The sequence below is a fragment of the Stenotrophomonas sp. SbOxS2 genome, from assembly GCF_013416715.1.
GTDB lineage: Bacteria > Pseudomonadota > Gammaproteobacteria > Xanthomonadales > Xanthomonadaceae > Stenotrophomonas > Stenotrophomonas lactitubi.
Map to the genome: position 1 here is coordinate 285,351 of NZ_JAAVXD010000005.1, position 115,343 is coordinate 400,693.

At 65.4% G+C, this 115,343-nt stretch carries 91 protein-coding genes and 2 tRNA genes (2 of these 93 cut by a window edge); 69 read left to right on the plus strand and 24 right to left on the minus strand.

The window, feature by feature from the left end; all coding sequences use genetic code 11:
* The 7 genes from HFK18_RS10895 to HFK18_RS10925 all read right to left on the minus strand — a co-directional run.
* Window positions 1-227: the 5' portion of a M13 family metallopeptidase gene (locus HFK18_RS10895; RefSeq protein ID WP_180166298.1), read on the minus strand. 1,780 nt of this gene lie to the left of the window's left edge; only the first 227 of its 2,007 coding nucleotides appear in the window; the start codon lies at window positions 225-227; the stop codon falls past the left edge of the window.
* Between the two features lie 310 nt (window positions 228-537).
* Window positions 538-2,643 (minus strand): M13-type metalloendopeptidase, encoded by a 2,106-nt coding sequence (locus HFK18_RS10900; RefSeq protein WP_100553135.1) that lies wholly within the window; start codon window positions 2,641-2,643, stop codon window positions 538-540.
* A 189-nt stretch (window positions 2,644-2,832) separates the two neighbouring features.
* Complete coding sequence (locus HFK18_RS10905) at window positions 2,833-5,694, minus strand: TonB-dependent receptor (RefSeq protein WP_180166299.1); 2,862 nt, start codon at window positions 5,692-5,694, stop codon at window positions 2,833-2,835.
* Between the two features lie 178 nt (window positions 5,695-5,872).
* On the minus strand, window positions 5,873-7,906 hold the full coding sequence (locus HFK18_RS10910) for a prolyl oligopeptidase family serine peptidase (protein WP_180166300.1): 2,034 nt from the start codon (window positions 7,904-7,906) through the stop codon (window positions 5,873-5,875).
* A gap of 168 nt (window positions 7,907-8,074) precedes the next feature.
* Window positions 8,075-10,879, minus strand: a complete 2,805-nt coding sequence (locus HFK18_RS10915; RefSeq protein ID WP_180166301.1) for a TonB-dependent receptor — start codon at window positions 10,877-10,879, stop codon at window positions 8,075-8,077.
* A 389-nt stretch (window positions 10,880-11,268) separates the two neighbouring features.
* The gene (locus HFK18_RS10920) at window positions 11,269-14,076 is read right to left on the minus strand and encodes a TonB-dependent receptor (RefSeq protein WP_180166302.1); all 2,808 of its coding nucleotides are present in this window, start codon (window positions 14,074-14,076) and stop codon (window positions 11,269-11,271) included.
* A 357-nt stretch (window positions 14,077-14,433) separates the two neighbouring features.
* Window positions 14,434-17,229 carry a TonB-dependent receptor gene (locus HFK18_RS10925; protein ID WP_180166303.1) on the minus strand — a complete coding sequence of 932 codons (2,796 nt, stop codon included), beginning with the start codon at window positions 17,227-17,229 and terminating at the stop codon, window positions 14,434-14,436.
* Between the two features lie 217 nt (window positions 17,230-17,446).
* Between HFK18_RS10925 and apbC the strand changes: the two genes are divergently transcribed.
* Together apbC and dcd are read left to right on the plus strand one after the other, a co-directional pair.
* Window positions 17,447-18,301: an iron-sulfur cluster carrier protein ApbC gene (gene apbC, locus HFK18_RS10930; RefSeq protein ID WP_089236336.1), complete on the plus strand. Its 855-nt coding sequence runs from the start codon at window positions 17,447-17,449 to the stop codon at window positions 18,299-18,301.
* 79 nt (window positions 18,302-18,380) lie between these two features.
* Window positions 18,381-18,947 (plus strand): dCTP deaminase, encoded by a 567-nt coding sequence (gene dcd, locus HFK18_RS10935; protein WP_089236335.1) that lies wholly within the window; start codon window positions 18,381-18,383, stop codon window positions 18,945-18,947.
* Between the two features lie 65 nt (window positions 18,948-19,012).
* Here dcd and HFK18_RS10940 read toward each other — a convergent pair whose 3' ends face one another.
* Genes HFK18_RS10940 through HFK18_RS10950 form a run of 3 tightly spaced genes read right to left on the minus strand, consistent with a single transcriptional unit; the run spans window position 19,013 to window position 20,286 of the window.
* Window positions 19,013-19,180: a DUF5668 domain-containing protein gene (locus HFK18_RS10940; protein WP_180166304.1), complete on the minus strand. Its 168-nt coding sequence runs from the start codon at window positions 19,178-19,180 to the stop codon at window positions 19,013-19,015.
* A 15-nt stretch (window positions 19,181-19,195) separates the two neighbouring features.
* A complete protein-coding gene (locus HFK18_RS10945) occupies window positions 19,196-19,618 on the minus strand; it encodes an HIT family protein (RefSeq protein WP_100553128.1) in 423 nt (140 codons plus the stop codon).
* Window positions 19,615-20,286, minus strand: coding sequence for a dienelactone hydrolase family protein (locus tag HFK18_RS10950; protein WP_180166305.1), 672 nt, complete (start codon window positions 20,284-20,286; stop codon window positions 19,615-19,617). Before HFK18_RS10950 ends, HFK18_RS10945 begins: the two co-directional genes overlap by 4 nt.
* A 367-nt stretch (window positions 20,287-20,653) precedes the next feature.
* Here HFK18_RS10950 and HFK18_RS10955 point away from each other — a divergent pair, with 367 nt between their 5' ends.
* The 11 genes from HFK18_RS10955 (at window position 20,654) to HFK18_RS11005 (ending at window position 36,288) form a co-directional block, all read left to right on the plus strand.
* Complete coding sequence (locus HFK18_RS10955) at window positions 20,654-21,112, plus strand: phage tail protein (protein ID WP_180166306.1); 459 nt, start codon at window positions 20,654-20,656, stop codon at window positions 21,110-21,112.
* On the plus strand, window positions 21,112-21,456 hold the full coding sequence (locus HFK18_RS10960; protein WP_100553126.1) for a hypothetical protein: 345 nt from the start codon (window positions 21,112-21,114) through the stop codon (window positions 21,454-21,456). The genes HFK18_RS10955 and HFK18_RS10960 overlap by 1 nt, the downstream gene beginning before the upstream one ends.
* Before the next feature lie 80 nt (window positions 21,457-21,536).
* On the plus strand, window positions 21,537-21,779 hold the full coding sequence (locus HFK18_RS10965) for a hypothetical protein (RefSeq protein ID WP_235189890.1): 243 nt from the start codon (window positions 21,537-21,539) through the stop codon (window positions 21,777-21,779).
* Window positions 21,776-24,184 carry a phage tail tape measure C-terminal domain-containing protein gene (locus HFK18_RS10970; protein WP_343202956.1) on the plus strand — a complete coding sequence of 803 codons (2,409 nt, stop codon included), beginning with the start codon at window positions 21,776-21,778 and terminating at the stop codon, window positions 24,182-24,184. The genes HFK18_RS10965 and HFK18_RS10970 overlap by 4 nt, the downstream gene beginning before the upstream one ends.
* Window positions 24,181-24,534: a hypothetical protein gene (locus HFK18_RS10975; RefSeq protein ID WP_180166307.1), complete on the plus strand. Its 354-nt coding sequence runs from the start codon at window positions 24,181-24,183 to the stop codon at window positions 24,532-24,534. Before HFK18_RS10970 ends, HFK18_RS10975 begins: the two co-directional genes overlap by 4 nt.
* Entirely contained in the window at window positions 24,531-24,992 is a 462-nt protein-coding gene (locus HFK18_RS10980; RefSeq protein ID WP_032975025.1) for a DUF1833 family protein, read from the plus strand. The genes HFK18_RS10975 and HFK18_RS10980 overlap by 4 nt, the downstream gene beginning before the upstream one ends.
* Window positions 24,992-25,387, plus strand: coding sequence for a peptidoglycan endopeptidase (locus HFK18_RS10985; RefSeq protein ID WP_180166308.1), 396 nt, complete (start codon window positions 24,992-24,994; stop codon window positions 25,385-25,387). The genes HFK18_RS10980 and HFK18_RS10985 overlap by 1 nt, the downstream gene beginning before the upstream one ends.
* The gene (locus tag HFK18_RS10990) at window positions 25,378-33,663 is read left to right on the plus strand and encodes a host specificity factor TipJ family phage tail protein (protein WP_180166309.1); all 8,286 of its coding nucleotides are present in this window, start codon (window positions 25,378-25,380) and stop codon (window positions 33,661-33,663) included. Before HFK18_RS10985 ends, HFK18_RS10990 begins: the two co-directional genes overlap by 10 nt.
* 88 nt (window positions 33,664-33,751) lie before the next feature.
* On the plus strand, window positions 33,752-33,958 hold the full coding sequence (locus tag HFK18_RS10995) for a hypothetical protein (RefSeq protein ID WP_180166310.1): 207 nt from the start codon (window positions 33,752-33,754) through the stop codon (window positions 33,956-33,958).
* 147 nt (window positions 33,959-34,105) lie between these two features.
* Complete coding sequence (gene rimO / locus HFK18_RS11000; RefSeq protein WP_180166311.1) at window positions 34,106-35,467, plus strand: 30S ribosomal protein S12 methylthiotransferase RimO; 1,362 nt, start codon at window positions 34,106-34,108, stop codon at window positions 35,465-35,467.
* Window positions 35,464-36,288, plus strand: a complete 825-nt coding sequence (locus tag HFK18_RS11005; protein WP_180166312.1) for a DUF3025 domain-containing protein — start codon at window positions 35,464-35,466, stop codon at window positions 36,286-36,288. The genes rimO and HFK18_RS11005 overlap by 4 nt, the downstream gene beginning before the upstream one ends.
* Window positions 36,289-36,330: 42 nt before the next feature.
* Here the strand turns inward: HFK18_RS11005 and greB are convergent, their stop codons facing one another.
* Both greB and HFK18_RS11015 read right to left on the minus strand, forming a co-directional pair.
* Window positions 36,331-36,846 carry a transcription elongation factor GreB gene (greB, locus tag HFK18_RS11010; RefSeq protein WP_100553118.1) on the minus strand — a complete coding sequence of 172 codons (516 nt, stop codon included), beginning with the start codon at window positions 36,844-36,846 and terminating at the stop codon, window positions 36,331-36,333.
* Between the two features lie 78 nt (window positions 36,847-36,924).
* The gene (locus tag HFK18_RS11015; RefSeq protein ID WP_180166313.1) at window positions 36,925-38,430 is read right to left on the minus strand and encodes a helicase HerA-like domain-containing protein; all 1,506 of its coding nucleotides are present in this window, start codon (window positions 38,428-38,430) and stop codon (window positions 36,925-36,927) included.
* Window positions 38,431-38,552: 122 nt separating this feature from the next.
* Here HFK18_RS11015 and HFK18_RS11020 point away from each other — a divergent pair, with 122 nt between their 5' ends.
* Entirely contained in the window at window positions 38,553-40,163 is a 1,611-nt protein-coding gene (locus HFK18_RS11020) for a transglycosylase SLT domain-containing protein (protein WP_100553116.1), read from the plus strand.
* Window positions 40,164-40,186: 23 nt separating this feature from the next.
* Window positions 40,187-40,534 (plus strand): ribonuclease E inhibitor RraB, encoded by a 348-nt coding sequence (locus HFK18_RS11025; RefSeq protein WP_180166314.1) that lies wholly within the window; start codon window positions 40,187-40,189, stop codon window positions 40,532-40,534.
* Between the two features lie 113 nt (window positions 40,535-40,647).
* On the opposite strand, the gene asd is transcribed toward HFK18_RS11025, so the two are convergent.
* Window positions 40,648-41,490 carry an archaetidylserine decarboxylase gene (gene asd / locus HFK18_RS11030; RefSeq protein ID WP_180166315.1) on the minus strand — a complete coding sequence of 281 codons (843 nt, stop codon included), beginning with the start codon at window positions 41,488-41,490 and terminating at the stop codon, window positions 40,648-40,650.
* Window positions 41,487-42,137, minus strand: a complete 651-nt coding sequence (locus tag HFK18_RS11035) for an SCO family protein (protein ID WP_099784934.1) — start codon at window positions 42,135-42,137, stop codon at window positions 41,487-41,489. Before HFK18_RS11035 ends, asd begins: the two co-directional genes overlap by 4 nt.
* A 123-nt stretch (window positions 42,138-42,260) precedes the next feature.
* On the opposite strand from HFK18_RS11035, the gene prmB reads away from it, so the two are divergent.
* The 14 genes from prmB (at window position 42,261) to HFK18_RS11105 (ending at window position 61,313) form a co-directional block, all read left to right on the plus strand.
* Window positions 42,261-43,190, plus strand: a complete 930-nt coding sequence (prmB, locus tag HFK18_RS11040) for a 50S ribosomal protein L3 N(5)-glutamine methyltransferase (RefSeq protein WP_099819033.1) — start codon at window positions 42,261-42,263, stop codon at window positions 43,188-43,190.
* Window positions 43,187-44,290 (plus strand): chorismate synthase, encoded by a 1,104-nt coding sequence (gene aroC, locus HFK18_RS11045; RefSeq protein ID WP_099819034.1) that lies wholly within the window; start codon window positions 43,187-43,189, stop codon window positions 44,288-44,290. Before prmB ends, aroC begins: the two co-directional genes overlap by 4 nt.
* Window positions 44,283-45,320 (plus strand): D-glycerate dehydrogenase, encoded by a 1,038-nt coding sequence (locus tag HFK18_RS11050; protein ID WP_180166316.1) that lies wholly within the window; start codon window positions 44,283-44,285, stop codon window positions 45,318-45,320. Before aroC ends, HFK18_RS11050 begins: the two co-directional genes overlap by 8 nt.
* A 90-nt stretch (window positions 45,321-45,410) precedes the next feature.
* Window positions 45,411-46,439 (plus strand): aspartate-semialdehyde dehydrogenase, encoded by a 1,029-nt coding sequence (locus HFK18_RS11055; RefSeq protein ID WP_099819036.1) that lies wholly within the window; start codon window positions 45,411-45,413, stop codon window positions 46,437-46,439.
* 105 nt (window positions 46,440-46,544) lie between these two features.
* The gene (locus HFK18_RS11060) at window positions 46,545-48,536 is read left to right on the plus strand and encodes a FimV/HubP family polar landmark protein (RefSeq protein WP_180166317.1); all 1,992 of its coding nucleotides are present in this window, start codon (window positions 46,545-46,547) and stop codon (window positions 48,534-48,536) included.
* Entirely contained in the window at window positions 48,533-48,892 is a 360-nt protein-coding gene (locus HFK18_RS11065; RefSeq protein ID WP_025876153.1) for a VOC family protein, read from the plus strand. The genes HFK18_RS11060 and HFK18_RS11065 overlap by 4 nt, the downstream gene beginning before the upstream one ends.
* Window positions 48,893-48,924: 32 nt before the next feature.
* Window positions 48,925-49,695, plus strand: a complete 771-nt coding sequence (gene truA / locus HFK18_RS11070; protein ID WP_180166318.1) for a tRNA pseudouridine(38-40) synthase TruA — start codon at window positions 48,925-48,927, stop codon at window positions 49,693-49,695.
* Window positions 49,692-50,348, plus strand: a complete 657-nt coding sequence (locus HFK18_RS11075) for a phosphoribosylanthranilate isomerase (protein WP_100553111.1) — start codon at window positions 49,692-49,694, stop codon at window positions 50,346-50,348. The genes truA and HFK18_RS11075 overlap by 4 nt, the downstream gene beginning before the upstream one ends.
* 168 nt (window positions 50,349-50,516) lie before the next feature.
* The gene (locus HFK18_RS11080) at window positions 50,517-51,191 is read left to right on the plus strand and encodes a DUF1449 family protein (protein WP_180166319.1); all 675 of its coding nucleotides are present in this window, start codon (window positions 50,517-50,519) and stop codon (window positions 51,189-51,191) included.
* Entirely contained in the window at window positions 51,188-53,206 is a 2,019-nt protein-coding gene (locus HFK18_RS11085) for a hypothetical protein (protein ID WP_180166320.1), read from the plus strand. The genes HFK18_RS11080 and HFK18_RS11085 overlap by 4 nt, the downstream gene beginning before the upstream one ends.
* A gap of 82 nt (window positions 53,207-53,288) precedes the next feature.
* Window positions 53,289-58,658, plus strand: a complete 5,370-nt coding sequence (locus HFK18_RS11090; protein WP_180166321.1) for a DNA repair ATPase — start codon at window positions 53,289-53,291, stop codon at window positions 58,656-58,658.
* A gap of 5 nt (window positions 58,659-58,663) precedes the next feature.
* The gene (locus HFK18_RS11095) at window positions 58,664-59,362 is read left to right on the plus strand and encodes a hypothetical protein (RefSeq protein WP_343202957.1); all 699 of its coding nucleotides are present in this window, start codon (window positions 58,664-58,666) and stop codon (window positions 59,360-59,362) included.
* A gap of 43 nt (window positions 59,363-59,405) precedes the next feature.
* Window positions 59,406-60,515, plus strand: coding sequence for a toxic anion resistance protein (locus HFK18_RS11100; RefSeq protein WP_180166323.1), 1,110 nt, complete (start codon window positions 59,406-59,408; stop codon window positions 60,513-60,515).
* Between the two features lie 87 nt (window positions 60,516-60,602).
* Complete coding sequence (locus tag HFK18_RS11105) at window positions 60,603-61,313, plus strand: hypothetical protein (RefSeq protein WP_180166324.1); 711 nt, start codon at window positions 60,603-60,605, stop codon at window positions 61,311-61,313.
* A gap of 55 nt (window positions 61,314-61,368) precedes the next feature.
* On the opposite strand, the gene HFK18_RS11110 is transcribed toward HFK18_RS11105, so the two are convergent.
* A complete protein-coding gene (locus tag HFK18_RS11110; protein WP_180166325.1) occupies window positions 61,369-62,256 on the minus strand; it encodes a LysR family transcriptional regulator in 888 nt (295 codons plus the stop codon).
* 96 nt (window positions 62,257-62,352) lie between these two features.
* On the opposite strand from HFK18_RS11110, the gene trpB reads away from it, so the two are divergent.
* From trpB to glmM, 5 genes are all read left to right on the plus strand, one after another.
* Window positions 62,353-63,570 (plus strand): tryptophan synthase subunit beta, encoded by a 1,218-nt coding sequence (gene trpB, locus HFK18_RS11115; protein WP_108264918.1) that lies wholly within the window; start codon window positions 62,353-62,355, stop codon window positions 63,568-63,570.
* Window positions 63,567-64,247 (plus strand): hypothetical protein, encoded by a 681-nt coding sequence (locus HFK18_RS11120; RefSeq protein ID WP_100461041.1) that lies wholly within the window; start codon window positions 63,567-63,569, stop codon window positions 64,245-64,247. The genes trpB and HFK18_RS11120 overlap by 4 nt, the downstream gene beginning before the upstream one ends.
* 1 nt (window position 64,248) lies before the next feature.
* Complete coding sequence (trpA, locus tag HFK18_RS11125) at window positions 64,249-65,058, plus strand: tryptophan synthase subunit alpha (protein WP_180166326.1); 810 nt, start codon at window positions 64,249-64,251, stop codon at window positions 65,056-65,058.
* A 216-nt stretch (window positions 65,059-65,274) separates the two neighbouring features.
* The gene (gene accD / locus HFK18_RS11130) at window positions 65,275-66,150 is read left to right on the plus strand and encodes an acetyl-CoA carboxylase, carboxyltransferase subunit beta (protein WP_089236309.1); all 876 of its coding nucleotides are present in this window, start codon (window positions 65,275-65,277) and stop codon (window positions 66,148-66,150) included.
* Complete coding sequence (gene glmM / locus HFK18_RS11135; protein ID WP_180166327.1) at window positions 66,150-67,514, plus strand: phosphoglucosamine mutase; 1,365 nt, start codon at window positions 66,150-66,152, stop codon at window positions 67,512-67,514. Before accD ends, glmM begins: the two co-directional genes overlap by 1 nt.
* Window positions 67,515-67,586: 72 nt before the next feature.
* On the opposite strand, the gene galE is transcribed toward glmM, so the two are convergent.
* The 4 genes from galE to HFK18_RS11155 form a co-directional block, all read right to left on the minus strand.
* A complete protein-coding gene (galE, locus tag HFK18_RS11140; protein WP_180166328.1) occupies window positions 67,587-68,594 on the minus strand; it encodes a UDP-glucose 4-epimerase GalE in 1,008 nt (335 codons plus the stop codon).
* 70 nt (window positions 68,595-68,664) lie between these two features.
* The gene (locus HFK18_RS11145) at window positions 68,665-69,522 is read right to left on the minus strand and encodes a polysaccharide deacetylase family protein (RefSeq protein ID WP_180166329.1); all 858 of its coding nucleotides are present in this window, start codon (window positions 69,520-69,522) and stop codon (window positions 68,665-68,667) included.
* Window positions 69,515-70,660: a glycosyltransferase family 4 protein gene (locus tag HFK18_RS11150; protein WP_180166330.1), complete on the minus strand. Its 1,146-nt coding sequence runs from the start codon at window positions 70,658-70,660 to the stop codon at window positions 69,515-69,517. Before HFK18_RS11150 ends, HFK18_RS11145 begins: the two co-directional genes overlap by 8 nt.
* Window positions 70,661-70,679: 19 nt before the next feature.
* Window positions 70,680-72,563, minus strand: coding sequence for a DUF3413 domain-containing protein (locus HFK18_RS11155; RefSeq protein WP_257216139.1), 1,884 nt, complete (start codon window positions 72,561-72,563; stop codon window positions 70,680-70,682).
* Between the two features lie 155 nt (window positions 72,564-72,718).
* Between HFK18_RS11155 and HFK18_RS11160 the strand changes: the two genes are divergently transcribed.
* From HFK18_RS11160 to HFK18_RS11290, 27 genes are all read left to right on the plus strand, one after another.
* Complete coding sequence (locus HFK18_RS11160; RefSeq protein ID WP_100461028.1) at window positions 72,719-73,696, plus strand: 2-oxoglutarate and iron-dependent oxygenase domain-containing protein; 978 nt, start codon at window positions 72,719-72,721, stop codon at window positions 73,694-73,696.
* Window positions 73,697-74,401: 705 nt separating this feature from the next.
* Window positions 74,402-75,157: a triose-phosphate isomerase gene (tpiA, locus tag HFK18_RS11165; RefSeq protein ID WP_100553097.1), complete on the plus strand. Its 756-nt coding sequence runs from the start codon at window positions 74,402-74,404 to the stop codon at window positions 75,155-75,157.
* A 50-nt stretch (window positions 75,158-75,207) separates the two neighbouring features.
* Entirely contained in the window at window positions 75,208-75,645 is a 438-nt protein-coding gene (gene secG / locus HFK18_RS11170; RefSeq protein ID WP_025876192.1) for a preprotein translocase subunit SecG, read from the plus strand.
* Between the two features lie 51 nt (window positions 75,646-75,696).
* A tRNA-Leu gene (locus HFK18_RS11175) sits at window positions 75,697-75,781 on the plus strand.
* Window positions 75,782-75,892: 111 nt separating this feature from the next.
* On the plus strand, window positions 75,893-76,249 hold the full coding sequence (locus HFK18_RS11180) for an NADH-quinone oxidoreductase subunit A (RefSeq protein WP_005414075.1): 357 nt from the start codon (window positions 75,893-75,895) through the stop codon (window positions 76,247-76,249).
* Entirely contained in the window at window positions 76,240-76,794 is a 555-nt protein-coding gene (locus tag HFK18_RS11185; protein ID WP_089236302.1) for an NADH-quinone oxidoreductase subunit B, read from the plus strand. Before HFK18_RS11180 ends, HFK18_RS11185 begins: the two co-directional genes overlap by 10 nt.
* A gap of 33 nt (window positions 76,795-76,827) precedes the next feature.
* Window positions 76,828-77,574 carry an NADH-quinone oxidoreductase subunit C gene (locus HFK18_RS11190; RefSeq protein ID WP_089236301.1) on the plus strand — a complete coding sequence of 249 codons (747 nt, stop codon included), beginning with the start codon at window positions 76,828-76,830 and terminating at the stop codon, window positions 77,572-77,574.
* A complete protein-coding gene (locus HFK18_RS11195) occupies window positions 77,571-78,878 on the plus strand; it encodes an NADH-quinone oxidoreductase subunit D (RefSeq protein WP_025876202.1) in 1,308 nt (435 codons plus the stop codon). Before HFK18_RS11190 ends, HFK18_RS11195 begins: the two co-directional genes overlap by 4 nt.
* A gap of 97 nt (window positions 78,879-78,975) precedes the next feature.
* Complete coding sequence (nuoE, locus tag HFK18_RS11200; RefSeq protein WP_025876204.1) at window positions 78,976-79,503, plus strand: NADH-quinone oxidoreductase subunit NuoE; 528 nt, start codon at window positions 78,976-78,978, stop codon at window positions 79,501-79,503.
* 4 nt (window positions 79,504-79,507) lie between these two features.
* Window positions 79,508-80,848, plus strand: coding sequence for an NADH-quinone oxidoreductase subunit NuoF (gene nuoF / locus HFK18_RS11205; RefSeq protein WP_025876206.1), 1,341 nt, complete (start codon window positions 79,508-79,510; stop codon window positions 80,846-80,848).
* Window positions 80,845-83,091: an NADH-quinone oxidoreductase subunit NuoG gene (gene nuoG, locus HFK18_RS11210; RefSeq protein ID WP_180166331.1), complete on the plus strand. Its 2,247-nt coding sequence runs from the start codon at window positions 80,845-80,847 to the stop codon at window positions 83,089-83,091. The genes nuoF and nuoG overlap by 4 nt, the downstream gene beginning before the upstream one ends.
* Entirely contained in the window at window positions 83,088-84,182 is a 1,095-nt protein-coding gene (nuoH, locus tag HFK18_RS11215; protein WP_099819057.1) for an NADH-quinone oxidoreductase subunit NuoH, read from the plus strand. The genes nuoG and nuoH overlap by 4 nt, the downstream gene beginning before the upstream one ends.
* Window positions 84,183-84,185: 3 nt before the next feature.
* Window positions 84,186-84,674 (plus strand): NADH-quinone oxidoreductase subunit NuoI, encoded by a 489-nt coding sequence (gene nuoI / locus HFK18_RS11220; protein WP_005417924.1) that lies wholly within the window; start codon window positions 84,186-84,188, stop codon window positions 84,672-84,674.
* Window positions 84,675-84,683: 9 nt separating this feature from the next.
* Window positions 84,684-85,340, plus strand: a complete 657-nt coding sequence (locus tag HFK18_RS11225; RefSeq protein WP_099819058.1) for an NADH-quinone oxidoreductase subunit J — start codon at window positions 84,684-84,686, stop codon at window positions 85,338-85,340.
* The gene (gene nuoK, locus HFK18_RS11230) at window positions 85,337-85,642 is read left to right on the plus strand and encodes an NADH-quinone oxidoreductase subunit NuoK (RefSeq protein WP_006381125.1); all 306 of its coding nucleotides are present in this window, start codon (window positions 85,337-85,339) and stop codon (window positions 85,640-85,642) included. Before HFK18_RS11225 ends, nuoK begins: the two co-directional genes overlap by 4 nt.
* A 7-nt stretch (window positions 85,643-85,649) precedes the next feature.
* A complete protein-coding gene (gene nuoL, locus HFK18_RS11235) occupies window positions 85,650-87,809 on the plus strand; it encodes an NADH-quinone oxidoreductase subunit L (protein ID WP_180166332.1) in 2,160 nt (719 codons plus the stop codon).
* 23 nt (window positions 87,810-87,832) lie between these two features.
* Window positions 87,833-89,341 carry an NADH-quinone oxidoreductase subunit M gene (locus HFK18_RS11240; RefSeq protein ID WP_089236294.1) on the plus strand — a complete coding sequence of 503 codons (1,509 nt, stop codon included), beginning with the start codon at window positions 87,833-87,835 and terminating at the stop codon, window positions 89,339-89,341.
* Window positions 89,342-89,356: 15 nt separating this feature from the next.
* A complete protein-coding gene (gene nuoN, locus HFK18_RS11245) occupies window positions 89,357-90,817 on the plus strand; it encodes an NADH-quinone oxidoreductase subunit NuoN (protein WP_100553092.1) in 1,461 nt (486 codons plus the stop codon).
* 129 nt (window positions 90,818-90,946) lie between these two features.
* Window positions 90,947-91,023: transfer RNA gene (locus HFK18_RS11250), tRNA-Met, on the plus strand.
* A 400-nt stretch (window positions 91,024-91,423) separates the two neighbouring features.
* Window positions 91,424-92,014 (plus strand): ribosome maturation factor RimP, encoded by a 591-nt coding sequence (gene rimP, locus HFK18_RS11255; RefSeq protein ID WP_180166333.1) that lies wholly within the window; start codon window positions 91,424-91,426, stop codon window positions 92,012-92,014.
* Between the two features lie 4 nt (window positions 92,015-92,018).
* Window positions 92,019-93,530, plus strand: coding sequence for a transcription termination factor NusA (nusA, locus tag HFK18_RS11260; RefSeq protein ID WP_089236291.1), 1,512 nt, complete (start codon window positions 92,019-92,021; stop codon window positions 93,528-93,530).
* A gap of 92 nt (window positions 93,531-93,622) precedes the next feature.
* Window positions 93,623-96,265, plus strand: coding sequence for a translation initiation factor IF-2 (gene infB / locus HFK18_RS11265; protein WP_089236290.1), 2,643 nt, complete (start codon window positions 93,623-93,625; stop codon window positions 96,263-96,265).
* Window positions 96,266-96,364: 99 nt separating this feature from the next.
* Window positions 96,365-96,748: a 30S ribosome-binding factor RbfA gene (gene rbfA / locus HFK18_RS11270; protein WP_025876229.1), complete on the plus strand. Its 384-nt coding sequence runs from the start codon at window positions 96,365-96,367 to the stop codon at window positions 96,746-96,748.
* A gap of 109 nt (window positions 96,749-96,857) precedes the next feature.
* A complete protein-coding gene (gene truB / locus HFK18_RS11275; RefSeq protein ID WP_180166334.1) occupies window positions 96,858-97,766 on the plus strand; it encodes a tRNA pseudouridine(55) synthase TruB in 909 nt (302 codons plus the stop codon).
* A gap of 177 nt (window positions 97,767-97,943) precedes the next feature.
* Window positions 97,944-98,204: a 30S ribosomal protein S15 gene (rpsO, locus tag HFK18_RS11280; RefSeq protein ID WP_005410445.1), complete on the plus strand. Its 261-nt coding sequence runs from the start codon at window positions 97,944-97,946 to the stop codon at window positions 98,202-98,204.
* A gap of 147 nt (window positions 98,205-98,351) precedes the next feature.
* Window positions 98,352-100,460, plus strand: a complete 2,109-nt coding sequence (pnp, locus tag HFK18_RS11285) for a polyribonucleotide nucleotidyltransferase (protein ID WP_180166335.1) — start codon at window positions 98,352-98,354, stop codon at window positions 100,458-100,460.
* Between the two features lie 147 nt (window positions 100,461-100,607).
* Window positions 100,608-102,167, plus strand: a complete 1,560-nt coding sequence (locus HFK18_RS11290; protein ID WP_180166336.1) for a winged helix-turn-helix transcriptional regulator — start codon at window positions 100,608-100,610, stop codon at window positions 102,165-102,167.
* Here the strand turns inward: HFK18_RS11290 and HFK18_RS11295 are convergent.
* On the minus strand, window positions 102,136-103,194 hold the full coding sequence (locus tag HFK18_RS11295) for a serine hydrolase (RefSeq protein ID WP_180166337.1): 1,059 nt from the start codon (window positions 103,192-103,194) through the stop codon (window positions 102,136-102,138). The two genes, HFK18_RS11290 and HFK18_RS11295, sit on opposite strands and share 32 nt — an antisense overlap.
* A gap of 103 nt (window positions 103,195-103,297) precedes the next feature.
* The gene (locus tag HFK18_RS11300) at window positions 103,298-104,299 is read right to left on the minus strand and encodes a hypothetical protein (RefSeq protein ID WP_180166338.1); all 1,002 of its coding nucleotides are present in this window, start codon (window positions 104,297-104,299) and stop codon (window positions 103,298-103,300) included.
* 205 nt (window positions 104,300-104,504) lie between these two features.
* On the opposite strand from HFK18_RS11300, the gene HFK18_RS11305 reads away from it, so the two are divergent.
* Window positions 104,505-105,695, plus strand: a complete 1,191-nt coding sequence (locus HFK18_RS11305; protein WP_180166339.1) for a glycoside hydrolase family 18 protein — start codon at window positions 104,505-104,507, stop codon at window positions 105,693-105,695.
* A gap of 103 nt (window positions 105,696-105,798) precedes the next feature.
* Window positions 105,799-106,191 (plus strand): VOC family protein, encoded by a 393-nt coding sequence (locus HFK18_RS11310; RefSeq protein WP_180166340.1) that lies wholly within the window; start codon window positions 105,799-105,801, stop codon window positions 106,189-106,191.
* A 25-nt stretch (window positions 106,192-106,216) separates the two neighbouring features.
* Here HFK18_RS11310 and HFK18_RS11315 read toward each other — a convergent pair whose 3' ends face one another.
* The 3 genes from HFK18_RS11315 to HFK18_RS11325 are packed head-to-tail and all read right to left on the minus strand — an operon-like array spanning window position 106,217 to window position 108,346.
* The gene (locus HFK18_RS11315; RefSeq protein ID WP_180166341.1) at window positions 106,217-107,776 is read right to left on the minus strand and encodes a PepSY-associated TM helix domain-containing protein; all 1,560 of its coding nucleotides are present in this window, start codon (window positions 107,774-107,776) and stop codon (window positions 106,217-106,219) included.
* Between the two features lie 10 nt (window positions 107,777-107,786).
* Window positions 107,787-108,050, minus strand: coding sequence for a hypothetical protein (locus HFK18_RS11320; RefSeq protein ID WP_089236284.1), 264 nt, complete (start codon window positions 108,048-108,050; stop codon window positions 107,787-107,789).
* Complete coding sequence (locus HFK18_RS11325; protein ID WP_180166342.1) at window positions 108,050-108,346, minus strand: hypothetical protein; 297 nt, start codon at window positions 108,344-108,346, stop codon at window positions 108,050-108,052. The genes HFK18_RS11320 and HFK18_RS11325 overlap by 1 nt, the downstream gene beginning before the upstream one ends.
* A gap of 418 nt (window positions 108,347-108,764) precedes the next feature.
* Between HFK18_RS11325 and thrS the strand changes: the two genes are divergently transcribed.
* The 6 genes from thrS to pheT form a co-directional block, all read left to right on the plus strand.
* The gene (thrS, locus tag HFK18_RS11330; RefSeq protein WP_089236283.1) at window positions 108,765-110,666 is read left to right on the plus strand and encodes a threonine--tRNA ligase; all 1,902 of its coding nucleotides are present in this window, start codon (window positions 108,765-108,767) and stop codon (window positions 110,664-110,666) included.
* A gap of 49 nt (window positions 110,667-110,715) precedes the next feature.
* Window positions 110,716-111,258: a translation initiation factor IF-3 gene (gene infC / locus HFK18_RS11335; protein ID WP_089236282.1), complete on the plus strand. Its 543-nt coding sequence runs from the start codon at window positions 110,716-110,718 to the stop codon at window positions 111,256-111,258.
* A 274-nt stretch (window positions 111,259-111,532) separates the two neighbouring features.
* Window positions 111,533-111,730, plus strand: a complete 198-nt coding sequence (rpmI, locus tag HFK18_RS11340) for a 50S ribosomal protein L35 (protein ID WP_002811096.1) — start codon at window positions 111,533-111,535, stop codon at window positions 111,728-111,730.
* An 11-nt stretch (window positions 111,731-111,741) separates the two neighbouring features.
* Entirely contained in the window at window positions 111,742-112,101 is a 360-nt protein-coding gene (gene rplT / locus HFK18_RS11345) for a 50S ribosomal protein L20 (protein WP_005410435.1), read from the plus strand.
* Between the two features lie 194 nt (window positions 112,102-112,295).
* Window positions 112,296-113,291 (plus strand): phenylalanine--tRNA ligase subunit alpha, encoded by a 996-nt coding sequence (gene pheS / locus HFK18_RS11350; protein ID WP_180166343.1) that lies wholly within the window; start codon window positions 112,296-112,298, stop codon window positions 113,289-113,291.
* An 83-nt stretch (window positions 113,292-113,374) separates the two neighbouring features.
* Window positions 113,375-115,343 carry the 5' portion of a phenylalanine--tRNA ligase subunit beta gene (pheT, locus tag HFK18_RS11355; RefSeq protein ID WP_180166344.1) on the plus strand. It continues 428 nt past the right edge of the window, so 1,969 of the gene's 2,397 nt are visible here — the first part of the coding sequence; its start codon is at window positions 113,375-113,377; the stop codon falls past the right edge of the window.

Consider the following 115,343-nt stretch of genomic DNA (forward strand, 5'->3'; position numbering starts at 1 on the left):
TGACGGCTGCGGTCGACCAGCTGGCCCAACGCGGTGGCGGCACCGATCTGCGGCACCGGGTTGGCCTTCAGCCAGCCCGCGTTGGTGGCGTCGTAGAAATCGCTGCACTGCGCACTGACGGCCGGGGCGCGCGCGGCCTTCTTCTTGGCGGCGAACGCATCGTGGGTCGGAACCAGGGTCGCCAGGCTGATGCCCAGGGCGATGGCAAGCGGACGGAAGTTGGGCATGTAGAACGAATCCGTGATGGATTGAGGGCGGGCGAACTATAGCAAGCCGGGCATGGGCGCGGCATGCACGCATCACGGTGCATCCGCCGGGCATGGCCCGGCGCTACCGGGTGGGTGGCATGGGCACGGCATGCACGCATCACGGTGTTTCCTTGGCGCCATGCGCCAACCCAGGTCGGCATCCATCAACGGCTTGGGCCAGCGCCGGCGCCAGTAGAGCCACGCCACGCGTGGATGGTTGGCGCCGCAAAAAAACAAAGGCCCGGGAAATCCCGGGCCTCTGCAGGCAAACCGTGGCCTCAGCCGTGGCTTACCAGATCACCACCTGCGAGTCGCCGGTGCGCGACATCGGCGTACCCGGCTTGCACTGGAAGGCCGCGGTGAAGGTCGGCAGGTTCGACGGCGCACCGATGGCGCGGAACTGCGCCGGCGCGTGTGGGTCGGTTGCCAGGCGGACCTTGGCGTTCTCCGGGGTGTACTTGGTGCGCCACACGGTAGCCCAGTTGAAGAAGAAGCGCTGATCGCGGGTGAAGCCATCGATCTTCGCGTCTTCCTTGCCGGCCGACGCCTTCTGCAGTGCGTCGTAGGCGGTGGCCAGGCCACCCAGGTCGGCGATGTTCTCGCCCAGGGTCAGATGGCCGTTCACGGCCTGGCCGTCAACCTTGTACTGATCGAACTGCTTGACCAGCTTGCCGGTCAGGCCAGCGAAGTTCTTCGAATCGGCTTCGGTCCACCAGTTCTCGAAGTTGCCGGTCGGCCCGAAGCGGCTGCCCTGGTCGTCGTAACCGTGGGTCATTTCGTGGCCGATGACCGCACCGATACCGCCGTAGTTCAGCGCGTCGTCGGCCTTCGGGTCGAAGAACGGCGGCTGCAGGATGGCGGCCGGGAACACGATCTCGTTCTGCAGCGGGTTGTAGTAGGCGTTGACCGTCTGCGGGGTCATGCCCCACTCGGTCTTGTCCACCGGCTTGCCGATCTTGGCCAGGTTGTACTGGTAGTTGAACGCGGTGGCCGCGCGTACGTTGCCCAGGTAGCTGTCACGGTTGGTCTGCAGGCCCGACCAGTCACGCCACTTGTCCGGGTAACCGATCTTCGGAGTGAAGGTTTCCCACTTGGCGATGGCCTTGGCCTTGGTCTCTTCGCTCATCCAGGACAGGCCCTGGATGCGTTCCTTCAGCGAGGCGGCCAGGTTCTTCACCAGCTCTTCCATCTTCGCCTTGGCTTCCGGCGAGAAGGCAACCTTCACGTACAGCTGGCCGAAGGCTTCGCCGGCGTCGCTCTCGATGGTGCCCAGCACGCGCTTCCAGCGCGGCTTCTGTTCCTTCTGGCCATTGAGGGTCTTGCCGTAGAACTCGTAGTTTTCCTGCACGAAGGCATCAGCCAGGTACGGCGAAGCGCTGTCCACGGTGTGGAAGCGCAGGTAGGCGCGCCACACCGACGGATCGGTGTCGCCCAGCGCCTTGCTCACTTCCTGGTGGAAGGCCGGGATGGCCAGCGAGAACTTCTCCGGCGCGGCCACGTTCTGCGACTTGAAGAACTCGGTCCAGCTGAAGTTCGGGGTCAGCGCATCGGCCTCGGCCAGGCTGACCGGGTGGTAGTACAGCGAGACATCGCGCGACAGCTCGACGCTGGACTTGGATGCCTTGGCCAGGCGGGTCTCGAACTTGACGACTTCTTCAGCCTGCTTGGCAGCATCGGCAGCGGCGACGCCGGACAGTTCCAGCACCTTGGCCACGTGGGCCTGGTAGGCCTTCAGCTTGTCTGCCTTGGACGCGTCGGTATAGAAGGTCTTGTCCGGCAGGCCCAGGCCGCCCTGGCTGGCGTAGGCCATGTTCACGGCCGAGTTCTTGAAGTCGGCTTCGGCGCCGAAGCCGAACAGCACGTTCTCGCCCTTGGCGGCGCTGGTGCGCAGGTAGTTGGCGATGGCGGCCTTGTCCTGCAGGCCATCGATCGCAGCCAGGTCGGCCTTCAGCGGCTCGATGCCCTGGGCGTTGACCTTGGCTTCGTCCATGCCGGTGGCCCACAGGTCGCCGACGATCTTCTCGATGCCGGCCGGGTTCTTGACCTGCGCGACCTGCTCGGCCAGCTGGTGCTGCACGGCCACCGAACGCTCGTCGAGGATGGTGAAGGCGCCCCAGCTGGTGCGGTCGCCCGGAATCTCGTTGGCGGCCAGCCACTTGCCGTTGACGTAGTCGCCGAAGGCGGTGCAGGCGTCAAGGTTGCTGTCCAGATCGCTGGCCTGGAAGGCGTTGTAGGCGGGCAGCTTGCTCTCGTCGAGCTTGTAGGTGGTGGCGGCGTCGGCCGCGGCCGGCGTGGAGGCGGTGGCATCCTTTGCCGGGGTTTCGTTCTTGCCGCAGCCGACCAGCGCGGCCGAAACGGCCAGGGTCAGCAGCACGATCTTGGGAGTACGGGTCACTTGAATGGCCTCCAGGCCGAGTGAGTCAGGGAAGGGCCGTGGTGACGGCCGTGGGCCGAACGATACGCCGCCGGCCCGCACTGCAAGGGTGTCGAAGGTCATGGCCGGGCGCAAGGGCCTTGCCGGCACCGGAAAAAGACAGACCCGGCAAAAGCCGGGTCTGTCGGGGGTACTGCATTTGTTGCTGGATCAGAACTTGTACTTCAGACGCACGAACGGGGTGCGGCCGTAGTAGTCGTACTGGGTGGCGAACGGGTGGGTGTTGCCGTAGCGCGAGGAGTACACGCTGCTGGAGATCAGCGGCGGCTTGGCATCGAACACGTTCGAGACGCCCACCAGGATCTGCCAATCGGCCTGCTCGTAGCTCACCGAGGCGGTGTGGTACCAGCGGCTGCCAGCGGTGATGTCACGGTACGAATTCGGACGACCCTGATAGGTGAAGGTCTCCGACAGGTCCGGGTCCTGGGTCGACGCGATGTACTGGGTCATCCAGTTGTAGGTCCAGTCGCCGCGCTCCAGGCTCAGGCCCAGGTTGCCGACTAGGTCCGGGCGACCGAAATCACCCAGCTGATCGGACGAGGACAGGCCGCTGGCAGCTGCGCTGTCGAACAGCTCGGCGGTGTCTTCAACCGTATAGGTGACCTGCGAATCCAGCGAGAACTTGCCGAAGCTGAACTCGTGTTCCCAGTTCAGGGTCAGATCCCAACCGCGGGTACGCTGGCGGTTGATGTTCAAGTACTGCGCGTACACCTCGGTGACCATGTTCGCGTTGGCACCCGAATTCGGGTTACGACGCATCAGGTCGCAGTACCGGTTCGGATAGGTGGTCGACTCGTAGCAGCCTTCCAGGATGGAGGCTGCACTCAGCGCGGTGATCTGGTCGCTGACTTCGCAGTCGAAGTAGTCGATCGCGATGCTCAGGTCAGCAAATTCCGGGGTGAACACCAGGCCGAGGCTGCGTGCACGCGAGGTTTCCGGCTTCAGGTCGCCGCCAGCGCCGCCGCGGGTGAAGACGGTGGCGCTGCTGTTGCCCGCAGCGGTGTAGTCGCCCGGAATACCGGCAGCGGCGCAGTTGGCAGCTGCGTTGCTGTTGTTGCCTTCGGCCCAGCGGATGCAGGGATCGATGGCGGTCTGCGCCTGGAAGCCGGTCTGGTTACCCAGATACAGCTCGTACAGGCCCGGTGCACGGTAGGAGGTGCCGATGGTGCCGCGCAGACGCAGCGACGGGATGATCTGCCAGTTGACGCCGAACTTCCACACCTTGTCCGAGCCGGACACGGTGTCGTACTTGAAGACGCGGCCCGAGCCATTCAGCGACAGCGACTCGATGCCCGGAACGCCCTTGATGACCGGCACGTCCAGTTCCAGGAAGGCTTCCTTCACCTTCTCATCGCCCTTGGTGCGACCCGCAGTGGTCGAACCCCAGATGTCGGCGAAATCGGCACCCGGCTGGTCGTCGATCTTGTAGTTGCGGTACTCGACACCGACGGCGGTGGCCACGGCACCGGCCGGGAGATCGAACAGCTCACCACTGAACACGGCGTTGACCGTGGTCTGATCGTAGGTGGTCTTGCCCTTGGCCCAGACGCCGAGGATCGAGACCAGCTCGTCGACCTTCGAGCCATTCAGATAGCCAGGATCGAAGTAGTTCGCCGCTGCGGTGCCGGTACCCGGACGGCCGATGTCGCCGCTGATCGAGTTGCGGATGCCGAGGTTGCTGTACTTGCCACTGGAGTGGCTGTAGTTGGCGTTGACTTCCCAGCCCCAGGTGCTGCTGCCGAAGCCGCCATCGAACTTGTTGGCGAAGTAGTAGTAGTCAACTTCGGTCTCCGAAGCTGACTTGAACGGCAGCACCGGCTGGGCGCGGGTGGTGGTGCCCGGGATCAGCACGGTCGGGAAGAACTGGCGCCAGGCGAAGTTGTCCGTGGTGCGGTTGTTGTACAGGAACTGGGTCTTCCAGTTGAACGAGTCAAAGCCGAAGTCAGTGGCAAAGTAGACCGTCTTGCGCTCTTGGCGGTTGATGATCTGGCTCTGACCATAGGCCGGGAAGTTGTACGGCTCCTGATAGGTCGCCAGCGGATTGCCGTTGGCATAGGTCTGGTTCGCGCGCGGACGATAGCCCGGGAACGGACCGACCGTGCTGCCATCAGTGCTGGGCACGTAGCGGGTAGCGCCGACGTCGATGACGTTGTGCAGCATGTTCTGGCAGTTGGCCAGATTGGTGCCGGCCAGGATCGAACGGTCAACGCGGTCGATGCGGTTGCCCTTGTCGTCCCATACGATGTCTTCAGCGCACTTGAAGAAATCGCGGTCGCCGCGGGTCAGTTCGTTCTGGCGATACCATTCCACGGCGGCAACGATGCTGCCGTTGTCGAAGTTCCAGCCGTTGGCCAGCGATGCGGAGAACACTTCGCCGCCGCCCTCGGTCGGAACGCGACCGCTGATGGTCAGTTCCGGACGTTCGAAATTCTTCTTGGTGATCAGGTTGACCACGCCGGCCACGGCGTCGGAGCCATAGATCGAGGACGAACCGTCCTTCACGATCTCGGCGCGCTGCAGGACAGCGGTGGGCAGCACGTTCAGGTCGAATGCGCCGACCGCGCCGCGGGTGCCGGCCGGGCCGGGACGCTGGCCGTCCAGCAGGATCAGCGTGCGGTTCGCGCCCAGGCCACGCAGCGAGAAGGTCTGTACGCCGGTACCACCGTTGGTGGTGAAACCACCGAACTGATTGGTGATCTGCGTTTCGGCGGCGCCGATCGCCGACTTCTGCAGGAATTCACTGACGCTGGTCTGGCCCTGGGCGGCATTGCGCTCGGTGTCGATGGTGAACACCGGCGAGGTGGTCTCGTAGTCCGCCCGACGGATCAGGGAGCCGGTGACCGTGACCTTGTCAAGGTCAGTTGCCTTCTTGTCAGACTTCGAAGCACTTGACGCCGCTGCTTCCTCGCGGGTGGATTCCTGGGCCAGCACCGGAGCTGCCTGCAGGCAGGCAAGCACTGCCAGGGCGAGCGGCAGGCGGCTGGGCGTAATAAGGCGGTTGGTCTTGCGCATTGTGTCGGATCCCCACTTGTTATGCTTCGGTTAACGGAGTGTATGCACAGCGTAAATTAAATGCAACATGAATACCCTCGTTGTGTAACTCACTGTTGCTAAGGGGAAATTCAGGGGTTCGGGCGTGAAAAAACCCCACTGGCCTGACCAGCGGGGTGGCGGTTTCCACCCGGGTGGCTTACAGGCCGCCGGGGCCGCAGTCCTTGGCCAGGAAGTCGGCCATCAGCGGCAACGTGGCCCGGTAGTGGCTCGGGTACCACGGCATGCTGTGCGGCATGTCGGCAATCAGTTCGAACTTCGCCGGAACCTTGCCCTGGACGGCGTTGTAGAAGGATCGGGCATGGAACGCCGGAGTGCGTACGTCACGATCTCCGACGTACAGCAGTACCGGAATGTTCGCCTTGGCCGTGTTCTGTATCGGGTCCATGCCTTTGACGGTCTGCCCCTGCAGGATGCGCTGCAGGCGGTTCTCGCTCCAGGACATGCCGACTCTGCCGAGATCGGTGACAGGTGCGCCGGCAATGGCGCACTGGAAAGGAGAGGGGCTGCGGACAGTGGCTGCAGCTGCAGCGAAGCCGCCGTAGGAGTATCCGAAGATCGCCAGGCGGTCTTTTGCGGCGATCCCTTGCTGCACCAGCCACGCCGCCGCATCGTCATTGTCGTCCTGCATGGTCAGGCCCCACTGCTTGTCACCTGCGATCCAGTGGTCGCGACCGAAGCCGGTGGAACCGCGATACTGGGGGCGGATGACGGCGTAGCCACGCGAAGTGAAGTACGGCACCCAGCCGGAGACATCCCAACCGGCATAGTCACGCGCCCACGGGCCGCCGTGCGGGTGCACGAGCGCGGGCAGTGGTTCTCCACCTTCTTTCCAGCCAGCAGGCAGATCCAGGATGGCAGGAATCTTTCGTCCGTCGCGAGCGGTGTAGGTCACCCAGCGTTGCTCACCGATCTGCTTGCCATCGATCCACGGGCGTTCACTGCCCAGGGTCGTCACCTGCTTGCGGTCGCTGAGTACGTGATAGGTGGTGGGAGTGTTGGCGCCGTTGGTGGTAAAGAGCACGCGGGAGAGGTCGTCGTTGTAACCGGTGATGGCGACGTACTTTCCCGGATAGGCCTGCTTCAGGCCGTCATACAGGGCCTTCATCTGCGGGTCGACATAGATCGCCTCGCGTCGCGGCCCATCTACATAGAAGCCCAGAACCTGGTTGAAGTTGCTGGGTTTGCTGCCCAGGATGAGGCCGCTGATCGGGTACTGCGGGTGTGCGGCCAACGGCTCCTTGTCGAAGCTCCGGGTTGCCGGGTCGTACAGGCGGGCCTGCACCTGCTCGGAATATCTGTCGGTGAGGATGTAGAGCTTGCCGGTCTGGTCGTCGATGCCGGCCACGTCCATCGTGTAGCGCTCACTGAGCTTGGTCGTCAGCGCATCGTGCTTCTCGAACTTGCCGCTTGTCTTGTCCTTGATCAGGATCTGCTGTTCGTACTCGTTCGACCCGGCCGGTTCGATCTGGGTCCTGGTCAGGAGCTCGCCGCTGCGGGGGTGGAACAGCCCCGGAGTCGAGCGCGCATCACCACGGAAGAGAAGTTCGGTCTGGCCGCTCTTGAGGTTGAACAGGTAGTAGCTTGCAGAGAACGTTGACTGGTTGATCTGCGAAATGATGACTTTGTCAGGGTCCAGCGGCAGCGAATGCACCAGCGACGCGGTACCTGCCAGCTCCAGGCAGCGTTGTGTCTGTTCGCTGATGCCGAGCTTGCGCGAATTGTCGGCAAAGGCCTCGTCGAACTTGGTCTGGGTAGTGTCGGTCAGGTAAGCCTTCGACAGAAAGGTCTTGGTGGTTCCCACCGAGTTGCCTTCTCCGCAACCGGCCAGCTGCGCGGTCAGTTCCTGGCGACCGATGACAAGGCTGCGGCCGGCCTTCAGGGCGCTGGCGGCGATGAACTTCATGCGATCGCCGGAAGGCGTGATGGCCACCGGGCCGGCGCCCAGATTGTCCAGGTTCCAGTTGGCCAGTGCGGTGTCACCGTTGTCGCTGCCCGGGGCAGCGATGATCGCAACCAGCTGCTTGCCATCAGGGCTCATGGTCACGGATTGGATGGCCGGGATCTTGGCGAAGTCGTCGACAGGCAGAGGGGTGGCCAGCACCTGGCCCACGGCCAGGCCGAGCAGGGTGGCAGCGATGCCCAGGCGGGCGGCGAGGCGGGCGTCTTTCATGTACAGGGCATCCTTGGCAGCGTGACTGGAAGATGACCTGAAGATGAACGAACAGCCTTCGCCCGTCAACTTGGCGTGAAATCCCCCCGCCGGACAGGCTGGGCGGGCCTCAACGCAGAAGACCCCGCCGGGGCGGGGTCTTCTGCTGTACGCGAACGTATCGACGGATCAGTGGTTGCCGAACTCGTACTTGGCCTGCACGTAGATGGCACGGCCGTAGGCGTTGTACAGGTAGTTGTTGTACGGCTGGCCGCTGGTGCCGGCGAAGCTGTACCGCTGGTTGTCGGGCAGCTTGTTGAACACGTTGTTGACCATCAGTGACAGTGTCAGGTTGTCCATCGCCCGATAATTCACGCTGAGGTTGTAGGTGGTGTACGAGCCCCACTTGCCGGCCTTGTAGCCGGAGGTATGGACGTAGTCGTAGCCGTTGCCCAGGTAGGCCATGTAGTTCGGCGTCTTGCCGATGTAGTTGGCATACAGGGTGGTGGTCCACTTGTCCTTGGCCCAGCCGATCGAACCGTCGGCGCGCACCTTGGCGTACGAGTCGTACACCCACATCGCATACGGGTCGCGCAGCAGGTCCAGGTACTCATCGCCCGGCTGCGGCTGCAGTTCGCGCTTGAGCATGTCGGTGTAGTTGCCGGAGAACTGCAGCGAACCAAAGCGGCCGATGTCCTGCACGTACTTGAAGCTGGCCGTCAGCGCCTGCAGGTTCTGGCTGGCCACGTTCATCTTCGGCGTATAGATCTCATCGAGTACGCCAGAGCCATCACGGGTGATCCAGTCGCTCACGTTCTGGCAGCTGGCCGAGGTGTTGTTGGTCTGGCCGTTGCGGCAGTAGTACTCGGCCAGCAGCAGCTGATCGGAGCTGAGGGTGTTGACTTCGTTCTTGATCTTCCAGTTGTAGTAGTCCACCGACACCGACAGGTTGTTGATCGGAGCCCACACGATGCCGGCATTCCATACATCTGCGGTGATCGGTTCCAGGTCGGGGTTGCCGGACTGCGTTCCAAACACCGACACGCTGTCATACGGGCAGCCCGTCGTGTTGGCCGGGTCGTAGCCAAGCTGGCCGCAACGGTAGTAGTCGGTGGAGCCGTTGGCGTAATAGCCGCTGACACCCTGGAAAGCGTCGGACAAGGTAGGCGCACGGAATGCGGTGCCGTACTTGCCACGGAACAGCAGGCTGTCGACCGGACGGAATTCCAGTCCGACGCTGTAGGTTGCCTTGTCGACGGTGCTGCTGCCGATCTTGAAGGCGTCGTAGCGACCGGAGCCGGTTACCGTCAGCGATTCCAGCAACGGCATGCGCAGTTCAGTGGTCACTGCATAGTTGCTGCGATGGCCTGCGCCGGACACCGCGGTGGTGCCCCAGACGCTGCCATCGACCAGGCGTGCATCCGGCGTATAGTCCCAGCCTTCGCTGCCACCTTCGACCACCACTGCGAAGCCGGCATCGCCGCCGGGCAGCTTGAACAACGAACCGTTGGTGACCTGCGCACGCAACAGGTTCTGCCAGGTCCGGCTCTGGCTGTAGGTGTAGCCGGTGAAGCTCTGGAAATCACCGCTCGGCAGCGGCGAGTAGAACGCTTCCCAGTCCGGGCTGTAGATGTCGTAGCCGGTACTGGTGGTACCCAGCACGGGCCCCAGCACACGCTGCTCGAAGTAATCGTTGATCTGATCGTTCCAGCGCACGAAGTTGCGCTCGGTCAGCTTGTACTCGCCGCGGGTGAAGCTTGCGCTGTAGTCCCAGTTGCCGACCGTGCCGCGACCGCCGAGCGTGACCTGGTAGGCCTTGTTGCGATCGGTGTTCATGATGTCGCGGTAGCCGCCGCCGCCGATGTCCTCCGGCGCGAACACGCGCTGCAGGTTCATGTACTGGCCGCTGTCCTGATCATAGAAGCGGCCCCAGCCGGAGGAGGTGCCCCACCAAGTGTAGTTCGAGCCGGTGGCGTACTTCACTTCTTCCAGGCTGTAGAGCGCGTCGCCGAACAGCTGGAAGTTGTCGTTCACATCGAAGGTCATCGAGCTGTAGATCTGCCCGCTTTCCTTGCCGTTCTTGATGGTCTTGTAGCCGGTGCCATACACCGAACCACAGGCCTGGCCGGTCGGCCGGGTGCCGAGCACGGTGGTGCCGTCGAACTGGCCCGCCACGTTGGCGCACAGGTTCGGGTCCATCATCGCGTAGCGGTTGCTGTTGGCCGGCAGCAGTACCAGGAAGTCGTTGGAGACGTACTGTGGGCTGTAGCCGTCGGGATTGTTGACCTTGGTCAGGTCGCGCTGGTAGCCCCAGATCGGGCTGGTCTTTTCGTACTGCACGTTGACCAGCGCATTGAAGCGGCCGTCCTTGGAATTGAACCCGCGGGCGCCGCTGAAGCGGAAGCTGTTGCCGCCCCCTTCGCTGTAGGCGCCGCCGCGGATGTTCAGCACGCCGCCGTCCATGCGCTCCTTGAGGATGATGTTGACCACGCCGGCGATCGCATCCGAACCGTACAGCGACGACTGGCCACCGGGCAGGATCTCGATGCGCTCGACGATGTCGATCGGAATGCCGCTGATGTTGTTGAAACTGTCGCTGCCGTTGTACAGCGCCGGATACGAGAGCATCGGGCGGCCGTTGATCAGGTACTTGGTGTAGCCGGGGCTGAGCCCGAACATGCCGGCTGCCTCGGCACCCTGGGTGAACGAAGCAGAGGTCTGTCCGCCCTGCAGGCCGCCGGTCGACAGCGAGGACTGCTGCAGGACGTCGGCGACACTGGTGAAACCGCGGGTCTGGATGTCCTCGGCGGTGACGGTCAGGACCGGCGTGTGGTTCTCGATCTGCGTCTGCGGGATCAGTGACCCGGTGACGGTGACGCGGTCGAGCTGGGTCGGCGCGTTGTCCTGCGCGTGGGCCGCGCCGGAGGCGAGCAGGGTGCCGATCAGGGCGAGGGTCAGGGGGTGACGCGATGGCGTGGAGCGATGGCGAGACATGATGGATCCCCGTGTGAGCGATGTCGTCTGGCTGATGTCCTCCGTGACATCTTCATGATTTGTTCAGTTGCAATCCATTCAGCAGGACCGTAACACGACGTTCACGTTGTCAAAATGCTGCGGTCATACGGATGTGCCACGTGATCCCGGGAAATTCCTTTGTAATCAATGGATAAACGGGTTTGTCTGGGAATGTTTCAAAATGTTGCGATGCAGAACAATATGCTTCGACAGCAATATTTGTCTTCAGGATCAAAGGCTTGGGGTCGCTTTCAGATTCTTTCTGATTATTTAATTTATGGGACTTATTGCTTTGATTAGTCTCAATTGGCGGGCATGAAAAAAGGCCCCGCCGAAGCGGGGCCCTTGGGTTGCTGCGACAGCGGCGCTTACTTCTTGCCGAACTCGTACTTGGCCTGCACGTAGACCGCACGGCCGTAGGGGTTGTAGATGCTGCTGTTGTACGGCGCGCCGATGTTGCCGGCGTAGCTGTGGGCCTGGCCGTCGGGCATCTTGTTGAACACGTTGTTGACCATCATCGACAGCGTCAGGTTGTCCATCGCCTGGTAGTTCACGCTGAGGTTGTAGGTGGTGTACGAGCCCCACTTTCCGGCTTCGTAACCAGACGGATGCACGTAGTCATAGCCCTTGCCCAGATAGGCCATGCGGTTGGGTGTCTTGCCGATGTAGTTGAAGTACAGCGTGGTGGTCCACTTGTCCTTCGCCCAGCCCACCGCACCATCTGCACGCACCTTGGCGTACTGGTCGTAGTTCCACATCGCGTACGGGTCGCGCAGCAGGTCCAGGTAGTCGTCGCCCGGCTGCGGCTGCAGTTCGCGCTTGATCATGTTGGTGTAGTTGCTGGAGAACTGCAGCGCACCGAAGCGGCCGATGTCCTGCACGTACTTGAAGCTGGCCGTCACCGCCTGCAGGTTCTGGCTGGCGATGTTCATCTTCGGCGTGTAGATCTTCTCCAGCTTGCCGGTGCCGTCACGGGTGATCCAGTCGCTCACGTTCTGGCAGCTGGCCGAGGTGTTGTTGGTCTGGCCGTTGCGGCAGTAGTACTCGGCCAGCAGCAACTGGTCGGAACTGAGGGTGTTGACCTCGTTCTTGATCTTCCAGTTGTAGTAGTCCACCGACACCGACAGGTTGTTGATGGGGGCCCACACGATACCGGCGTTCCAGACGTCGGCGGTGATCGCTTCCAGCTCGGCATTGCCGGACTGTTCGCCGAACACCGATTCGTTGGCATACGCACAGCCCACCGTGTCGCTCGGGTTGAAGCCGAGCTCTCCACAGCGGTAGTAGTCGACCGAGCCGTTGGCGTAGTAGCCGCTGCGGCCCTGGAAGGCATCGGACAGGCTGGGCGCGCGGAAGGCGGTGCCGTACTTGCCGCGGAACAGCAGGCTTTCGATCGGGCGGAATTCCACGCCGATGCTGTAGGTCGATTTGTCGACGGTCTTGTCGGCGATCTTGAACGCGTCGTAGCGGCCGGAGGCGGTCACGGTCAGCGACTCCAGCAGCGGCATGCGCAGTTCGCTGGTCAGCGCGTAGTTGCTGCGATGGCCGGCGCCGGCGACCGAGGTGGTGCCCCACACGCTGCCATCGAGCAGGCGCTGGTCCGGCGTATACGACCAGCCTTCGCTGCCGGCTTCGGCGACCACGGCCAGGCCCGCATCGCCACCGGGCAGCTTGAACAGCGAACCGTTGGTGATCTGCGCGCGGCCCAGGTTCTGCCAGGTGCGGCTCTTGTTGTAGGTGAAACCGGTGAAGGTCTGGAAATCACCGGCCGGCAGCGGCGAATAGAACGCGCCCCAGTTCGGGTTGTAGATGTTGTAGCCGTCGTCGGTGACGCCCAGCACCGGACCCAGCACGCGATCTTCGAAGTAGCTGTCGATCTCGTTGGCCCAGCGCGCGAAACTGCGTTCGGTCAGCTTGTACTCGCCGCGGCTGAAGCTGGCGCTGTAGTCCCAGTTGCCGACGTTGCCGCGACCGCCGAGGGTGACCTGGTAGGCCTTGTTGCGATCGGTGCTCATGATGTCGCGGTAGCCGGCGGCGCTGATGTCCTCTGGCGCGAACGCGCGCTGCAGGTTCATGTATTCGCCACTGGCCTGGTCGACGAACGCACCGAAGCCGACATCACTGCCCCAGAAGGCATAGCCCGAACCGGCGTTGTACTGGACCTCTTCCAGGCTGTACAGCGCATCGGCGAACAGCTGGAAGTTGTCGTTGACGTCGAAGGACATCGACGAATAGATCTGGCTGCTTTCCTTGCCGTTCTTCAGGGTCTTGTAGCCGGCACTGAAGGGCGAGCCACAGGATTCACCGGTGGCACGCGTGCCCAGTACGGTGGTGCCGCCGAACTGACCGGCCACGTTGGCGCAGCGGGTCGGGTCCATCATCACGTAAGCGTTCTGCTGGTCCGGCAGGTAGACCAGGAAGTCGTTGGTCGGCACCTGCGGCGTATAGCCCTTGGTGTTGTTCTGCTTGGTCAGGTCACGCTGGTAGCCCCAGATCGGGCTGCTCTTCTCGTACTGCACGTTGACCAGCGCGTGGAAGCGGTCATCGAAGGCGTTGAAACCATGCGCGCCGCTGACGCGGAAATCGTTGCCGCCACCCTCGGTGTAGCCGCCGCCGCGCACGTTCAGCACGCCGCCGTCCATGCGGTCCTTGAGGATGATGTTGACCACACCGGCGATCGCGTCCGAGCCGTACAGCGACGACTGGCCACCTGGCAGGATCTCGATGCGCTCGACGATGTCGATCGGGATGCCGCTGAGGTTGTTGAAGGTGTCGCTGCCGTTGTAGAGGGCAGGGTAGGACAGCATCGGCCGTCCGTTGATCAGGTACTTGGTGTAGCTCGGGCTGAGGCCGAACATGCCCGAGGCTTCAGCGCCCTGGGTGAACGAGGCGGAAGTCTGGCCGCCCTGCAGGCCGCCGGTGGTCAGCGAGTTCTGCTGCAGCACCTCGGCCACGCTGGTGAAACCGCGGGTCTGGATGTCCTCGGCGGTGACGGTCAGGACCGGCGTGTGGTTCTCGATCTGCGTCTGCGGGATCAGTGAGCCGGTGACGGTCACGCGTCCGAGATCGGTGGGAGTGTTCTCCTGGGCGAGCGCGATCGCGCTGCTGCTGGCCAGGATCAGGCCGCTGAGGACGGCGCGGGTGAGCGGGTGACGCGGGAAGCCATTGCGAGACATGCGGTACTCCGTGTGGTCGTGAGAGACGCGTTTCCCTTTCCTGGGAACTCATGGATTGTTCAGCAGCCTGCAGACGCAGAAAGGCGGCGTTTTCCGAACGTAACACACGCTTAACTTGATTTGCGCGGCTTTGTAACGCTCCAATGGGGCGGCATGTGAGGTTAATCAAAAGGTCTTTAAAAACAACATTTTGCGAGATCTTCCATGCTTTGCCGAGTTTGGCGGAATGAATGTTGTGTAAATATTTCTTGATTAACAATTGAGGCGTCGCTGCATTTGGCGCGGCGTGTCCAGCCCAAAAAAAAGGCCCCGCCGAAGCGGGGCCTGGTCCGGAATATGATCCGGAAAACGACGGGATTACTTGCCGAAGTCGTACTTCACCTGGGCGGAGATCTGACGGCCGTAGACGCTGTAGAAGCCGCCATTGAACGGGGTCGATTCATTGCCCGGGTAGTTGTAGCGCTGGCCTTCCGGCAGCTTGTTGAACACGTTGTTGACCATCAGCGACAGGGTCAGATCGTCCTGCGCCTGGTAGTTCAGGCTCATGTTGTACGTGGTGTACGAGCCCCACTTGCCGGCCTTGGCGCCGGAGGAGTGGACGTAGTCATAGCTGCGGCCGGTGTAGGCCAGGTAGTTCGGGGTGCTGCCGACGTAGTTGGCATACACGGTGGTGGTGAACTTGCCGATGTTCCAGCCTACCGACAGATCGCCACGGACCTTGGCGAAGTTGTCGTAGTACCACATGTTGTACGGATCGCTCAGCAGATCCAGCTTCTGTGCACCCGGCAGCGGGGTCACTTCACGCTTCAGCATGTTGGTGTAGTTGCCCGAGAACTGCAGCGAACCGAAGCGGCCCATGTCCTGCAGGTACTTGGCGCTGACCGTCACCGCTTCCAGGTTCTGGCTGGCAACGTTGAGCTTGGGCGTGTACACGCGGGTCAGGTTGCCGCCGGCATCGCGGGTCACCCAGTCGGTCACGTTCTGGCAGCTGGCCGAGGTGTTGTTCGGCAGACCGTTGTGGCACTGGTACTCGGCCAGCAGCAGCTGGTCGGTGCTGAGGGTCTTGACCTCGTTCTTGATCTTCCAGTTGTAGTAGTCGGCCGACAGCGAGAAGTTGCTGATCGGAGCCCACACCACGCCTGCGCTCCACACGTCGGCAGTGATCGGCTTCAGTTCCGGGTTGCCGGACTTTTCGCTGTACACCGAGGTGGTCTTGTAGAACGAGCAGGCTTCGTCGCGCAGGGCGTAGCCCAGCTGGCTGCAACGGTAGTAGTCGTTCTGGCTTGAGGCGTAGGAGCCGCTCATGCCCTGGTAGGCATCGGACAGGGTCGGCGCGCGGAAGGCGGTGCCGTACTTGCCGCGGAACAGCAGGCTTTCGATCGGACGGAATTCCAGACCGATGCTGTAGGTGGCCTTGTCGACGGTGCCGTCGCCGATCTTGAACGCGTCATAGCGGCCTGAGGCGCTGACGGTCAGGGTCTCCAGTACCGGCATACGCAGTTCGCTGGTCACCGCGTAGTTGCTGCGATGACCGGCGCCGGCCACGGCGGTGGTGCCCCACACGTTGCCATCGACGAACGCCTGGTCCGGGGAGTAATCCCAACCTTCACTGCCGCCCTCGAGGACGATCGCCAGGCCGGCGTCGCCGCCCGGCAGCTGGAACAGCGAGCCGTTGGTCACCTGTGCACGGGCCAGGTTCTGCCAGGTCTTGCTGCGGTGGGTGCCGTAGCCGGTGAAGCTGGCGAACTGGTCCGGGGTGATCGGCGAGTAGAACGCGGCGTAGTTCGGGTTGTAGATGCCGAAGCCATCAGCGGTGGTGCCCAGGCGCGGGCCCAGCACGGTCTGGCCGAAGAAGTCCTCGATCTTGTCCTTCCAGCGCACGAAGCGGTTCTGGTCCAGACGGTACTCACCGCGGGTGAAGCTGGCGCTGTAGTCCCAGTCGCCGACCATGCCCTTGCCGCCCAGGGTGACCTGGTAGGAACGGCTCTCATCCGAGTTCAGGATGTTGTCGTAGTGGCCCGGGCCGATTTCTTCCGGTGCGAAAGCGCGCTGCAGATTGACGACCTTGCCCAGGCCCTGGTCGTAGAAGCCGCCCATGACCGACTTGGTGCCCCACCACAGCGCGCTGGAGCCGGAGGTGAACTCGGTCTTTTCCTTGCTGTACAGCACATCGGCGAACAGCTGGAAGTTGTCGTTCACGTCGAAGGTCATCGACGAGTAGAACTGACCACTGTCCTTGCCGTTCTTCAGGGTCTTGTAGCCGGCGCTGTACACCGAGCCGCAGGACTCGCCGGAGGTGCGCTTGCCGACAGTGGTGGTGCCGTCATACAGGCCAGCCACGTTGCCGCAGCGGGTCGGGTCCATCATGTACAGCTTGTTGTCCGAGTTGCCGATCACGGCAAAGTCGTTGGACGGCAGCTGCGCGGTGTAACCGACCGGGTTGTTCTGCTTGGTGATGTCGCGCTGGAAGCCCCAGATCGGGCTGCTGTTCTCCAGCTGCACGTTGACCAGGGCATGGAAGCGGTCATCGAAGGCGTTGAAGCCCTTGGCCGCGCTGAAGCGGATGTTGTTGCCACCACCCTCGGTGTAGGTGCCGCCGCGGACGGTCACGGTGCCGCCGTCCATGCGCTCCTTCAGGATGATGTTGACCACGCCGGCGATCGCGTCCGAGCCGTACAGCGAGGACTGGCCGCCCGGCAGCACTTCGATGCGCTCGACGATGTCGATCGGAATGCCGCTGATGTTGTTGAAGGTTTCGCTACCGTTGTACAGCGCCGGATACGAAAGCATCGGGCGGCCGTTGATCAGGTACTTGGTGTAGCCCGGGTTCAGGCCGAACATGCCGGCTGCTTCGGCGCCCTGGGTGAAGGCGCCCGAGGTCTGGCCGCCCTGCAGGCCGCCGGTGGTCAGCGAGGACTGCTGCAGCACTTCAGCAACGCTGCTGAAGCCGCGGGTCTGGATGTCCTCGGCGGAGATCGACATCACCGGGGTCTGGGTTTCAACCTGGGTCTGCGGGATCAGCGAACCGGTGACGGTGATCTTGTCCAGGTTGGTGGCCTTGTCCTGGGCCATTGCCGGCGAGGCGGCAACCAGGGCGGAGATCAAGGCGACAGCGAGGGTGTTGCGACGTGCGGAATTGCGAAGGTCTTTCATGTAGTTCCGTTCAAAGAGCAAATACGAGTACGGCACTGCGCATGCGCCATCGTGCGTGCTGCAACAACCAGCCGCGGAGCCCAAAACCAGTGCTCAGCGAACGTAACATGAACTTAACAATCTGTGCACGAATCTGTAGCAATCCTGAATTTCAGTCAGCGTACGTCCAGCTAGTATGATGTTGGGTTCTTCTTATCGATTCACCCCGGAGTCCGCAGTGAACAGTTCTTCCCGTCGTCCGCATGCCAGCCAGGTGCAGAAGGGACTGGCGCCGCATGCGCGCATCCGCAACGTGATCGCGGTGGGCTCGGGAAAGGGTGGGGTGGGCAAGTCGACCACGGCGGTCAACCTCGCCGTTGCCCTGCAGCAGCTTGGCGCGCGCGTCGGCGTGCTTGACGCGGATATCTACGGCCCCAGCGTGCCGGCGATGCTCGGCCTGTCCGGTCGCCCGGAAAGCCCGGACAACAAGAGCATCGAGCCGATGCGTGCGTTCGGCGTGGACACCATGTCGATCGGTTATCTGGTCGAGGACGAGACACCGCTGATCATGCGTGCACCGCGCGCGACGGCGGCGCTGACCCAGCTGTTCGAAGACACGTTGTGGGACGACCTGGACTATCTGCTGATCGACCTGCCGCCGGGCACCGGCGACATCCAGCTGACGCTGGTGCAGAAAATCCCGCTGGCCGGCGCGGTGATCGTCACCACCCCGCAGGACATCGCCACGCTGGACGCGAAGAAGGCGCTGAAGATGTTCGAGAAGGTCGAGGTGCCGGTGCTGGGCGTGGTCGAGAACATGGCCGTGCATACCTGCAGCAACTGCGGGCACGTGGAGCACCTGTTCGGCGAGGGTGGTGGCGAGCGCATGGCGGCGCAGTACGGGGTACCGCTGCTGGGGTCGCTGCCGCTGCAGATCGGCATCCGCGAGCAGGGCGATGCCGGCACCCCGATCACCGCCGCGCAGCCGGATTCGGCGGCGGCCCAGGCCTACCATCGCGCTGCCCAGCGTCTGGTCGAGGAGGTGGGCAAGCGCCCGCGCGCCTCGATCCCGATCCTGTCCTCGCTGCTGTAAGGGGCCGCTGGCGGGGCTGCGGCGGCGACGCCCGGCCCCCTGTTAGAATCCTCGCGCCCCCTTGCACCCAGGACAGAGCATGAGCATCAAGAGTGACCGTTGGATCCGCCAGATGTCCGAACAGCACGGCATGATCGAGCCGTACGAGGCCGGGCAGGTCAAGCAGGTCAACGGCGAGCGCATCGTCAGCTACGGCACTTCCAGCTACGGCTATGACGTGCGCTGCTCGCGCGAGTTCAAGGTGTTCACCAACATCAACTCGACGATCGTGGACCCCAAGCATTTCGATCCGGGCAGCTTCGTCGACATCGTTGGCGATGAGTGCATCATTCCGCCGAACAGCTTCGCGCTGGCGCGCACGGTCGAGTATTTCCGCATTCCGCGCGACACCCTGGTGGTGTGCCTGGGCAAGAGCACCTATGCGCGCTGCGGCATCATCGTCAACGTGACCCCGCTGGAGCCGGAGTGGGAAGGCCACGTGACCCTGGAATTCAGCAACACCACGCCGCTGCCGGCACGCATCTACGCCAACGAAGGCGTGGCGCAGATGCTGTTCTTCCAGTCCGATGAAGTGTGCGAGACCTCGTACAAGGACCGCGGCGGCAAGTACCAGGGCCAGACCGGCGTGACCCTGCCGCGCACCTGAAGGTGGCGCCGGGCGATGCCCGGCGTTCTGCGTGATCACGAAGGCGGCGCATGCGCCGCCTTTGCTTATTTGCCGCGACCGAACAGGATCGCGATGCCTACGGCCACCAGGCCGAGCGGCCACCAGGTGAGCAGCAGGCGCGACAGGTTCAGGTTGGTCCAGCCCAGGTTGCTGGCCAGCATGAACATGCCTATCAGGATCAGCAGGATGGCGGCGACGATATTGAATCGCATCGGGTCGGCACTGGCTCAGGAATGGGCCGGATATCCTAGCCGTTCCTTCCAGTAGGCGACATGCTGGTCCAGTGCGGCCGGTTCATAGCGGTGCGCCGGGCCGCTGCCCCAGACCGGTCCCGGCCATGCCGGATCGCCGTCGTGGCGGCCGATCACGTGGAAATGCAGCTGGCGCACGATGTTGCCCAGCGCGCCGATGTTGATCTTCTCAACCCCGTCGGAACCGTGCAGCGCCTTGCAGGCGCGGTTGAGCTCGGTGCGCAGCTTGTCCTGCTGATCGCCGTCCAGCTCGATCCACTCGGTCACCCCGGCCAGGCGCGGCACCAGGACCAGCCAGGGGAATCGTTCGTCGTTCATCAGTCGCACTTGCGACAACGGGCCTTCGGCCACCAGCACGCTATCGGTGGCCAGGCGTGAATCGAGTTCGAAATCGCTCATCCAAGATGCTCCGAGAAGAAGTCCAGGGTGCGTTGCAGCGCCAGGGCGGCGCTGTCTGGATCATACGCATGTCCGACCTCGCGGTTGAAGGCATGATCGGCCGGATAGACGTAGGTCGCCATCTGCGGCAGCTTCTCGCGGTGGGCCTGGATCGCCGCCGGCGGGATGCTCTTGTCCTGCGCGCCGAAGTGGAACATCACCGGGGCCTTCGGCGTTTCATCCAGGAACTGCACGTTGCGCGCCCCGTAGTAGCTCACCGAGGGCAGGCCCAGGCGCATCGCGGACAGCAGCGCGACGCTGCCGCCCCAGCAGTAGCCGACCGTGCCCACTTTGCCGTGCGGCGCCAGCCGGGTGGCTGCGGCGCGGACCACTTCCAGCGCCTTTTCCATGCCCAGGGCGGTGACCCGTTCCAGGCCATCCTTCACGCCTTCGGGGGTATAGGGCAGGGCATCCGGATCGGCCTCGGGGCCGTCCACCAGGTCGAAGAATGACGGTGCCAGCACCGCGTAGCCCTCGGCCGCGAAACGTTCGGCCACGCTGCGGATGTGCGGGTTGGCGCCGAAGATTTCCTGCACCACCACCAGGCTGCCACGCGGAGGGCCTTCGGGCAGGACCTGCCAGGCACGGACCGGACCGTAATGCGTATCCAGGGTGATCCATTCGGACATCGGGGGGTACCTCGTTGCAGGGAACAGAACGGCATTGTCGACGTTGTGAGGGTTAGCGCGATGTCAGCGGCTGTGCCGCATCGGGCGGCTACGGGGAAATGGCGGTGGTTTCCCAAGGCGGTGCAGATGGCGGTTTTCGCATTGACCGGTGCACACCCGAAGCCTAAGCTTTCAGCCAGGATGACATACAAGCCTCCGGCGCAAGCCGGGGGCTTTTTTGTTGTCCGCGCGTTGCCCGAGGGCGGCGTGGAAACAGGCGGCTGTGCCGGGCCAACCGCGACGAAGACATCCAGGCCGACCCGAGCCTGACAACCCCGAAACCCAGCCGCCGCAAGGCGGCTTTTTCATTTCCAGGAGAATCAACACCATGTCCATCAATCAAGCCATTTCCGCCCAGGACTCCGCGCTGTATGTGAAGGCCGGCACCGCGCCGACCGCGCCGAACAATCCGGCGGGCTACACCGAGATCGACGGTCTCACCGCCTTCCCGTTCGGCCGTGGTCAGGCCAACACCCTGGATGCAACCAACCTGCGTTCGAAGCAGATGGAGAACATCGCAGGCCTGTCCGGCGGCCAGGCCGTACAGGTGTCCGGCCATCGTTGGCCGGTGGGCAGCTCGGCCGGTCAGGAAATCCTGCGCGACGCCGATCCGGATGCCGACCTGCACTTCCTGATGGTGCTGCCCACCGGCGATGCCGCCACCTTCGTGGCCAAGGTCGCAGCCTTCAACGTCGCCCCGGGTACCAACCAGGTGCTGACCTTCACCGCCGATCTGTTGCCGCGTGATTTCGCCATTGTCACCGCTGCTGCTGGCGGCAATCCGTGATGTTGCTGGGCAAGCAGCAGATCCTGGATGCACATGATCGCCGGCATGAGGACATCGCCGTGCCCGAATGGGGCGGCAATGTGCGTGTGGCGATGATGTCGGCCAGCGACCGTGACCGCTGGGAGCAGGAGACCTACGGTGGTGATACGCCCAAGGTGGATGACTTCCGTGCGCGCTTCGTCGGCCTGTGTCTGGTCGACGAAATGGGGGGGCGCCTGTTCTCCGACCATGAGGTGGCCCAGCTGGGCGCGAAATCGGCCGCGGCGCTGGATCGCGTGTTCCGTGTCGCACAGACGCTCAATGCGCTCGGCGATGCGGCCGTGGGAGAGCTGGAAAAAAACTGATCCGCCGGCCTGAGCGCCGGCTTCAGTTCCGGATCGCGTGGAGGCTGGGCCTCCCGCATCCGGACCACCTGCTGGCGGGAGTGACCTCTCGCCAGCTCTCGGAGATGTACGCGTTCGCACGCCTGGAACCGATGGATCAGCCACTGCAGGGGATGCTTGCGCAGCTGACCAGTGTGCTGGCCCAGGTGCATGGCAACGCGACCACGGCCGAGGACTTCCTGCTGGTGCGGCCGCGCGCCTCGCCGGAGAAGGCTGCCAAGGAACGCTCGCAGCAGCTGCTGGAGATGTTCGGCAGCGCATCGCGCCGCAACGCTGCGCCGTGAACCCAGGCGGGGCAGGGCATTTGCTTCTCCGAGGTGTGGCATGCAATCGAACCTGGGGCCCTGCGGGGCCCCTCATCATTCTTGGAGGAACGCATATGGCGTCCACTAACCAGAATCTAGACGTAGTACTGCGGGTCAACACGACGGGCTTCCGTAACGCAATGGCGGAGGCCAGCCGCCTGGCAACGCAGAATCTCAAGACGCTGCGCGCAGAGGCAGAGCGGACGGCAGCGGCCCTGGCGCGTGTGCATTCGGCACCGGAAGGCGCGGCGGCAAAGGCAGGGGCAAGCGCAAAAGGCGGGGAAGATGTACTCCGCAGCGGCGTGAAGGAGCTTGGCAACGGCCTGCTGACTGCTGCAGGCGGCCCATGGGGCATCGCCATCGCGTCGGTGCAGAAGCTGGGCGAAGCGTACGTGGACATGGTCAAGGCATCCGAACGTGCCCGCGCCGAGTTCAATGAACAGATGCAATCGCTGAAGCTGATGTCGTTCACGATGGATGAAGTCGGCAAGGGTCTGCGAGATCGCAGCATGCCGATGGATGTCGCCGTCGCTTCGCTGCATGAGCAGGCGAAGGCCATGCGCGAGCTCGAAGCGCGCAAGCGCGCGCTGGAGGGGGCCGTCACCCATTGGGAAGGGCGCGTGGCCTATGGCCAGCAGTCGGCGCGGGAGGGCGCCGGCATGAGCGCGGGGGCCGACTACGCAGGGCTGAAGGCCGCGCAGGACGCCTTGAAGGAGTTTGAAGGCAAGACCGATCCGGTGCGGCGCCAGTTCCAGGAGCTGCAGGAACATATCCGTGGCTCAATGGATCCAGAGCTGTTCAAGAGGGTCCAGGACGCCATCAGCAATCTCGACATCCAGACGTTGGTCCAGCTCAAGGCGGAGCTTGGCGCTGCCAAGTGGGAGGCGCTGCAGGCGGGCTCGGCCATCAGCGGCATGTTGGGCGGAATGCAGGGTGATGCGTGGCGGGATGAGGTGGAATGGATCCGCCAGACCCGTGGCGAGTACGCGGCGTGGATGGTCGAGCGTGGAAAGCAGATCAATGCAGCCGGCGGCCCGGACAAGATGAACGCGCGTAGCCGCGCCGAATTCAATGCGCTGGCGGCGCTGAAGAAGGCGGACATCGAGCGCAAGGATCGGTTGCGCGAGCAACAGCAGGGATCGCAGCGGACTGTTGAGCGGGTCGATGCTGAAGCGGCGGCTTATCAATCTCTTATCGACCGCGTTGACAAGCAGATCGCACAGGACCGGGTGCAGAGCCAGTTGAAGGAGGGCATGACTGCGACAGAGAAGCTGCAGATCACCTTGCTGGATGAAATGCGGCATGCCGAAAAACAGCTGAGTCTGGAAAAGCGCCAGCGGATCGAAGCATCGCTCGCGGGCGCTGTCGTCAACGCCAAGGAAGCGGCAGCACTTGAGGCTACGAAGAAGGCCCAGCAGGACCTGCTGAAGCTGCAGCGGGAGCTCCAGCAGGCGGCGCAGGCACAGCAGCGCGGCAACGACCAGGAACTGTTCGGCATCGGCCATGGCGCAGCGAGCGTGGATCGCATGCAACGCCGTTCCGCGCTGGATGAGGACCGCGACAACCGAAAGCGTGCGTTGGACGACGAGTCGCGCAGTGAAGACGGCAAGGTCATCGAATCGGAGCGCTACAGGACCCTGCTGGCCGAGCTCGATGCGTTCCATGAGCAGTCCCTGCAACGCGAGGCCGCGTTCCAGGAGAGCAAGAAGGCATACCAGTCCGATTGGAAGAACGGCGCGATGCGGGCCTTCGAGGACTACGCCGACGCTGCCGCCAACGCTGCCGAGCTGAGCCACGGCGTGTTCAGCAATGCCCTAGGGGGGCTGGAAGAAGGCCTGGTCAAGTTTGCCCAGACCGGCAAGCTGTCCTTCTCCGACCTGGCCGACTCGATCATCGCCGATCTGGCGCGCTTGGCAGCCAAACAGATGGTCAGTGGACTGATCAGGTCGGTCGGGCAGTTGTTCGGGCCGAAGATCACCGGCTTTTCCATCGGCGGTTACACAGGCCCCGGTGGCAAGTACGAACCGGCCGGCATCGTCCACAAGGGCGAAGGTGTACTCAGCCAGGAAGACATGGCAGCACTCGGCGGTCCATCGGCATTCTTTGCCCTGCGCACGTCGCTGCGGACCGGCAATGGCCTGTCCGGTGGCGACAGCGGTGGCTATGTGCAGGTGCCGATCGCCCGTGCCGGCGAGGGTGGCATGAACGTGGAAATCAACAATTACGGCGAAAGCCGGGTCAATACCCGGGAAGAGCGACAACGCATGCCGGATGGCAGCGAAGTGCGGCGACTGGTGATCGACATCGTGGGCGACAGCCTCAACGGTGGCGAGCTGGGCGCCATTGGACGGGCCCGATATGGATGGACGGAGGCAGTGGGATGAGCAGTTGGCCAGAGTATGCAGAGATTCGTTTCGCCGACTATGGCGAGGAGATCGTCGCGTCCGAAGAGCGGACCGACATGGAGCGCGGGCCGAGCAAGATGCGCGCGCTCAACAGCCGGGTGATGAAGAATGTGTATGCCTCGGTGCAGTTCCGCAGTGCGGCCGACGCCGAGGCGTTCGAGGAGTGGTACCTGCGCGATGTCGGTCGTGTCGGCTGGTTCACGATGGAGCACCCGCGGACCGGGCAGCCGATCAGCGCCCGCTTTCCGCAGGGGATCGGCCGCCTGATGCCGCTCAACACCCAGTTCCGTTTTTCCAAGCGTGATCTGGTGCTGGAGTACATGCGATGAGCTCGTTCCATGAACGTCGCCAGCGCCTGGCCGATACCCAGGGCCCGCTGATGCTGCTGGAAGTGTCGGCGCCATCGATGCCGGAAGTACTGCGGATCGTCAACGACAACGTGAACTGGACCAGCAACGGCAGCGAGTTCATCGCCGCGCCATTCGGCTTTCAGCTTCCCGACGACGTCAGCGGGCAGGCTCCGCGTGCGCAGCTGGTGATCGACAATATCGGCCGCGCACTCACCGAAGACCTGGAAGCACTGGCCCCGGGCGAGATGGTGACCGCCCGGTTGATGCTGACCGACCGTGCCAACCCGGATGCCATCGAGGCCGAGTACGACCTGCCGATGACCCAGGTATCGGTCAACACGCGTACGGTCAGCGCCCAGTGCGGCGTCGATTTCCTGATGCGCCAGCAGGCCGTGCTGCTGCACGCCAATCCTTTCACGTTGCCGGGGATCTTCTGATGCGCCTGGTCGACGTCGAGCGATGGGTGGGCATTCCCTATGACGAAGCCGCGTGCGACTGCGCCGACCTGGTGGTGCAGGTGCAGCGGGCGCTGTTCGCCCGTGAAGTGGAGTTGCCCGGACGGCGACCGCGCGGGCGGCGCGGCTCGGCCGAGCTGGGCGCGCTGTCGCGCGCGCAGGCGGTTGCCCGCGAGGGCCCACCGCAGGATGGCGACCTGGTACTGATGATTGAACGCGGACAGCACAACCCCGGCCATGCCGGGGTTTTCTTTTTCCTGGCCCACGAGGGCTGGGTTCTGCACAGCAATGAAACGAACGGCTGCAGCGTGCTGCACCGCGTTCGTGACCTGCCCGGATATGGGCTGAGGATCGAGGGATACTACGCATGGAACTGACCCCACAACCGGCGACCGACGGTCGCCTCATCATCACCCCGCATCCGGTGCTGCTGGATGGCCAGCGCAACGTGCCGGTCGACCTGCGCCCGGGCGAAAGCCTGTACGCCTTCCTCATGCGCCATATCGATGGCCTCGATGGGCAGGCCTGGCAGGTCTGCGTGGATGGTATCGATGTCCCGCGTGAGCAGTGGATGCAGGTGCGCCCGCGGCATGGGCAGCTGATCGAAGTGCGCAGCGTGGTCGGCAAAGCGGTGATCCCGCTGGTGGCGATGATCGCGCTGACCTACTTCACCTTCGGCATCGGCACGCTGGTGGCAGGCTCGGCCTGGGGCGCGGGCGCGGTAGCGGGGCTTAGCGCCACCTACGGCACTGCTCTGGCGTCAGCGGTGTACGTGGCCGGCAGCGTGCTGATCAACAAGGTGTTGGGCCCGAAGCCTCCCCGGCCCGGTGGTGGTGGTGTTGCCGATACCGCCTATTCGCTGGCTGCGCCTCGCAACCGTGTGCGCGCCTATGAGCCGCTGGGCCTGCTGTTCGGCTCCACGCGCGTGGCGCCCGATCTGATCAGCCGTCCCTATACCTGGTTCGAGGGCGATGAACAGTTCGTCGGCATGACCCTGAGCCCAGGCATCAATGTCGGCCGTGTCGAGGCGCTGCAGAACGGTGAGTCACCGCTGTCCAGCTATGAGGGGGTGCGCACCTGGTTCCGCGGCTTCCCGCAGATGCCGGACGAAGCGATTCCGCTGTACAGCAATGCGGACGTGATCGAAGGCGCTCAACTGCTGGATACCGGCAGCGACGCCAAGCATGTGGCCAGCCCGTGGGTGGAGCGCACCAGTTCGGCCGAGACGCTGCGCCTGCAGGTGAACGTTGAATTCCGTCTGTGGGACACGACCTCCAAGGGCAAGGACAAGGACAACCGCGAGCAGCTCCAGATCCAGTACCGCCCGGTAGGCACCACCAATTGGCAGTTGTTCGGCAACTACAACCTTGTGGGGCGCACGCAGAAAGCGCGTCGGGTGAGCTACGGTCGCGATGTGGAGCTTGGCCAGTACGACGTGCGTGTGCGCGTGGCTGGACAGAACACCGATGGCAGCGGTGCGCAGGCGAACTTCACCTGGACCACGCTGGTCAGCGTGCAGCGTGACGATGCCAGCCATGCCGGCATTCCCGCGATCGGCCTGCAGATGAAGGCCTCCGGCCAGCTCAACGGCACCCCGGATGAAATCCGCTGCGTGGCCCATTCGCGGCCGATCCCGGTGTGGAAGGGCGATGCGGTTGGCTGGGTGACCGAGGAGACCAGCAACCCTGGCGCGCAGATTCTGGCCTACGTGCGTGGCATCAACGACGAGAATGGCAAGCGCATCGCCGGCCTGGGCATGGCGGATCGACGCATCGACATTGAAAGCCTGAAAGCCTTCATGTTGCATTGCGCAGACAATGCGCTTGGCTATGACTACTGGCTGACGGAAGTGCGCAGCCACCAGGCGGTACTGGACGCCATCGCCCTGGCCGGCTTCGGCCAGGTGACATGGGCAAAGGGTCGCCTGGGCGTGGCATGGGCCGCCGACGAGCAGCCGCTCTCCGGTGTAGTCAACATGGCGACGATCAAGAAGGGCCAGTTCCAGGTCGACTACACCCTGGCCAATGCCGCCGACGGCATCGAGTACAGCTATCTGGACCGCCGCACCTGGAAGGCGGCGACGCTGCGCGTGCCGGCACCGGGTGTGGAAGTGATGCTCAACCCGGCCAAGATCACCGGCGAGGGCGTCAGCACCGAAGCCCACGCCGCGATGCTGGCGCGTTGGCATCTGGCGCAGAGCGTCTATCAGTACAAGTCGATCAGCTACAGCACCGACATCGAGCACCTGGCCTACTCGCGGTTGTCGGTGCTGGCGTTGCAGCACGACCTGACCCAGTGGGGCTTCGGTGGCCGCCTGATCGGCGTGACGGTCGATGCCGAAGGTGTGACCACGCTGCAGCTGGACGAGCCGGTGCCGCCGCCGGCGGTGGGCAGTGCGTTCATTGGCCTGCGCATCCCGGGCGAGCGCGTCTACCGCGTACTGCGCGTGGTACCTGGCAGTGAGCCGAGCGACACCCTGGTGTTGGCGGACCCTTGGCCGGCCGACGCGTCGCTGCCTGGCAGCAGCGAGAACAATCCTGCCCACGACACGATCTGGATCTACGATTTCAAGCAGACGCCGGGTACCCGCGTGCGCGTGACCGGCATCCGTCCGGAAGGCGACCTCAAGGGTGCATCGGTGGACGTGGTGCAGGAAGGGCCCGCGTTCTGGCACTACGTGCGCACCGGCCAGTACGTGCCGCCGTCGAACGAATCGTCGCTGCAGACCCGGCCGATCGCCAGCAACCTGAAAGTGATCGAACGGCAGGTCAGTCAGGGCGGCAGCGTCCATACCGAACTGCAGGCGAGCTTCGACATCAGCGGGCCGGTGGGTGACACGCTGGTGCTGTCCGATCCAGACGGCAATGCCGCGTTGGAGGAAGTCGCACGCACCACGACGCGCTCGGCAAGCTGGTCGATCCCCGGTGCTGGCACCTATCCCGTCGTCGTGCGTCCGTACAGTCCGGAGGGACGCGCCGGCGTGGCGGTATCCACCCAGTACACCACTATGGGCGCCGATGCCCCGCCTGTCCTGGTCGACCTGTTCGACATCGAAGAGCTCAGTGGCGGTGTGCGCCGCTACGTATGGGGCTTCTTCAGCGATACGGTGCAATCGACCGACTTCGCCGGTGTGGAAATCCGCTACACCGCGGGCAGCATCGACAACCCGCTGTGGGAGCAGATGACACCGCTCGGCGATGCGGGTGGCTTCTTCACTGCCGCGATCGAAGCGGTGCTGCCGGCGTCGGGCAGCTGGACCTTTGCCTGCCGCAGTCGCAACACCTCGGGCGTACTGTCGACGGCCGCCCGCTACGTGCGACGTTCGCTTGGCCGCAACGTCGGGCAGACGCTGGAGGGAATCGGTGGCGTGGTGGAGTCGGTCAAGCAGGATCTGGGCAAGGAAATCACTGCCCGCATCGACAACGACCTGGCCAACGCCACCCAGGCGGCCGAAGCACTGCGCAGTGAATCGCTGCGTCTGCAGGGACAGATCACCGAGAGTGCCACGCACCTTGCCCAGCAGGCCGGGCAGCTGGACCAGCAGGCGCTGGCGATCAAGGCAAGCACCGATGGCCTGGCGCGCGAAGTGCTGGACCGCGCTGCAGGCGATCTGAATACCCGCACCGAGCTGACCACGGCGGTGAGCCGCGAAACCAGCGAACGCCGGTCGGATGTCGAGAATCTCACGCGGATGGTGAGCCAGCTGTCGGCCGGCAGTGGCGTGCAGTTTGACAGCAAGCGCATCTGGTACTTCGACAGCAGCGTGGAAGGATGGGGCGCGAACGGTGGCAGTCCTACGCTGGTGGATGGCTGGCTGCGTCCGGCCAACCATGCCAGCGATGCCTTCGTGACCAGCCCGCGTGGCCAGGACGTCCAGGGTGCGGCGCACCGCTTCGTCAAGCTGCGCATCCGCAAGGTGGGTAGTCCTGCCTGGGACGGGCGACTGCTGTGGAACGGCCCCGGCCAGTCGTGGGACGACGCGCGCATGGTGCAGTTCGCAGAGCCGGGCTATGACAGCAATGGCATCGCGACGCTGGATGTGGACAACATTCCGTGGAACGGAACCGTGGTCGACCAGATCCGCCTGGATCTGTCCAAGGCGCAGACCGATGCCCACTACTTCCTGCTGGACTGGGTGGCGATCGGCCGACCGACACCGGGCGCATCGGTGGCGATGCTGCAGGACGAAGCCAGTGCACGCATCGCAGCCGATTCCAGCGAGGCCAGTCGTCGAGAGACACTCGGCGTGCAGCTGCGAGGCAGTTACGAAGGAAGCGATCTGGCGGGCGTCAGCCAGGGCCTGATCGCGGCGGAGAAGTCCGCGCGGCTCAGCGGTGACCAGGTCAACGCACAATCGATCCAGGCACTGCAGGCACGCATGCCCGCAGGTACCGGCGCGGTGGCTACCAATGCAAGCGTCAGCAGCCTGCAACAGGCAATGGTCACTGCCGATACCGCGCTGGGGCGTCGTGTGGACAGCCTGGACGCCACGATGGGTGACAAGGTCGGCTCCAGTGCCTTCAATGCGCTGAAGTCGGAAGTGGGGCAACTTGACGGCAAAGTCACCACCAGCAGCCAAGACCTGGTGCAGCTGAAGAGCCGGATGGAGGCGGTGATGGGGGCGGGCAGCAACCTCGCGCTCAATGGTGACTTCAACCTGGGCCCCGAAGGTTGGACGTTCTTCAATACAACGACGGCATCGGTGGTGCGGGAGGGGCGTGGCAACAGCCTGTGCTGGAAGGCCGGCCCCTATGCCGGTGGCGCCAACACGGTGGTCAGCGCGGCGGTCAATGAGGGGCGGATCATTGCCTTGACGGCCGGGCGCCGTTATCGCGTTTCCTGCTGGACGCGGACCAGCGAGGACTTCGATGGTACGGCCGACAATACCAAGCTTCGTATCGGCGACCAGAACGGCAATCTGATGGCGGCTGCGACAGCGTCGTTCCCCAGGTCCGTGGATTGGGTGAAGACCGAGACCTTCGTGAACCTGCCGGCCTCCGGCACGGTGCAGGGCATCAAGGTCACGATCAATCGCAACGGCACTGCCGGCACGCTGTGGCTGGATGACCTGTGGGTGGAGGAAGTGACCGACGCCGATGCGAATGCTTCGGCGATCACGGGTCTGTCGACCAAGGTGGAGCAGATCGATGGCAAGCTGACGACCGCCGCCGAGGATGTGACACGCCTGGCGTCCGGTATCGGCAACATGGTGGCCTACAACATCATTGCCAATGCGCACATCAACGCCTGGCCCACCGGCGGACCGCGTGCATCGGGTGTTTACCGCGCCAACGGCAGCATCGTGGCCGGCATGGGGGCCAACCGCGGCCTGCGGGTAGGGGTGATCAATGCGGACAACAGCATCAGCAGTACCGCTGTGTTCGACACGTACGGCAATCTGCAGGCTGAATCGGCCCGTTTCAACGCCTGGTACGACGAGACCCTGAAGGACAACCAGTACTTCATCGCCTATACGTCTGACGCGGTGGGGGCGATCAGCAGTGGTACCAACGCCGACACCGTCGGCCTGCGCACGCGCCTGCTTGATGCCGGTCTGTCGCAGGAGAATCTTGTGGCGCTTTCCGGCGGACGGATGCTGGTGATGGTCGGGCGCAGGAAGAGTGGCGCCGGTGGCGGCAGGCAGATCCTGTCTCCGCCCGCGCTGGATGCCAGCCGCGTTGGCATGTGGGTGGAAATGACCATCACCCTGCTCAATGGTGTACCGACCGGATCGCAGGACTCGTCGGCGCTCGACCGTGCCTCGCGGGCCAATGCCGAAGCGCTGACCGGGCTGCGCACCGATGTGGGCAAGCTCGGTACCGACCTGGCATCTGCGGCGGACAGCATCACCAGTCTGGGTGCACGGATCGATACGTCCGTGGTGAGCAATGACAACCTGCTGCGCAACAGCACCTTCGCCGGCAGTGCAGCGTGGTGGACGTTGACCCGCACGCTGCCGGCCAACACCGTGGAGTGGGTGAAGGCCTCTGGCCAGGGCGGCGATGCGTTGTTGATGACGCACGGGCCGCAGGCGGGCCAGAATCCGGCAATCACGGCCAATGATGCGCGCTGGTTGCCGGTGGCTGCCGGCAAGTCACGCCGGTACCGGATGGTGATGATCGCCCGTGCCTTCGATGGCGCGACCGCGACGCTGGTATGTCGCCTGAGGGTGCGCACCACGGGCGTTGGCGAAAGCCATGCGGACGTGACATTGAACCTGACTGACGGTGCCTGGAAAACGTACACGGCGGAGTGGTCGACGGGGCTTGACCGCAATGAAGTGATGCCGCAGGTGCATCTGACCAATGCGAATGGCAAGGTGCTGTTCGACCGCATCGAGTTGTACGACATCACCGATGCACAGGACATCGCCGGCAATGCCACGGCGATCTCCAACCTGCGCACCGACGTGGTGCAGCTTGGCGACCGCGTCACCAGCAGCGCGGCCAATGTGGTCAAGCTGCAGTCGGATGTGCAGTCGATTCTCAACGGAAGCGACAGCCTGTTCCCGCTGGGATCGTTCGAAACCTTCCAGGACGGCCAACTGCTGGCGAGTGCGGCGGGCACGATCTACACCGCCCGCGCCGATGCGCGCCGGACCGGTGAGCGGGGCCTGGACGTGAATGTCGCAGCCAATACCAGCCAGAGCACAAACGCGGACATGTACGTCGGCCAGTGGACCCCCATCACCGGCAATCGTCGCATCTACGTGGAGTACTACGCACGCCTGCATCCGGACAGCATCCAGCCTACCGGAGGCTCCATCCGGGTGGGCTGGCAGACTACCAACGAAGCCAACGCGGAAAGCTTGTGGCCATTGCAGGCCTATGCACTGGCCTCCCTGCGCAAGGATGCATGGACCAAGGTCAGCGGCTACATGGATACTGCGGCCTCTGCCGCGAAGTGGCGGATGCTCGTCAGTATCCCGGGTGGAAATGGCGCTCGGGAAGTGGGCGTCCGCGTACAGGTTGATGATATCCGCATGATCGATGTCACCGATGCCTACGCCGCCCAGCAGAGCGCCGCCGCCACGGCAACGGCGGTCACTGCGCTGACCACGAAGGTGGACCAGCAGGGCACCAGGATCGATGCACAGGCGCAGCAGGTCACTGATCTTTCCAGCAGCCTGAAGGGAGTGCTCAATACCGGCAGCGGCCTGCTGCCCAATCCCGATTTCGCAGAGGGCCTGGGAGGCTGGACCGCATCGGCAGCCGCCAACGGTGCAGTGTGGAGCACGGTCAACGGCGACGGCCGTCCGGGCGTGCTGCTCAATCGATATACCAGTGTGAATCCCACGCTGCAGCCCAATGGTGGCAAGTGGGTGCCAATCAATGGTGCGCGTCGATTGCGCGTGGTCGTACGTGCCTGTGGCGCAGGTGGGGCGAACAACCTGATGGTGCGGATGTATCGCAGAAGCGTCGCCGGACAGCAGTCCAACCAGGACCTGCGTGCCGTGTTCGCTGTGGAGGCATTCGAGACCCGCACGTTCGATTTCGATGCGTTCAACAGCGGGATCGACGCGTGGCGGCTGAATGTGTATGCCTATCCGGACAATGGCCAGGTGCGCGTGGACAGTGTGCAGGTGTACGACATCACCGATCAGTTGGCCAATGATGCCAATGCCTCAGCGATCAGCGGGCTCAGCACGTCCGTTGCGCAGCAGGGCAGCAAGCTGGACACCACCGCGCGTGACCTGACCCAGCTCAAGACGCAGGTGGGCGATGTGTCGGCCAGCGGCTTCTCGCAGCTGAAAAGCCAGGTGAGCCAGCAGGGAACACAGCTGACGGCACTGTCCGGGCGCGTGGATGGCGTGCAGGCATCGTTGGGCGGCAAGGCGGACGCTGCCGTGGTTACCAGCATGCAGGCGCAGGTCAAGAACCTCGGTTCGGGCGGCAACCTGCTGATGAACACCACCTTCCCGTTCTGGCAGCGCTCGGGCTGGGGGTGGGGAAGCAATCCGAACGCGCGCTGGTCCGAACTTGGCAACCCCACCGGCGATGACAGTTGGCATCCGCAGGGCATCTTCGGGCTGGGCGCGGTGACACCCGGTATCGTCGCGGCAGGTGAAGTGGCGTGGTGGGGAACCGAGTACGACATCGCCATCGAGGGTGGCAAGACCTATTGCGCGTCTGCCTGGATCAATACCCATCGCGTGGAAGCCAAGCTGGAGATGACGTTCTTCGATGCGTCCGGCAATCATCTTGGCCTGGTCCACAGCCCTGGTGTGAGGAGCGATACGGGAACTCCGATCACGCTCGACCGCTTGTCGCGGACATTCCTGATCACCAAGGCACCCGCAACGGCGTCTTTCGCGCGCTTCCGCGTCATCGTGATTGGAACCGGTGGAGATACACCTTATTTCTGGCTGTTCCGCCCGATGCTCAGCCAGGTGGATGCGGCAGCAACCACGCCACCGACCTGGTCGGCAGGTGGCACCGAGTCATCGGCACAGTGGTCGGTCAACGTCCGCGCCGACGGCAGGGTAGGGGGTGTGCAGCTGGCTTCCAATGGTCTGGTCTCGCGCTTCGACGTGGTGGCCGATGCATTCAGCGTCAGCGCACCGGGCGGCGGCCGGCGTACCGAGTACAGCGACGGCAACTGGCGTGTCTTCGACGAAGCCGGACGTCTGCGCGTGCGCATGGGTGTGTGGTGACAGGGCGTCTGCCGGCGACGGCAGACGCCCAGCTTGTCAACCGTATCGGCCGCCGGTGAAAGCGGCCTCTTTTTTTCCTGGAGTTCTCATGAAATTCAATGCTCGACTTGTCCTGCTTACCCGCGCCGTGGAGCAACCCGGCGTGGTCAACCTGCACTTCCGCGCGGAGGGGGAGGCGGTCCTGCCGCAGATGGTGATTCCGGTGGCACCGGCCGATGCCTACGCCCTGAAGTTCGGGGGGCTGTATCGGTTTGAGCCGGTGGAAGTGGACGAATTGCCCTCCGCCCTGTCCTGAAAGGTCGGGATGGGGCGGACAAGGGGCTGTCGCGGCAGTTCAGGGACCATGGCCCAACCCCGGTATACTGGCGCCCTTTCAGGCCCCGGCCCCCAGGTTCCCCTGCCATGCCGGCAGGGGCCCAGGCCCCCAGAGTCCCGCGATTCCATGTCCCAGCTGAACCCCAAAGTCGGCTTCGTCAGCCTTGGCTGCCCGAAGGCCCTCGTCGATTCCGAGCGCATCCTTACCCAGCTGCGGTCGGAAGGTTACGACATCGTCCCGTCCTACGATTCGGCCGACGTGGTGGTGGTCAACACCTGCGGCTTCATCGATTCGGCGGTGACCGAATCGCTGGATGCGATCGGCGAGGCGATGAACCAGAACGGCAAGGTCATCGTCACCGGCTGCCTGGGCAAGCGCCCGGAGCAGATCCGTGAGGCATACCCGAACGTGCTGGCGGTGTCCGGGCCGCAGGACTACCAGAGCGTGATGGAAGCCGTGCATGCAGCGCTGCCGCCCAAGCACGACCCGTTCGTGGATCTGGTGCCGGACTACGGCATCAAGCTGACCCCGCGCCACTACGCCTACCTGAAGATTTCCGAGGGCTGCAACCACCATTGCAGCTTCTGCATCATTCCGTCGATGCGCGGCAAGCTGGTCTCGCGCCCGGTGGATGACGTGCTGCGCGAAGCCGAGCGCCTGGTGCGCGGCGGCGTGCGCGAACTGCTTGTGGTTTCGCAGGACACCTCGGCCTACGGCGTGGATGTGAAGTACGCCGAGAAGATGTGGCGCGACAAGGCCTACCAGACCCGGCTGAAGGCACTGTGCGAAGGCTTGTCCGAGCTGGATGCGTGGGTGCGCATGCACTACGTCTATCCGTATCCGCACGTCGATGACGTGGTGCCGCTGATGGCCGAGAACCGCATCCTGCCGTACCTGGACATCCCGTTCCAGCACGCCAGCCCGCGCATCCTTCGCCTGATGAAGCGCCCCGGCGCGGTCGAAAAGACCCTGGAGCGCGTGCAGAACTGGCGCCGCATCGCGCCGGACATCACCGTGCGTTCGACCTTCATCGTCGGTTTCCCGGGCGAGACCGAGGCCGAGTTCGAAGAGCTGCTGTCCTTCCTGGACGAAGCGCAGCTGGACCGCGTCGGTGCGTTCGCCTACTCGCCCGTCGAGGGCGCCACGGCCAACAATCTGCCGGACCCGGTGCCGGAAGAAGTGAAGCAGGAACGACTGGCGCGCTTCATGGAAAAGCAGGCGCAGATTTCGGCCTCGCGTCTGGAAGCCAAGATCGGCACGGTGCAGCAATGCCTGGTCGATGCCATCGAAGGCGATATCGCCGTGGCCCGTTCCAAGGCCGATGCGCCGGAGATCGACGGCCTGGTGCACATCCAGAACGCCGACCAGGTGACATTGCGCGTGGGTGAGTTCGTCGACGTGGAAATCACCGAGAGCGACGAGCACGACCTCTACGGCGACGCACTGCCGCCGACCACGCGCCCGGCCTTCGACCTCAAGGTGCTGTGACCGGGGCGGAGGCTGCTGATGGCGGCCCCCGCCGCTTCGTGGCACCGCTGCGCGCGGCGGCGGATCGGTCTGCGTTCGATCATCCGGTGTTTGCCGGTATCGCCGAATTCGGTGATCTGCTGACCACAGCGGACTGGCCGCGCGTGTCCGACCTGGACGCGCGCCTGGCGCTGCCGGGCAAGCGCATCGTTGAACAGGATGCGGCGCTGCTGGCCGATGGCCTGCACTATGAAACGCGCATCGCCGAAGGCCGCATCGCCACCCGTGCCGACAACTGGCACGACCTGTTCAATGCCCTGGCCTGGGCATGCTACCTGCCGATCAAACGTGCACTCAACACGCAGCAATGCCGGCACATCGAGCGCATGGCCGCCGGACAGCGCAACCGCGCGCAGGCTGCGCTGACCCAGTTCGATGAAACCGGCGTGGTGGTGCGCGTGCGCGATCCGGCGCTGCTGGCAGCCTGGGATGCTCACGATTGGCGCGCGTTGTTCGAACCGAGCCATTGGCAGTCAGGGCGGATCGCCATTGCCGCTGTATTTGGTCATGCCTTGATGGAACAGGCGCTGCTGCCGGGCCGGCTGTTGGTGGGCAAATGCATCGTGCTGCAGGGCGATGACGATGCCGGCTGCATCGATGTGGTCGCGCAGGCCATCGATGAGGGCAGGGTGCTGCTCGACCCTCTGGAGCTGCGCCCGCTGCCATTGGCGGGCATTCCGGGTTGGCACGCCGATCAGTCACCAGCCTTCTTCGCGAACGACGATTACTTCCGCCCGCTGCGCGAAGGCCGTCGTTATCCGCCGCCGCTGCCGCTCCTGTAGAGCCGAGCCTGTGCTCGTTGAGCGCTGCCGCCCGCCAGAGGCTCAGCCCTTGGCCGCAGTCTCGTACTCGACATCGATCACCGCAAAGGTGTGATGACCACTGGGCAGTTCCACCGAAAACTCATCATCCAGGCGCTTCTTCAACAGGGCCCGCGCCAACGGCGAATCGATGCTGATCCAGCCCAGTCCTGCATCGGTCTCATCCGGCCCGACGATGCGGTAGCGGCTGGTCTGCCCGCTGTCCACGTTCTCCAGCTCCACCCAGGCACCGAAGAACACCGCTTGCGGATCGGTCGGCGTGGTGTCGACCACGCGCAGTGATTCCAGGCGCTTGGTCAGGTAGCGCACGCGACGATCGATCTCGCCCAGCTGCTTCTTGCGGTAGGTGTATTCGGCATTCTCCGAGCGATCACCTTCGGCCGCGGCGGCGGCCAGCGCCTTGACCACCTCGGGTCGACGTACCCGCCACAGCTCATCCAGCTCGGCTTTCAAGCGTGCATGGCCGGCGGCGGTGATCAGCGCGGTGCTCTTTTCTGCGGGGGGACGCCAACGCGACATGTAATGCGGCTTCTCGTACGGAATGAAACAAATACGGCGCGCCGCTGCCGGCGCGCCGCGAAGGTGCTGCCGGGGTTCTCAGCGCTTGCCGCCGAAGATGCCACCGAGGATGCCGCGCACGATCTGGTTGCCCAGCTTGGTACCGACCGTACGCGTTGTCTGCTTGGCCATCGTCTCGATCATGCCCTGGCGGCGCTTGGTGCCAAAGATTGCGTCCTTGATCGATTGTCCGAAGCCACCTTCCTGCGCCTCGTCCTGCTCACGGCTGCGTGCGGCCGGCGCATCGGTTTTCTCAACCGCCTTCTGCGCGCGCTGGGCCAGCAGTTCGGCGGCCGATTCGCGGTTGACGGCAGTGTCGTAGCGCGTGCCGACCGGGCTGCCGGCACGCACCTGCGTACGTTCGGCCTCGGTGACCGGTCCCATGCGGCAGCGCGGTGGGGCGATCATCGTCTGCTGTACCGGCATCGGCACGCCCTTGTCCTGCAGCGTGGACACCAGCGCCTCGCCGGTACCGAGCTGGCTGAGTACCTTCACCACATCCAGTTTCGGGTTCGGCACGAAGGTCTCGGCGGCGGTCTTCACTGCCTTCTGGTCGCGCGGGGTGAATGCGCGCAGCGCGTGCTGCACGCGGTTGCCGAGCTGGCCGAGGATGTTGGCCGGTACGTCGTCCGGGAACTGCGAGCAGAAATACACGCCCACGCCCTTGGAGCGGATCAGCCGCACCACTTGTTCGATGCGCTGTACCAGTGCAGGCGGTGCATCGTCGAACAGCAGGTGCGCTTCGTCGAAAATGAAGACCAGCTTCGGCTTGTCGAGGTCGCCGACTTCGGGCAGCTGCTCGAACAGCTCCGACAGCAGCCACAGCAGGAAGGTGGAGTACAGCTTGGGCTTGAGCACCAGCTGGTCGGCGGCAAGGATGCCGATGACACCGCGGCCGTCATGGTTGACCCGCATGATGTCGGCCAGTTCCAGCGCCGGTTCGCCGAAGAAGTGCTCGCCGCCGTCCTGCGCCAGGCGCAGCAGGGCGCGCTGGATGGCGGCCACCGACTGCGCGCTGACCAGGCCGTACTCGGTGGAGATGTCCTTGCGCTCCTCGGCCACCAGGCCGAGCAGGGCGCGCAGATCGTCCATGTCCAGCAGCAGCAGACCGCGGTCATCGGCCAGCTTGAACACGATGTCGAGCACGCCGGCCTGGGTGTCGTTCAATTCCAGGATGCGTGCCAGCAGGGTCGGGCCCATCTCGCTCACGGTGGTGCGCACCGGGTGGCCGAGCTTGCCGTACAGATCCCAGAACACGGTGGGGCTGGCCGCCGGGGCGTAGTCGCCCACGCCGATCTCGGCCGCGCGCTTGAGCAGGTTCTCAGCGCCGGTACCCGGCACCGCCAGACCAGACACATCGCCCTTCACATCGGCCAGGAACACCGGCACCCCGATCCGCGAGAAACCCTCGGCCAGGGTCATCAGGGTCACGGTCTTGCCGGTGCCGGTAGCGCCGGCCACCAGCCCATGGCGGTTGCCGAGTTTCGGCAGCAGGGTGACAGCCACATCGTCGGTGATGCCTTTGCCGAGCAGAATCGGATCCATGGTCCAGCCCTTGTGATGAATGTGCCAATGTTAACCGCCGACAGTGACGGGCCGAAGGTCGGCTTGCCCCGACCTTGGCAGCGCCGCTACTCTGCCTGCCTGTTTCATACACAGTGCCACCAATGCCCGTTCCTGTCCTGATTTCCCGTACCTGGCCGCTGCTGGCCCTGGCTGGCCTGGTTTCCCTGGCGCCGGAGGCCCACGCACAGCGGGTTTCGGCCCGGGACAAGGTGAAGGTGGATACACTGCAGCAGCGCATGACGGCTGCCGAGAAGCGCTACAGCGATGCCGTGCTGCTGGTGGCCAACGCCGATCCGAAGGGTCGCAACGAGGCCGATGCCGCGCTGGAGGACATGGAAGATGTCATCAGCGAGTGCGTGAAGCAGAAGGGCTGCCAGATGAGCAACATGCTGGCGACCTACAAGCGGCTGCTCAAGCATGACGCCGATGCCGCCGCCGATGATGACGTGGCCGATGAAGCCGGCGATCGCCTGGAAGCCGACCCGGACCATGTCGGCCCGCTGGCTGCCGACGTGCCCGAGGCCGCCCGCGCAGCGGCGCTGCTCAACGACAAGCGCCATGCCTTCGACAACATGGTCGAGTACAACCCGGCCGTGCAGGCCGGCATCCGCCGCTGGCTGACCGACATGCGCCCGGCGTTGATGACCACCTACGAGAACTACCAGAACCTGCGCGCGGTGATGTGGCCGGAATGGGAGAAGCGCGGCCTGCCCGAGGCGCTGCTGTTCGGCATCATGGCCAAGGAGTCCAATGGCCGCGTGCATGCGTCCTCACGTGCTGGCGCGGCGGGCTTGATGCAGTTCATGCCGGCCACCGGCCGCCGCTTCGGCCTGGGCCCGGACGGTACCGGTTTCGATACCCGCTTCGACGCGCGCAGCGCCGCCGAAGCCAGCGCGACGTACCTCAACGAGCGCATGCGCGAGCTCAACAACAACGTCGAACTGTCGTTGGCCGGCTACAACGGCGGTGAGGGCCGCGCGGCGCGCGTCTACAAGCAGTACCCGGGCCAGAGCTTCTGGGTGGACAGCGTCTACAACCAGTTCCCCGGCGAGACCAAGGACTACGTGCCGATGGTGATCGCCGCGTCCTGGATCTTCCTGCACCCGCAGCAGTACGGCGTGGAGTTCCCGAAGATCAACGCACAGCCGGCCACCATCCGCCTGGCCCGCTCGACCACGATCTACGAGCTGACCATCTGCCTGGGCAGCCATGGCACCCGCGATGGCTACATGCGCGCATTGCGCAACCTCAACCCGCGCTATGAAGCCGATGGCTGGATCCCGGCCGGGACCCTCATCAACGCCACCAACCGCATTGCCGGCCTGTACGCGCGCAACTGCGTCAGCGGCCCGCGTGCGGATCTGGCACGCACCCTGATCACCGCCGACCTCAATGCCGCGATCGTGCGCCCGAGCGCCGCCAGCTATACCGGCAGCGTGGCCGTGGGCGGGGTGGTGCCGGTGGTCGATCCCAATGCCGCCAGCAGCGTGCCGACCACGCCTGCAGCGCCCGTGGCTGCGCCGCGCCCGGCGCCGGCACCGCGCGCCAAGCCGGCCCGCAGCTACAAGGTCGGCAAGGGTGAGACCCTGGGCCGGATCGCCGCGAAGTTCCAGTGCGATGTGCCGGTGCTGGCCCGCGCCAATGGCCTCAAGGCCCCGGGCTACAGCCTGCGCCACGGCCAGGTGCTGAAGCTGCAGGGCTGCGACAAATAATCTCTCCGCACTCTGGATATCGCATGGACCTCGAAGACACCCGCAACCTGTTCACCAACCTCCGCGAGAACACCGACTGGAACCTGGACGCCCCGCTGTTGTGGGGTTACTTCTTCGTGCACTCCACGGCCGAGCCGTTGCAGGCACTGGCCACCCACCTGCAGGCGCAGGGCTATGTGCTGGTGGAGATGTTCGAACAGGAGCCGGAGGACGGTGATGCTGCCTTCCACGTGCTGCACGTGGAGCGCGTGGAAGTCCACGACGAAACCTCGCTGGACAAGCGCAACCAGGAACTGAGCGCGCTGGCCACGCAGATGGGCGTGGAAGACTACGACGGCATGGACGTCGGCCCGGCGCCGACCCTGCAGTAACGCCCGCATCCGGTAGTGCCGGCCGCTGGCCGGCATTCCGTTGAAGCCATCCACGCATGGCGTGGATCTACTGGCCAAGCGTGAGCCCAGCACGGCTCGGCTCTACATGAACCTCAGCGCAGCTTCGCCAGTGCCTGGCCCAGCTGCACCGGATGCTCGGCATCCAGATGCGGGGCGAATTCGGCCACGCCCGGAGGCAGCAGCACGATCACGGTCGAGCCGTAATTGAAGCGCGCCATCTCTTCGAAGCGCTGCAGCGTGATGCCGCGACCCCGGTAATCCTTGCGGGTGATGCGGTCGCCGTAATGCGGAATTTCTTCGCCGCTCCACACCGTTTCCACGCCCGACACCAGCAGCGCGCCGACCATCACGCTGACCATCGGGCCGAAACTGGTGTCGAAGTGGCAGACCAGACGTTCGTTGCGTGCGAACAGGCCTGGCACGTTGTTCACCGCGGCCGGGCCAACGCTGAACAGGCGGCCGGGCACGTGCACGGTTTCGCGCAGGGTGCCGGTCCACGGCATGTGCACGCGGTGATAGTCGCGCGGCGACAGGTACACCGTGGCATACAGCCCATCGTTGAACGACTTGGCATCCTCGGCGCTGCCCAGCAGCTCGGCGGCGGTGAAGGATTGGCCCTTGGCCTGGAAGATGCGGCCGGCGTCGATCTTTCCGAGCTGGCTGATGCGGCCATCGGCCGGCATCACCAGGCTGCGCGGATCCGCATCGGCCACGCGCGCGCCGGGTTTCAGCGCGCGGGTGAAGAACTGGTTGAAGGTCGGGTAGCTGCGCGGGTCAGGGTTGGCCGCTTCATCCAGGTTGACGTTGAATTTGCGGGTGACCGTGTCGATCAGCCAGCGCGATACGCGCGGGTTGTCCGAGTACGCCAGCGAACGCGCCATCGAGGACAGCAGGCGGTGGGGCAGGACGTACGTCAGGGCGGTGGTCAGACTCATGGGGCGGATTTCTCGGTCAGCTTCTGCAGGTCGCGGGCGATCGCCGGCGCGTTGAACGGGGGCCGCACCAGGCCGGCAAGCCGGCCCTGCGGATCGAGCACGGCCAGGCTGGCGGAGTGCTCGAGGGTGTAATCCTCGGGATTCTCGTCGAAGTGCTTGCCCGGTACCTTCTGGAACACGAAGCCCAGCGAGGTGGCAAAGCGCTCCAGCGAGGGGATGTCGGCGGTCGCCGCCAGGGTGTCCTTGTGGAAGCCATGGGCGTATTCGCCCAGGCGGGTCGCGGTGTCGCGCTCCGGGTCGACCGAGACGAACAGCACGCGCGGGCGCAGGCCGTCGGGCAGGGCTTCCCACTGGTTCTGCGCGCCGGCCAGCTCGGCCAGGGTGGTCGGGCAGACGTCCGGGCAGAAGGTGAAGCCGAGGAACACCAGGGTCCAGTGGCCCTTCAGCTCGCCGGGAATCAGGCGCGTGCCGTCGGACTGGGCCAGGTTGTAGTCGGGCAGGACGCGCGGCTGCGGGTACAGGGTGATCGCTTCGGTGGCCGGCTGCCCGGCCGGCGGCTTCGGCGCGAACACCTGCTGGGCGGCGAGCAGGCCAAGGCCCGCCGCCAGAGCGATCAGCAGGATGATGCCGACGTTGCGATTGAACATGGGATTCCGCCGCAGGAAGTGGCCACCATCATACCGGCTGCGACTGGATCGTTTCTGCCGCAACGGATGCCGGCGCAGGCGGCAACCCCTATAATCGGGGGCCACTTCGCCCGCAGTACCGCCATGACCGCTGAAACGGCCGCCGAACTCCATACGATCATCGATCTGATCCGCTACGGCACCAGCCGTTTCAATGCTGCGGGCCTGACCTTCGGGCACAGCTACGACAATGCCCTGGACGAGGCCACCCAGCTGGTGTTGCACGGCCTGCACCTGCCGCACGACCTCGGCCCGGCCTACGGCCAGGCGCGCTTGCTGCGCGAAGAGAAGCTGGCGGTGCTGGAGCTGTTCCAGCGCCGTATCGACGAGCGCATCCCGGCCGCCTACCTGACCGGTGAAGCCTGGTTCGCCGGCCTCAGCTTCAAGAGCGATACGCGCGCCCTGGTGCCGCGCTCGCCGATCGCTGAGCTGATCGAGTGCGGCTTCGAGCCGTGGCTGGCTGGCCGCGACGTCAGCCGCGCGCTGGACCTGTGCACCGGTTCGGGCTGCATCGCCATCGCCATGGGCCACTACTACCCGAACTGGGAAGTGGACGGCGTGGACCTCAGCGATGATGCGCTGTCGCTGGCCGAAGAAAACAAGGAACGCCTGCAGGCGCACAACGTGACCCTGCTGAAGTCGGACCTGTTCAACGGCCTGACCGGCCGCCACTACGACCTGATCGTCACCAACCCGCCGTACGTCACCAACGACGAGACCGATGCCCTGCCGCAGGAATACTCCTACGAGCCGGAGATGGGCCTGCGTGCCGGCGACGACGGCTTGGACCTGGTGCTGAAGATCCTGCGCGACGCGCCGCTGCACCTGAGCGAGGACGGCCTGCTGATCTGTGAAGTGGGCGAATCCGAACAGCACCTGATCAAGCTGCTGCCGGAGGTCGATTTCGCCTGGGTCGAGTTCAAGGTCGGCCAGATGGGCATCTTCGCGGTCGAGTGCCGCGAGCTGATCGCCCACAGCGCACGCATCACCGAACTGGCGGCACAGCGCCCGTGAGCTCCAATTCGTTCGGCAAGCTGTTCACCGTCACCACGTTCGGCGAATCGCACGGGCCGGCCATCGGCTGCGTGATCGATGGCTGCCCGCCGGGGCTGGCGCTGGACGCGGCCGAATTCAGCCACGACCTGCAGCGTCGCGCCACCGGCAAGAGCCGGCATACCTCGGCGCGGCGCGAGGCCGATGAGATCGAGATCCTGTCCGGCGTGTACGAGGGCCTGACCACCGGCACCCCGATCGCGCTGCTGATCCGCAACACCGACCAGCGCAGCAAGGACTACAGCAACATCGGCCAACAGTTCCGTCCGGGACATGCTGACTACAGCTACTGGCACAAGTACGGCATCCGCGACCCGCGTGGCGGCGGCCGTTCCTCGGCGCGCGAGACCACCATGCGCGTGGCCGCTGGCGTGGTCGCCAAGAAATGGCTGGCCGAACGCTTCGGCATCACCGTGCGCGGCTACCTGTCGCAGCTGGGCGGGATCACCCCGGCCGGTTTCGACTGGTCGGTGGTCGAGGACAACCCGTTCTTCTGGCCGCACGCTGCACAGGTGCCCGAGCTGGAGGCGTACATGGATGCGCTGCGCAAGTCCGGTGATTCGGTCGGCGCCTGTGTGGACGTGGTCGCCGACAACGTGCCACCGGGCTGGGGCGAGCCGATCTACGGCAAGCTTGATGGCGAGCTCGCAGCCGCACTGATGAGCATCAACGCGGTGAAGGGCGTGGAGATCGGCGACGGTTTTGCCAGCGCCATGCAGAAGGGCACCGAACACCGAGACCTGCTGACCCCGCAGGGTTTTGCCAGCAACCACGCCGGCGGCATTCTCGGTGGCATCTCCACCGGCCAGCCGGTGGTTGCCTCGATGGTGCTCAAGCCGACCTCCAGCCTGCGCCTGCCGGGTGAGTCGCTGGATACGGCCGGCAATGTGGTGGAGGTGGTCACCACCGGCCGCCATGATCCCTGCGTCGGCATCCGCGCCACCCCCATCGCCGAGGCGATGATGGCACTGGTGCTGATGGACCAGGCGCTGCGCCACCGCGCGCAGTGCGGTGACGTCGGCACCATCACCCCGCGCATTCCCGGCCAGCTTGATGGCTGATGCGCGGCCGACGGTGTGGGTGAGCCAGCCGCTGATCGACGCGGCCATCGTGCCGCTGCGCGATCGCGTGCAGCTGCGCACCACCGATACCGTCACCGCCTGGTCGCCGCAGCAGATCGCCGCGCAGCTGGCTGACGTTGACGGCGCGATCATCACCCTCAACGAGCGCATCGGCGCGGCCCAGGTTGCCGATGCCGCGCAGCTGCAGGTGATCGCGAATGTCGGGGTCGGCTACAACAACCTGGATGTCAACGCGCTCAGCGCCGCCGGCATCCTCGCCAGCAACACCCCGGACGTCCTCACCGAGACCACCGCCGATCTCGGTTTCGCCCTGCTGATGGCCACCGCACGCCGGATCACCGAATCCGAGCGCTGGCTGCGCGAGGGGCAGTGGGGGCAGTGGTCGTTCCAGACCATGCTCGGTGCCGACATCCATGGCAGCACGCTCGGCATCCTCGGCATGGGCCGCATCGGCCAAGGTATCGCCCGTCGCGGTGCGCACGGCTTCGGCATGAAGGTGCTGTACCACAACCGTTCGCGCTTGCCGGCCGACGTCGAAGCCGCGCTCGGCGCGACCTACGTGGGCCTGGATACGCTGCTGGCACAATCCGACCATCTGCTGACCGTACTTCCGTACAGCGCCGCTTCGCACCACATCATCGACGCCGCCGCGTTGGCCAAGATGAAGCCGTCTGCCACGCTGGTGAACATCGCCCGCGGCGGCATCGTCGACGAACTGGCGCTGGCCGACGCACTGGCCAACGGTCGCCTGGCGGCGGCCGGCCTGGATGTCTACGAAGGCGAACCAAACGTGCGGCCGGAGCTGCTGGCCCTGCGCAACATCGTGCTGACCCCGCACATCGGCAGCGCCTCGCTGGCCACGCGTACCGCCATGGTCCAGATGGCCGTGGACAATCTGCTGGCCGGCCTTGGCCTGGACGGCAGCCCGTCGCACATGCCGAGCGCGATCAACGCCGACGCGGCCCTTGCCGCGCGCGCCTCGATGGATGAAAAAAGCGGGAAACGATAGGGAACCTCCGCGCATCCATCCGAGGAGGCTCCCCGAACCCAGCTGTCGTGCGTGAGTTTTCCCCCTTCCCGTTTTCGTGAGAGTTCCCCCATGAGCAATGCACAACGCAGCTTCCACGTCGCCATCGTCGGCGCCACCGGTGCGGTCGGCGAGACCATGCTGGCCATCCTGGCCGAGCGCGATTTCCCGGTCGGCACCCTGAGCCTGCTCGCTTCCGAGCGCTCGGCCGGCGGTGAAGTCGAGTTCAACGGCGGCAAGGTCAAGATCCAGGACCTGGCCACCTTCGACCCGAGTGGCGTGGATATCGCCCTGTTCTCGGCCGGCGGCAGCGTGTCCAAGGAATACGCCCCGAAGTTCGCCGCCGCTGGCGCGGTGGTGATCGACAACTCCTCGGCCTTCCGTTACGACGATGACGTGCCGCTGGTGGTGTCGGAGGTCAACCCGGACCAGATCGGCAACCGTCCGCGCGGCATCATCGCCAACCCGAACTGCTCGACCATGCAGATGCTGGTCGCGCTGGCACCGCTGCACCGCAAGTACGGCATCGAGCGCATCAATGTGTCCACCTACCAGTCGGTGTCCGGCGGTGGTCGTTCGGCGCTGGAAGAACTGGGCAAGCAGACCGGTCAGCTGTTGAGCTTCCAGGAAATCGATCCGCAGCGTTTCCCGGTGCAGATCGCCTTCAACCTGATCCCGCACATCGACGACTTCCTGGACAACGGCTTCACCAAGGAAGAGATGAAGCTGGTCTGGGAGACCCGCAAGATCCTGGGTGACGACAGCATCCTGGTGAACCCGACCGCAGTGCGTGTGCCGGTGTTCTACGGTCACTCCGAATCGGTGGCGATCGAAACCCGTGACAAGGTGACCGTGGCCGAAGCGCGCGCGCTGCTGGAACAGTCGCCGGGCATCGAAGTGGTGGATCGTCACGAAGCCGGTGGTTACCCGACGCCGGTCACCCATGCCTCGGGCACGGACGCGGTGTATGTCGGCCGCATCCGCGAGGACCTGTCGCATCCGCGTGGCCTGAACCTGTGGATCGTGTCGGACAACGTGCGCAAGGGTGCTGCCCTCAACGCGGTGCAGCTGGCCGAGCTGGTCGCCGCCGAGACGCGTTGATCGCCGCTGTTGCCTGACCGGTAGTGCCGGCCACTGGCCGGCATTGCCGCAGGCCGCCTCCCCGGTGGGTGCGGACCTTGGTCCGCACGCTTTATAGTGTCGCCCATGAATAAACGAGCCAAGGGCGCATGGCGTCCGCTCACCTGTCTCTCCGCCGCGCTGCTGGCCCTGGTCAGCAGTTCGGCCATGGCCCTGGGTCTGGGCGACATCCGGGTCCTGTCCAAGCCGGGACAGCCGTTGCTGGCCGAGATCCCGGTGATCTCGGCCGATCCGTCCGAACTTGAGAACCTGCGTGTCGCGCTCGCCTCGCCGGTCACCTTCGAGCGCGTTGGCCTGCAGCGTCCGGCAGGCCTGGTCAGCGAACTGCAGTTCGAGTTGACCCGCAACGCACAGGGCAGGGCGGTGGTGCGGGTCACCTCGCAGACGCCTGTGGAAACACCGTCGCTGAGCTTCCTGGTCGAGGCCGACTGGGGCCAGGGTCGGCTGGTGCGTGAGTACTCGGCTCTGGTTGATGCACCGGCCAGCGCACTGGCCGTGGCCGAACCGGAGATCGTCGCGCCGGCCGGCGTGCTGTCGGACACCATCGTCCGCGATGCGCCTGCCGCCGCTGCAACGGCAGCCGAGCCGGCACCAGCCACGCCGGCAGCCGCACCTGCTGCACCGCGTCCGCGCGCTGCGGCATCTGCGCCAGCACCAGCAGCACCGGCAGCACCGGCACTGGCCGCAGACGGCAGCGTGACCGTGCAGCGCGGGCAGACCCTTTCGCAGATTGCCGGGTCGCTGGCCCGTGGCAATCAGATCAGTCGCGACCGGGCGATGATCGCGCTGTTGCGTGCCAACCCCGAAGCCTTCATCCGAGGCAACGTCAACCTGCTCAAGCAGGGCGCGGTGCTGCGCATGCCGGGCGATACCGCACTGGCCGCGGTGGATGCGGCCGAGGCCACCGCACTGGTTCGCGAGCATGCCGCGCAGTGGCGACAGGCACGCACCGTGCCGCAGCCGGCTGGCGCCCCGGTGCCAGTGGCCAAGGCCGACGGCGCGGCTTCTTCCCCGGCTGCGGCCACAGGGGCACGACTTGAAATCGCTCCGGCGCTGGCGTCCGACGCCGCGCACGCGGGCACAACCACCGGCACCACTGCCGGCAGCGAGGGTGACATGCTGGGCAACGAACAACTGCGCCAGGCCAAGGAGGACATCGCCACCCGCGATGCCGAGATCGGCGATCTGAAGCAGCGCGTGGCTGAGCTGGAGAAGCTCAAGGAGCAGCAGCAGTCACTGATCGCGATGAAGGACAATGACCTGGCCGCCGCGCAGCAGCGCTTGGCACAGGCGCCGGGTGCGCCGGGTGCCGGCACGCCGTGGTACTGGCTGGGCCTGCCGCTGCTCGTGCTGGTTGCGCTGGGCGCTTGGTTGCTGCGTCGTCGCAAGCCCTCGCCGCTGCCGCCGCTGCGCGAGGAACACGATGCCGCCGGCCTGGCCGCAGCGCTGCCGGCAGGTGCCGCGCTCGATACCCTGGCCGAGCACGACGCTGGGGCGGGCTTCGCAGCCGAAGGCGGGCGTCAGGAACCGGCGATGCCGGCCTGGGCCAGCACTGCCGATCATGATGCGCCGGATGCGGACATCCGTGCGGATGCCGCGCCGGCCGAGTGGCGGGCGGGTGAGCTTGATGACGACGAACTGGCTGAACTGCCTGCTGCGGTGAACGACCTGCCGCGCTGGGACGATGCTGCTGCCGCTGCCCCGGTCGCGCCGACCGGACCGGCCGAGGTGGCCGTGCCCGACTACGCGCTGCAGGCCGAACAGGAGCCGCAGTTCCGCGGCGTGTTCGATCTGCCTGCCGAACCGCATGAGCATGAGGCGGATGCCCCGGTTGACCTGCACGACGACCATGCTGCCGACGAGGACGCCGTCGGATCTCCGGCAGACAGTGGCCATGACTGGGCCCCGCGCGTCGGCCAGGAGCGGCTGGAACTGGCCATCGCCTATCTGGATCTGGGCGACGCGCAGACTGCGCGCACCCTGCTGCAGGAGGTTGCCGAAGGTGGTGATCTGCATTGCCAGGCGCAGGCCCGCGAACTTTTGGCCCGTCTGCCATGACCCGCGAACGCCGTCTCGACTACGTTGAATTCGCCTCGAGCGACCCGGCTGCCAGCCGCGCGTTCTTCGAGGTCGTGTTCGGCTGGTCGTTTGTCGATTACGGCAGCGACTACACCGCTTTCGATGATGGCCGCCTGCAGGGAGGCTTCTTCCGCGGCCAGCCACAGCGCGCCAGCGAAGGCGCGCCACTGCTGGTGCTGTATGCCGACCAACTGGCGCCGATGGAAGCGGCGGTGCGCGCGGCCGGTGGCCAGATCGTGCGAACCGTGTTCTCTTTTCCCGGCGGCAGCCGTTTCCAGTTCGTCGAGCCCGGTGGCAATGAACTGGCGGTCTGGTCCGAGCGCGACCCGGCCTGAGCGCCGCCCCACCCGCAACATCGAGGTAGCACATGCGTTACGCGCTCGGCGTCGAGTACGACGGCAGCGATTTCAGGGGATGGCAGAATCTGGGCGAGGGCGGACCCAGTGTCCAGGCCAGCCTGGAACAGGCCCTGTCATCGGTGGCCGACACCCCCGTGCAGGTGGTCTGCGCCGGCCGCACCGATGCCGGCGTGCATGGCCAGTGCCAGGTCGTGCACTTCGAGACCGACGTGGTGCGTGATCCGCGCGCTTGGATGCTCGGCACCACCACCCGCCTGCCGCGCTCGATCGCGGTGCGCTGGTGCGTGCCGGTGGCCGATGACTTCCATGCCCGTTTCTCCGCGCGGGCACGACGCTATCGCTACCGCCTGCTCAACCGCGAAGTACGCCCGGCGCTGGGCCGGCAGACCCTCAGCTGGGAGCGCCGCCCGCTTGATGCCGAGCGCATGCACCTGGCCGGGCAGGCCCTGCTGGGCGAGAACGACTTCAGCGCCTTCCGCTCGGTCCAGTGCCAGGCGCTGCATGCGCGGCGCGAACTGCAGTCGCTGCAGGTCAGCCGCCACGACGACGTCATCGAGGTGGCGGTGCGCGGCAATGCATTCCTTCATCACATGGTCCGCAATATTGTCGGCTCGTTGATTCTGGTTGGCAGTGGGGAGAAACCGGTGGAGTGGATCGCCGAACTGCTGGCCGGGCGCGACCGAACCGTAGCCGGTCCCACCGCTCCTCCGCAGGGACTGGTGTTCCTGGGGCCGCTGTACCCCGACAACTGGCATCTGCCCGCCGAGGTAACGCTATGAGCCGCTCCTACTACCGTACCCGCATCAAGTTCTGTGGCATGACCCGCGCCGGCGACGTGCGCCTGGCCGGTGAGCTGGGCGTGGATGCGGTGGGCTTCATTTTCGCCCGCGAGAGCAGCCGCCGGGTCGCACCGGCCGAAGCGCGCGCGATGCGCCAGGCGATCGCACCGATGGTCGACGTGGTGGCGCTGTTCCGCAACAACAGCAAGGAAGAAGTGCGTGAGGTGCTGCGTACCGTGCGGCCGACCCTGCTGCAGTTCCATGGCGAGGAAGACGAAAGCTTCTGCCGCAGCTTCAACATGCCGTACCTGAAGGCGATCGCCATGGGGGGGCGTGAGGAGATCAATGCGCGCACCCTGCAGCTGCGCTACCCCAGCGCCGCCGGGTTCCTGTTCGACAGCCATGCCCCGGGCGGCGGCGGCGGTACCGGCGTGGCCTTCGACTGGTCGCGCGTGCCGACCGGACTGCATCGTCCGTTCCTGCTGGCCGGTGGCCTGACCCCGGAAAACGTGTACGACGCCGTGCTGGCGACCCTGCCGTGGGGCGTGGATGTGTCCAGTGGCATCGAACTGGAGCCGGGCATCAAGGACGGCTACAAGATGCGCACGTTCGTGGAAGAAGTCCGCCGCTCCGATTGCGCCGTGCTGGATTGAGTCGTGGTCCATTCTGGCGTGTCCGGCCTTCACATTTGAGCCTGCACACCTTCTTCACATAGGATGATCCCAAGCGTGCTGGCCATGAGGGCCGGCACGAGGATCGACGGAGCCGCTGTTGGCGTGCTCCGAACGGGCGCCTGGCGCCCCCGCCCAGGAAGGCAAGCGATGCAGGAATTCCTCACCGTTGTACTCGGTTATCCGACCCTCCCGTACAGCGTCGCGCTGGCGGTGGCGGTTCTGTATTGGGCAATTGCCGCCTTCGGCCTGGTCGATGACGGTTTCGGCGAGGCCGGTGCCGATGGTGCCCTCGAAGGCGACGCCCATCTCAGCGGTCTGTCCGCCCTGCTGGCGCGCTGGGGTCTCGGAGGTGTGCCGCTCATGGTGGTGGTGACGCTGCTGAGCCTGTTCGCCTGGACCCTCACCTACTTCATCCATCTGTACCTGCTGCTGCCGTTGCCCGACCTGCTGCGCTGGTCATTGGGCACCGTGGTGGCGGTGCTCGCACCACTGCCGGCCGTGCCGGTCACCGCGCTGCTGCTGCGCCCCATCCGCCGCTTCCTGCTGCGCCTGCGTCCGGTGCCGCAGGCCTCGCTGCTGGGCCGGGTCGGCGTGGTCGCTTCGCCGAAGGTCGACACGCGCAGTGGCCATGCCACCGTCGATGACGGCGGTGCCGGCTTGGTATTGCAGATCCGCAGCGACATCGAACTGCAGCGCGGCGAGCGCATCGTGCTGGTCGAGCATGTGGCTGCACAACACCATTACCGGGTGGTCCGCGCCGACGCGGTCGCCCTCGACTTCCAGGACAACCTGCTTCCGGGCAACAAGGAGAATCATCAATGACGTTGGCTTCCGTGCTCCCCTTCCTCTTCATCGTGGGCTGCGTGCTTGCCCTCCTGCTCGGCGTGGCCGGCCTGTTCAAGGCGTTCTACCGCAAGGTCGACCAGGGTGTGGCCCTGATCGTCAATGACATGAGTTCCACCCCGAAAGTGCATTTCACCGGCGCGCTGATCATTCCCGTGCTGTACCGCGCCGAGCTGATGCGGATCAGCCTGATCACCCTGCAGATCGACCGCCGCGGCAAGGAAGGCCTGATCTGCCGCGACAACATGCGCGCCGACATCGCCGTGGCGTTCTACCTGCGCGTCAACGAGACCCAGGCCGACGTGCTGCGGGTGGCCAAGGCCATCGGCGCCGACCGCGCCTCTGACAAGCACGCGGTCGATGAACTGTTCAACGCCAAGTTCTCCGAAGCACTGAAGACGGTCGGCAAGAAATTCGACTTCACCGAGCTGTTCGAGAAGCGCCAGGAATTCCGCGACGAGATCATCGCGGTGATCGGCAATGACCTCAATGGCTATGTGCTGGAAGACGTGGCCATCGACTACCTGGAGCAGACGCCGAAATCGCTGCTGGACCAGTTCAACATCCTCGACGCGCAGGGCATCCGCAAGATCACCGAGCTGACCGCTGCGCAGAACGTGGTGACCAACGAACTGGAGCAGAACGAGAAGCTGGCCATCACCAAGAAAAACGTGGAAGCGCGCGAAGCGTTGCTGGCGCTTGAACGCCAGCAGGCCGAGGCCGAGGCACGGCAGAAGCGCGAGATCGAAACCATCCGTGCGCGCGAGGAAGCCGAGACCGCCAAGGTGCAGGAAGAGCAGCGCCAGCTGTCCGAGAACGCCCGCATCGAAGCGCAGCAGGTGATCGACATCCGCGAGCAGAACCGCATGCGCGAAGTTGAAGTGGCCGAACAGAACCGCCAGCGCGCCGTGGCCATCGAAGCCGAGCGCGTCGAACGTGCACGCCAGCTGGAGCAGGTCACCACCGATCGCGAAGTGCAGCTGCAGGGAGTGGAACGCGACAAGGTGGTCGAGCAGGGCAAGATGGACGTGGCCAACATCACCCGCGAACGCATCTCCATCGACAAGACCGTGGCGCAGGAAGAAGAGCGCATCAAGGAAGTGCGCGAAGTTTCCGAGGCCGACCGCCAGAAGCAGGTGCTGATCCTGGAAGCTGAAGCCAAGGCGCAGGAATCGCTGGTGCGCGAAGTGAAGGAAGCGCAGGCCCGCGAGACCGCCTCCAAGCACCGCGCGGTGGAGCTGACCACGCTGGCGCAGGCCGAGCACGAAGCGGCCGGCAAGCAGGCCGAAGCCAAGCGCCTGCTGGCCGACGCGTTCCGTGCCGAGCAGGCCGCACCGGGTCTTGCCGAAGCGCAGGTACGCGAAGCGTCGGCGCTGGCCATCGAGAAGGTCGGCATCGCCGAAGCACGCGTGATCGAAGCCAAGGCCGAAGCGAACCTGAAGCAGGGCAGCAACGAGGCGCGCGTGCTTGCAGAGACGCTGCAGGCACAGGCACAGGGCGAAGAGAAGATGGGCCTGGCCCGCGCTACCGCCACCGAATCGCTGGGCAATGCCGAAGCCGGCGTGGTGCAGAAGAAGCTGCTGGCCGAAGCCGAAGGCCTGGTCCGCAAGTTTGAAGCGATCGCCTCGCTGAGCGACCAGGCACGTGGCCATGAAGAGTTCCGCATGATGCTCGACAACAGCCTCAAGCAGGCGCTGGCTTCGATCGAAGCCGGCAAGGAAGTCTCGCGCGAAAACGCGGGCGTGATCGCCAGCGCGCTGCGCAACGCCGACATCGACCTGGTTGGCGGCGACGGCGGCATGTTCGAGAACCTGATCAAGGCGGTTTCGCTGGGCAAGTCGATCGAAGGCTTCGCCGGCAAGAGCCCGATCGTGCAGGACCTGATGCAGCGCTACCTGGGCGTCAACGTCGCCGACAATGCACCGCGGCAGATCGCCGAGGACGCAGAGACCGCGCCCGTCGCGGCGACCGTTGTGGTCGACAGCGCGCGCTGATCCACCCGGCGATGGCCACGGCCATCGCCCACCCGTGCCGGCCGCATCGACGGCCGGCCGTCCGTGAGCCGGAAACCTGCTGATGTCCGAAACCAAACCGTCCACCGAGTCCGCCGCACCAGAGGCTGCCGGCGATACCGTCGACCAGGCCGTTGCCCAGGGCGGCGCCTATGAAGTCCTGCGGCGCCGTCTCGGCGAACAGGGCCAGCGCCTGCAGGCCGTTGCCGAGCAGCTGAACCGCCAGCGCCTGGCCGAGTTCGGCGACAGCCGCCTGGAGGTGGTCGGCCGCTTCCGCATCCGCAGCGAGAACAACTGCGTAGGCCGCGACATCGTCCAGGTCGGCCCGGACCGCCTGCTGTTCGGCTACAACGTGTTCATCGGGCTCAAGACCCAGACCCGCATCGAAGATGTGTTCGGCCTGTACCGGCTGGTGCAGGGCACTGAGGGCTACGACGTCGCCGCGCTGGAGCTGAAGGGCAGTTTCCTCGACCAGCCCGGCTTCGTGCATGACTTCAACGAGCTGTACGCGTACTACAAGCACGCGCGCCTGCTGCAGCTGATCGTGGTGGGCGACAAGCTGCTGGCCTCGTTCCAGATCGGCGAGCGCAGCAGCGACGTGCGCGTGTTCCGCTGGGCGCTGTCACGCGAAGGTGAACTGACCTATCTCGATGCACGTGGCGAGCGTGACATCGCCTTGCCACCGCCGTTCGATTTCGAATGGACCCGCGCCACGCGCGACCTTGCTGTCAACGGCCGCCACTCGCATCTGAACATCCTCGATACCCTGTTCGTGGAAACCACCGGTGGCGATCTGACCATCAAGGTGGAGAACAACACCGAAACCGGGCAGGGCATCTACAGCGAACCGGTGGAAGACAGCACGCAGTCGCTCGACGACGCGCAGTTCGAGTTCGCCAGGGTCGGTTCGCTGGTGCTGCTGAAAGTGCTGCCCTACCGCGAAACCGAATGGCGCGGACTGATCTACAACACGCTCACCGGCGACATCGTGCGCAACGACGCCATCGTCCAGGCCTGCGTGCAGCTGCCCGAAGACCACGGCATCATCTTCCCCGGCGGCTATTACCTGCAGGGTGGTGAGCACAAGGCGTTCGACGCCTCGATGGATGGCATGCAGTTCAAGCGCAGCATCCGTTCGCCCAACGGCGAGGACGTGCTGTACATCTTCTACGAGCGCGAAGGCGGGCGTTCGGCGCTGTTCGTCTACAACACGATCCAGCGCGTGCTGCAGAACCCGGTGTTCGGCCACGGCTATGCCTTCATGCAGGATGGGCGCATGGTGCTGTTCCATGCCGAAGGCACCGAGCCGACCCGTATCCATCCGATGCAGGTCTGGCAGACGCCTTTCAGCAGCGATGAGTTCGCCGCCAGCCGTCCGCCCGGCAATACCTTCATGGGCCGCATCGGCAACGCCGAGCTGGTGCGTGGCATCTCCAACCTGTTCAACCTGGCGCGCGAGATCGATGGCCAGGATGTATCGGTGCAGCGCTACCAGCGTCTGGTGGCCGACACCCGGCGGCTTTTCGATGCCCATCATTGGCTGGGCGACGAGGCGTGTGATGGTGCCGAAGCGTTGCTGCGGCAGATCAGCGCCACCGGCGAGTCGGTGCTGGACGAATACGAGAAAGTGCAGTCGATCCGCCAGCAGTCAGCGCAGGCGATGGCCGAGGCCGAGAGCACGCACAAGGCGTTGCTGGGCCGGCTGCAGCCGGAAAACTGGAACGAGGTGCAGGCCTTCGTTGAAGCGCTCAACGCGATCACCGCGCTGCGCGGTCGCCTGCTGACCATCCGCGAACTGCGCTACATCGATACCGCGCGCATCGAGGCGATGGCAGCGGAGCTGGTGCAGGCGCACGACCGTGTCGGCGCCGCCACCGGTACCTTCCTCGCCGGCGATGCGGCACTGGCGCCCTTGACCGCTCGCATGCAGGCGCTGGACGAGGCCGCACAGCAGGCCGCCAGTGCACGCCAGCTGGATGAGCAGCTGGACGGCCTGCGCGACATGGCCGGTGATCTGGACATGCTGTCCGAGCTGATGGCCGGGCTGAAGGTCGACGATGCGACCGCGCGCACCCGCGTGGTCGAATCGATCTCGCTGCTGTACGGGCGCCTGAACCAGGCGCGCGCAAGGGCCGAACAGCGTCGCAAGACGCTGGGCTCGGCCGAAGCCGTGGCCCAGTTCGCCGCCCAGTTCGCCCTGTTCTCGCAGTCGATCACCAGCGCGCTGGCGATGGCCAGCGACCCTGAGCGGGCCGACGAACAGTTGTCGCGCCTGCTGGTGCAGCTGGAAGAACTGGAAAGCCAGTTCGGCGAGCACGAGCAGTTCCTCGGCGACATCCTGAGCAAACGCGAAGAGCTGGTCGAAGCCTTCGACACGCACAAGCAGGCCCTGCTGGATGATCGCCAGCGCAAGGCGCGCTCGGTGCTCGATGCCGCCAACCGCATCCTCGACGGCCTGGGCAAGCGCACCGAGCGGTTCGGCACGGCCGACGAACTGAACGCGTTCTTCGCCGGCGATCCGCTGATCCTCAAGTTGCGTGAACTGGCCGAGCGCCTGCGTGCGCTGCGCGACAACGTCAAGGCTGACGATGTCGAGGCGCGCCTGAAGGGTGTGCGCGACCAGGCCGTGCGCCAGCTGCGCGACCGCAGCGACCTGTACGAGGCAGGAGGCAACGTCGTCCGCCTTGGCCCGCGCCATCGTTTCAGCGTGAACACCCAGGCGCTGGACCTGACCCTGCTGCCGCGTGGCGAAACCCTTGCCATCCATCTCACCGGTACCGACTTCCTGGAGACCCTGCACGATCCCGAGCTGGATGCGCTGAAGCCATTCTGGCAGGTGACCCTGGATTCGGAATCGGACGCGATCTACCGCGGCGAATACCTGGCCGGGTGCCTGTTGCTGGCGGCGGAGGAGGGCCGCGATGGCCTGGACCTGGCCCAGCTGCAGCACGATGCAGCCGAGCCCGAAGCGCTGGACCAGCGGGTCCGTGCCTTTGCCGCGCCGCGTTACCGCGAGGGTTACGAGCGCGGTATCCATGACCATGACGCCGCCCTGATCCTGCGCGCGCTGTTGCCGTTGCAGCAGGCCGCCGGCCCGCTGCGGCATTCGCCCCACGTGCGTGCGTTGGCGCTGCTGTTCTGGGCCGCGCGGCAACGCGATGAAGCCGTGGCGCAGTGGCCTGGTCGGCAGGCCGGTGCAGAGGCCATCGCGCGCCTGTTCGGTTCCGATGAGGGGCGTCAGGCGCTGCGCGCGGAAATGGCGAAGGCGCTGCATGACTACGCACAGACCCATGCACTGCCGTTCGACGCCGCCGCCGCCGATGCTGCAGCGGCGTATCTGGGCGAAGAACTGGTCGCCGGCGAGCCGGTGTTCAGCAGCAGCCGCCACGCGCAGGCGCTGTTGGACGCGTTGTCGCAGCAACTGGAGCAGGCGGGCCAGCGTGAAGCGCTTGAACGTGCGCTGCAGCGCTCGCAGGATCCGCTGGCCACGCGCTGGGCGTTGGCCGGGCAATGGCTGCGGGCGCTCGCCGGGCTGCCGGCACAATCGGCGCACGCCGGCTATGTGGAAGAAGCGGCAGCATTGCTGCTGGTGCAGCGACAGCTGCGCACGCGTTCCAGCGATGCACCGCTGCAGGCGGAGGTCAGTGGCCTGCTGGGCGAGCATGCCCGCATCCGCAACGGCAGCCTGACCGTGTCGCTGGATGATTTCCTGGCACGCCTGCAGCACCACCTGCAGTCCTTCGTGCCGGCATTCCACACCTATCAGGCGGTACGCCAGGGCATCATCGGCCGCGAGCGCGAAACCCTGCGGCTGTCGGAGTTCAAGGCGCGGCCGTTGTCGTCCTTCGTGCGCAACAAGCTGATCAACGACGTCTATCTCGGCGTGATCGGCGACAACCTGGCCAAACAGATGGGCACCGTTGGCGAGAACAAGCGCAGCGACCTGATGGGCCTGCTGATGATGATCTCGCCGCCCGGCTACGGCAAAACCACGTTGATGGAGTACGTGGCGCATCGCCTCGGCCTGGTCTTCATGAAGATCAACGGACCGGCGCTGGGCCACGAAGTGCGGTCGCTGGATCCGCAGCAGGCGCCGGACGCGACCTCGCGGCAGGAACTGGAGAAGCTCAACCTGGCGCTGGAGATGGGCAACAACACCATGCTGTATGTCGATGACATCCAGCACACCCACCCGGAGTTCCTGCAGAAGTTCATCTCGCTGTGCGATGGCACGCGGCGCATCGAAGGCGTATGGCGCGGCCGTACGCGCACCTACGACATGCGTGGCAAGAAATTCTGCGTGGTCATGGCGGGCAACCCGTACACCGAGTCCGGCGAAGTGTTCAAGATCCCCGACATGCTGGCCAACCGTGCCGACATCTACAACCTCGGCGACGTGCTTGGCGGCATGGAAGCGGCCTTCACCCTCAGCTACATCGAGAACAGCCTGACCTCCAACCCGGTATTGGCGCCGCTGGCCACGCGCGAGATGGCCGACCTGTACCTGCTGGTCGACCGCGCGATGGGCAAGGATGTTTCCAGCAACGGCCTGAGCCATGCCTACAGTGGCGCCGAGGTCAACGAAATCACCGCCACCCTGCAGCGCATGCTGCGCGTGCGCGACGTGGTCTACAGGGTCAACCAGCAGTACATCGCCAGCGCTGCGCAGGACGACCGCTATCGCACCGAGCCGCCGTTCCGCCTGCAGGGCAGCTACCGCAACATGAACAAACTGGCGGAGAAGATTTCGCCGGTGATGAATGACGACGAGCTGCAGCAGCTGATCTCCGACCACTATCTGGGCGAAGCGCAGCTGCTGACCACCGGTGCCGAAGAGAATCTGCTGAAGCTGGCCGAGCTGCGTGGCGTGCTCGATGACGAGCGCGCGCAACGCTGGGCGCAGATCAAGCGAGATTTCCTGCGCAACAAGGCGATGGGCGCCGGTGACAGCGATGTCGGTGGCCGCGTGGTCGCGCAGCTGGCCGACATCGCCAGCGCGTTGCAGCTGCCGCCAGCGCCGGCGGAGGTAGCCGCCGCACCCGAGCCTGCGCCATGGCCGGCCTTGCTGGCGGCGCTGCAGCGCCTGGCGGATGCACGTCCGGCGAGTGCGCCCACGGCCGCCGCACCACAGCCGGCAGCTACGCCATTGGCTGAAGACCTGCAGGCCGGGCTGGCACCGCTGCTGCAGGTGCTGGTTGCTTCGCAGGAGCAGCAGGTGCAGCTGTCGCAGACGTTAGCGGCGTTCGCCGGGTGGGCACGCCAGCAGGTGACTGCCGATGTGGCCACGGCCGACACGCGTCGTCGCCCGCGCGTGCGTCGTGCAGCGACACCGGAAGAACGTGCGCTGGACGAAGCGTTGATGCGCCACTTCTACGGTGAGTCATTGCCGACGGAAACGGTGGCTGATGACGGCCCACGGCCGCCGCCACTGTGACCTGCGTGCGCTCCCTGCCCGAACCCACGCTTCCTGCGCGCGCCGATGTGGCCGCGCTGGCTGCGTACGGCAGTCCCTTGTTGCAGGTGCTGGGTGAGCCGGCACCGTTGCAGGCCGGCAGCGGCGGCGAAGGGCTGGTGGCTGCGTTGGCGCGGATCGCATTGGCCCTGCAGGCCGGCGATCCGGCGCGGCTGCGCCGGCAGGAGAGCTGGTGGGGGCGTCTGCTCGGTCGCGATGTGGCACGCCAGGCGCAGGCGCAGGAGCTGCAGGCGCAGCTGGGCGTGCTGGCGCTGCAGGCACGCGAGCAGGCGCAGGGCCTCGCGCAGCGAGTGCAGCAGCGTGCCCAGACCATCATCGACAACGACGCGGCTGCCGCCGCGTTGGAGGCCTGGGCCACGTTCGGCGCCGCGCAGTTGGCGAGCCTGGAAGGCGCTGCGCAGGCCGCGCTGGCACCACGCGTAGACCACCTGCAGCGTCTGGCCACGCTGCGGCGCATCGAAGGCGGGCAATGGCAGCTGCTGCAGGAGCAGGACGAAGCCCTGCTGCGGCGCTTCGTCCGCATCCATGACGTGCTGCTTCCCGCCTGGCGCCAGGCCGCGCTGGCACGCCAGGCACAGGCCCAGGCTGCACAGGCCGCGCAGGCAGCCACGCTGCAGGCCCAGATCGACGACGAAGTGGCCGCTGCTCAGGCTAGACTGCCCTGAGCCGGCCGCCGCTGACGCTTATCCACCGCAAGGACACTGCCCGATGACCCAGGACAGCCAGAACTCCGGCACGCTCGTGCCCGCCACCACGCCCGCCCCGGAACTAGATGACAGCATGTTGAAGGCCCTCGGCCTGGTCCGCGACGACCTGCCGCGCATCGCCGAAATCGGCCGCGAGCTGGAAGATCTGCGCCCAGGCAACCTGCAGGTGTTCGGCCGTGAAGCCGCCGCACGGACGACGGCCTTCTCCAGCCAGTTGCTGGACCAGGTACGCAATCGTGACCTCGACGCCAACGGCGAGAAGCTCGGCGAAGTGGTGCGCATCGCGCGCGAGCTCAAGCTGGATGGTTTTTCCCAACGCTCGAAGGTGCCGCTGATCGGTGGCCTGATCGATCGCCTGCGTTCCTCCAAGGGCGAGCTGGTGCAGAAGTTCAGCGATACTAATTCGCAGATCGAACAGCTGCTCGGCGACGTCGGCGCGCAACAGGCGCTGATGGGCAAGCGGGTGAGCGATTTCGACCGCATGCACGACATCGTCCGCGAGGAGCGTCACGCCCTGGGCCTGTATGCCGCTGCCGGCAAGCAGCGCCTGGCCCAGCTGCAGTCCGAGCAGTTGCTGGGGCAGGGCAGCGAAGATCCGCAGCAGCGCATCCGTCAGAGCGAGATCGACAATGCGATCCGCCTGATCGAGAAGCGCGTTTCCGACCTGCAGCTGATGCAGCATGCGGCTGATCAGTCGTTGCCGATGATCCGCCTGATCCAGGCCAATGCGCTGCAGCTGATCGAGAAGTTCAACACCGTCCGCGACATCACCATCCCATCGTGGAAGCGTCAGTTCGCGATCCAGTTGTCGCTGGGCGAGCAGAAGAACGCGGCCGAGCTGGCAAATGCCATCGATGATGCGACCAATGAGCTGATGCGACGCAATGCCGATCTGATGCGCCAGGCCTCGGTGGACACCGCACGCAGCAACCAGCGCGGCGTGATCGACGTGGCAACTCTGCGCCACGTGCACGATCAGCTGATCGCAACGGTCGAAGAGGTGCGCAGCATCCATCGCGAGGGCATGCAGCAGCGTCAGCAGGCCGAAGTCGAGTTGTCGCGCCTGCGCGAGGATCTGCAGCAACGCCTGGCGGCGCCGACGGCGTCGTAGCCTGGACCTGCGCCCCCGCCACAGTCGGGTTTGAGCGGGTGTACATTTCTCGCGCCTGCGGTGCGTCAAGCCTTCAATGAGGTCGCAATGGATTTGCTCTGTCTTTCCTCCCGCTGTTTCCGCGTGGCCCGCGTTGCGCTGGTTCCCGGCTTGCTGCTTGCCCTGGGCGCGTGTGCAGCGGGAGATTCATCGAATCCCGCCGCAGTGTCGCCCGCCGCTGTTGCCGCGCCTGCCGCGGCCCCGGTCCCGGTCCCGGTCTCTGCAGCGACAGCGGTACCCGTGTCCACTCCGGCAGTGGCCCGCGATGGACTGGCCGCGCTGATCCGCGCCAGCGCGGTGACGTGCAGCAATGCCAGTGCCGGTACTGGCTGCACGGCAGGTGATGCCGACAGCGGCGACTTCTACGACGTCGAACTGTCGCCGGACTGCGGCGACCAGGGATTCTTCGCTGGCGTGGCCGAGGCCAAGGGCGTGGAGACGCTGGACGCGGTACCGGGCAGCGGCAGCAAGGCCTCCGCCACCGCGAAACTGTCGAAGGGGCAACTGGTCTGCGTGCAGGGCATCGGCCGCACCGGACAGAATCCGCTGTTCTATTACGTTGTCGCCATTCCGGCCAACACGGTCGGCAAGTGCAAGGGCAACGCGTTGTGTGACACCTATGGCGACAGGCCCATCAGCGGCATGAAGGGCACCAGGGGCGAAGCCTGCCACGTGGCAGCGCCGGGACACTATGCGGGGAACTGCGCGCAGGGCTGGGTCAGCGCAGACACGCTCGAAGTGTTTTCCAGCGGCATGTAATGCCCGTAAAAGCGAGGTTCTGCCGGCTGTCGCGTCCGTCTCTGCGCGGCGATCGTCACTGCAGTTGGGCGGCGGCCCAATCCGCCAGCACGTCCACGCGCGCATCGACAGGGCCATCCGGCCGCGCCAGCACCCAGAACCCGCCGGTCGCGGCAAACCCCCACGGTGCCACCAGCCGCCCCGCGGCCAGATCCTCTGCCACCAGCGGCTCTGGTGCGATCGCCGGGCCCAGCCCCGCTACCGCCGCTTCCAGCAGGTAGTACAGGTGTTCAAAGCCGGTGCCCAGTTGCAGCTGGCCCGGATCCAGATCATGTGCCTGCGCCCACGCGGGCCACGCCTGCGGGCGCGAACTGGTATGCAACAGCGTTTCCTGCAGCAGGGTGGACGGCGGCACATGGCGCAGCCGATGCGCCGCCGGGTGCGAGGGCGCCACCACCACGCCCACCCGTTCCGGTGCCAGTTCGCGCACCTGCCAGCCGCGTGGCCACGGCCCCTGTGCCAGCAGCAGCACCGCATCCAGCGTGGCTTGCGTTTCGGTGAAGCTGCCGTCCAGGGCCGACCACTGCAGGTGTACGCCGGGCAGGGCCGCCTGCAGGGCCGGCAGCCGCGGAATCATCCAGCGCGCCAGCACGCTGCCGCTGCACCCCAGCACCAGCGCCGGAGAGGCCGCCGGCCGCTGCAAGGCGCGCACGCAGTCCTCGATGCCGCTGAAGGCCTCGCTGCAGGCTTCCTGCAGGCGGGTGCCGGCGGCGGTCAGGCGCAGGCCGCGACCGGCGCGCTGGAACAGGGCCAGGCCCAGGTGGTCTTCCAGCAGCTTCAGTTGCCGGCTGACCGCGCCATGGGTCACATGCAGGGCCTGTGCAGCGCGGCCAACGCCGCCCAGGCGTGCGGTGGCCTCGAATGCCCGCAGGGCATTCAGCGGCGGCAGCAGTGACGTGCTCATGTGAGATTTCCTGACGGGATGCGCCAGATAATATCCATTTTCCGGACACAATCCGTGCGCTAGAGTATCCACCTGTCTGAACGACCGGTCGTCTCCATGTCTGCCTCTCCCATTGCCGATTTCCACGCATTCCCTGACGCCCAGGGCCACTTCGGCCGTTACGGTGGCAGCTTCGTCGCCGAAACCCTGGTCGGCCCGCTGCAGGAACTGGCTCAGGCCTATGACCAGGCCCGTCAGGACCCGGCATTCCAGCTGGCCTACGACCGCGACCTGGCCCATTACGTGGGCCGGCCAAGCCCGATCTACCATGCTGAACGCCTCAGCGACCACGTCGGCGGCGCGCAGATCCTGCTCAAGCGCGAGGACCTGAACCACACCGGCGCGCACAAGATCAACAACACCATCGGCCAGGCGCTGCTGGCTGCACGGATGGGCAAGAAGCGCATCATCGCCGAGACCGGCGCCGGCCAGCATGGCGTGGCCAGCGCCACCGTCGCCGCACGGCTGGGCCTGGAGTGCGTGGTGTACATGGGCGCCACCGATATCGAGCGGCAGAAGATCAACGTCTATCGCATGAAGCTGCTCGGTGCGACGGTGGTACCGGTCACTTCCGGCTCGGCCACCCTGAAGGACGCCCTCAACGAGGCGATGCGCGACTGGGTCACCAACGTGCAGGACACCTTCTACATCATCGGCACGGTCGCCGGCCCGGACCCGTACCCGCGCATGGTGCGTGACTTCAACGCCATCGTCGGCCGCGAGGCGCGCGAGCAGATGCTGGCCGAGTACGGTCGCCTGCCCGATGCGATCACTGCCTGCGTCGGCGGCGGCAGCAATGCGATCGGCCTGTTCCATGCCTTCCTCAACGACCGCGAGGTCGAGATTGTCGGCGCTGAAGCCGCTGGCGATGGCATCCACACCGGCCGCCACGCTGCCTCCATCGCCGCCGGCCGTCCGGGCGTGCTGCACGGCAACCGCACCTATGTACTGTGCGACGACGATGGCCAGATCATCGAGACCCATTCGGTATCGGCCGGCCTGGACTACCCGGGCGTCGGCCCCGAGCATGCGTTCCTGGCCGACAGCGGCCGCGCGCGCTACGTCGGCATCACCGACGAAGAGGCGTTGCAGGCCTTCCATCTGCTGGCCCACACCGAGGGCATCCTGCCGGCGCTGGAGTCCAGCCACGCACTGGCGCAGGCGATGAAGCTTGCGCGCGGGCGTCCGCGTGACCAGATCGTGCTGTGCAACCTCTCCGGTCGCGGCGACAAGGACGTGCATACCATCGCGGCGCGCGAAGGCCTGGTGCTGTGAGTGCGCTGATGCGCAACAGCAGCGTACTGCTGCTGGCATTCGGTCTGGCCGCGTGCCAGCCGCCGGAGCCGCCCGTACTGGCGCCGGCGGCCAAGGCAACCACGCAGCCTGCGCAGCAGGCCGCCGCCAATGAAGATGTCGACCCTCTGGCGCGCACGCCGATTGATGACCCGCCCGCAGCGGAAGGTGAGGGCGACGACGAGGGCCCGGCCGTGGTCTCGGTGGCGCTGGATCATGCCGGCGAGGTACTGATCGGCCAGCACTTGAACGATCTCAAGGCACTCGGGCCGTGGACGGCGCAAGGGGCGGTCGAAGCCCTCGGCGGCAGTTGCGAGTATTACGACGGCACGGCCCTGCCGGCGGGCGTGTCGATGATGACCGACGAGGACCGCGTGGTTCGTTTCGACCTCGGCCTGGATCCGGACAGCGGGGCGCCAGCCGAGCAGCCCGGCCCGTTTGGCCTGCGCGTGGGAATGACCCGCGCCCAGGCGGTCGCCCGGTTCCCGAAGCCGCCGGTGTCCAGCCCGCATGCCTACGACGGCGAGCAGGGCGAATACCTGACCTGGCAGGACCCGGGCTCGGCCCTCGGCATCCGCGTGGAACTGTTTGAAGGGAAGGTCCTCCAGATGTACTGGGGAACCAGTGAAGCGATTGAACTGATTGAAGGATGTGCCTGAGATGTCCGTATCCCGACTCGATGCCTGTTTCCAGCGCCTGCGCGAGCAGCAGCGCAAGGCCCTGATCCCCTTCATCACCGCCGGTGATCCTTCCCTGGAAGCCACGGTGCCGGTCATGCACGCGCTGGTCGAGGCCGGTGCCGATGTGATCGAACTGGGCGTGCCGTTCTCCGATCCGATGGCCGACGGCCCGACCATCCAGCGCAGCTCCGAGCGTGCGCTGGCCCGCGGCGCAGGCACCCGCTATGTGTTGCAGGCGGTTGCGCGGTTCCGCGAACGCGATGCGCAGACGCCCGTGGTGCTGATGGGCTATCTCAACCCGGTGGAGATCCACGGTTACGTGGCGTTCGCCAACGCGGCGGTGGCCGCTGGCGTGGATGGCGTGCTGCTGGTCGACCTGCCACCGGAAGAAGCCGGCGAAGCCCAGCAGGCCTTCGACGCTGCGGGCCTGGCGCTGGTTCTGCTCGCATCGCCGACCACCAGCGAGGCGCGCGCCGACAAGCTGCTGGCGTTGGCCCGCGGCTATCTCTACTACGTCAGCTTTGCCGGTGTCACCGGCGCTTCCGAACGCCTGGACAGCGACGCGGCCAGTGCACGTCTGCAGGCGCTGCGGGCCAAGGCCAGCGTGCCGGTGGTGGCCGGCTTCGGCATCAAGGATGCAGCCAGTGCGGCGGCCATGGCCCGCCAGGCCGACGGCGTGGTGGTCGGCAGTGCGCTGGTGGCGGTGCTCGCCGAAGCGGGTTCCGCCGAGGAGGCTGCGCAGCGCGCCGCTGCATTCCTGGCTCCGCTGCGGCAGGCGCTCGACGCGTAACGGTAGTGCCGGCCGCTGGCCGGCATCCTCCGTACCTGCCCGCTTGCAAGCGCTGCCGGCCAGCGGCAGGCACTCCCCAACACCTAAACGTACGTCCCAGCATGGTTTTTTCCGCCGGGCCCAAGGCCGGGCAGGGGGTGCACGGGCAGGGAAAGCGGAGCTAGACTGTCCGCCTTTGCGGCCCCCGGGCCGCCCTGAACGGAAGTGTCCTCCCGCATGAGTTGGCTCAGCAAGTTGATGCCGTCTGGCATCCGCACCGACAACACCCCCAGCAAGAAGCGCAGCGTCCCCGAGGGCCTGTGGGAAAAGTGCAGCAACTGCGGCAGTGCGTTGTACCGTCCAGAGCTGGAAGAGAATCTGGAGGTCTGCCCGAAGTGCGGCCACCATATGGCCATCCGTGCGCGTGCGCGCCTGGCCGCGCTGTTCGACGCCGACAGCACCACCGAGATCGCTGCCCGCCTGGGGCCGACCGACCTGCTGAAGTTCAAGGACCAGAAGAAGTACGGCGAGCGCATCAAGATCGCGCAGAAGAACACCGGTGAGTACGACGCGCTGATTGCCATGCGCGGCCTGCTCAAGGGCCGTCCGCTGGTGGCCTCGTCGTTCGATTTCGCCTTCATGGGCGGCTCGATGGGTTCGGTGGTCGGTGAGCGCTTCGCCCTTGCCGCCGAGACTGCCGCCGAGATTGGCGCACCTTACGTGTGCTTCTCCGCCAGTGGTGGCGCGCGCATGCAGGAAGGCCTGTTCTCGCTGATGCAGATGGCCAAGACCTCGGCCGCGCTGGGCAAACTGCGTGAAGCCGGGCAGCCGTACATTTCGGTGCTGACCCACCCGACCACCGGCGGTGTGTCGGCGTCGTTCGCAATGCTGGGCGACATCAACATCGCCGAACCGCGTGCACTGATCGGCTTTGCCGGCCCGCGCGTGATCGAGCAGACCGTGCGCGAGAAGCTGCCGGAAGGGTTCCAGCGTTCGGAGTTCCTGCTCGAGCACGGTGCCATCGACCAGATCTGTGACCGCCGTGAACTGCGCGACCGCCTGGCCGACCTGCTGGCGATGCTGCGCCGCGAGCCGGCACCGGAGGAGGTTTGATGGGGAGCCGCAAGTACTTCGGTACCGACGGCATCCGCGGTCGGGTCGGCCAAGGGCCGATCTCGGCTGATTTCGTGCTGCGCCTGGGCAACGCCCTGGGCCGCGTGCTGGTCGCCCAGCGTGGCCAGGATGGGCGCCGTCCGATCGTGGTGATCGGCAAGGACACGCGGATCTCCGGCTACATGTTCGAAGCGGCGCTGGAAGCTGGGCTGGTCGCTGCCGGGGCTGACGTGCAGCTGCTCGGCCCGATGCCGACCCCGGCCGTTGCCTTCCTCACCCGCACCCTCGGCGTGGATGCGGGCATCGTCATCAGTGCGTCGCACAATCCGCACTACGACAACGGCATCAAGTTCTTTTCCGCCCAGGGCGAGAAGCTCGACGATGCCACCGAGCTGGCGCTGGAGGCTGCACTGGACGTGCCGTTCACCACGGCCGTTTCGGAGAAGCTCGGCAAGGCCTCGCGTGCACGCGAGGCCGTCGGCCGTTACATCGAGTTCTGCAAGTCCAGCGTGCCGCGCTCGTTCGATCTTCGCGGCGTGCGCCTGGTGCTCGACTGCGCGCATGGCGCCACCTACCAGATCGCGCCGCTGCTGTTCCGCGAACTGGGTGCGGAGGTCATCGGCATCGGTGCCGAACCCAATGGCGTCAACATCAACGACGGCGTCGGTTCGACCCACATCGACAACCTCGCTGCCAAGGTGCGTGAGACCCGCGCTGACCTGGGCATCGCCTTCGACGGTGATGGTGACCGGGTGTTGATGGCCGATGACCGCGGCAACCCGGTCGACGGCGATGATCTGGTGTACATCCTGGCGCGCGCGTGGCAGGCCGAAGGTCGCCTGCGCGGCCCGGTGGTCGGTACCTTGATGAGCAACTTCGGTCTGGAAAAGGCCCTCGCCGAACTGCAGATTCCGTTCCAGCGCAGCAACGTCGGCGACCGCTACGTGCATCAGGCGCTGGTGGAGGGAGGCGGCGTGCTCGGCGGTGAAGCGTCCGGCCATCTGCTGTGCCTGGACCGGGCCACCACCGGTGACGGCATCGTCAGTGCCCTGCAGGTGCTGGTGGCGCTGAAGCAGCAGGGAAAGAACCTGCGCGAAGCGCTGCAGCCCTTGTCCAAGGTGCCGCAGAAGACGGTCAACGTGCGCCTCGGCGATGTCTCGGCCAAGGCCACCGTGCAGGCCGAGAGCGTGCAGGCTGCGCTGACCGAAGCGCAGCAGGCGGTATCCGGTCGCGGGCGTGCCTTCCTGCGTCCCTCCGGCACCGAGCCGGTGGTGCGGGTCACGGTCGAGGCCGATGACGCGACGTTGATGCAGGACACCCTGGATCGGCTTTCGGCGGCGGTCAGGACAGCGGCTGCGGCCTGAGCCCTGTCGCTGGATCGAACCGACAACATGGCCGCCTGTGCGGCCATGTTGCTGTCTGGCGCAAGCAAGGTATCAGGCGCTGCGCGGCATCGCCGTCTGCCATTTCCAGGTGTCGCGGCACATGTCCGCCAGGCCATGGCGCGCGGTCCAGCCCAGCTCGCGCAGGGCAAGGGACGGGTCGGCAAAGCTCACCGCGATGTCGCCGGTGCGGCGACCGGTGATCCGGAACGGAATCGGCCGGCCGATGGTCTGCTCGAAGGCCTTGATCAGTTCCAGCACGCTGTGGCCCTGCCCGGTGCCCAGGTTCAGGGTGATGCTGCGGCGCTTGTCGCGCAGGTACTGCAGCGCCAGCACGTGGGCCCGCGCCACGTCTTCCACATGGATGTAGTCGCGTACGCCGGTACCGTCGCAGGTCGGGTAGTCATCGCCGAATACCTGCACTTCGGGCAGCAGGCCGGCAGCCACCTGGGCGATGTAGGGCATCAGGTTGCTGGGGGTTCCGTGCGGCAGCTCGCCGATCAGAGCGCTTGAATGCGCACCCACCGGGTTGAAGTAGCGCAGCGTTGCCGCATGCAGCGTTGTGTCGGCACTGACCAGGTCGGATAGCAGGTGCTCCACCACCAGCTTTGAACGGCCATAGGGTGTCATCGCGCAGGTCGAGGCCGTCTCGGCCACCGGGCAATGGTCCTGGTCGCCGTACACCGTTGCCGACGAGCTGAACACGAACGTGCCGACGCCGGCATCGCGCATGGCGCCGAGCAGGGCAAGGGTGCCGCTGATGTTGTTGTCGAAGTAGTCCAGCGGCATCTGCCGCGATTCGCCAACCGACTTCAGCGCAGCAAAATGCAGCACCGCATCGATCGAATGCTCGCGCAGCACCGCGGTGATCCGCGCACGGTCGCGCACGTCGGCCTGTACGAACAGCGGCGTGATGCCGGTGATGTCGCCGATCCGGCCGATCACCCCGGCGTCGCTGTTGCACAGTGAATCGACGACGACCACCGTATGGCCCTGCTGCTGCAGTTCCACACAGGTGTGGGAGCCGATGAATCCAGCGCCGCCGGTAACCAGAACGTTCATTTCCTGTAGTCCTTCCACTCTGTTGGAGCTTCCTTGCCGAAGCCGTGTCAACCCAGTGCTGGCAGCGCCATCACGGTCCCGGCACCATCTTCTTCTGCCGCGCCTTGAAGCCATTGAACAGCGGTGCGATCAGCGGGTTGTAGCTCCACGCGATGCGCTTGCGCAGCCAGCTTGCCGGCCGGTTGCGGATGGCGAAGCGGTAGATGCGCTCGGGATCGCCGCCGATCACGTTGCGTCCGAACGGATGGGTGGTGTGCAGGTAGCGGAACCCCTGCTCACGTGCCACTTCGATGTAGTCCTGGTCGAAATCACCGTACGGCCAGCACAGCGTGTCCGATACCTCGCCCAGCTTCTCCAGCAGCACTTCCCTGGCCTTCGACAGGTCGCCACTGATACCGGCACGGCGCTGGGCGCGGTCCAGGTCCTGGCGGCGCAGCCAGCGCGTGTGGGTGTGGGTATGGCAATGGATCTCGAAGGTGCCGGCCTCGATGGCCGCACGTGCTTCGCTCCAGCGCATCATCACTTCGTCGCTGCGGTCCTGCTTGTAGATCAGGTCTTCGCAGGCGCGATGCTCGGGCGTTTCCGGCAGCGTGGCACCGGTGATGCCGGCATGCGGGCGCATCGGGCCCTCGTGCATCCAGCCGGTCACCACGAACACCACCGCGTGCATGCCGTACTTCTGCAGGATCGGGTGGGCGTAGACCCAGTTGTCCAGGTAGCCATCATCGAAGGTGATCACGATCGACTTGCGCGGCACCGGCTTGCCGGCCAGGAAGCCGGCGTACTGGTCCAGCGTCAACGAAGTCCAGCCGGTGCGCGCCAGCCAGGCGATCTGGCTTTCGAAATTTTCCGGCGACACCGTGATCATGCCGGGCGAGTTGCTGACGTGATGATGCATCAGCACCGGTACGGTTCTGGCATTAGCCATGACCCAGCTCCTTCATCCATTGGTGGTAGTAGTGTTCGGTGGCTTCAGCGTGGCCTTCGGGGCTGAAACGCTTTGCGCTGCGGATCCAGTCCCAGCCGGAACGTCCCATCTGCCGGCGACGCTCGGGATCGTCCACCAGCAGCCGCAGCGCGCCCGTGAGGGCGGCGCTGTCACCCAGCCGGGTGAGGATGGCATTGCTGCCTTCCACCAGCATTTCGGGCACGCCACCGACCCGGTGCGACACGATCGGCAGGCCCGCCTGTGCCGCTTCCAGGAACACCGTGCCCGATGCTTCCTTGTGTGTGGCCAGCGCGAAGATGTCGAAGCCCGGCATCAGCTGGCTGGCATCGCTGCGAAAGCCCAGCAGATGGACCTGGCGCTGCAGCTCGTGTTCGGCGCAGGTGGCCTGCAGGCGCTGCATCACGGCCTGGCCATCGCCGACCACCACCAGATGCAGGCGGGGGTTGGCCTTGCACAGCGGCACCATGGCCTGCAGCAGTTCGGCGTGGCCCTTGGGTTCGCGCAGCACGGCCACGCAGCCCACCACGATGTCCTGTTCGTCGAATCCGAGCTCGGCGCGCACGCGTGAACGCGTCTCCTGCAGCGCCTGCCAGGACGGCTCCTGCGCGGCGTCGATGCCGGTTGGAGAAACCGCCATCGGCGGCACGATGCCGATGTGGTCGGCGGGAATTCCGCGGTCCGTCAGCAGTTGCTTGACGAAGTTGCTTACCGTGATGACCCGGTGCGGCAGGCCGGTGTAGGTCAGCAGCGAATTCACCGGGCTCATCAGGTGGCGCGAGCGCACCACCAGCGGTGCGCCGCCGAGGCGTGCACCCGCGGCGGCAATCAATGCATCGCGACGGCTGGTGGTGTTGACCACGTCGTAGCGCTCGCGGCGCACCAGCCGTGACACCGACCAGATGCCGTGCAGCAGCCGGCCCATGCCGCCCATGCGCAGCGTATGCACGGTGAAGCCATCATCGCGCGCGCGGGTGGCCAGGCGCGCGTCCGGCTGGCACAGCAGGGCGACGTCATGACCGCGCGCGCGCATCACCTGCATGTGGCGGAAAATGTAGATCTCCTGCCCACCCATGCCTTTGGCGGCTTCGGTATGCAGGATGCGCAGCGGACGGTTCATGGTGGATCGGTCCTTGGATTCAGCGGTTGCGGAAGCGCGTCAGCGCTTCCCATGCCGCGCGGAGGCTGGCGGCGTCGGGGGTCTGTTGCGGCAGGGGGCGGTAGCGCGCATCGAGCGCGGTGGCATTGCCGAATTTGTCGAACACGTAGATCGCCTCGCCATTGCGCACCGCGCGCTGCGACCAGCTTTCCACCACCAGCGCGCGCTTGCCGGTCGGTGCAGCCAGCAGGTCATGGCCGGTGCTGTAGTCGGTCAATGCGTTCTCGCAGCCCAGGCCGTGGCGCATCAGCGTCGGCACCCAGTCTTCATGCGAACTGACCCGCGCGTCGCGGCCGCCACCCTGGCCGGGCCAATGCAGCACGAAGGGCACCTGCAACTGGTAGTTGGAGAAGTTGCCGTTGTGGCCCCAGTAGTTGAGCTTGAGGTCGTTGAATTCCTCGGCGTGGTCACCGGTCACCAGCACGATCGTGTCCTGGTCCAGTCCCTGTGCGCGCAGATCATCCAGCAGTGATCCAATCAGGCTGTCGGCGTAATGCACCGCGGTGTGATAACGGTTCAATTCCGGCGTTGGATCGTGCTCGGGGCCGAACTTGAGAAAATCGATGGCATCGGCCATCGGCGTGGCGAGCGGCGGATAGCCGGCCGGCATGTGGTAAGGCGCGTGGGTGGAATCGAGGAACACGAAACCGAACCATGGGCGCTGTGCAGCCTGGCTGGCGCGGATGTCCTTCTGCAGTCCAGCGACGATGGCGGCATCGCGGCCGTCGGACGTCAGTTCGGACGGTCCCTGGTGCAGCTGGTCGCGGACATCGGCGAACGCAGTGCGATCGAACTCCGGGCTGTACAGCGGCGCGCTGCCATACAGATGCAGGTCATAGCCCTGCTGTCCCAGCACCTTGAACAGCTGCGAGCCACGCTGTTCGTCGAGCATGCTGGGCCAGTAGCCGCCCGGCAGGCCATACAGCAGGCCGAACAGGCCATAGCGGGTGGCGTTGCCGGTGCTGAAATGATGTTCGTACACCCGCGAGGAGCGGGCCAGTGCCGATGCGTTGGGCATGAACTGCGGGGTGAGCACGTCATGGCGCAACGACTCCAGCACCACCATCAGGATGTTCGGCCGCTGGTGGCTCTGGCAGCGCAGCGGCTGCAATGGATAGTTGAGCTGGGCATGGCGCGGATCGGGCAGGCCGACCTGGTGCTGGCTGACCACGCCGAAGCGGCGCATCGCGCTCTTGGCGGTGATCGGTTGCGCCCATGGCAGGTAATTCCACTGGCTGATCACTGCGCGTTCGCCAAGCGCGTCGTAGTAGGCAGTGGCGACCTGGCCGCCACCCATCAGCAGGGCAATCACCGCCCAGGCCTGCAGTACCCGCCGCCGCCGCGGCGCTGCGGGCAGCAGCTTCCAGCAGGCCCAGGCCAGCAGGCCCTGCGCGGCGAAGATCGCCGATACCATGGCAGCCGCTTGCAGCCAGGTCTTCCAGGACAGACTCACCTGATCCTGCAGTGCGCCGCCGAACACCATGTTGGCGACCATCGCGTTGAGGTGGAAGCGATACAGCGCGAACACCTTGGCATCCACCAGCAGCAGGCACAGCCACAGACCCTGGCAGATCACCGCCGACACGCTGAGCGCGCGCGCGCTGCGCGGCCACAGGCCGATGGCCAGCGGCAGCAGGCCGGCCAGTGCGCCGAACGCGAGCAGATGGCCGGGCAGGGCAATCGCCAGATAGGCAAGGCCGAGTGTCCCGCCGGGGTTGTCGCGCAGCGGAACGTTGCCCAGCGCGATGAGCGCGGCCAGCACCGCGTTGGCCGTGATGAACAGGGACCACCAGGCCAGCCTGCGCCAGCGTCGGGCGGGGCCGGGAAGAGCGGCTGCGGTGGCGTCGGGCAGGGCGGCGTCCATGGAGAAGGCGGGTTGGGATGGGGTAACGGGTGGCGTTTCCCGGCGTGACGAAGTCGTTAAACCGCGCGCGGGTGGCGCATTGTATCGGTTTGTTTCAGTGTGTCGGTGGCGTGCCCCGATCTATCTGTCACAATGTTCAGATCGGTCGCCATGACATGGCGGGCCCGTACCGACTCAACGACAAGCCAGGAACCGCTGTGAGCCAGATCCCCACCCTCGACATCACCCGTTTCGACAGTGACCGCGACGCCTTCGTGGCCGAGCTGGGGGCGGCATATCGCCAATGGGGGTTTGCCGGCATCCGCAACCACGGCATCCCGCAGGCCGACATCGATGCGGCCTACGACGTCTTCAAGGCCTTCTTCGCACTGCCGGATGAGACCAAGCGCAAGTACCACGTGGCGGGCAGCGGCGGCGCCCGTGGCTATACCCCGTTCGGTGTGGAGACCGCCAAGGGCTCCAAGCACTTCGACCTGAAGGAGTTCTGGCACATCGGCCGCGAGATCGCCGACGACTCCAAGTACCGGGACGTGATGGCGCCGAACCTGTGGCCGTCCGAGGTCGAGGGCTTCCGTGAGCGTGGTTACGGCCTGTACCAGGCGTTGGACAACCTGGGTTCGCGCGTGCTTTCGGCCCTGGCCCTGCACATCGGCCTGCCGGAGCACTTCTTCGCCGACAAGACCAATTTCGGCAATTCGATCCTGCGCCCGATCCACTACCCGCCGATCACCACCGACGACATCCCGAACGTGCGTGCCGGTGCACATGGCGACATCAACTTCATCACGCTGCTGGTCGGTGCCAGCGCGGCAGGCCTGGAAGTGCAGTCGCATGATGGGGACTGGGTGCCGTTCACCTCGGACGCGGACACCATCGTGGTCAACATCGGCGACATGCTGCAGCGCCTGACCAACCATGTGTATCCGTCGACCATCCACCGGGTGGTCAATCCCCCGGGCGAGCTGGCCCGCCAGCCGCGCTATTCGGTGCCGTTCTTCCTGCACCCGAACCCGGATTTCCTGATCGACGTGCTGCCCTCGTGCATCAGCGAGGAGAACCCGAGCCGGTACCCGGAGCCGATCACCGCACACGGCTTCCTCGAAGAGCGCCTGCGCGAGATCAAGCTGAAGTAATGAAGAAGCCGCCGAAAGGCGGCTTTTTCATTACGGGTAGCGCCGGGCCATGCCCGGCGAGCGCAGCGGAGGGTGTTCGGCAGGGTTGCACCCTGCACCCGCAGAGGCCAAAGCCAAAGCCAAAGCGGCTTCGGGTTTCTGCGGGTTGGGCGGGCCGGTGTGGGCTGGCAGGACACGCCGTAAACCCATCCCTGGGGGCTCGATGGCGCCATCCATGGCGCCAACGGTCCTGCCAGCCCACGCCGCCCCACCCCCGACAATTTCCCGCGGCTGTTGGTAGGTGTCGACCTTGGTCGACACGATCCATCCACGTCATGCGTGGATGAGATCTGTCAGATCTCGAAGCAGGGGAGGGGGCCGAAGCTCTGCTTTCGCTTTTGCTTTTGATCTTCTTTTTTCTTTCCGTGGCGGGCGAATCGCCGCAATGTGTCATGGGCCGGGCGGGTGGGGCTGCGCAGGGGCGTGAGCCGCATGGATGCGGCGCCCGAGCTTACAGGGACGTACTTGCAGCGCCCCCTGCGCAGCCCCGCCCGCTCGGCCAACCCCACGAACCCAGCCGGAGCTTTCCGCGACCAACCCAACCCAGGCCCCTGCCACGAGGGGCTGCGCCGTTGGCTGAAAATCCATGTAACCGCTTACAAAGAAACGGTTTTTTGCCGCAGCAGGTATCATGGGCGGCTGAGTTCACACAGGAGCCACCCGCTCATGCGCCGCAAGATCGTCGCTGGAAACTGGAAGCTGCACGGCAGCCGTCAATTCGCCACCGAACTGCTGGGGCAGGTCGCTGCCGGGCTGCCGAAGCGCGGGGTGGAGGTGGTGATCCTGCCGCCGATGCCCTACCTGGGTGAGCTGGTCGAAGATTTCGGCGACACCGGCCTGGCCTTTGGTGCACAGGACGTCAGCAGCAACGAGAAGGGCGCCTACACCGGTGAGGTATGCGCAGCCATGCTGCACGAGGTGGGTGCCCGCTATGGCCTGGTCGGCCACTCCGAGCGCCGCCAGTACCACAACGAGAGCAGTGAGCTGGTCGCGCGCAAGTTCGCTGCCGCCCTGCACGCCGGCCTGGTGCCGGTGCTGTGCGTCGGTGAAACCCTTGAGCAGCGCGAGGCCGGGCAGACCGAGTCGGTCATCGCCAGCCAGCTGGCCCCGGTGCTGGAGCTTGTCGGGGCGGAAGGCTTCGCCAATGCCGTGGTCGCCTACGAGCCAGTCTGGGCAATCGGCACCGGCCGTACCGCCACCAAGGAGCAGGCGCAGCAGGTGCACGCGTTCATTCGTGGCGAAGTCGCGCGCATCGATGCTAGAATTGCTGATTCACTGCCCATTGTTTACGGCGGTAGCGTGAAGCCCGACAATGCCGGGGAACTGTTCGCGCAGCCGGATGTCGATGGTGGGCTGGTTGGTGGTGCCTCCCTGGTGGCCGCCGACTTCCTGGCCATCGCAGAGGCGGCGGCAAACAATTAGTTACGGTTGCCGGCTAGCCGCCGGCACTCTAGTCCGAGGGCGGATTTCCAATGCTGATGTTGATCCTCAATGTCGTCTACGTGCTGGTTGCCGTAGCCATGGTCGCGCTGATCCTGATGCAGCGTGGCTCGGGTGCGGCGGCAGGTTCGGGCTTTGGCGCTGGCGCCTCGGGGACCGTGTTCGGTGCGCGTGGCGCGTCCAACTTCCTGTCCAAGTCGACCAAGTGGCTGGCCGTGGTGTTCTTCGGCATCAGCCTCTTCATGGCCTGGTACGCCGGCCATGGCAATCGCCCGGCCGCCGATCAGGATCTGGGTCTGATGTCCGCCCCGGCGGCCAGCGCTCCGGCCGCTCCGGCGGGCGAATTGCCGGCCGTTCCGAAGGCCGATGCGGTCCCGGCCGCCCCGGTTCCGGCCGCAACTGTGCCGGCTCAGGCGGAATCTTCGGTTTCTGGTGAAGAAAAGCCTTCGGAAGGCTCCCAGAAAGACTGAAGCCGGTTACAATACGCGGCGCATCGGGAAGATAGTCTGATGTGATCGTTTGCCCAGGTGGCGGAATTGGTAGACGCACTACCTTGAGGTGGTAGCGACTTAGGTCGTAGGGGTTCGAGTCCCCTCTTGGGCACCATTTAGTAAGTAAGCGGGTTGGTCTGGCGCGCAAGGCGCCAGGCAGATTCCCGTCCACTCCCCCATGCCAAAGCGCCTGCAGGCGCAGCGGCAGAGGCAAGAGAGAATCGCTGTGCTGGCCGAATATTTGCCGTCTCTGCTGTTTCTGATCGTTGCCACCGGTATCGGCATTACGCTGATGCTGGTTGGTCGATTCCTCGGTCCCCGCCGCCCCGATCTGGAAAAGCTGTCGCCGTACGAGTGCGGCTTCGAAGCCTTCGAAGACGCACGCATGAAGTTCGACGTGCGCTACTACCTGATCGCGATCCAGTTCATCGTCTTCGACCTGGAAATCATCTTCATCGTGCCGTGGACGCAGGTCTTCATGGAGCTTGGCGCGCGTTCGCTCGTCACCATGGGTCTGTTCGTCGGCATGCTGTTCCTCGGTTTCATTTATGTCTGGAAGAAGGGAGCGCTGGAATGGGAGTGATTCAGACTCTCGATGGCCTGATGACCAATCCTGTCCCGGAAGGGCGGGTTGATGACATCCTGCGGCCGGAAGGCGACAACCCGCTGCTGGAAAAGGGCTTTGTCACCACCAGCGTCGATGCCCTGCTGAATTGGGCACGTACCGGTTCGATGTGGCCCATGACCTTCGGTCTGGCCTGCTGTGCGGTCGAAATGATGCACGCAGGTGCGGCGCGTCTGGACCTTGACCGCTACGGTGTGGTGTTCCGCCCGTCGCCGCGTCAGTCCGACGTGATGATCGTCGCCGGCACCCTGGTCAACAAGATGGCCCCGGCGCTGCGCAAGGTCTATGACCAGATGCCCGACCCCAAGTGGGTGATCTCCATGGGCAGCTGCGCCAACGGCGGTGGTTACTACCACTACTCCTATTCTGTGGTGCGCGGCTGTGATCGCGTGGTGCCGGTGGACATCTATGTCCCGGGCTGCCCGCCGACCGCCGAGGCGCTGGTGTACGGGATCCTGCAGCTGCAGAAGAAGATCTGGCGTACACAGACCATCGCCCGCTGACCCCTTCACCTGACAAGAGCGCGCCAAGCCCCCATGGCAGAGCAAGCATCCTTCATCGACCGACTCTCCGCACGTTTCGCAGGTGCGAAGGTCATCGTGGTCGAACCCCGCGGCGAAGTGACGCTGGAAGTGCCTGCCGCTGAGTGGCACGCCACCGCCCTCGCGCTGCGTGACGAGTTTGGTTTCGAGCAGGCCGTGGACCTCTGCGGCGTCGATTACCTCGGTTACGGCTCCGATGAGTGGGACACCGCCGACGTGTCCTCGCAGGGCTTCAGCCGCGGTGTCGAAGGCAAGGCCCAGGGCCGCTTCGCCTGGGGCGAGTTCCCCAGCGAAGAGAGCGCCGACGGTGCCCGCCCGCAGCACATGCCGACCCAGCGCTTTGCCGTGGTCGCACAGCTGCGTTCGTACCAGCACAACCTGATGATGCACCTGCGCTGCTTCGCGCCTGACGAAGCGCTGCCGGTGGTGTCCTCGCTGACCGGCATCTGGCCGGGCCTGAACTGGTTCGAGCGCGAAGCGTTCGACCTGTATGGCGTGATCTTCGAAGGTCACCCGGACCTGCGCCGGATCCTGACCGACTACGGTTTCGTCGGTCATCCGTTCCGCAAGGACTTCCCGCTGATCGGCAACGTCGAAGTCCGCTACGACGAAGAAAAGAAGCGTGTCATCTACGAACCGGTCACCTCGGTGGAGCCGCGTGTCGGCGTGCCGCGCGTGATCCGCGACGACGCCCGCCTGCAGACCGCTGCCGGCGAGCGCTCGCAGGAGGCAGTGAAGTGAGTCACGTACACCAGGCCGGCGAAGCATTCGCCAGCAATGCTGCCGAAAGCCGGCAGGAAATCCGCAACTACACCATGAACTTCGGCCCGCAGCATCCGGCCGCGCACGGTGTGCTGCGCCTGATCCTGGAAATGGACGGCGAGACCATCATGCGTGCCGACCCGCACGTGGGTCTGCTGCACCGGGGCACCGAGAAGCTGGCCGAGTCCAAGCCGTTCAACCAGTCGATCGGCTACATGGATCGCCTGGATTACGTGTCGATGATGTGCAACGAGCACGCCTACGTGCGCTCGATCGAGACCCTGATGGGGATCGAGGCGCCGGAGCGTGCGCAGTACATCCGCACGATGTTCGACGAGATCACCCGCATCCTGAACCACCTGATGTGGCTGGGTTCCAACGCACTCGATCTGGGTGCTATGGCGGTGATGCTGTACGCCTTCCGCGAGCGCGAAGAGCTGATGGACTGCTACGAAGCGGTCTCCGGCGCGCGCATGCACGCGGCGTACTACCGTCCGGGCGGCGTTTACCGTGACCTGCCGGACCACATGCCGAAGTACAAGGAATCGCGCTGGCACAAGGGCAAGGCCCTGAAGAACCTCAACGCCTCGCGCGAAGGTTCGCTGCTGGACTTCCTGGAAAACTTCACCAATGAATTCCCGGGCCGTGTCGACGAATACGAGACCCTGCTGACCGACAACCGTATCTGGAAGCAGCGTACCGTTGGCATCGGCGTGGTCACCCCGGAACTGGCCCACCAGTGGGGCATGACCGGCGTGATGCTGCGTGGTTCTGGCGTCGCTTGGGACCTGCGCAAGAAGCGTCCATACGCGAAGTACGATGCCGTCGATTTCGACATCCCGCTGGGCAAGGAAGGCGATTGCTACGATCGCTATCTGTGCCGCGTGGCCGAAATGCGCGAGTCCAACCGCATCATCAAGCAGTGCGTGGCGTGGCTGAAAGCCAACCCCGGCCCGGTCATGGTCAAGAACTTCAAGGTCGCTCCGCCCAAGCGCGAGGACATGAAGGACGACATGGAAGCGCTGATCCACCACTTCAAGCTGTTCAGTGAAGGCTATTGCGTGCCGGCCGGCGAGACCTACGCCGCGGTTGAAGCGCCCAAGGGCGAGTTCGGCTGCTACCTGGTTTCCGACGGCGCCAACAAGCCGTTCCGCGTACACCTCCGTGCGCCGGGCTTCGCCCACCTGTCCTCGATCGATTCGATCGTGCGCGGCCACATGCTGGCCGACGTGGTGGCGATGATCGGTACCTACGATCTGGTGTTCGGCGAGGTTGACCGGTAATGCCGTCCGCCACGCCAACGCCCGCTGCAGGCAGCCGGCGCAAGCCGGCGCCGCAGTTTCTGCAATTTCACGTTATGCATTTCGCTGAGGTCGGCCGATGAAGGCGACAGGTAATTTCGAGGCGGCGCGCGACGTCGACCCGATGGTGGTGTTGAGCGACAAAACCCGCGCTCACATCGATCACTGGCTGTCCAAGTTCCCGCCGGACCGCAAGCGCTCTGCCGTGCTGCAGGGTCTGCATGCTGCCCAGGAGCAGAACCAGGGCTGGCTGACCGACGAGCTGATCGCCGGCGTGGCCAAGTACCTGGACCTGCCGCCGGTGTGGGCCTACGAGGTTGCCAGCTTCTACTCGATGTTCGAGACCGAGAAGGTGGGTCGCAACAACGTGGCCATCTGCACGAACATCAGCTGCTGGCTCAATGGCGCCGAAGACATCGTGCGCCATTGCGAGAAGAAGCTGGGCATCAAGAACGGTCAGTCGACCGCTGACGGCCGCGTCTACCTCAAGCGTGAGGAAGAGTGCCTGGCCGGCTGCGCGGGTGCACCGATGATGGTCATCAATGGTCACTACCATGAGCGTCTGACCCTGGAAAAGGTCGACGAGCTTCTGGACGGGCTGGAGTAAGGGCATGGCACATCACCACGAATCCAAGGGTCCGGTCGGCCCCGCGCCGCTGCCGCACCAGGTGGTCTACACCACCCTGCATTACGACACCCCGTGGTCGTACGAAAGCTATCTGAAGACCGGTGGCTACGCCGCCCTGCGCAAGATCCTCGAAGAGAAGATCCCGCCGGAGCAGGTCATCGAGATGGTCAAGGCCTCGGGCCTGCGCGGCCGTGGCGGCGCTGGTTTCCCGACCGGCCTGAAGTGGTCCTTCATGCCCAAGGGCAACGTGCAGAAGTACATCCTCTGCAACTCGGATGAATCCGAGCCGGGCACCTGCAAGGATCGCGACATCCTGCGTTACAACCCGCATTCGGTGGTGGAAGGCATGGCGATCGCCTGCTACGCCACCGGTTCGACCGTGGGCTACAACTACCTGCGCGGTGAGTTCCACCACGAGCCGTTCGAGCACTTCGAGCAGGCCCTGGCCGATGCCTATGCAAACGGCTGGCTGGGCAAGAACGTGCTGGGCTCGGGCGTGGATATCGACATCTACGGCGCCCTCGGTGCCGGCGCCTACATCTGCGGCGAAGAAACCGCACTGATGGAATCGCTGGAAGGCAAGAAGGGCCAGCCGCGCTACAAGCCGCCGTTCCCGGCCAACTTCGGCCTGTATGGCAAGCCGTCGACGATCAACAACACCGAAACCTATGGTTCGGTGCCGGCGATCATCCGCAATGGTCCCGAGTGGTTCAAGGGCCTGAGCCTGACCGCCAATGGCGGCCCGAAGTGCTTCTCGGTGTCCGGCTGCGTGCAGAAGGGCGGCAACTTCGAAGTGCCGCTCGGTACCACCTTCGACGACCTGCTGGAGATGGCTGGCGGCCTCAAGCCGGGCCGCAAGCTCAAGGGCGCGATCCCGGGCGGCGTGTCCATGCCGGTGCTGACCGCGGCCGAGCTGAAGGGCCTGCCGATGGACTACGACACCATCCGTGCGCTGGGCTCCGGCCTGGGTTCCGGTGCGGTCGTGGTGCTGGATGACAGCGTCTGCTGCGTCAAGTTCGCTTGCCGCATCAGCCAGTTCTTCCACAAGGAATCCTGTGGCCAGTGCACCCCGTGCCGTGAAGGTACCGGCTGGATGCACCGCGTGCTGGAGCGCATCGTCGCCGGCAAGGCCACGATGGAAGACCTGCACCAGTTGAAGACCGTGGCCGGTCAGATCGAAGGTCACACCATCTGTGCGTTCGGCGAAGCGGCGGCGTGGCCCATCCAGGGCTTCCTGCGCCAGTTCTGGGACGAATTCGAGTACTACATCGTCAACGGTCATTCGATGGTTGACGGCAAGAAGGTGGAGGCAGCCGCTGCATGAGCGCGCAACCCAATAATCCTGGAGTGACCCCCAGCGTGCCACCGGATCACGTCACCATCGAGATCGATGGCAAGTCGCTGGTCGTGCCCAAGGGTTCGATGATCATCCAGGCCGCCGACAAGGCGGGCATTTCGATTCCGCGCTTCTGCTACCACGAGAAGCTGCCGATCGCTGCCAACTGCCGCATGTGCCTGGTCGACGTGGAAAAGTCGCCGAAGCCGGCGCCGGCCTGTGCCACGCCGGTGATGGACGGCATGAAGGTCGCCACCCGCAGTGAGAAGGCGCTGAAGTTCCAGCGCTCGGTGATGGAGTTCCTGCTGATCAACCACCCGCTGGATTGCCCGATCTGCGATCAGGGCGGCGAGTGCGAACTGCAGGACGTGTCGCTGGGTTATGGCCGTTCGGTCAGCCGCTTCAACGAGCGCAAGCGCGTGGTGGCCGACGAGGACATGGGGCCGCTGGTCGCCACCGAGATGACCCGCTGCATCCAGTGCACCCGCTGCGTCCGCTTCACCGCCGACGTCGCCGGTACCTACGAACTGGGTGGCATGTACCGCGGTGAAAACCTGCAGATCGGCACCTACGACGGCAAGCCGCTGACCACCGAGCTTTCGGGCAATGTGGTCGACGTGTGCCCGGTCGGCGCGCTGACCAACAAGGTGTTCCAGTTCCGCGCCCGTCCGTGGGAACTGACCGCGCGCGAATCGCTGGGCTACCACGACGCGATGGGCTCGAACCTGTTCCTGCACGTGCGTCGCGGCGAAGTGCTGCGTACCGTGCCGCGCGACAACGAGTCGGTCAACGAGTGCTGGCTGTCCGATCGTGACCGTTATTCGCACCAGGGCCTGTACAGCGAAGACCGTGCGGTCAAGCCGCTGCGCAAGGTCAATGGCGAGTGGAAGGAAGTGAGCTGGGCCGAAGGCCTGGCCGCGGCCGCCGAGATCCTCAAGGCCAACCAGGGCGACAGCCTGGGCGTGCTGGTGCACCCGTCGACCTCGAACGAAGAGGGCGCACTGCTGGCCCGCCTGGCTACTGGCCTGGGTTCGAGCAACATCGACCACCGCATCAACAACCGTGACTTCTCCGACGCCGCCACCGCCGAAGTGTTCGGCCTGCCGCTGGCCGAGATCGAAGGCGCCGACCGCATCGTCGTTCTGGGCAGCAACATCCGCCACGAACTGCCGCTGCTGCACGCCCGCCTGCGCAAGGCGCAGACGACCAACGGCGCGAAGATCCACGTCGTCAACCCGGTCGACTTCGACTTCGCGTTCAGCATTGCCGGCAAGCAGATCGTGGCCCCGTCGAAGTTCGCCGATGCACTGGCCAACGCCGAGCTGCGTTCGGCGGTGCAGGGCGGTACCAACACCGTGCTGATCGTCGGTGGCATCGCCGAGAACCATCCGCAGGCTGCCGCGATCCGCGCCGCTGCGCGTGACTTCGCCGCCGCCACCGGTGCCAAGCTGTGCCGTATCCCGCAGGGCGCCAACGCGATCGGCCTGACCCGCGCCGGCGTGCTGCCGGCCGGCAAGGACGTCGCCGCGATGCTGGCCGATCCGCGCAAGGCCTACGTGGTCTACGGCCTGGAACCGGGCCTGGACTTCGCCGATGCTCCGGCCGCGCGCAAGGCGCTGGTCGGCGCACAGGTGGTGGCCTTCAGCCAGTTCGCCTGCGCCTCGACCCGCGACGTCGCCGACGTGATCCTGCCGATCGGTGCACTGCCGGAAATCGATGCCACCCTGACCAACCTCGACGGTCGCGAGCAGTCGGCCCGTGCCGGCGGCAAGCTGCCGGGCGAGGCCCGCGAGGGCTGGCGAGTGCTGCGTGCGCTTGGCGCTGAGCTGGCCGTCGCCGGCTTCGAGTTCATCGACCTGGCCGGCCTGCGCGCCAGCCTGGCCCCGGTGACTGTTGCCGTCGCTGCCTCGGCCCAGCCGGCCCTTGCCGGCGAAGGCCTGGAAGTGGCCTCGACCGCTGCGATCTACCGCACCGATGCGGTGGTCCGTCGCGCCCCGGCGCTGCAGTCGCATCCGCTCAACAACGCCCCGCGCATCGTGCTCAACGCTGACGATGCCGCCCGCCTGCAGCTGCAGGAAGGGCAGATGGCCAAGGTCGGCACCGATGCCGGCAAGGCCACCCTGCCGGTGGTGGTCGACGCCCGCGTCGCTGCGGGTTCGGTCTGGATTGAATCGGGCCACGGCGCAACCGCGCCGCTGGGTGCCGCTCGTGTTTCGGTGGTGGCTGCATGAACGAATTGCTGATTAACGCGGTCGATCCGCTGCACCAGTGGCTGCTTGGCCTCGGTGACATCGGCGCGCTGATCTGGATCATCCTGAAGATCCTGGTGATCACCGTTCCGGTGATCGTCTCGGTGGCCTTCTACGTGGTCTGGGAACGCAAGCTGATCGGCTGGATGCACGTCCGCCACGGCCCGATGTACGTGGGCATGGGCATCTTCCAGGCCTTCGCCGACGTCTTCAAGCTGCTGTTCAAGGAAGTCCTGCAGCCGAGCAGCGCCAACAAGGCGATCTTCCTGCTGGCGCCGCTGATCACCCTGGCTCCGGCCTTCGCGGCCTGGTCGGTGGTGCCCTTCGATTCGCAGATCGTGCTGTCCAACGCCAACGCCGGCCTGCTGTATCTGTTGGCGATGACCTCGCTCGGCATCTACGGCATCATCCTGGCCGGTTGGGCATCCAACTCGAAGTATGCGTTCCTGGGTGCGATGCGCGCCTCGGCGCAGATGATCAGCTACGAAATCGCCATGGGCTTCGCCCTGGTCGGCGTGATGATCGCTGCGGGCAGCCTGAATCTGAGCAACATCGTGATGGCGCAGGCCGGCAATTCCGGTTTCTTCGACTGGTTCCTGCTGCCGCTGTTCCCGCTGTTCGTCATCTACTGGGTGTCGGGCGTTGCCGAAACCAACCGCGCGCCGTTCGACGTGGTGGAAGGTGAGTCGGAAATCGTCGCCGGTCACATGGTCGAGTACTCGGGCGGTGCGTTCGCGCTGTTCTTCCTGGCCGAATACGCGAACATGATCCTGATCAGCTTCCTGATCTCGATCTTCTTCCTCGGCGGCTGGCTGAGCCCGATCCAGGGCTGGGTCAACCCGGGCGATATCTCGCCGCTGGTCGACTGGATCTGGAAGGGCGGTGCACCGTGGCTGTTCGTCAAGGTGTTCTTCTTCGCCAGTGCCTACATCTGGTTCCGTGCCAGCTTCCCGCGCTTCCGCTATGACCAGATCATGCGCCTGGGCTGGAAGGTCTTCATCCCGCTGGCCATTCTGTGGATTGCGGTTACCGCCGTCATGGTGTTCTTCGGCGTGATTCAAAAGGGCGTCTAAGTGATGAACAGGATTACCCATTACTTCAAGAGCCTGTTGCTGCTCGAACTGCTGGCCGGTCTCTGGCTGACGCTGAAGTACAGCTTCAAGCCGAAGTACACGATGATGTACCCGATGGAGAAGTTCCCGCAGTCGCCGCGCTTCCGTGGCCTGCACGCCCTGCGCCGTTATCCCAACGGTGAAGAGCGCTGCATCGCCTGCAAGCTGTGCGAAGCGGTGTGCCCGGCATTGGCCATCACCATCGATTCGGCCAAGCGCGAGGACGGCACCCGCCGTACCACGCGCTACGACATCGATCTGTTCAAGTGCATCTTCTGCGGCTTCTGTGAGGAAAGCTGCCCGGTGGACTCGATCGTCGAGACCCACATCCTCGAGTACCACTTCGAGAATCGTGGCGAAAACATCGTTACCAAGCCGCAGCTGCTGGCCCTGGGCGACCGTCTCGAATCCGAGATCGCCGAGCGTCGTGCCGCCGATGCCGCTTACCGCTGAGGTCGAGAGATGGATTGGGTAAATATCGCTTTCTGGGTCTTCGCCATCGCGGCAACGGTTTCGGCCGCTGCAGTGATCAGCGTGCGCAACCCCGTGCATGCTGTCCTGTGCCTGGTGCTGACCTTCTTCTCCATCGCCTGCGTGTGGCTGCTGGTCGGCGCCGAGTTCCTCGGTGTTGCGCTGGTGCTGGTCTACGTCGGCGCGGTGATGGTGCTGTTCCTGTTTGTGGTGATGATGCTCGACATCGATCCTACGAAGATGCGTGAAGGCTGGGTGCGCTACCTGCCGGTCGGCCTCATCGTTGCCGTGGCGATGCTGGTGCAGATGCTGACCCTGATCGGCGTGAAGAGCAGGGCGGTCACTCCGTTCCCGGCCGACAACGCCGCCGCTCTCGCCGCCGACAGCTCCAACGTCACCTGGCTGGCCCGCACCCTGTTCACTGAATACCTGCTGCCGTTCGAGTTCGCTGCCGTCATCCTGACCGTGGCCGTGGTGGCCGCGGTGATGCTGACCCTGCGTCGTCGTACCGGTGTAAAGAGCCAGAACCCGGGTGAGCAGACCATGGTCAAGGCGGGCGACCGCCTGCGCATGGTCAAGATGGGCGCCGAAGTGCCGGTCGTGCACAGCAACAGCAAGCCGGTTGCCGGCGAGGAGACCCAGCCGTGATTACCCTTGGCCACATGCTTGCGCTCGGCGCGGTGCTGTTCGCCATCAGCCTGGCCGGCATCTTCCTCAACCGGAAGAACGTCATCGTCCTGCTGATGTCGATCGAACTGATGCTGCTGTCGGTGAACGTCAATTTCGTCGCGTTCTCGCGTCAGTTGGGTGATCCGTCCGGTCAGCTGTTCGTGTTCTTCATCCTGACCGTCGCCGCAGCCGAGGCCGCCATCGGCCTGGCGATCCTGGTGACCCTGTTCCGTACACGCCGAACGATCAATGTCGGCGAAGTCGATTCGTTGAAGGGCTGATCCACAGATGGAAATCACTCTCTCCAAGAGTCTGTTGATCGCAGTGGTGCTTGCACCGCTGTTCGGCAGCATCATCGCCGGCCTGTTCGGTCGCCAGGTCAAGCGCTTCGGCGCGCAGACCATCACCATCCTCGGTGTCGCCGTTGCCTGCGGCCTGTCGATGCACACGCTCTACCAGCTGCTGTGGGGCGGGGCTCAGCCGTTCAACGAGAACCTGTACACGTTCTTCGAAGTCGGCCAGTACTCGGCCCACGTCGGTTTCATGGTCGACAAGCTGACCGCGATGATGATGGTGGTGGTGACCTTCGTGTCGCTGCTGGTCCACATCTACACGATCGGCTACATGCAGGACGATCCGGGTTACCAGCGGTTCTTCAGCTACATCTCGCTGTTCACCTTCTCGATGCTCACCCTGGTGATGAGCAACAACTTCCTGCAGCTGTTCTTCGGCTGGGAAGCAGTGGGCCTGGTGTCGTACCTGCTGATCGGTTTCTGGTTCAAGCGTCCGACCGCGATCTTCGCCAACATGAAGGCGTTCCTGGTCAACCGCGTCGGTGACTTCGGCTTCCTGCTGGGCATCGCCGGTGTGTTGTGGGTGTTCGGTACCCTGGATTACTCGCAGGTGTTCTCGCAGGCCGGCATGCTCGCCGACCCGCGCGCCCAGCTGCAGATCTGGGACGGCACCATGTTCGGCATGCAGCTGCTCAACGAGCCGGTGATCTGGTCGATCGCCACCGTCATCTGCATCGGCCTGTTCATCGGCGCCATGGGCAAGTCGGCGCAGGTTCCGCTGCACGTGTGGCTGCCGGATTCGATGGAAGGCCCGACCCCGATCTCGGCGCTGATCCACGCCGCGACGATGGTGACCGCCGGTATCTTCATGGTCACCCGCATGTCGCCGCTGTTCGAGCTGTCGCAGACCGCGCTGAACTTCATCCTGTTCATCGGTGCCACCACCGCGTTCTTCACCGGCCTGATCGGCATCGTGCAGAACGACATCAAGCGCGTCGTCGCGTACTCCACGCTGTCCCAGCTGGGTTACATGACCGTGGCGCTGGGCGTGTCGGCGTACTCCGCTGCCGTCTTCCACCTGATGACCCACGCCTTCTTCAAGGCGCTGCTGTTCCTGGGTGCCGGCTCGGTCATCATCGCGATGCACCACGAGCAGGACATGCGCAAGATGGGCGGCCTGCGCAAGTACATGCCGATCACCTTCATCACCATGTGGATCGGTACCCTGGCCCTGGTCGGTACGCCGTTCTTCTCCGGCTTCTACTCGAAGGACACCATCATCGAGGCCGCCGAGATCCACGCCCACATGCAGAACAGCTGGGTAGCCACCTACGGCTACTGGGCCGTGCTGGGTGGAGTGCTGGTGACCAGCTTCTACAGCTTCCGCCTGCTGTTCCTGACCTTCCACGGCAAGGAACGCTTCCGCGATGCACACGATGATCACGGCCATGGTCATGACGACCACCATGCTGCCGACGCACACCATGCCGACGCGCATGACGACCACGGCCATGGCCACGGTCCGCATGAGCCGCATGAAACGCCGTGGGTGGTGACGCTGCCGCTGATCCTGCTGGCCATCCCGTCGATCGCCATCGGTTTCTTCAGCATCGGTCCGATGCTGCACGGCACCGACTGGGCCGGTCACCACGCTCATGCGGCGATCAAGGGCCAGGTCAACACGTTCTTCACCGGCATCGTCGATTTCTACGATCCGGCCAAGAACACCGTGGCCTTCCTGGGCGAGGAGTTCCATGGTCCGGTGGCGTTCGCGCTGCACGGCATGATGCTGCCGCCGTTCTGGCTGACCCTGGCAGGCTTCCTGCTGGCTGCGTTGTTCTACCTGTGGAAGCCGGACCTGTCGGGCAAGGCGCGCAAGACCTTCGCCCCGGTGGTGTCCGTGCTGGAAAACAAGTACGGCTTCGACAAGCTGTGGATCGATGGCCTCGCCGGTGGCAGCGTCAAGCTGGGCAAGGTCTCGCGCTGGATCGACAGCAACATCGTCGACGGCGTGGTCAATCTCTCGGCACGTGTTGTGGACGTCGCAGCCAGCGTGCTGCGCCGTACCCAATCCGGTTTCCTCTATCACTACGCCTTCGCGATGATCATCGGCCTGATTGCCCTCCTGGGCGTGCTGATGCATTACCTGCGTTGATGACCTGTACGGAATAAGAAGACGTGTCGAACTGGCCTCTACTCAGTGTCCTCATCTGGCTGCCGATCCTCGGCGGTGCCCTGATCCTTGCGATCCGTGATGCGCAGACCGCCCGCTGGGCGTCGCTGGGCGTCGCGGTGCTGACCTTCGTGGCGAGTCTCTCGCTGCTGGGCGGCTACAACCCGGGCATCGACGCGCTGCAGTTCGTCGAGACCCACGCCTGGATCCCGACCTACAACATCGGCTACAACCTGGGCGTGGACGGCATCGCCGTAGCGCTGATCCTGCTGACCACGCTGGTCAGCGTGCTCGCCCTGATCGGTGCCTGGAGCGCGATCGACAAGCGCGTGAACCAGTACGTGGCTGCCTTCCTGATCCTGGAAGGTGTCACCGTCGGTATCTTCTCGGCCACGGACGCGATGCTGTTCTACGTGTTCTTCGAGGCGATGCTGATTCCGATGTTCCTGATCATCGGTGTCTGGGGTGGCCCGCGCCGCATCTACGCCGCGCTGAAGTTCTTCCTGTACACCTTCCTCGGCTCGGTGCTGATGCTGGTGGCGCTGATCTACCTGTACATGAAGGGCGGCAGCTTCCAGCTGGCCGACCTCTATGCACTGCAGCTGTCGGGCAAGGAACAGACCTGGATCTTCTTCGCCTTCCTGATCGCGTTTGCGGTCAAGGTGCCGATGTTCCCGGTGCACACCTGGCTGCCGGACGCGCACGTGGAAGCGCCGACCGCCGGTTCGGTGATCCTGGCCGCCATCGCACTGAAGATCGGTGGCTACGGCTTCCTGCGCTTCAACCTGCCGATCGTCCCCGATGCGTCGCAGGAGTGGGCATGGCTGGTCATCGCGCTGTCGCTGATTGCGGTGATCTACGTCGGCCTGGTCGCCCTGGTGCAGGACGACATGAAGAAGCTGATCGCCTATTCGTCGATCGCGCACATGGGCTTCGTCACCCTGGGCACCTTCATTGCCCTGTGGCTGGTGCGTGAAGCGGGCAACGTCGATGCGGCCCGCCTGGGCCTGCAGGGCGCCATGGTGCAGATGATCTCGCACGGCTTCGTGTCCGGCGCGATGTTCTCCTGCGTCGGCGTGCTGTACGACCGCATGCACAGCCGCCGCATCGCCGATTACGGCGGCGTGGTCAACGTGATGCCCTGGTTCGCCACCTTCGCCATGCTGTTCTTCATGGCCAATGCGGGCCTGCCGGGTACCAGCGGTTTCGTCGGCGAGTTCATGGTCATCCTGGCGGCGTTCCAGCGGAACCCGTGGATCGCCCTGGGCGCAGCCACCACCCTGATCATCGGCGCGGCCTACACCCTGTGGCTGTACAAGCGCGTCTTCTTCGGCGAGGTGGCCAACAGCCACGTCGCCGAACTGAAGGACATCAACGGCCGCGAATGGCTGGTGCTGGGCGTGTTCGCCATTGGCGTGCTGGCCCTGGGCATCTACCCCAAGCCGCTGACCGACCTGATGGAGCCCTCGATCGCAAAGCTGGCGATGCAGATCGCATCCAGCAAGCTGCTGTAATTCCAGGATTTGATGATGACCACCTCGCCGCTGCTGCCACTGACCGCCGCTGACCTGCCACCGCTCGCTCCCGAGCTGGTGCTGATCGGCAGCGCCTTCGCCCTGATGATCCTCGACCTGTTCGTCAGTGAACGGAACAAGATCGTCACCCACCTGTTCTCGGTCGCCGCACTGGCCGTGGTGCTGTTCATGCTGGCCACCGGCGTGGGCGGGCAGGGGGAGGTCTTCCATGGCATGTTCGTGCGCGATACCGCCGCGGACGTGATGAAGACCGGGATCGTGCTGCTCAGCGGCCTGACCCTGATCTATGGCTGGGGCTACCTGCGCGAGCGCAAGCTGTTCCAGGGTGAGATCCCGGTGCTGATCCTGTTCGGCACCGCCGGCATGATGATCCTGGTTTCCGCCGGCAGCCTGCTGATGGTGTACCTGGGCCTGGAACTGCTGGCCCTGTGCTCCTACGCGCTGGTCGCCAGCAACCGCGAAAGCGGCCTGGCCTCGGAAGCGGCGATGAAGTACATCGTCCTCGGCTCGCTGGCCTCGGGCCTGCTGCTGTACGGCATGTCGCTGATCTACGGCGCCACCGGCAGCCTGCACCTGGATGCCATCCAGGCCGCCATCCCGCACTCGGAAGAGCGCGTGCTGCTGATCACCGGCGCGGTATTCATGATTGCCGGTGTCGCCTTCAAGCTGGGTGCCGCACCGTTCCACATGTGGCTGCCGGACGTGTACCAGGGTGCTCCGGCACCGATCGCGCTGTTCATCAGCTCGGCACCGAAGCTGGCCGCCTTCGGCATGGCCTATCGCCTGCTGGAAATGGGCGTGGGCCCGCTGTCGACCGAACTGCAGCTGATGATTGCCGGCCTGGCCGCGTTGTCGCTGGTAATCGGCAACCTGATGGCCATCGCGCAGAGCAACCTCAAGCGCATGCTGGCGTTCTCCACCGTGTCGCACATCGGCTTCCTGCTGATGGGCATCGCCGGCGGCGGTTCGCAGGGCTATGCGGCGGCGCTGTTCTATGCCCTGGCCTACGCGATCATGTCGACCGCGGCCTTCGGCGCGATCATCGCGCTGTCGCGTGCCGGCTTCGAAGCGGAGAACATCGAGGACTTCAAGGGCCTGAACGCCCGCAACCCGTGGATGGCCGGCCTGGTGCTGTGCATCATGGCGTCACTGGCGGGCATCCCGCCGTTCCTCGGCTTCTGGACCAAGCTGGCCGTGCTCGGCGCCGCCGTCAACGGCGGCCTGTTGTGGCTGGCGATCCTGGGCGTGCTGTGCGCGGTGGTCGGCTGCTTCTACTACCTGCGCGTCATCAAGGTCATGTACTTCGATGAGCCGGTGGGTGAGGCCATGCCGCGCAGCAAGGACCGTGTGCTGGGCGTGGTGCTGGGCGTGAACGCACTGGCATTGCTGGCGCTGGGCCTGGCCTGGAACCCGATCATGGTCTGGTGCCAGCAGGCATTTGCGCATCTTGCATAAAAGTTGACACAAAGCTGCGCGATTCGTGTAATATACGCAGCTTGAGTTGTCACTGCAGCGGTTCAGCCAGAACATCGTTGCGGAGCGCCTCCCTCGCCAGAGTGGAGGCAGCGGTTCAAACACTTCCGGTGCGGGGTGGAGCAGTCTGGCAGCTCGTCGGGCTCATAACCCGAAGGTCGCAGGTTCAAATCCTGCCCCCGCTACCAAGTAAAGAATGCGCCTTCGAAGTTCTGCTTCGAAGGCGTTTTTCTTTGGCGCTTCCGCTGATCCACCGGGCATGGCCCGGCGCTGCCATCGCGCGGTCATCCGGTAGCGCCGGGCCATGCCCGGCGAGCGCAGCGGAGGGTTTCAGCACGGCCGCAGCCTTGCACCAGAGCGGTGCAGGGGCTATCATCAGCGGCCTAGAAGTACCCCTGACGGCGGCGCTCCCCATCGGAGATCCACCCGGAAGGAGGGCCGCAACACGCTTGTTCAGCGCGTTGCAACCGGAATCCAGTCACCGGAGTCTTTCCGGAAAAGGGGCCCAGCGGGCCCTTCGTCGTTTTCGGGGCGTCATGTTTCCATGCTGGCCACGGCCGGCACCCAACCAAGAGATCAAGGCAGGCTGTGAGCGACAAGGCAACCGACATCGCGAATCTGCTCGCCCCGACCGTTGTGTCGCTGGGCCTGGAGCTGCTGGGCGTTGAGTATCTGCCGGCCCCCGGCGGTGCGACCCTTCGCCTTTACATCGACGTGCCGCTGGCGGAACAGCCCGAGCGCATCATCAATGTGGACGACTGTGAGCGGGTAAGCCGCGAAGTCTCTGCACAGATGGACGTCGAGGACCCGATCAGCGGCAATTACACGCTGGAAGTGTCCTCGCCGGGCGTGGATCGCCCGCTGTTCAACCTGGAGCAGTTCGGTCGTCACCTCGGCGAATCGGCCAAGGTCACCCTGAAGCTGCCGCAGGAAAACCGCCGTCGCCTGCAGGGTCGCATCGACGCGATCGATGAGGCGCAGGGCAGCATCACCTTCATCGTCGACAGCACCGCACTGGTGGTGTCGGTCGACAACATCGACAAGGCGCGGATCATGCCTGACTGGGTGGCGCTGGGGCTGGCCCCGAGCAAGCCGACCGGTCCGGCACCGAAGCGTCCGAAGCCGAACAAGAATTCTTCTTCCAACGAGCCGGCGGCAAAGAAGCCGCGCGCGGAGTGAGCCAATGAGCAAGGAACTGTTGCTGGTAGTGGACGCGGTCGCCAACGAGAAGGGCGTGCCGCGTGAAGTAATCTTCGATGCCATCGAGGCCGCCCTGGCCTCGGCAGCGAAGAAGCGCTATCCCGACGAGGAAGTGCTGACCCGCGTGGTCATCGACCACAAGGATGGCAACTACGAAACCTACCGCCGCTGGGAAGTGGTGGCCGATGACGTGGTGATGGAATCGCCGGATCGCCAGATCCGCCTGATGGACGCGATCGACGAAGCCGAAGGCGTGGACGTCGGCGATTACATCGAAGAGCAGATCGAGAACCCCGACTTCGGTCGCATCGCCGCCCAGGCCGCCAAGCAGGTGATCGTGCAGCGCGTGCGCGAAGCCGAGCGCCAGCAGGTTGTCGATGCGTGGGCCGACCGTGTGGGCGAACTGATCACCGGTGTGGTCAAGCGCGCCGAGCGCGGCAACATCTATGTCGACCTTGGCGGCAACGCTGAAGGTTTCATTCCGAAGGACAAGGGCATTCCGCGTGATGTCCTGCGTGCCGGCGACCGCGTCCGCGGGTACCTGGCCGAAGTGCGTTCGGAGCCGCGTGGCCCGCAGCTGTTCATCAGCCGCGCCGCGCCGGAATTCATGATCGAGCTGTTCAAGCTGGAAGTGCCGGAAGTCGGCCAGGGCCTGGTGGAAATCAAGGCCTGTGCCCGCGATCCGGGCGACCGCGCCAAGATCGCCGTGCTCGCCCACGACCAGCGCACCGATCCGATCGGCGCCTGCATCGGCATGCGTGGTTCGCGCGTGCAGGCCGTGTCCAACGAGCTCAATGGCGAGCGCGTGGACATCGTCCTGTGGAACGAGAACCCGGCCAACTTCGTCATCAATGCGATGGCGCCGGCCGAAGTGCAGTCGATCATCGTCGATGAAGACAAGCATTCGATGGACCTGGCCGTTGCTGAAGACCGCCTGGCCCAGGCGATCGGCAAGGGCGGCCAGAACGTGCGCCTGGCCAGCCGCCTGACCGGCTGGCAGCTCAACGTGATGACCCAGGACCAGGTGACCGCCAAGTCGGAAGCCGAGCAGGCTTCGGCCCGCCAGCTGTTCATGGACAAGCTGGAGGTGGACGAGGAAATCGCTGGCATCCTGGTCAGCGAAGGCTTCGGCACGGTCGAGGAAATTGCATACGTACCGGTCGGCGAACTGCTGGCCGTGGAAGGTTTCGACGAAGACATCGTCGAAGAGCTGCGCGCACGTGCCCGCGATGCGCTGCTCAATGAGGCCCTGGCAGTCGAGGAAGGCCTGGAGGACGGCCAGCCGGCACAGGACCTGCTGTCCCTGAAGGGCATGGACGAAGCCACCGCATATGCGTTGGCCGGCCACGGCGTGCGTACCAGCGAGGACTTGTCCGACCTGGCCGCCGACGAGGTCATGGACTTCGGCATTGAAGGGCTGGACCAGGAGCGCGCCGCGGCGCTGATCCTGGCCGCGCGTGCCGAGGAAATCGCCCGACTGGAACGCGGCGAATGAGCCGGCAATGAACAGGGCCCTGAGCCGATCAGGGCGTAGAATCCGCGCCACCTCCAGATGCGGGGGGGCGCCCACAAGATCATAGGATCCGAATGTCGCAGCAAACCACCATCCGCAAGCTTGCTGAACTGGTCAATACACCGGTCGAAAAACTGCTGGAACAGCTGGCTGGTGCCGGCATGAAGTTCAGCGGTCCCGACCAGGTCGTGACCAGCTCCGAGAAAGTGAAGCTCCTGGGCTTCCTTCGTCGCTCGCACGGCAAGCCCGAGCAGGCCCCGGAAGAGACTGATCAATCTGCCAAGAAGATCACCCTCAACCGTCGCAAGCAACAGGAAGTGACGGTCAGTTCCGGTCGCAGCAAGACAACCGTGAACGTGGAAGTGCGCCAGAAGCGCACCTACGTCAAGGATGGTGCGCGTGCGATGACCCCGGACGAAGAGCGTGCCGACATCCTGCGCAAGCTGGAAGAGTCGCGCGCACGCAACCTTGCCGAGCAGCAGGCCCTGGCCGAGAAGGACCGCCTGCGTGACGAGGCCATCGTTCGTGCACGCGAGGAAGAGGTCGCTGCCAAGGAGCGTGCCGAGGCCGAGAAGAAGGCTGCCGAGGAAGCTGCGGTTGCCGCCAAGGCTGCCGAGGCCCTGGCTGCCAGCAAGCCCAAGGTGCGTGCTCCGATCGACGAAACCGCGCCGCGCCCGCCGCGCGCTCCGGCCGCAGCCCCGGCTGCTCCGCGTAGTGCAGCGCCGCCGCGCAGCGACGACCGCAACAACCGCAACGCGCCGCGCAACGAGCGTGGACCGGGTGACCGCTTTGCCGGTCAGATGCACCTGTCCGCTGCCGATCGTGCACGCCGTGGCAACAGCAACAACAGCAACAACCGTGGTCGCCCGGGCAGCCGTCCGACGTCCGGCCGTCGCGACATGTCGCGCGGCGGTGGCAACTCCGGCCCGCACGCCTTCGAGCGTCCGACCGCACCGGTCGTGCGTGAAGTGGCGATCGGTGACACCATCACCGTGGCCGACCTGGCGCAGAAGCTCGCGCTGAAGGGCGGCGAGGTGGTGAAGGCGCTGTTCAAGATGGGCGTGATGGCCACCATCACCCAGTCCATCGACCACGACACCGCGGCACTGGTCACCGAAGAGCTGGGCCACAAGGCGATCCGCGCCAGCGACAACGACGCCGAAGACGCGCTGTTGGCATCGGCGGGTGAGAACAAGGGCGAGGCCGTGCAGCGTCCGCCGGTGGTCACCATCATGGGCCACGTCGACCACGGCAAGACCTCGCTGCTTGATTACATCCGTCGCACCAAGGTCGCCACCGGCGAAGCCGGCGGCATCACCCAGCACATCGGTGCGTACCACGTTGAAACGCCGAAGGGCGTCATCAGCTTCCTGGATACCCCGGGCCACGCCGCGTTCACCTCGATGCGTGCCCGCGGTGCCAAGCTGACCGACATCGTGGTGCTGGTCGTGGCTGCCGATGACGGCGTCATGCCGCAGACCAAGGAAGCGATCCAGCACGCCCGTTCGGCGGGTGTGCCGCTGATCGTGGCGATCAACAAGATCGACAAGTCCGGCGCCGACCCGATGCGGGTCAAGAACGAGCTGCTCTCCGAGCAGGTCGTGGCCGAAGACTTCGGTGGCGACACCCAGATGGTGGAGATCTCGGCCAAGACCGGCCTGGGCATCGACGATCTGCTGGAAGCTGTTTCGGTCCAGGCTGAGCTGCTGGAACTGAAGGCGGTCGACGAGGGGCGTGCCAACGGCGTGGTCATCGAATCGTCGCTGGACAAGGGCCGTGGCCCGATCGCGACGGTGCTGGTGCAGCAGGGCCGCCTGAAGAAGGGCGATTACCTGGTGTGCGGTATCCAGTACGGCCGCGTGCGTGCGCTGTTCGACGAAACCGGCAAGCAGCCGGAGTTCGCGGGTCCGTCCATCCCGGTGCAGGTCCTGGGCCTGTCCGGCGTGCCGGAAGCCGGTGACGACTTCGTCGTCGTCGACGACGAGCGTCTGGCCAAGGACGTTGCCCAGCAGCGTGAGACCAAGCGCCGTGAATCGCGCCTGGTCGCCACCGCTGGCAGCCGCATGGAAGACATCATGGCGACCCTGGGCAAGGGCGAGGGCCAGCAGGTCCTCAACCTGGTCATCAAGGCCGACGTGCAGGGTTCGGTGCAGGCGTTGAGCCAGGCCCTGGTGGCGCTGTCCAACGACGACATCCGCATCAACGTGATCCACTCCGGCGTGGGCGGCATCACCGAGTCGGACGCCAATTCGGCTGCCGCTTCGAAGGCCACCGTCATCGGCTTCAACGTGCGTGCGGATGCTTCGGCCCGTCGCATCATCGAATCCAACGGCGTGGACCTGCGTTACTTCTCGATCATCTATGACGTGATCGATCAGGTGAAGCAGGTGGCCTCCGGTCTGCTGGGCGTGGAGATCCGCGAAGAGATCATCGGTATCGCCGAGGTCCGCGACGTCTTCCGCAGCTCCAAGCTGGGTGCCGTCGCCGGCAGCATGGTCATCGAGGGTGTGGTCAAGCGCAACAAGCCGATCCGCGTCCTGCGCGACAGCGTGGTGATCTTCGAAGGCGAACTGGAATCGCTGCGCCGCTTCAAGGAAAACGTCGAGGAAGTCCGCAACGGTACCGAGTGTGGTATCGCGGTGAAGGCCTACAACGACGTCAAGCCGGGTGACCAGATCGAGTGCTTCGAGCGTATCGAAGTGCCGCGCACCCTGTAATGCTGCAACGGACCGGCCCTCACGGGCCGGTCTCGTTTCATCCCGTAAACTGTAGTGCCTGACCTCGGTCGGGCCACAATCGAATCAAGAGCCTGCCGCGTGCCCAAGACTTTCCACCGAACCGACCGTGTATCCGCCCAGCTGCGCCGTGAACTCGGCACCCTGGTGCACAACGCCGTGCGCGAGCACGGGTTGCCCTCGGTGAGCGTGTCCGACGTGGAAATCACCCGCGACATGGCCCACGCCAAGGTGTTCGTCACCGCACTGATGCCGGAACGTTCGGTGGAAGCAGTGAAGGGCCTGAAGGAACTGGCCTGGGGTCTGCGCATGGAGCTGGCGCGCGCGATGAAGCTGCGGCATGTGCCGGAGCTGCATTTCCATTACGACGACTCGGTCGATCGTGGCGAGCGCATCGACAACCTGCTGCGCGACCTGCCCGATACCGTGGCCGCCGAAAAGCGTCGCGAAGGCGACGAAGAATAACCGCGCGACGCCGGGCATGCCCGGCGTTGTTGCATTCCGGCTGCGCGATGTCTGATGCAGACCGCGCTGCGCGCTCGCTGGGCATGGCCCGGCGCTACCCGTACCTGTCATGACCCGAATTCAGTTCCGCCGCCTGGATGGCATCCTGCTGCTCGACAAGCCGACCGGCATGAGCTCCAACGCCGCGCTGCAGGTCGCCCGTCGCCTGTTCCGTGCGGAAAAGGGCGGCCACACCGGCAGCCTTGACCCGCTGGCCACCGGCCTGTTGCCGCTGTGCTTCGGCGAGGCCACCAAGATCGCCGGCCTGCTGCTGGGCTCGGCCAAGGCCTACGACGCCGAGATCGTGCTGGGCCAGACCACCGATACCGATGATGCCGAGGGCCAGGTGCTGCTCGAGCGGCCGGTGCCTGCGATCAGTCCCGAGACCCTGCAGGCGGCGATCGCGCCGCTGCTGGGCGACATCCTGCAGCGTGCGCCGATCTATTCCGCGCTCAAGCAGGGCGGGGAACCGCTTTATGTGAAGGCCCGCCGAGGCGACGCCATCGAGGCGCCCGAGCGCCAGGTCAAGGTCCATGCCATCGAGATACTGGAGCAGCAGCCCGAGCGGCTGCGGCTGCGGGTCATCTGCGGCTCGGGCACCTATATCCGCAGTCTGGCCCGTGACCTTGGTGAAACGCTGGGCTGCGGGGCGCACATCAGTGCCCTGCGTCGCTTGTGGGTGGAGCCGTTCCACGAACCGGCGATGGTCACCCTGGAGCAGCTGAGGGCCCTGGTGGAAGCGCAGGACGAGGCCGCCATGGACGCGCTGCTGCTGCCGCTGGCAGCCGGTCTGTCCGAGTATCCCCGGGTCGACCTGGACGCCGAGCAGACCCAGCGTTTCTGCGTGGGCCAGCGCCAGCGCGACCCTTCCTGGCCGCGCGGCCTGGTGGCCGTGTTCGGTCCCGGATCGGCGGCGCAGGGCCTGGGCCAGGTCGACGATAGCGGTCTGCTGGCCCCGCAGCGCCGCTTCAACCTCTGAACGGGGAGGCCCGGTTCAGCCCCGGACCTTGTTCCAAAGCCCCCTGGCCGTTACAATTCCGCGGCCGTTTTACGGCAGCCTGCCGAAGGCGGGTTTCATCCATTTGTTGGTTCACGGCGAGCCAGGCGGTGCGCGAAAGCGCGTTCCTGCCGGCCACGCATCACAGAGAAAAAAGACATGTCGATCGACACCCAGAAGGTCATTGAAGACAACAAGCGCAGCTCGGCTGACACCGGCTCCCCGGAAGTCCAGGTTGCACTGCTGACCGCCCGCATCGAACTGCTGACCGGCCACTTCAAGACCCACAAGAAAGATCACCACAGCCGCCGCGGTCTGCTGCAGATGGTCAACCGCCGCCGCAGCCTGCTCGACTACCTGAAGAAGAAGGACGTCGAGCGTTACAAGGCCCTGATCGAGAAGCTTGGCCTGCGTCGCTAAGCAAAGAATCCCCCGCGGCGCAGCGATGCGCCGCGGTTTTGTTTTGTAGCACCGCAATACCTTTTTCAGACCGGAACGACCGGTCATCCGTTGGCGGCAAGGGTCGCCCCCGGTCCATTCGCAGACAGCATCCCCAAGGACACCCCCGTGGCAAAAATCACCAAAACCTTCCAGTACGGCAAGCACACCGTCACGCTTGAGACCGGCGAAATCGCCCGCCAGGCCGGTGGCGCCGTCATCGTCAAGTTCGACGATACCGTGCTGCTGGTCTCCGCCGTTGCCGCCAAGAGCGCGCGTGAGGGCCAGGACTTCTTCCCCCTGACCTGTGACTACCAGGAGAAGTTCTACGCCGGTGGCCGTATCCCGGGTGGCTTCTTCAAGCGCGAAGGCCGCGCGACCGAGAAGGAAACCCTGATCTCGCGTCTGATCGATCGTCCGATCCGTCCGCTGTTCCCGGAAGACTACAAGAACGAAGTCCAGATCATCGCCACGGTGATGTCGCTGAACCCGGACATCGACGGTGACATCCCGGCGCTGATCGGTGCCTCGGCTGCGCTGTCGCTGGCCGGCACCCCGTTCAAGGGTCCGATCGCCGCCGCCAAGGTCGGTTACAAGAACGGTGAGTACATCCTCAACCCGACCGTGACCGAGCTGAAGGATTCGGAGCTGGAGCTGGTCGTTGCCGGTACCGCCAACGCTGTGCTGATGGTGGAATCCGAAGCCGCGCTGCTGTCCGAAGACGTGATGCTGGGCGCCGTGACCTTCGGTCACCGCGAAATGCAGAAGGTCATCAACGCGATCAACGAGCTGACCGTGGAAGCCGGCACCAAGCCGTCGACCTGGGTCGCCCCGGCCAAGAACGACGTGCTGATCAGCGCCCTGCAGGAAGCCATCGGCCCGCGTCTGGGCGAAGCCTTCCAGGTGCGCGACAAGCTGCAGCGCCGCGACGCCATCTCGGCGATCAAGAAGGACGTGGTCGAGTCGCTGGCTGGCCGCGTGGCCGCTGAAGGCTGGAACCCGGCCGAGCTGTCGAAGGAATTCGGCGAGCTGGAATACAGCACCATGCGCAACTCGGTGCTGGACACCAAGGTCCGCATCGACGGCCGTGCGCTGGACACCGTCCGCCCGATCGCAGTGAAGACCGGCATCCTGCCGCGTACCCACGGTTCCTCGCTGTTCACCCGCGGCGAAACGCAGGCCATCGTGACCATCACCCTGGGCACCGCCCGTGATGGCCAGGTTATCGATGCCGTCTCCGGTGAGTACAAAGAGAACTTCCTGTTCCATTACAACTTCCCCCCCTACTCGGTGGGTGAGACCGGCCGCATGATGGGCCCGAAGCGTCGCGAGATCGGCCACGGCCGTCTGGCCAAGCGCGGCGTGCTGGCAGTGATGCCGTCGCTGGAATCCTTCCCGTACACCATCCGCGTCGTGTCGGAAATCACCGAGTCGAACGGTTCCTCGTCGATGGCCTCGGTCTGCGGCTCGTCGCTGGCCCTGATGGACGCCGGCGTGCCGGTGAAGGCACCGGTTGCCGGTATCGCCATGGGTCTGGTCAAGGAAGGCGATCGCTTCGTCGTCCTGTCCGACATCCTGGGTGACGAAGATCACCTGGGCGACATGGACTTCAAGGTTGCCGGTACCGCTGAGGGCATCTCCGCCCTGCAGATGGACATCAAGATCGAAGGCATCACCGAAGAGATCATGAAGCAGGCTCTGCAGCAGGCCAAGGCTGGCCGTCTGCACATCCTGGGCGAAATGGCCCATGGCCTGACCGCTCCGCGCGAAGAGCTGTCGGACTACGCGCCGCGTCTGCTGACCATCAAGATCCACCCGGACAAGATCCGCGAAGTGATCGGCAAGGGTGGTTCGACCATCCAGGCCATCACCAAGGAAACCGGCACCCAGATCGACATCCAGGATGACGGCACCATCGTCATCGCGTCGGTCAATGCCATCGCTGCGCAGGCTGCCAAGGCCCGCATCGAGCAGATCACCTCGGACGTCGAGCCGGGCCGCATCTACGAAGGCAAGGTCGCCAAGATCATGGACTTCGGTGCGTTCGTCACCATCCTGCCGGGCAAGGACGGCCTGGTGCACGTGTCGCAGATCTCCAGCGACCGCGTCGAGAAGGTCGGCGACGTGCTGAAGGAAGGCGATGTGGTCAAGGTCAAGGTGCTGGAAGTCGACAAGCAGGGCCGTATCCGCCTGTCGATGAAGGCCGTCGAGGAAGGCGAAGGCGCCACCGTCGAGTAATCGACGGTGGGTGCCAACCTTGGTTGGCATGCCTCGATTCCGGTAGGTGTCAACCTTGGTTGACACGCCGAAATGAAAAAGCGGGCTTCGGCCCGCTTTTTCTTTGCCTGTCGTCCCGCAGGCCGCACCGGCCGCTATGCTTCGCGCATGGACAGCCTGCGTCTGCTCGACCTTGAGATCGATTGCCCTGCACAGCGGGTCACCCGCGCAGGTGTGGCGTTGCCGCTCCATGGCCTGAGCTGGCGCCTGTTCGAAGTGCTGCTGGAGCGTGGTACCGACATCGTCGATTTCGACACCTTGGCCGAACAGGTCTGGGCACCAGCGGTCGTGGGCGAAGATGCGATCAGCCAGCGGGTGAAGCTGCTGCGCAAGGCGCTGGGCGACGACAGCCGCCGCCCGCGGTATATCCGCTCGGTACGTGGGCGTGGCTATCAGCTGTGCGCTGCGCCGGTCGCGCTGGAGCGGACCTCGCCGCCAGCTGCACGCCGCAAGTGGCCTTGGCTGGCCGGCGGTGCCGCCGCCGTTGCCGTACTGGCCACTGTTCTACTGTGGCCCGCTACGCCATCGCCGCCGGCCGCACAGGCCTTGCTGCAGCGCGCCGAGTACTACGCCAGCATCGGCCAGGCCGGCAACAACGAGCGTGCCATTGCCCTGTACCTGCAGGCACTGCAGGTGGATCCCGAATCCAGCAGCGCACGACGCGGGCTGTCACGTGCCTTGTCCGCGCAGGGGTGCCTGTTCAATGGCTCGGCTGCGCAGATGGACGAAGCCCTTGCCCTGGCGGACGCCGAACTCCGTCGCGCTTTCGATGACGGTGCGGCGCACGCATTGCGCGGCTATGCCTACGACTGCCTGGGGCGGATGGGCGATGCCATTGCCGATTACCAGCGCGCCATCCAGCTGGATCCCGCTGATGAGCGCACGCGCGCATCGCTGGCCTATCTTCACCAGGAGCAGGGCCATCTTGTTCTTGCGCTGCGCGACAATCTCGCATTGAAGGCGCCCGAGCGCCTGCGTTTCCGCGACGTGCAGGTGGCACGTGAACTGGAGCTGCTGGGCTTCACCCAAGCGGCGGCACAACGTCACGCGCGGAACTTCCAGCTGTACCCCGACAACGTCTTTGCCAACATCGCCTGGCCGCGCAGCCTGTTTGCAGCCGGTGCATACGGGCCAGCCAGACAGGCGCTGTCCGAAGCGCTGTCGCGCGGCACCCCGCATCCACAACTGCTGCGGCTGCAGGGCGAACTGGCGCTGCAGGCCGGGGATCGCGCCGCCGCCGCCGCTGCCTTCGAGCAGGGGCGCCAACTGCGTCCGCAGCAGTCGTTCGGGCAGACCCTGGCCATGCTGTACGCAGTGCCGGGCCCATCACCGGAATGGATTGGCAACCGCCTCGCATCGCTGCAGGCACAGGCCGGTGATGGCTGGTCCGACGCCGCTCTGGAGCGGGCTCTGCTGCTGCAGGCGTCAGGCAACACCGCTTCGGCGATGGCGGCGCTGCAGCAGGCGGTCAATGATGGCTTCCGCGATGCGGCGTGGCTGCGCGCCACGCCGCTGTTCGCGCCCTTGCACAACACTTCGGAATGGATGCCACTGCTGGCGCGCATCGATGCCGACATCGCGCGCCAACGCAGCCGGGTACTGGCTGCCGACTGGCGTCCCGCCGATCTCTCGGGCCTCAGCGCAGCGCCGGCAACAGGAACTCGGTGAGAATCCGTCGCGACTGTGGGTGGGCCAGGCTGCGGTTGTAGGCCTGGCTGGTAACCACGGCCACGGCGCGATGTTGCGGCAGCACGAAGACATAGTTGCCACCATTGCCGGACATTGCCCACACCGTCTGTGGTTTGCCGTCGACCGCCAGTTTCAATCCCCACCATTGATAACCGTAGTCACTGCCATCGCCGGCCTGTGCCTGCGGTTGGATCATGGCGGCGATGTAGTCGCGCGGCAGAAGTTGTCGGCCCTGCCAGCGGCCGCCATCGAGTACCAGTTGGCCCAGCCTGGCCAGATCGCGGCTGCGGTAGCGGGTGCCGCCGCCGCCCATGCCGATGCCCTCGGGTGAACGGTTCCAGTGGCTTGCGGTGATTCCCAGCGGTCGCTCCAGCACGCGTGCGGCGTAGTCTGCCAGCGGCTGGCCGGTCGCCTTTTCCAGCACCGCGCCGAGCACGAAGGAATTGGCGGTGCAGTAAGCGAAAGCGCGCCCGTGCGGGCTGTCCGCCGGGCGCTGCATCCACGGTGCAAATCCTTTGACCGGCAACCCCAGGGTGAAATCGAGCCAGCGTTCGGTCACGTACATGCGCTCTTCGTTGCCTGCCGAGAACGCATTCTCGTCATCACACTCCCACAGGGAACTCATGGTCAGCAGGTCTTCCACGGTGGTCTGGCGCAGCCGTGGGTCCACCGCATGGAGCGCGGTGTAAGCGGGGAAGTAGTCATAGACGCGCGCGTGTACGCCCGGCAGCTTGCCCTCGCCGATGGCGGCCCCCACCAGCAGGGCGGTCACGCTCTTGCTGGCCGAACGCACGTCGTGCAGGGTCTGCGCATCGGCGCCGTTGAAGTAGTCCTCGTAGACGACCTTGCCATCCACCTGCAGCAGTACGCTGCGGATCTGCTTCAGTTCATCGCTGGCAATGGCGTGTTCCAGTGCCTGCAGGCGCGCAGGGTCGGGTGGGGCGGCAGTGCAGGGCAGGCTGAGAAGAGATGCCAGCAGGCCGGAAATGGCCAGGAGTGAACGCATGATCGGGCTCCATCGAAAGGAGCCCGATTGGGCCAGAGCAGCGGCTGAAGTGCTGGAAATTCCCCTGAAGAATTCTGAAAGCCTTGCGCTGCAAGGCTCGGCGCTACACGGGCTGTTCTTCTTCGTGCCCCAGCCACCACACCTGGCCGGGCTCCGGATCCGGAAGTGGATGCTCGCGCTGTTCAATCGCCTCCAGCACGCGCCCCCTGCCGGCTGCCGTCCATACCGCCATCAACTTCTCCACCGCGGTCCGGCCCTGTGCGGCGATACCGAGGTTGCGTTCGCTTTCCCAGCGATCGTCATCATCGCGGGTCTCGTCATCGCCACGGCCGTCATCGTGCTGGTGCGGCGTGCCATAGCTGCAGCGCAGGCACAGGTGACGCACCGACTCGGTCCAGTCCTCGACCAGACCGATGCCCGGCAAAGTCAGCGCACGCAGCGCGGCAATGTCCTCCGGCCCGTCGCACCGCACGAACACGGCATGGGTTGCCATGTCCGATTGCTGCAGACGCTGCATGGCGTTGAACACCGGTACCTGGCGCTCACCATGGCTGCGATGCCCGGTGGATGCGCCGTCATGCAGCACGATGTCGCCGAAGCGGAACCCGCTCTCAGGCAGCGGTACGTTCTCCACCCGTGCACGCACCGGATCCAATCGGCGCATGTACACGGTCTCGCCGCTGGACCACGGATTCAAGCGGACACAGGCAACGCCGAAATTGCCGTCGATCGGGCCTTCGCCTTCGGGCAGTGTGATGCCGCAACGGGTCCATTGCCGGCGCGCCTCGGCCCAGTCACCGGCGCCGGTGGCGGCAATGCCGGCGTTCCATGCCGTGGCCTCGTCGAATGCATCGCGCAGCTGTTCCGAGCGCAGGTTGTCCTGCAGCGATGCCGGCCAGTCGCGCAGGTACTTGTGCGCCAACCCGCGCATGTAGTGCAGATTGGGCAGTTCGGGTGTGAGTTCGATCAGCTCGCCGAACAGGGTGGTGGCTTCCTCCAGGTCGCCAGCATCGAACGCCGCATAGGCACGCGCTTCCATTGCCTGCAGCTTTTCGAGGGTTTCGTCGTCCAGCAGTTCGTCGTCTGCGTCGTGGTCTGCGGTCATGTCCGTGTGCCATTGAAGATCTAGCGCCACCTTAGCCCAGGCGGGTCGTGTGTTGTCCTGCAGCGAAGTGCTTTCGACGTTACGCAGCCACGACCGTGTCAGCTTCCAGTGGCCGGCCACTGTCCGGCGGACGACTTGCACGGACATCCGCACCCTGGGCCGATCTGTTTGCTAACGTGGCTGCGCCTTCGACCCGGGAGTTTCCATGTTCCGCCAGACCTTGGCCGTACTTGCAGTGCTGATCGCCGGTACCCTGCCCATTGCCGCGCAGGCGCAACCCGCGCAAACGCCGATCTTCGGTGCGTACTACCCCGGCGGTTCGGCCGAGCGCTATCCGGTATCGAGCATCCCGGCCGAACGGCTCACCCATCTGTTCTATGCGTTTTCCACCATCGAGGACGGGCGCTGTGCGATCGGAGCCGAGGCGCCGGCCAACTTCGCCGCATTGGCCGAGCTCAAGCGCCGTCATCCGCATCTTCGCACGTTGATTTCGATCGGTGGCTGGGGCGCAGGAGGATTCTCCGACGCTGCGTTGACCGAGGCCAGCCGCAGGCGCCTGGTCGACTCGTGCATGGCGTTGTTCTTCGAGCGCCATGCCGGCAGCTTCGATGGTGTGGATATCGACTGGGAATTCCCGGTCAGTGGTGGCCCGAAGGAACTGGCGCACCGTCCGCAGGACCGTGCCAACCTGACCAAGCTTGCGCAGGCCTTCCGCGTGGCGCTGGATGCTCGCGGCAGAAAGGCGGGGCAGCCGATGCTGCTGACTGCGGCGCTGGCCGCGGGTCGCCTGCAGACCGATGGACCCTACGATCCCGCCGCCAGCTACGATCTGCCGGCGCTGGCCAAGGTGTTCGATTTCATCAACTTGATGAGCTACGACATGGGCACCGGCTTCTCGTCGGTCTCGACCTTCAATGCCCCCCTGCATGAAGTGCCTGCCGACCCGCTGGCGCCGGAACTGCGGCGCTGGAACAACGTCGCCGGTGCCGTGCAGTACTACCGCGAGCACGGCGTACCGGCGAGCAAGCTGGTGCTGGGCGTGCCGTTCTATGGGCGCGGTTTCAAGGTCACCGGCGAGTCGGCAGATGGCTTGTACCAGGCCTACAGCGCTCCGGCCGATGCCGGTGACTGGCGGGTGATCAAGGCACGCTATCTCGACCAGCCGGGCTGGAACAAGCACTGGCAGCCGCAGGCGCAGAGCCCGTGGTTGTACAACCCGACCGAGAAGATCTTCATCAGCTATGAAGACCCGCGTTCGATCGGGCTGCGGGCGCAGTTCGCGCGCGAGCAGGGCCTGGCCGGTGTCTTCATGTGGGAGCTGACCGGTGACGACGAGCAGGCCAGCCTGCTCAACGCCATGCTGGCTCCTTGGCAGAAGGCGCGCGTTGGCGACTGAGCGCTTCAACATGTTCGAGCCAGTCCGGGTTCGGCGGTTCCAGGCACGGCCTGCGGCCCGAAACCGCACATCTGCGCCACGCACGCAGCGCTAAGCTGCGTGCATGATCATCATCGACCGCTTGGACCATCTGGTTCTTACCGTTGCCGACATCGAACGCAGCTGTGACTTCTACCAGCGCGTGCTGGGCATGCAGGTCGTGCGCTTCGGCGCCGGTCGCGTCGCCCTGCAGTTCGGCCAGCAGAAGATCAACCTGCACCCGGCCAGCGCGCCGCTGCAGCCCCACGCGTTGCAGCCTACCCGCGGCAGTGCCGATCTCTGCCTGATCACTCGGATGGGCGTGCAGGCGGTGCTGGGCCACCTGCAGGCAGAGCAGGTGCCGGTTGAAGAAGGGCCGGTGCCGCGTACGGGAGCGCTTGGGCCGATCGAGTCGGTGTACTTCCGTGATCCGGATGGGAACCTGATTGAAGTTGCCCGCTACGTGGACGCCACGTAACCGCGCAGGCTGCGCGCACGCGTGGTCAGTTCGCCCACACGCTGTTGGGGTCACCATTGCGGGCCCGCCGCTGGCTCGCATATGCCAGGCGGGCAAAGCCAAAGGCCATCGCCAGTGCCATCGCATCGATCCAGAACAACGGCCAGTGGCCGCGTGCGGCGGCCAACCACAGCCAGTCACCGTTGAGGGCGCCGTGTGCCACCGGCACCAGCGCGGTGCTGATCGCTGCGGCCCACAGCAGCTCGCGCGCCGCCTGTGCCGGGCGGCGCAGGGCTGCCCACAGCGCACACGCCGCCCAGGTCACGAAGCAGGCCCAGCGGATGCCGTGGTCGACCTGGGCAGGGGCGACCCGCTCCAGCACCAGTGCGGCTACGAAGGCCACCGAGATTGCCACGCACAGGCCGATGCAGACACCCACCGTGGCCCGCGCCATGTTGATGGCAGCGCGTGACTGCTGCGGCTGACGGCGCTTGCGGCGCGACTCGATCCACAGCAGGTTGCCCGAATAGAACAGGAAGGCGCCGCCGAGGCCGAGCAGGAAGTACAGCCAGACCACCACGCCATTGCCGAATTCGCCGAAGTGCAGGGCATAGGCTGCACTGAGCGTGGCGTGGTTGGCATCGCGTTGGCCAGGCAGCTGGCTGGCCAGCACGCGGCCGCTTTCGACATCCAGCGCCACAGCACCGAGCGGGCCAAGCGTGCCGCTGGCCTCGCCGGTGATCTCGATGGTCGCGTTGGCATCACCGCCATTGGCCAGTTTCAGGTAGGCCGGTTCAAAGTTGGCCACACCTTGCGCGCGCGCGACTTCCAGCGCCCGTGCGTGCAGTTCGCGCAGACTGCCCGGTGCAGCCGGGATGCCACTGGCTTCGCGCAGCGGCGCGGTATCCATCGCCGTCGGTACCGCCTGCAGTGCCTTGCCGTCGTAGATCAGGGGATTGAGTACGGCCATCTGCATGAACACCAGGCAGAGCAGGGCGCCGGTCACTGCGAACATCAGATGGAACGGCAGGCTGAGCACGCCGATCACGTTGTGCGCGTCCTGCCACTGCTGCTTGAGGTTGCGGCCCGGGCGCAACGCGAACAGATCGCCCAGCAGCTTGGGCAGGTGGATCACCAGGCCGCTGAGCAGGGCCATGCCGTACAGCAGGCTGACGATGCCCATCACGTAGATGCCGGCCACCGGCAGGCCCAGGCTGTAATGCAGTTCGTTGACCAGTTCGGCCAGCCCGGTCTGCGGTGGCGTCGGGCTGCCGCCGATCTGTCCGGGCCATGCATAGCGCCAGCTGCCGTCCTCGGCCTGCCAGTAGGCCAGCGGCTGCGGATGATCGGCGCCCGGGAAGGTCATGCCGACGTGGCGACGCGCCTCCGCGTGCGTGGCCAGCACGTCGTCGAGCAGGTACTGCGCGTCATCCAGGCCGGCGGGCAATGCGGTTGCCGCGCCAGGCGTCTGCCACAGCGGGAGATCGTGGTGGAACAGGGTCAGCGCGCCGGCATAGAACGCCACGAACAGCCCGAAGCCGGCGACCAGGCCAACCCAGGTGTGCAGGGTGGTGAACGTACGCAGGGTCTGGGAACTGAATTTCATGCGGTCGATCTCATTGCACCGCGCCGGTCAGGCGCAGCAGGCCGAGTACGGCGAAGCCGAGGGCCGCGCAACCGGCCAGGGTCAGCCAGGCGCGCAGCGGGCTGCGGAAACTGAAGGCCCACAGCGCGGCCAGCATCCACAACGGGACGAATGCGATCAGGCTCGGCACCAGGGCCTTCTGCCAGGGGCCCGGCGGCAGCCATGCGACCAGGCCGGTTGCCGCAGCGGCAAGGAAGAAGCCGGCGAAGATGCCCGCCAGTGCGCGCGACCACATCAGCGCGGCTCCACATCGGGGCAGTGCCATGCGGCCAGCGCGGGCAGCAGCATGGCGGCCAGCATCCAGGTGCACAGCATCGCCACCAGGCCGGCGGCAAAGCCCAGTTCGGCCATCCACAGCCACAGTGCGGCCACGGCAGCGACCAGGCCGATCTGCCGGCCCAGGCGCCCGGCACGGCGCAGCCGTGGCCAACGGCAGTGGGGGGAGGCGGCATAGAACGCCAGCGCGGAGAACATCGCCGACAGCATGCCGAGGCTGCAGAAGCCCAGTGTCGACAGGCCAACGGTGATCATTGCGGGCTCCGAGCCCGGCATACGGCCGGTGAACGCGGGGCACGGGCGGGACCGGCGGGCGCCGGTCGGGGCGGGTGGCGCATTGCAGGGTCCTGGGGGAAGCGGGCAGGCCGGCACGGGGGCTGGCTGCGCGCACATGGTAATCATTGCGTTTTCACGCCGCCAGCCAGCGCCATTCAGGCGCCGCTTGGGCTTTGTCGGCCACTGGTTTAAGATCATCGGCAACCCCATCCTGGAACAAGGTGGCCCGCGCCCAGCGCCGGCCGAGCGTGCGACATGAGCACTACCACCGCCCACTGTTGACCTGCCCCGAAGGCCCTGTATTCCAGGCGCCCTCGCGGCGCTTTTTTATTGCCCGGGCGTTGCCCCGGGAGCGCTTTCCAGCCCGCCACGACGGGCCCCGCATGAAGCCATTGCAATGATCACGATTACCCTTCCCGACGGCAGCCGCCGCGAATTCGAACATCCCGTCAGCGTCATGGACGTCGCCCAGTCGATCGGTGCCGGCCTGGCCAAGGCCACCATCGCCGGTTCGGTGGATGGCGTGCTGGTCGATGCCAGTGACGTCATCGACCACGATGCCTCCCTGCGCATCATCACGGCCAAGGACGAGGAGGGCGTGGAAATCATCCGCCACTCCAGCGCCCATCTGGTCGGCCATGCGGTCAAGCAGCTGTACCCGGACGTGAAGATGGTCATCGGTCCGGTGATCGCCGAAGGCTTCTACTACGACATCTACTCCGAGCGTCCGTTCACGCCCGAAGACATGGCGGCGATCGAAAAGCGCATGGGCGAGCTGATCGCACAGGACTACGACGTCATCAAGAAAGTGACGCCGCGCGCGGAAGTCATCGAGATCTTCAAGGCCCGTGGCGAGGACTACAAGCTGCGCCTGATCGAGGACATGTCGCCTGACATCCAGGCGATGGGCATGTACTACCACCAGGAATACGTGGACATGTGCCGTGGCCCCCACGTGCCGAACACGCGCTTCCTGAAGGCCTTCAAGCTGACCCGCATTTCCGGTGCCTACTGGCGCGGCGACGCGCAGAACGAGCAGCTGCAGCGCGTCTACGGCACCGCCTGGGCCGACAAGAAGCAGCTTGACGCGTACATCAAGCGCATCGAAGAAGCGGAGATGCGCGACCACCGTCGCATCGGCAAGCAGCAGGACCTGTTCCACCTGCAGGAAGAGGCGCCGGGCCTGGTGTTCTGGCACCCGAAGGGCTGGGCGCTGTGGCAGGTGGTCGAGCAGTACATGCGCAAGGTGTACCGCAGCACCGGCTACGGTGAAGTGCGCTGCCCGCAGATCCTGGACGTGTCGCTGTGGCAGAAGTCGGGCCACTGGGACAACTACCAGGACGCGATGTTCTTCACCGAGTCGGAGAAGCGTACCTACGCGCTGAAGCCGATGAACTGCCCGGGCCACGTGCAGGTGTTCAACCAGGGGCTGCACAGCTACCGCGATCTGCCGATCCGCTATGGTGAGTTTGGCGCCTGCCACCGCAACGAGCCCTCCGGCGCGCTGCACGGCATCCTGCGCGTGCGTGGCTTCACCCAGGACGACGGTCACGTGTTCTGCACCGAAGACCAGGTCGAGGCGGAAGTGACCGCGTTCCACCAGCAGGCGCTGGCGGTGTACCAGCACTTCGGCTTCGAGGAGATCCAGGTCAAGATCGCGCTGCGCCCCGAATCGCGCCTGGGCGATGACGCCACCTGGGACAAGGCGGAGGGCGCGCTGCGCTCGGCACTGTCCAGCTGCGGGGTGGAATGGCAGGAACTGCCGGGCGAGGGCGCCTTCTATGGTCCGAAGATCGAGTACCACCTGAAGGACGCCATCGGCCGCACCTGGCAGCTGGGCACCATGCAGGTCGATTTCATGATGCCTGGCCGTCTGGGCGCTGAATACGTGGACGAAAACAGCCAGAAGAAGCATCCGGTGATGCTGCACCGAGCCATCGTCGGCTCGATGGAGCGTTTCCTGGGCATCCTGATCGAGCACCATGCCGGCCAGTTCCCGGCCTGGCTGGCGCCGACCCAGGTGGTGGTGGCCAATATCACCGATGCGCAGGCTGAATACGTCTCTGCCGTGACCAAAAGCCTTGCGGATCAAGGCTTCCGCGTCAGCGCCGATTTGCGTAACGAGAAGATCGGCTATAAGATTCGCGAGCACACGCTGCAGCGCGTGCCGTACCTGCTGGTCATTGGTGACCGCGAGAAGGAAAACGGCGCTGTGGCGGTGCGTACGCGTTCTGGCGAAGATCTCGGCAGCATGAGCCTCCAGGCTTTCACCGAGCGGCTCCAGGCCGAGGGCGCGTAAACAAAGGTCCGGCCCGTGCGCATTGGCGCCCGGGCCGGGTTCGACACCCTTGGGAGATCGCAATATCAGTACCCCTGACAACAAACAGAACCGCAAGAATCAGGAAATCCGTGTGCCGCGCGTCCGCGTGATCGGCAGTGACGGAGAAATGATCGGCGTGTTGACGCGAGACGAAGCGTTGTCCATGGCCGAAGATGAAGGCCTGGACCTGGTCGAGATCCAGCCGCAGGCCGACCCGCCGGTGTGCAAGATCATGGACTTCGGCAAGTTCAAGTTCGAAGCCCAGAAGAAGGCCAGCGAGGCCAAGAAGAAGACCAAGCAGGTCGAGATCAAGGAAGTGAAGTTCCGTCCGGTTACGGACGAGGGCGACTACCAGATCAAGCTGCGCAAGATGCGCGGTTTCCTTGAAGAAGGCGACAAGATCAAGGTCAACATCCGTTTCCGTGGCCGTGAAATGAGCCACCAGGAACTGGGTCGCGAGATGGCCAGCCGGATCGAGGGTGATCTGGGCGAGGACATCGTCATCGAATCCCGTCCGCGCCTGGAAGGGCGTCAGATGGTGATGATGATCGCGCCGAAGAAGAAGACCTGAGGCCTGACGGGCTGCCTCGCGGGGCGCCTGGCGGCTGAATGGATGAAGGTGAAGGGGCGCCGCTGGCGTCCTTTTGCTTTTCCGGGTCCGGCACAGCCGGGTTACGGATGAAAAGCTGTATGGGGGCTGGTTACAGGGCGGTTTTGCCTGTATCATGCCCGGCTCGACCCACCCAGGACGGGTCGTACGCCGATCATGGCAGGACGGAAAGAGCGGCCCAGGCCGCCGCCAGATCAGTCAGAAACCAGGGTCATATCCCATCAAGGACATTGCAATGCCCAAGATCAAGACCAACCGGGCGGCGGCCAAGCGTTTCCGCAAGACCGCCTCGGGCAAGTACAAGTGCGGCCACGCCAACCGTAGCCACATCCTCACGAAGAAAGCGACCAAGCGTAAGCGTAACCTGCGTCAGACGAATCACGTCCGCGCAGAAGACGCAGGCCGTCTGGACCGCATGCTCCCTTACCTCTGAGGAACTGAAAAATGGCACGAGTTAAGCGTGGCGTACAGGCGCGTCGCCGCCACAAGAAAATCCTTGATCTGGCGAAGGGCTACTACAATGCCCGTCGCAAGGTCTTCCGCGTCGCCAAGCAGGCGGTCATCAAGGCACAGCAGTACGCCTACATCGGCCGTAAGCAGAAGAAGCGCAACTTCCGTTCGCTGTGGATCACCCGCATCAACGCGGCTGCCCGCATCAACGGCCTGAGCTACAGCCGTTTCATGAACGGCCTGCTGAAGGCTGGCATCACCCTGGACCGCAAGGTTCTGGCTGACATCGCCGTGCACGACGCAGCTGGCTTTGCTGCACTGGCCGAAAAGGCCAAGGGCGCACTGGCGGCATAAGTCCTTCCCGATGCCGTTGCCGTTCACGGAGAACGGTGTCAGGTAGAGGCAATGCATGGGGAAGGGCGCAAGTCCTTCCCCATTCTTTTTTGTGCCGGGCGCAGCTGTGCAGATGGCGGGCGACCGGCAAGCGGTGGCGACGGCGCGGCCCTTCGCGCATCGCGATGGCAGACCGACTGGAGTTCCGGCTACCCATGAGCGACATTCAATCCCTCACTTCCCAGGCGCTGGCCGACGTGGCCGCCGCGCAGAGCCCTGACGCGCTGGAGCAGCTACGCGTGGCCCTGCTTGGCAAGAGCGGCAGCATCACCTCGCAGCTCAAGCAGCTCGGTGCGCTGCCGGCCGACGAGCGCAAGGCCGCCGGTGAAGCCATCAACCAGGCCCGCGATGCGCTGAGCAGCGCGCTGGGCGAGCGCAAGGCGGTGCTGGAAGATGCCGCACTCGATGCGCGCTTGGCCACCGAGGCGATCGACATCACGCTGCCCGGCCGCAGCGGCGAACGCGCTGGCCTGCACCCGATCACCCGCACCCTCGAGCGCATCACCGGCATCTTCGGCCGGCTGGGCTATGAGTTGTCCGAAGGGCCGGAGATCGAGGACGACTGGCACAACTTCGAGGCGCTGAACTTCCCGCCGCACCATCCGGCGCGCGCCATGCATGACACCTTCTACTTCGGTGACGGTCGCTTGCTGCGCACGCATACCTCCGGTGTGCAGGTGCGCTACATGGGCGAGCACCAGCCGCCGCTGCGCATGATCGCCGCCGGCAAGGTCTATCGCAGCGACAGCGACCAGACCCATTCGCCGATGTTCCACCAGGTCGAAGGCCTGCTGGTCGACGAGCACTCGACCTTCGCCGATCTGAAGGGCACGTTGTCCGAGTTCGTGCGCGCGTTCTTCGAGCGTGATTTCGAGATGCGTTTCCGCCCCAGTTACTTCCCGTTCGTCGAACCCGGCGCGGAAGTGGACATCGCCTGGCAGCAGCCCGACGGCAGCACCCGCTGGCTGGAAGTGCTCGGCTGCGGCATGGTCCACCCCAACGTGCTGCGCAACGTCGGCATCGATCCGGAACGCTACACCGGCTTCGCCTTCGGCATGGGCGTGGAACGCTTTGCGATGCTGCGCTACGGCGTCAACGACCTGCGCGCGTTCTTCGAGAACGACGTGCGGTTCCTGAAGCAGTTCGCGTAACGCATTAGGTAGCGCCGGGCCGTGCCCGGCGGACTCAACAACGCAGGCCCAGGCGCATGCGCCGGGCCCACCAGGGTGACACCATGAAATTCTCCGAAAACTGGCTGCGCAGCCACGTCCCGACCACTGCCTCGCGCGATGAGCTGAGCGCGGTGCTGACCGCCATCGGCCTGGAAGTGGAAGAGGTGACCGCGCTTGGCGATGGCCTGCAGCATGTGGTCGTCGCGCGCATCGTCGAAGCCGAGCGCCATCCCGAAGCCGACCGCCTGCAGGTATGCAAGGTTGATGCGGGCCAGGCTGAGCTGCTGCAGATCGTCTGTGGTGCGCCGAATGCGCGCCCGGGCCTGGTCGCGCCGCTGGCGATGGTCGGTGCGCAGATCGGTGAATTGAAGATCAGGCCGGCCAAGCTGCGCGGCGTCGAATCCAACGGCATGCTGTGCTCGGCCAAGGAGCTGGGCCTGGACAACGATGCCTCCGGTCTGCTGGAACTGCCGGACGATGCGCCGGTCGGCCAGACCCTGGTGGAGTACCTCGGCCTGCCGGACGCCAGCATCGAGATCAAGCTGACCCCGAACCGCGCCGACTGCTTCAGCATCCGCGGCATCGCCTATGACGTTGCAGCAGCGACGCGCAGCGAAGTACTGGATTTCATCGCAGAGCCGATTGCTGCCCAGGGCAGTCGCGAGCTGGCGATCCAGCTTGATGCCGGTGCTGAAGCGCCGCGCTATCTCGGTCGTGTCATCGAAGGTGTCAACGCCGCGGCGAAGACCCCGTTGTGGATGGCCGAGCGCCTGCGCCGCAGTGGTGTGCGCCCGGTGTCGCTGCTGGTCGACATCACCCAGTACGTGATGCTCGAGCTGGGCCAGCCGATGCACGCCTACGATCTGGGCACCCTGCAGGGCACGATCGGTGTGCGTCGTTCGCGCGCCGGTGAAAGCCTGAAGCTGCTGGATGGCCGTGATGCTGCGCTGGACGACAGCTTCCTGGTGGTTACCGATGCTGACCGTGCGGTCGGCCTGGCCGGCCTGATGGGCGGCTTCGACACCCGCGTCACCGACGCCACCACCGCCGTGTTCCTGGAAGCGGCGCACTTCGCGCCGGCCGCGATCATGGGCCGTGGCCGCAAGCTCGGCCTGCACACCGATGCCGGCCACCGCTTCGAGCGTGGCGTCGACCCGGCGCTGCCGCGTACCGCCATCGAATACGCGACCCGCCTGGTGCTGGACCTGGCCGGCGGTACGCCGGCGCCGGTGACCGAGGCGGTACATGCGGCCGACCTGCCGCAGCCGGCCACGATCCTGCTGCGCCGCGCGCGCATCACCCGCGTGCTGGGCATCACCATCGACGACGCCGAGGTCGAGCGCATCCTGCGCGCGCTGGGCATGCAGGTGGTGGTCGCTGGCGAAGGCTGGCAGGTCACTGCGCCGAGCCGCCGCTTCGACATCGCCATTGAAGAAGACCTGATCGAGGAACTGGCCCGCATCCACGGTTACGAGCAGATTCCAACCACGCTGCCGGGCGGGGCCTCGCGCGTGGCGATGCCGAGCGAAACCCAGCTGGACGCGTTGAGCGTGCGCCGCCAGCTGATCGCCCGCGATCTGCAGGAAACCGTCAATTTCGCCTTCGTCGACGACGGCCTGCTGAGCCACTGGCAGCTGCGCGATGCTCTGGTGCCGCTGGCCAATCCGCTGTCGGCCGAACTGGCGGTGATGCGCCCGTCGCTGCTGCCGGGCCTGGTCGCCACCCTCGGTCGCAATGCTGCGCGCCAGCTGGGCCGCGTGCGCCTGTTCGAGCTTGGTCGTGTGTTCGCCCAGCAGGGCGGGGACGCGTCGCTCGGCGAAAGCCGGCCGGCGCCGCTGGAAACCCCGCGTGTGGCCGCTGCGGTCTGCGGTGAAGCGCAGGCGGTGCAGTGGGGCCTGCCGACCCGCAAGGTCGATTTCCATGACCTGAAGGGCGACCTGGAATCGCTGGCCGCTGCCAGTGGCGCGGTGCTGGAGTTCCGCCCGTCCAGCCGTGCCTACGGCCATCCGGTGCGTTCGGCCGAGGTCTTCC

What these genes read in the sequence shown, in the direction of transcription:
- HFK18_RS10905 (WP_180166299.1), bottom strand. Translation starts at nt 5,694, where the DNA reads ATGCGCAAGACCAACCGCCTTATTACGCCCAGCCGCCTGCCGCTCGCC.
- HFK18_RS10910 (WP_180166300.1), bottom strand. Translation starts at nt 7,906, where the DNA reads ATGAAAGACGCCCGCCTCGCCGCCCGCCTGGGCATCGCTGCCACCCTG.
- HFK18_RS10915 (WP_180166301.1), bottom strand. Translation starts at nt 10,879, where the DNA reads ATGTCTCGCCATCGCTCCACGCCATCGCGTCACCCCCTGACCCTCGCC.
- HFK18_RS10920 (WP_180166302.1), bottom strand. Translation starts at nt 14,076, where the DNA reads ATGTCTCGCAATGGCTTCCCGCGTCACCCGCTCACCCGCGCCGTCCTC.
- HFK18_RS10925 (WP_180166303.1), bottom strand. Translation starts at nt 17,229, where the DNA reads ATGAAAGACCTTCGCAATTCCGCACGTCGCAACACCCTCGCTGTCGCC.
- dcd (WP_089236335.1), top strand. Translation starts at nt 18,381, where the DNA reads ATGAGCATCAAGAGTGACCGTTGGATCCGCCAGATGTCCGAACAGCAC.
- HFK18_RS10940 (WP_180166304.1), bottom strand. Translation starts at nt 19,180, where the DNA reads ATGCGATTCAATATCGTCGCCGCCATCCTGCTGATCCTGATAGGCATG.
- HFK18_RS10945 (WP_100553128.1), bottom strand. Translation starts at nt 19,618, where the DNA reads ATGAGCGATTTCGAACTCGATTCACGCCTGGCCACCGATAGCGTGCTG.
- HFK18_RS10950 (WP_180166305.1), bottom strand. Translation starts at nt 20,286, where the DNA reads ATGTCCGAATGGATCACCCTGGATACGCATTACGGTCCGGTCCGTGCC.
- HFK18_RS10955 (WP_180166306.1), top strand. Translation starts at nt 20,654, where the DNA reads ATGTCCATCAATCAAGCCATTTCCGCCCAGGACTCCGCGCTGTATGTG.
- HFK18_RS10960 (WP_100553126.1), top strand. Translation starts at nt 21,112, where the DNA reads ATGTTGCTGGGCAAGCAGCAGATCCTGGATGCACATGATCGCCGGCAT.
- HFK18_RS10975 (WP_180166307.1), top strand. Translation starts at nt 24,181, where the DNA reads ATGAGCAGTTGGCCAGAGTATGCAGAGATTCGTTTCGCCGACTATGGC.
- HFK18_RS10980 (WP_032975025.1), top strand. Translation starts at nt 24,531, where the DNA reads ATGAGCTCGTTCCATGAACGTCGCCAGCGCCTGGCCGATACCCAGGGC.
- HFK18_RS10985 (WP_180166308.1), top strand. Translation starts at nt 24,992, where the DNA reads ATGCGCCTGGTCGACGTCGAGCGATGGGTGGGCATTCCCTATGACGAA.
- HFK18_RS10990 (WP_180166309.1), top strand. Translation starts at nt 25,378, where the DNA reads ATGGAACTGACCCCACAACCGGCGACCGACGGTCGCCTCATCATCACC.
- HFK18_RS10995 (WP_180166310.1), top strand. Translation starts at nt 33,752, where the DNA reads ATGAAATTCAATGCTCGACTTGTCCTGCTTACCCGCGCCGTGGAGCAA.
- rimO (WP_180166311.1), top strand. Translation starts at nt 34,106, where the DNA reads ATGTCCCAGCTGAACCCCAAAGTCGGCTTCGTCAGCCTTGGCTGCCCG.
- greB (WP_100553118.1), bottom strand. Translation starts at nt 36,846, where the DNA reads ATGTCGCGTTGGCGTCCCCCCGCAGAAAAGAGCACCGCGCTGATCACC.
- HFK18_RS11015 (WP_180166313.1), bottom strand. Translation starts at nt 38,430, where the DNA reads ATGGATCCGATTCTGCTCGGCAAAGGCATCACCGACGATGTGGCTGTC.
- HFK18_RS11020 (WP_100553116.1), top strand. Translation starts at nt 38,553, where the DNA reads ATGCCCGTTCCTGTCCTGATTTCCCGTACCTGGCCGCTGCTGGCCCTG.
- HFK18_RS11025 (WP_180166314.1), top strand. Translation starts at nt 40,187, where the DNA reads ATGGACCTCGAAGACACCCGCAACCTGTTCACCAACCTCCGCGAGAAC.
- asd (WP_180166315.1), bottom strand. Translation starts at nt 41,490, where the DNA reads ATGAGTCTGACCACCGCCCTGACGTACGTCCTGCCCCACCGCCTGCTG.
- HFK18_RS11035 (WP_099784934.1), bottom strand. Translation starts at nt 42,137, where the DNA reads ATGTTCAATCGCAACGTCGGCATCATCCTGCTGATCGCTCTGGCGGCG.
- prmB (WP_099819033.1), top strand. Translation starts at nt 42,261, where the DNA reads ATGACCGCTGAAACGGCCGCCGAACTCCATACGATCATCGATCTGATC.
- HFK18_RS11050 (WP_180166316.1), top strand. Translation starts at nt 44,283, where the DNA reads ATGGCTGATGCGCGGCCGACGGTGTGGGTGAGCCAGCCGCTGATCGAC.
- HFK18_RS11055 (WP_099819036.1), top strand. Translation starts at nt 45,411, where the DNA reads ATGAGCAATGCACAACGCAGCTTCCACGTCGCCATCGTCGGCGCCACC.
- HFK18_RS11060 (WP_180166317.1), top strand. Translation starts at nt 46,545, where the DNA reads ATGAATAAACGAGCCAAGGGCGCATGGCGTCCGCTCACCTGTCTCTCC.
- HFK18_RS11065 (WP_025876153.1), top strand. Translation starts at nt 48,533, where the DNA reads ATGACCCGCGAACGCCGTCTCGACTACGTTGAATTCGCCTCGAGCGAC.
- truA (WP_180166318.1), top strand. Translation starts at nt 48,925, where the DNA reads ATGCGTTACGCGCTCGGCGTCGAGTACGACGGCAGCGATTTCAGGGGA.
- HFK18_RS11075 (WP_100553111.1), top strand. Translation starts at nt 49,692, where the DNA reads ATGAGCCGCTCCTACTACCGTACCCGCATCAAGTTCTGTGGCATGACC.
- HFK18_RS11080 (WP_180166319.1), top strand. Translation starts at nt 50,517, where the DNA reads ATGCAGGAATTCCTCACCGTTGTACTCGGTTATCCGACCCTCCCGTAC.
- HFK18_RS11085 (WP_180166320.1), top strand. Translation starts at nt 51,188, where the DNA reads ATGACGTTGGCTTCCGTGCTCCCCTTCCTCTTCATCGTGGGCTGCGTG.
- HFK18_RS11090 (WP_180166321.1), top strand. Translation starts at nt 53,289, where the DNA reads ATGTCCGAAACCAAACCGTCCACCGAGTCCGCCGCACCAGAGGCTGCC.
- HFK18_RS11100 (WP_180166323.1), top strand. Translation starts at nt 59,406, where the DNA reads ATGACCCAGGACAGCCAGAACTCCGGCACGCTCGTGCCCGCCACCACG.
- HFK18_RS11105 (WP_180166324.1), top strand. Translation starts at nt 60,603, where the DNA reads ATGGATTTGCTCTGTCTTTCCTCCCGCTGTTTCCGCGTGGCCCGCGTT.
- HFK18_RS11110 (WP_180166325.1), bottom strand. Translation starts at nt 62,256, where the DNA reads ATGAGCACGTCACTGCTGCCGCCGCTGAATGCCCTGCGGGCATTCGAG.
- trpB (WP_108264918.1), top strand. Translation starts at nt 62,353, where the DNA reads ATGTCTGCCTCTCCCATTGCCGATTTCCACGCATTCCCTGACGCCCAG.
- trpA (WP_180166326.1), top strand. Translation starts at nt 64,249, where the DNA reads ATGTCCGTATCCCGACTCGATGCCTGTTTCCAGCGCCTGCGCGAGCAG.
- accD (WP_089236309.1), top strand. Translation starts at nt 65,275, where the DNA reads ATGAGTTGGCTCAGCAAGTTGATGCCGTCTGGCATCCGCACCGACAAC.
- glmM (WP_180166327.1), top strand. Translation starts at nt 66,150, where the DNA reads ATGGGGAGCCGCAAGTACTTCGGTACCGACGGCATCCGCGGTCGGGTC.
- galE (WP_180166328.1), bottom strand. Translation starts at nt 68,594, where the DNA reads ATGAACGTTCTGGTTACCGGCGGCGCTGGATTCATCGGCTCCCACACC.
- HFK18_RS11145 (WP_180166329.1), bottom strand. Translation starts at nt 69,522, where the DNA reads ATGGCTAATGCCAGAACCGTACCGGTGCTGATGCATCATCACGTCAGC.
- HFK18_RS11150 (WP_180166330.1), bottom strand. Translation starts at nt 70,660, where the DNA reads ATGAACCGTCCGCTGCGCATCCTGCATACCGAAGCCGCCAAAGGCATG.
- HFK18_RS11155 (WP_257216139.1), bottom strand. Translation starts at nt 72,563, where the DNA reads ATGGACGCCGCCCTGCCCGACGCCACCGCAGCCGCTCTTCCCGGCCCC.
- HFK18_RS11160 (WP_100461028.1), top strand. Translation starts at nt 72,719, where the DNA reads ATGGCGGGCCCGTACCGACTCAACGACAAGCCAGGAACCGCTGTGAGC.
- tpiA (WP_100553097.1), top strand. Translation starts at nt 74,402, where the DNA reads ATGCGCCGCAAGATCGTCGCTGGAAACTGGAAGCTGCACGGCAGCCGT.
- secG (WP_025876192.1), top strand. Translation starts at nt 75,208, where the DNA reads ATGCTGATGTTGATCCTCAATGTCGTCTACGTGCTGGTTGCCGTAGCC.
- HFK18_RS11185 (WP_089236302.1), top strand. Translation starts at nt 76,240, where the DNA reads ATGGGAGTGATTCAGACTCTCGATGGCCTGATGACCAATCCTGTCCCG.
- HFK18_RS11190 (WP_089236301.1), top strand. Translation starts at nt 76,828, where the DNA reads ATGGCAGAGCAAGCATCCTTCATCGACCGACTCTCCGCACGTTTCGCA.
- nuoE (WP_025876204.1), top strand. Translation starts at nt 78,976, where the DNA reads ATGAAGGCGACAGGTAATTTCGAGGCGGCGCGCGACGTCGACCCGATG.
- nuoF (WP_025876206.1), top strand. Translation starts at nt 79,508, where the DNA reads ATGGCACATCACCACGAATCCAAGGGTCCGGTCGGCCCCGCGCCGCTG.
- nuoG (WP_180166331.1), top strand. Translation starts at nt 80,845, where the DNA reads ATGAGCGCGCAACCCAATAATCCTGGAGTGACCCCCAGCGTGCCACCG.
- nuoH (WP_099819057.1), top strand. Translation starts at nt 83,088, where the DNA reads ATGAACGAATTGCTGATTAACGCGGTCGATCCGCTGCACCAGTGGCTG.
- nuoI (WP_005417924.1), top strand. Translation starts at nt 84,186, where the DNA reads ATGAACAGGATTACCCATTACTTCAAGAGCCTGTTGCTGCTCGAACTG.
- HFK18_RS11225 (WP_099819058.1), top strand. Translation starts at nt 84,684, where the DNA reads ATGGATTGGGTAAATATCGCTTTCTGGGTCTTCGCCATCGCGGCAACG.
- nuoL (WP_180166332.1), top strand. Translation starts at nt 85,650, where the DNA reads ATGGAAATCACTCTCTCCAAGAGTCTGTTGATCGCAGTGGTGCTTGCA.
- nuoN (WP_100553092.1), top strand. Translation starts at nt 89,357, where the DNA reads ATGACCACCTCGCCGCTGCTGCCACTGACCGCCGCTGACCTGCCACCG.
- nusA (WP_089236291.1), top strand. Translation starts at nt 92,019, where the DNA reads ATGAGCAAGGAACTGTTGCTGGTAGTGGACGCGGTCGCCAACGAGAAG.
- infB (WP_089236290.1), top strand. Translation starts at nt 93,623, where the DNA reads ATGTCGCAGCAAACCACCATCCGCAAGCTTGCTGAACTGGTCAATACA.
- truB (WP_180166334.1), top strand. Translation starts at nt 96,858, where the DNA reads ATGACCCGAATTCAGTTCCGCCGCCTGGATGGCATCCTGCTGCTCGAC.
- rpsO (WP_005410445.1), top strand. Translation starts at nt 97,944, where the DNA reads ATGTCGATCGACACCCAGAAGGTCATTGAAGACAACAAGCGCAGCTCG.
- HFK18_RS11290 (WP_180166336.1), top strand. Translation starts at nt 100,608, where the DNA reads ATGGACAGCCTGCGTCTGCTCGACCTTGAGATCGATTGCCCTGCACAG.
- HFK18_RS11295 (WP_180166337.1), bottom strand. Translation starts at nt 103,194, where the DNA reads ATGCGTTCACTCCTGGCCATTTCCGGCCTGCTGGCATCTCTTCTCAGC.
- HFK18_RS11300 (WP_180166338.1), bottom strand. Translation starts at nt 104,299, where the DNA reads ATGACCGCAGACCACGACGCAGACGACGAACTGCTGGACGACGAAACC.
- HFK18_RS11305 (WP_180166339.1), top strand. Translation starts at nt 104,505, where the DNA reads ATGTTCCGCCAGACCTTGGCCGTACTTGCAGTGCTGATCGCCGGTACC.
- HFK18_RS11310 (WP_180166340.1), top strand. Translation starts at nt 105,799, where the DNA reads ATGATCATCATCGACCGCTTGGACCATCTGGTTCTTACCGTTGCCGAC.
- HFK18_RS11315 (WP_180166341.1), bottom strand. Translation starts at nt 107,776, where the DNA reads ATGAAATTCAGTTCCCAGACCCTGCGTACGTTCACCACCCTGCACACC.
- HFK18_RS11320 (WP_089236284.1), bottom strand. Translation starts at nt 108,050, where the DNA reads ATGTGGTCGCGCGCACTGGCGGGCATCTTCGCCGGCTTCTTCCTTGCC.
- HFK18_RS11325 (WP_180166342.1), bottom strand. Translation starts at nt 108,346, where the DNA reads ATGATCACCGTTGGCCTGTCGACACTGGGCTTCTGCAGCCTCGGCATG.
- thrS (WP_089236283.1), top strand. Translation starts at nt 108,765, where the DNA reads ATGATCACGATTACCCTTCCCGACGGCAGCCGCCGCGAATTCGAACAT.
- rpmI (WP_002811096.1), top strand. Translation starts at nt 111,533, where the DNA reads ATGCCCAAGATCAAGACCAACCGGGCGGCGGCCAAGCGTTTCCGCAAG.
- rplT (WP_005410435.1), top strand. Translation starts at nt 111,742, where the DNA reads ATGGCACGAGTTAAGCGTGGCGTACAGGCGCGTCGCCGCCACAAGAAA.
- pheS (WP_180166343.1), top strand. Translation starts at nt 112,296, where the DNA reads ATGAGCGACATTCAATCCCTCACTTCCCAGGCGCTGGCCGACGTGGCC.